This window comes from Flagellimonas profundi (assembly GCF_017313275.1).
GTDB lineage: Bacteria > Bacteroidota > Bacteroidia > Flavobacteriales > Flavobacteriaceae > Flagellimonas > Flagellimonas profundi.
Genome location: NZ_JAFLNM010000005.1, coordinates 115,344 through 230,686 on the forward strand (window position 1 = coordinate 115,344; position 115,343 = coordinate 230,686).

General features: G+C 41.3%; 116 protein-coding genes and 3 tRNA genes (1 of these 119 only partly in view). 36 read left to right on the top strand and 83 right to left on the bottom strand.

What is annotated here, in order from left to right; translation table 11 throughout:
• Both J0654_RS16970 and J0654_RS16975 read left to right on the top strand, forming a co-directional pair.
• Window positions 1-736: the 3' portion of an SDR family oxidoreductase gene (locus J0654_RS16970; protein WP_207030317.1), read on the top strand. 689 nt of this gene lie to the left of the window's left edge; only the last 736 of its 1,425 coding nucleotides appear in the window; its start codon lies beyond the left edge, outside the window; the stop codon is at window positions 734-736.
• Between the two features lie 467 nt (window positions 737-1,203).
• On the top strand, window positions 1,204-2,715 hold the full coding sequence (locus tag J0654_RS16975; RefSeq protein ID WP_207030318.1) for a peptidase associated/transthyretin-like domain-containing protein: 1,512 nt from the start codon (window positions 1,204-1,206) through the stop codon (window positions 2,713-2,715).
• Window positions 2,716-2,718: 3 nt separating this feature from the next.
• Here the strand turns inward: J0654_RS16975 and J0654_RS16980 are convergent, their stop codons facing one another.
• Complete coding sequence (locus J0654_RS16980) at window positions 2,719-2,958, bottom strand: helix-turn-helix domain-containing protein (RefSeq protein ID WP_207030319.1); 240 nt, start codon at window positions 2,956-2,958, stop codon at window positions 2,719-2,721.
• A gap of 78 nt (window positions 2,959-3,036) precedes the next feature.
• Here J0654_RS16980 and J0654_RS16985 point away from each other — a divergent pair, with 78 nt between their 5' ends.
• Window positions 3,037-3,234 (top strand): hypothetical protein, encoded by a 198-nt coding sequence (locus tag J0654_RS16985; RefSeq protein WP_207030320.1) that lies wholly within the window; start codon window positions 3,037-3,039, stop codon window positions 3,232-3,234.
• Window positions 3,235-3,476: 242 nt separating this feature from the next.
• On the opposite strand, the gene J0654_RS16990 is transcribed toward J0654_RS16985, so the two are convergent.
• The 3 genes from J0654_RS16990 to J0654_RS17000 form a co-directional block, all read right to left on the bottom strand.
• Window positions 3,477-4,094 (bottom strand): Pr6Pr family membrane protein, encoded by a 618-nt coding sequence (locus tag J0654_RS16990; RefSeq protein WP_207030321.1) that lies wholly within the window; start codon window positions 4,092-4,094, stop codon window positions 3,477-3,479.
• 291 nt (window positions 4,095-4,385) lie between these two features.
• On the bottom strand, window positions 4,386-5,291 hold the full coding sequence (gene ctlX, locus J0654_RS16995) for a citrulline utilization hydrolase CtlX (protein WP_207030418.1): 906 nt from the start codon (window positions 5,289-5,291) through the stop codon (window positions 4,386-4,388).
• A gap of 82 nt (window positions 5,292-5,373) precedes the next feature.
• Window positions 5,374-6,288, bottom strand: a complete 915-nt coding sequence (locus J0654_RS17000; RefSeq protein ID WP_207030322.1) for a dimethylarginine dimethylaminohydrolase family protein — start codon at window positions 6,286-6,288, stop codon at window positions 5,374-5,376.
• Window positions 6,289-6,575: 287 nt separating this feature from the next.
• On the opposite strand from J0654_RS17000, the gene J0654_RS17005 reads away from it, so the two are divergent.
• The gene (locus J0654_RS17005; protein ID WP_207030323.1) at window positions 6,576-7,040 is read left to right on the top strand and encodes a hypothetical protein; all 465 of its coding nucleotides are present in this window, start codon (window positions 6,576-6,578) and stop codon (window positions 7,038-7,040) included.
• Window positions 7,041-7,107: 67 nt separating this feature from the next.
• Here J0654_RS17005 and J0654_RS17010 read toward each other — a convergent pair whose 3' ends face one another.
• The 36 genes from J0654_RS17010 to rpsL all read right to left on the bottom strand — a co-directional run bounded on the left by J0654_RS17010 (window position 7,108) and on the right by rpsL (window position 29,831).
• Complete coding sequence (locus J0654_RS17010) at window positions 7,108-8,391, bottom strand: citrate synthase (protein ID WP_207030324.1); 1,284 nt, start codon at window positions 8,389-8,391, stop codon at window positions 7,108-7,110.
• A 120-nt stretch (window positions 8,392-8,511) separates the two neighbouring features.
• On the bottom strand, window positions 8,512-10,050 hold the full coding sequence (locus tag J0654_RS17015; RefSeq protein ID WP_207030325.1) for a glycogen synthase: 1,539 nt from the start codon (window positions 10,048-10,050) through the stop codon (window positions 8,512-8,514).
• A 120-nt stretch (window positions 10,051-10,170) separates the two neighbouring features.
• The gene (gene eno, locus J0654_RS17020) at window positions 10,171-11,460 is read right to left on the bottom strand and encodes a phosphopyruvate hydratase (RefSeq protein ID WP_207030326.1); all 1,290 of its coding nucleotides are present in this window, start codon (window positions 11,458-11,460) and stop codon (window positions 10,171-10,173) included.
• A gap of 117 nt (window positions 11,461-11,577) precedes the next feature.
• Entirely contained in the window at window positions 11,578-12,690 is a 1,113-nt protein-coding gene (gene carA, locus J0654_RS17025) for a glutamine-hydrolyzing carbamoyl-phosphate synthase small subunit (RefSeq protein ID WP_207030327.1), read from the bottom strand.
• Window positions 12,691-12,787: 97 nt separating this feature from the next.
• Window positions 12,788-13,291 (bottom strand): 50S ribosomal protein L17, encoded by a 504-nt coding sequence (gene rplQ / locus J0654_RS17030; RefSeq protein ID WP_207030328.1) that lies wholly within the window; start codon window positions 13,289-13,291, stop codon window positions 12,788-12,790.
• A 60-nt stretch (window positions 13,292-13,351) separates the two neighbouring features.
• On the bottom strand, window positions 13,352-14,344 hold the full coding sequence (locus J0654_RS17035; RefSeq protein WP_207030329.1) for a DNA-directed RNA polymerase subunit alpha: 993 nt from the start codon (window positions 14,342-14,344) through the stop codon (window positions 13,352-13,354).
• A 21-nt stretch (window positions 14,345-14,365) separates the two neighbouring features.
• A complete protein-coding gene (gene rpsD, locus J0654_RS17040) occupies window positions 14,366-14,971 on the bottom strand; it encodes a 30S ribosomal protein S4 (protein WP_207030330.1) in 606 nt (201 codons plus the stop codon).
• Window positions 14,972-15,078: 107 nt separating this feature from the next.
• Window positions 15,079-15,471: a 30S ribosomal protein S11 gene (gene rpsK / locus J0654_RS17045; protein ID WP_207030331.1), complete on the bottom strand. Its 393-nt coding sequence runs from the start codon at window positions 15,469-15,471 to the stop codon at window positions 15,079-15,081.
• Window positions 15,472-15,483: 12 nt separating this feature from the next.
• On the bottom strand, window positions 15,484-15,858 hold the full coding sequence (gene rpsM, locus J0654_RS17050) for a 30S ribosomal protein S13 (protein WP_014031990.1): 375 nt from the start codon (window positions 15,856-15,858) through the stop codon (window positions 15,484-15,486).
• A 2-nt stretch (window positions 15,859-15,860) separates the two neighbouring features.
• Complete coding sequence (gene ykgO, locus J0654_RS17055; RefSeq protein WP_010519235.1) at window positions 15,861-15,977, bottom strand: type B 50S ribosomal protein L36; 117 nt, start codon at window positions 15,975-15,977, stop codon at window positions 15,861-15,863.
• Between the two features lie 4 nt (window positions 15,978-15,981).
• On the bottom strand, window positions 15,982-16,197 hold the full coding sequence (gene infA / locus J0654_RS17060) for a translation initiation factor IF-1 (protein WP_014031991.1): 216 nt from the start codon (window positions 16,195-16,197) through the stop codon (window positions 15,982-15,984).
• Between the two features lie 3 nt (window positions 16,198-16,200).
• Window positions 16,201-17,544, bottom strand: coding sequence for a preprotein translocase subunit SecY (secY, locus tag J0654_RS17065; RefSeq protein WP_207030332.1), 1,344 nt, complete (start codon window positions 17,542-17,544; stop codon window positions 16,201-16,203).
• A gap of 10 nt (window positions 17,545-17,554) precedes the next feature.
• Window positions 17,555-18,007, bottom strand: coding sequence for a 50S ribosomal protein L15 (gene rplO / locus J0654_RS17070; RefSeq protein WP_207030333.1), 453 nt, complete (start codon window positions 18,005-18,007; stop codon window positions 17,555-17,557).
• A gap of 13 nt (window positions 18,008-18,020) precedes the next feature.
• Window positions 18,021-18,200: a 50S ribosomal protein L30 gene (gene rpmD / locus J0654_RS17075; RefSeq protein ID WP_207030334.1), complete on the bottom strand. Its 180-nt coding sequence runs from the start codon at window positions 18,198-18,200 to the stop codon at window positions 18,021-18,023.
• 12 nt (window positions 18,201-18,212) lie between these two features.
• A complete protein-coding gene (gene rpsE / locus J0654_RS17080) occupies window positions 18,213-18,737 on the bottom strand; it encodes a 30S ribosomal protein S5 (RefSeq protein WP_207030335.1) in 525 nt (174 codons plus the stop codon).
• 6 nt (window positions 18,738-18,743) lie between these two features.
• A complete protein-coding gene (rplR, locus tag J0654_RS17085) occupies window positions 18,744-19,097 on the bottom strand; it encodes a 50S ribosomal protein L18 (protein ID WP_207030336.1) in 354 nt (117 codons plus the stop codon).
• A gap of 11 nt (window positions 19,098-19,108) precedes the next feature.
• A complete protein-coding gene (gene rplF, locus J0654_RS17090) occupies window positions 19,109-19,651 on the bottom strand; it encodes a 50S ribosomal protein L6 (RefSeq protein WP_207030337.1) in 543 nt (180 codons plus the stop codon).
• 19 nt (window positions 19,652-19,670) lie between these two features.
• Window positions 19,671-20,069, bottom strand: coding sequence for a 30S ribosomal protein S8 (gene rpsH / locus J0654_RS17095; protein WP_207030338.1), 399 nt, complete (start codon window positions 20,067-20,069; stop codon window positions 19,671-19,673).
• A gap of 18 nt (window positions 20,070-20,087) precedes the next feature.
• A complete protein-coding gene (rpsN, locus tag J0654_RS17100; protein WP_036379829.1) occupies window positions 20,088-20,357 on the bottom strand; it encodes a 30S ribosomal protein S14 in 270 nt (89 codons plus the stop codon).
• A gap of 1 nt (window position 20,358) precedes the next feature.
• Window positions 20,359-20,910, bottom strand: coding sequence for a 50S ribosomal protein L5 (gene rplE, locus J0654_RS17105; protein ID WP_207030339.1), 552 nt, complete (start codon window positions 20,908-20,910; stop codon window positions 20,359-20,361).
• 2 nt (window positions 20,911-20,912) lie between these two features.
• Complete coding sequence (gene rplX / locus J0654_RS17110; RefSeq protein ID WP_237686040.1) at window positions 20,913-21,224, bottom strand: 50S ribosomal protein L24; 312 nt, start codon at window positions 21,222-21,224, stop codon at window positions 20,913-20,915.
• A 16-nt stretch (window positions 21,225-21,240) separates the two neighbouring features.
• A complete protein-coding gene (gene rplN / locus J0654_RS17115) occupies window positions 21,241-21,609 on the bottom strand; it encodes a 50S ribosomal protein L14 (protein WP_014032002.1) in 369 nt (122 codons plus the stop codon).
• 2 nt (window positions 21,610-21,611) lie between these two features.
• On the bottom strand, window positions 21,612-21,869 hold the full coding sequence (rpsQ, locus tag J0654_RS17120; RefSeq protein WP_014032003.1) for a 30S ribosomal protein S17: 258 nt from the start codon (window positions 21,867-21,869) through the stop codon (window positions 21,612-21,614).
• Between the two features lie 13 nt (window positions 21,870-21,882).
• Window positions 21,883-22,074, bottom strand: a complete 192-nt coding sequence (rpmC, locus tag J0654_RS17125; protein ID WP_014032004.1) for a 50S ribosomal protein L29 — start codon at window positions 22,072-22,074, stop codon at window positions 21,883-21,885.
• 19 nt (window positions 22,075-22,093) lie between these two features.
• Window positions 22,094-22,513: a 50S ribosomal protein L16 gene (rplP, locus tag J0654_RS17130; RefSeq protein ID WP_127138692.1), complete on the bottom strand. Its 420-nt coding sequence runs from the start codon at window positions 22,511-22,513 to the stop codon at window positions 22,094-22,096.
• Window positions 22,514-22,533: 20 nt separating this feature from the next.
• The gene (rpsC, locus tag J0654_RS17135; protein WP_100816202.1) at window positions 22,534-23,244 is read right to left on the bottom strand and encodes a 30S ribosomal protein S3; all 711 of its coding nucleotides are present in this window, start codon (window positions 23,242-23,244) and stop codon (window positions 22,534-22,536) included.
• Between the two features lie 9 nt (window positions 23,245-23,253).
• A complete protein-coding gene (gene rplV / locus J0654_RS17140) occupies window positions 23,254-23,661 on the bottom strand; it encodes a 50S ribosomal protein L22 (protein WP_014032007.1) in 408 nt (135 codons plus the stop codon).
• A gap of 7 nt (window positions 23,662-23,668) precedes the next feature.
• Window positions 23,669-23,947 (bottom strand): 30S ribosomal protein S19, encoded by a 279-nt coding sequence (gene rpsS / locus J0654_RS17145; RefSeq protein ID WP_014032008.1) that lies wholly within the window; start codon window positions 23,945-23,947, stop codon window positions 23,669-23,671.
• Between the two features lie 11 nt (window positions 23,948-23,958).
• On the bottom strand, window positions 23,959-24,783 hold the full coding sequence (gene rplB / locus J0654_RS17150) for a 50S ribosomal protein L2 (protein ID WP_207030340.1): 825 nt from the start codon (window positions 24,781-24,783) through the stop codon (window positions 23,959-23,961).
• Window positions 24,784-24,792: 9 nt separating this feature from the next.
• Entirely contained in the window at window positions 24,793-25,083 is a 291-nt protein-coding gene (rplW, locus tag J0654_RS17155; protein ID WP_207030341.1) for a 50S ribosomal protein L23, read from the bottom strand.
• 7 nt (window positions 25,084-25,090) lie between these two features.
• Complete coding sequence (gene rplD / locus J0654_RS17160; protein WP_207030342.1) at window positions 25,091-25,720, bottom strand: 50S ribosomal protein L4; 630 nt, start codon at window positions 25,718-25,720, stop codon at window positions 25,091-25,093.
• The gene (gene rplC, locus J0654_RS17165; RefSeq protein ID WP_207030343.1) at window positions 25,720-26,343 is read right to left on the bottom strand and encodes a 50S ribosomal protein L3; all 624 of its coding nucleotides are present in this window, start codon (window positions 26,341-26,343) and stop codon (window positions 25,720-25,722) included. Before rplC ends, rplD begins: the two co-directional genes overlap by 1 nt.
• 164 nt (window positions 26,344-26,507) lie before the next feature.
• On the bottom strand, window positions 26,508-26,813 hold the full coding sequence (gene rpsJ, locus J0654_RS17170) for a 30S ribosomal protein S10 (protein ID WP_014032013.1): 306 nt from the start codon (window positions 26,811-26,813) through the stop codon (window positions 26,508-26,510).
• A gap of 12 nt (window positions 26,814-26,825) precedes the next feature.
• Window positions 26,826-28,952, bottom strand: coding sequence for an elongation factor G (gene fusA / locus J0654_RS17175; RefSeq protein WP_207030344.1), 2,127 nt, complete (start codon window positions 28,950-28,952; stop codon window positions 26,826-26,828).
• An 8-nt stretch (window positions 28,953-28,960) separates the two neighbouring features.
• Complete coding sequence (gene rpsG, locus J0654_RS17180) at window positions 28,961-29,437, bottom strand: 30S ribosomal protein S7 (protein ID WP_127138686.1); 477 nt, start codon at window positions 29,435-29,437, stop codon at window positions 28,961-28,963.
• A gap of 19 nt (window positions 29,438-29,456) precedes the next feature.
• Window positions 29,457-29,831, bottom strand: a complete 375-nt coding sequence (gene rpsL / locus J0654_RS17185) for a 30S ribosomal protein S12 (RefSeq protein ID WP_014032016.1) — start codon at window positions 29,829-29,831, stop codon at window positions 29,457-29,459.
• Between the two features lie 537 nt (window positions 29,832-30,368).
• On the opposite strand from rpsL, the gene J0654_RS17190 reads away from it, so the two are divergent.
• From J0654_RS17190 to rlmB, 6 genes are all read left to right on the top strand, one after another.
• Complete coding sequence (locus tag J0654_RS17190; protein ID WP_207030345.1) at window positions 30,369-33,611, top strand: SusC/RagA family TonB-linked outer membrane protein; 3,243 nt, start codon at window positions 30,369-30,371, stop codon at window positions 33,609-33,611.
• 102 nt (window positions 33,612-33,713) lie between these two features.
• Window positions 33,714-35,357, top strand: a complete 1,644-nt coding sequence (locus J0654_RS17195) for a SusD/RagB family nutrient-binding outer membrane lipoprotein (protein WP_237686041.1) — start codon at window positions 33,714-33,716, stop codon at window positions 35,355-35,357.
• Between the two features lie 56 nt (window positions 35,358-35,413).
• Complete coding sequence (locus J0654_RS17200) at window positions 35,414-36,325, top strand: hypothetical protein (protein WP_207030347.1); 912 nt, start codon at window positions 35,414-35,416, stop codon at window positions 36,323-36,325.
• A gap of 175 nt (window positions 36,326-36,500) precedes the next feature.
• Window positions 36,501-39,791 carry a VCBS repeat-containing protein gene (locus J0654_RS17205; RefSeq protein ID WP_207030348.1) on the top strand — a complete coding sequence of 1,097 codons (3,291 nt, stop codon included), beginning with the start codon at window positions 36,501-36,503 and terminating at the stop codon, window positions 39,789-39,791.
• A gap of 97 nt (window positions 39,792-39,888) precedes the next feature.
• The gene (locus J0654_RS17210; protein WP_207030349.1) at window positions 39,889-40,629 is read left to right on the top strand and encodes a hypothetical protein; all 741 of its coding nucleotides are present in this window, start codon (window positions 39,889-39,891) and stop codon (window positions 40,627-40,629) included.
• Window positions 40,630-40,694: 65 nt separating this feature from the next.
• Window positions 40,695-41,432 carry a 23S rRNA (guanosine(2251)-2'-O)-methyltransferase RlmB gene (gene rlmB / locus J0654_RS17215; protein WP_207030350.1) on the top strand — a complete coding sequence of 246 codons (738 nt, stop codon included), beginning with the start codon at window positions 40,695-40,697 and terminating at the stop codon, window positions 41,430-41,432.
• A 3-nt stretch (window positions 41,433-41,435) separates the two neighbouring features.
• Here the strand turns inward: rlmB and J0654_RS17220 are convergent, their stop codons facing one another.
• Window positions 41,436-42,158 carry a rhomboid family intramembrane serine protease gene (locus tag J0654_RS17220; RefSeq protein WP_207030351.1) on the bottom strand — a complete coding sequence of 241 codons (723 nt, stop codon included), beginning with the start codon at window positions 42,156-42,158 and terminating at the stop codon, window positions 41,436-41,438.
• Between the two features lie 120 nt (window positions 42,159-42,278).
• On the opposite strand from J0654_RS17220, the gene J0654_RS17225 reads away from it, so the two are divergent.
• Window positions 42,279-43,556, top strand: a complete 1,278-nt coding sequence (locus J0654_RS17225; RefSeq protein WP_207030352.1) for a replication-associated recombination protein A — start codon at window positions 42,279-42,281, stop codon at window positions 43,554-43,556.
• Here the strand turns inward: J0654_RS17225 and J0654_RS17230 are convergent.
• From J0654_RS17230 to radC, 6 genes are read right to left on the bottom strand one after another with little or no spacing between them, the layout of a single operon-like run.
• Window positions 43,553-44,398, bottom strand: coding sequence for a hypothetical protein (locus J0654_RS17230; protein ID WP_207030353.1), 846 nt, complete (start codon window positions 44,396-44,398; stop codon window positions 43,553-43,555). The two genes, J0654_RS17225 and J0654_RS17230, sit on opposite strands and share 4 nt — an antisense overlap.
• A gap of 13 nt (window positions 44,399-44,411) precedes the next feature.
• Window positions 44,412-45,869 carry a DUF5723 family protein gene (locus tag J0654_RS17235; protein ID WP_207030354.1) on the bottom strand — a complete coding sequence of 486 codons (1,458 nt, stop codon included), beginning with the start codon at window positions 45,867-45,869 and terminating at the stop codon, window positions 44,412-44,414.
• Window positions 45,866-46,417: a hypothetical protein gene (locus J0654_RS17240; protein WP_207030355.1), complete on the bottom strand. Its 552-nt coding sequence runs from the start codon at window positions 46,415-46,417 to the stop codon at window positions 45,866-45,868. Before J0654_RS17240 ends, J0654_RS17235 begins: the two co-directional genes overlap by 4 nt.
• A gap of 55 nt (window positions 46,418-46,472) precedes the next feature.
• On the bottom strand, window positions 46,473-47,162 hold the full coding sequence (locus J0654_RS17245; RefSeq protein ID WP_207030356.1) for a YjjG family noncanonical pyrimidine nucleotidase: 690 nt from the start codon (window positions 47,160-47,162) through the stop codon (window positions 46,473-46,475).
• A complete protein-coding gene (locus tag J0654_RS17250) occupies window positions 47,155-48,450 on the bottom strand; it encodes a polysaccharide deacetylase family protein (RefSeq protein ID WP_207030357.1) in 1,296 nt (431 codons plus the stop codon). The genes J0654_RS17245 and J0654_RS17250 overlap by 8 nt, the downstream gene beginning before the upstream one ends.
• Before the next feature lie 3 nt (window positions 48,451-48,453).
• Window positions 48,454-49,152 carry a RadC family protein gene (gene radC / locus J0654_RS17255; RefSeq protein ID WP_207030358.1) on the bottom strand — a complete coding sequence of 233 codons (699 nt, stop codon included), beginning with the start codon at window positions 49,150-49,152 and terminating at the stop codon, window positions 48,454-48,456.
• 53 nt (window positions 49,153-49,205) lie between these two features.
• On the opposite strand from radC, the gene J0654_RS17260 reads away from it, so the two are divergent.
• Entirely contained in the window at window positions 49,206-49,658 is a 453-nt protein-coding gene (locus tag J0654_RS17260; RefSeq protein ID WP_207030359.1) for a DUF1569 domain-containing protein, read from the top strand.
• Window positions 49,659-49,797: 139 nt separating this feature from the next.
• A complete protein-coding gene (locus tag J0654_RS17265) occupies window positions 49,798-51,432 on the top strand; it encodes an SMI1/KNR4 family protein (protein WP_207030360.1) in 1,635 nt (544 codons plus the stop codon).
• Here the strand turns inward: J0654_RS17265 and J0654_RS17270 are convergent.
• The gene (locus J0654_RS17270) at window positions 51,423-52,316 is read right to left on the bottom strand and encodes a Mur ligase domain-containing protein (protein WP_207030361.1); all 894 of its coding nucleotides are present in this window, start codon (window positions 52,314-52,316) and stop codon (window positions 51,423-51,425) included. The genes J0654_RS17265 and J0654_RS17270 overlap by 10 nt on opposite strands.
• Before the next feature lie 96 nt (window positions 52,317-52,412).
• Between J0654_RS17270 and J0654_RS17275 the strand changes: the two genes are divergently transcribed.
• On the top strand, window positions 52,413-52,724 hold the full coding sequence (locus tag J0654_RS17275; protein ID WP_207030362.1) for a cupin domain-containing protein: 312 nt from the start codon (window positions 52,413-52,415) through the stop codon (window positions 52,722-52,724).
• Window positions 52,725-52,726: 2 nt separating this feature from the next.
• Window positions 52,727-53,512, top strand: a complete 786-nt coding sequence (locus tag J0654_RS17280) for an SDR family oxidoreductase (protein WP_207030363.1) — start codon at window positions 52,727-52,729, stop codon at window positions 53,510-53,512.
• 1 nt (window position 53,513) lies between these two features.
• Here the strand turns inward: J0654_RS17280 and J0654_RS17285 are convergent, their stop codons facing one another.
• The 6 genes from J0654_RS17285 to J0654_RS17310 form a co-directional block, all read right to left on the bottom strand.
• Complete coding sequence (locus J0654_RS17285; RefSeq protein ID WP_207030364.1) at window positions 53,514-54,239, bottom strand: LytR/AlgR family response regulator transcription factor; 726 nt, start codon at window positions 54,237-54,239, stop codon at window positions 53,514-53,516.
• A complete protein-coding gene (locus tag J0654_RS17290) occupies window positions 54,236-55,306 on the bottom strand; it encodes a sensor histidine kinase (protein WP_237686042.1) in 1,071 nt (356 codons plus the stop codon). The genes J0654_RS17285 and J0654_RS17290 overlap by 4 nt, the downstream gene beginning before the upstream one ends.
• A gap of 43 nt (window positions 55,307-55,349) precedes the next feature.
• A complete protein-coding gene (locus J0654_RS17295) occupies window positions 55,350-55,559 on the bottom strand; it encodes a hypothetical protein (RefSeq protein WP_207030365.1) in 210 nt (69 codons plus the stop codon).
• Window positions 55,560-55,796: 237 nt separating this feature from the next.
• The gene (locus tag J0654_RS17300) at window positions 55,797-56,321 is read right to left on the bottom strand and encodes a DUF4136 domain-containing protein (RefSeq protein WP_207030366.1); all 525 of its coding nucleotides are present in this window, start codon (window positions 56,319-56,321) and stop codon (window positions 55,797-55,799) included.
• A gap of 64 nt (window positions 56,322-56,385) precedes the next feature.
• Entirely contained in the window at window positions 56,386-57,387 is a 1,002-nt protein-coding gene (gene obgE / locus J0654_RS17305) for a GTPase ObgE (protein WP_207030367.1), read from the bottom strand.
• A 33-nt stretch (window positions 57,388-57,420) separates the two neighbouring features.
• Window positions 57,421-58,527, bottom strand: a complete 1,107-nt coding sequence (locus J0654_RS17310; protein ID WP_207030368.1) for an adenylate kinase — start codon at window positions 58,525-58,527, stop codon at window positions 57,421-57,423.
• 117 nt (window positions 58,528-58,644) lie between these two features.
• On the opposite strand from J0654_RS17310, the gene J0654_RS17315 reads away from it, so the two are divergent.
• The 6 genes from J0654_RS17315 to J0654_RS17340 all read left to right on the top strand — a co-directional run bounded on the left by J0654_RS17315 (window position 58,645) and on the right by J0654_RS17340 (window position 63,656).
• On the top strand, window positions 58,645-59,799 hold the full coding sequence (locus tag J0654_RS17315; RefSeq protein ID WP_207030369.1) for a 5-(carboxyamino)imidazole ribonucleotide synthase: 1,155 nt from the start codon (window positions 58,645-58,647) through the stop codon (window positions 59,797-59,799).
• 3 nt (window positions 59,800-59,802) lie between these two features.
• Window positions 59,803-60,297 (top strand): 5-(carboxyamino)imidazole ribonucleotide mutase, encoded by a 495-nt coding sequence (gene purE / locus J0654_RS17320; protein ID WP_207030370.1) that lies wholly within the window; start codon window positions 59,803-59,805, stop codon window positions 60,295-60,297.
• A gap of 16 nt (window positions 60,298-60,313) precedes the next feature.
• A complete protein-coding gene (locus J0654_RS17325) occupies window positions 60,314-60,706 on the top strand; it encodes a hypothetical protein (RefSeq protein ID WP_207030371.1) in 393 nt (130 codons plus the stop codon).
• 5 nt (window positions 60,707-60,711) lie between these two features.
• Complete coding sequence (locus J0654_RS17330) at window positions 60,712-62,739, top strand: M3 family metallopeptidase (RefSeq protein ID WP_207030372.1); 2,028 nt, start codon at window positions 60,712-60,714, stop codon at window positions 62,737-62,739.
• 129 nt (window positions 62,740-62,868) lie between these two features.
• The gene (locus tag J0654_RS17335; protein WP_207030373.1) at window positions 62,869-63,423 is read left to right on the top strand and encodes a sigma-70 family RNA polymerase sigma factor; all 555 of its coding nucleotides are present in this window, start codon (window positions 62,869-62,871) and stop codon (window positions 63,421-63,423) included.
• 2 nt (window positions 63,424-63,425) lie between these two features.
• Window positions 63,426-63,656 carry a hypothetical protein gene (locus tag J0654_RS17340; RefSeq protein WP_207030374.1) on the top strand — a complete coding sequence of 77 codons (231 nt, stop codon included), beginning with the start codon at window positions 63,426-63,428 and terminating at the stop codon, window positions 63,654-63,656.
• Here the strand turns inward: J0654_RS17340 and J0654_RS17345 are convergent.
• A complete protein-coding gene (locus J0654_RS17345) occupies window positions 63,653-64,477 on the bottom strand; it encodes a UbiA prenyltransferase family protein (RefSeq protein ID WP_207030375.1) in 825 nt (274 codons plus the stop codon). The two genes, J0654_RS17340 and J0654_RS17345, sit on opposite strands and share 4 nt — an antisense overlap.
• 125 nt (window positions 64,478-64,602) lie before the next feature.
• Here J0654_RS17345 and gcvP point away from each other — a divergent pair, with 125 nt between their 5' ends.
• From gcvP to J0654_RS17365, 4 genes are all read left to right on the top strand, one after another.
• Complete coding sequence (gene gcvP, locus J0654_RS17350; RefSeq protein ID WP_207030421.1) at window positions 64,603-67,455, top strand: aminomethyl-transferring glycine dehydrogenase; 2,853 nt, start codon at window positions 64,603-64,605, stop codon at window positions 67,453-67,455.
• Between the two features lie 169 nt (window positions 67,456-67,624).
• Window positions 67,625-68,683 (top strand): 3-oxoacyl-ACP synthase III family protein, encoded by a 1,059-nt coding sequence (locus J0654_RS17355; RefSeq protein WP_207030376.1) that lies wholly within the window; start codon window positions 67,625-67,627, stop codon window positions 68,681-68,683.
• Window positions 68,684-69,205: a class I SAM-dependent methyltransferase gene (locus J0654_RS17360; RefSeq protein WP_207030377.1), complete on the top strand. Its 522-nt coding sequence runs from the start codon at window positions 68,684-68,686 to the stop codon at window positions 69,203-69,205.
• Window positions 69,206-69,248: 43 nt separating this feature from the next.
• Window positions 69,249-70,091 carry a glycosyltransferase family 2 protein gene (locus tag J0654_RS17365; protein ID WP_207030378.1) on the top strand — a complete coding sequence of 281 codons (843 nt, stop codon included), beginning with the start codon at window positions 69,249-69,251 and terminating at the stop codon, window positions 70,089-70,091.
• Here the strand turns inward: J0654_RS17365 and pafA are convergent, their stop codons facing one another.
• Entirely contained in the window at window positions 70,092-71,768 is a 1,677-nt protein-coding gene (gene pafA, locus J0654_RS17370; protein WP_207030379.1) for an alkaline phosphatase PafA, read from the bottom strand. It lies immediately after the preceding gene.
• A 116-nt stretch (window positions 71,769-71,884) separates the two neighbouring features.
• Here pafA and J0654_RS17375 point away from each other — a divergent pair, with 116 nt between their 5' ends.
• Both J0654_RS17375 and J0654_RS17380 read left to right on the top strand, forming a co-directional pair.
• A complete protein-coding gene (locus J0654_RS17375; RefSeq protein ID WP_207030380.1) occupies window positions 71,885-72,622 on the top strand; it encodes an MlaE family ABC transporter permease in 738 nt (245 codons plus the stop codon).
• A complete protein-coding gene (locus J0654_RS17380) occupies window positions 72,622-73,389 on the top strand; it encodes an ABC transporter ATP-binding protein (RefSeq protein WP_207030422.1) in 768 nt (255 codons plus the stop codon). Before J0654_RS17375 ends, J0654_RS17380 begins: the two co-directional genes overlap by 1 nt.
• A 24-nt stretch (window positions 73,390-73,413) precedes the next feature.
• Here the strand turns inward: J0654_RS17380 and J0654_RS17385 are convergent, their stop codons facing one another.
• The 9 genes from J0654_RS17385 to porV all read right to left on the bottom strand — a co-directional run bounded on the left by J0654_RS17385 (window position 73,414) and on the right by porV (window position 82,871).
• On the bottom strand, window positions 73,414-74,874 hold the full coding sequence (locus tag J0654_RS17385; RefSeq protein WP_207030381.1) for a DUF389 domain-containing protein: 1,461 nt from the start codon (window positions 74,872-74,874) through the stop codon (window positions 73,414-73,416).
• A gap of 3 nt (window positions 74,875-74,877) precedes the next feature.
• On the bottom strand, window positions 74,878-75,957 hold the full coding sequence (locus tag J0654_RS17390) for a mannose-1-phosphate guanylyltransferase (protein ID WP_207030382.1): 1,080 nt from the start codon (window positions 75,955-75,957) through the stop codon (window positions 74,878-74,880).
• A 26-nt stretch (window positions 75,958-75,983) separates the two neighbouring features.
• On the bottom strand, window positions 75,984-76,595 hold the full coding sequence (locus J0654_RS17395; protein ID WP_207030383.1) for a SprT-like domain-containing protein: 612 nt from the start codon (window positions 76,593-76,595) through the stop codon (window positions 75,984-75,986).
• 46 nt (window positions 76,596-76,641) lie between these two features.
• Complete coding sequence (locus J0654_RS17400; RefSeq protein ID WP_207030384.1) at window positions 76,642-77,319, bottom strand: SDR family NAD(P)-dependent oxidoreductase; 678 nt, start codon at window positions 77,317-77,319, stop codon at window positions 76,642-76,644.
• A gap of 20 nt (window positions 77,320-77,339) precedes the next feature.
• On the bottom strand, window positions 77,340-78,320 hold the full coding sequence (locus tag J0654_RS17405) for a M28 family metallopeptidase (protein WP_207030385.1): 981 nt from the start codon (window positions 78,318-78,320) through the stop codon (window positions 77,340-77,342).
• A 112-nt stretch (window positions 78,321-78,432) separates the two neighbouring features.
• Window positions 78,433-80,073, bottom strand: coding sequence for a pyruvate dehydrogenase complex dihydrolipoamide acetyltransferase (locus J0654_RS17410; protein ID WP_207030386.1), 1,641 nt, complete (start codon window positions 80,071-80,073; stop codon window positions 78,433-78,435).
• A 4-nt stretch (window positions 80,074-80,077) separates the two neighbouring features.
• A complete protein-coding gene (gene pdhA / locus J0654_RS17415; protein ID WP_207030387.1) occupies window positions 80,078-81,076 on the bottom strand; it encodes a pyruvate dehydrogenase (acetyl-transferring) E1 component subunit alpha in 999 nt (332 codons plus the stop codon).
• A gap of 81 nt (window positions 81,077-81,157) precedes the next feature.
• Window positions 81,158-81,649, bottom strand: a complete 492-nt coding sequence (gene cdd, locus J0654_RS17420; protein ID WP_207030388.1) for a cytidine deaminase — start codon at window positions 81,647-81,649, stop codon at window positions 81,158-81,160.
• A gap of 76 nt (window positions 81,650-81,725) precedes the next feature.
• Window positions 81,726-82,871, bottom strand: coding sequence for a type IX secretion system outer membrane channel protein PorV (gene porV, locus J0654_RS17425; RefSeq protein WP_207030389.1), 1,146 nt, complete (start codon window positions 82,869-82,871; stop codon window positions 81,726-81,728).
• A gap of 386 nt (window positions 82,872-83,257) precedes the next feature.
• Between porV and gldJ the strand changes: the two genes are divergently transcribed.
• Together gldJ and J0654_RS17435 are read left to right on the top strand one after the other, a co-directional pair.
• Window positions 83,258-84,907, top strand: coding sequence for a gliding motility lipoprotein GldJ (gldJ, locus tag J0654_RS17430; RefSeq protein ID WP_207030390.1), 1,650 nt, complete (start codon window positions 83,258-83,260; stop codon window positions 84,905-84,907).
• Window positions 84,908-84,973: 66 nt separating this feature from the next.
• Window positions 84,974-86,248, top strand: coding sequence for a UDP-N-acetylmuramoyl-tripeptide--D-alanyl-D-alanine ligase (locus J0654_RS17435; protein ID WP_207030391.1), 1,275 nt, complete (start codon window positions 84,974-84,976; stop codon window positions 86,246-86,248).
• Window positions 86,249-86,261: 13 nt separating this feature from the next.
• Here J0654_RS17435 and J0654_RS17440 read toward each other — a convergent pair.
• Window positions 86,262-86,341, bottom strand: a tRNA-Val gene (locus tag J0654_RS17440).
• A 186-nt stretch (window positions 86,342-86,527) separates the two neighbouring features.
• Here J0654_RS17440 and J0654_RS17445 point away from each other — a divergent pair.
• Window positions 86,528-87,613: an SGNH/GDSL hydrolase family protein gene (locus tag J0654_RS17445; protein ID WP_313784008.1), complete on the top strand. Its 1,086-nt coding sequence runs from the start codon at window positions 86,528-86,530 to the stop codon at window positions 87,611-87,613.
• Between the two features lie 150 nt (window positions 87,614-87,763).
• Here J0654_RS17445 and J0654_RS17450 read toward each other — a convergent pair whose 3' ends face one another.
• Complete coding sequence (locus J0654_RS17450; RefSeq protein WP_237686043.1) at window positions 87,764-88,939, bottom strand: glycoside hydrolase family 130 protein; 1,176 nt, start codon at window positions 88,937-88,939, stop codon at window positions 87,764-87,766.
• Between the two features lie 16 nt (window positions 88,940-88,955).
• Window positions 88,956-90,794 carry a sodium:solute symporter family protein gene (locus tag J0654_RS17455; protein WP_237686044.1) on the bottom strand — a complete coding sequence of 613 codons (1,839 nt, stop codon included), beginning with the start codon at window positions 90,792-90,794 and terminating at the stop codon, window positions 88,956-88,958.
• 559 nt (window positions 90,795-91,353) lie between these two features.
• Here J0654_RS17455 and J0654_RS17460 point away from each other — a divergent pair.
• From J0654_RS17460 to J0654_RS17480, 5 genes are all read left to right on the top strand, one after another.
• The gene (locus J0654_RS17460; protein ID WP_207030392.1) at window positions 91,354-92,232 is read left to right on the top strand and encodes an AraC family transcriptional regulator; all 879 of its coding nucleotides are present in this window, start codon (window positions 91,354-91,356) and stop codon (window positions 92,230-92,232) included.
• 283 nt (window positions 92,233-92,515) lie between these two features.
• Window positions 92,516-95,692, top strand: coding sequence for a SusC/RagA family TonB-linked outer membrane protein (locus tag J0654_RS17465; protein ID WP_207030393.1), 3,177 nt, complete (start codon window positions 92,516-92,518; stop codon window positions 95,690-95,692).
• 10 nt (window positions 95,693-95,702) lie between these two features.
• Window positions 95,703-97,265 carry a RagB/SusD family nutrient uptake outer membrane protein gene (locus J0654_RS17470; RefSeq protein ID WP_207030394.1) on the top strand — a complete coding sequence of 521 codons (1,563 nt, stop codon included), beginning with the start codon at window positions 95,703-95,705 and terminating at the stop codon, window positions 97,263-97,265.
• A gap of 18 nt (window positions 97,266-97,283) precedes the next feature.
• Window positions 97,284-98,318 (top strand): IPT/TIG domain-containing protein, encoded by a 1,035-nt coding sequence (locus J0654_RS17475; protein ID WP_207030395.1) that lies wholly within the window; start codon window positions 97,284-97,286, stop codon window positions 98,316-98,318.
• Between the two features lie 170 nt (window positions 98,319-98,488).
• Window positions 98,489-99,439 carry a glycoside hydrolase family 5 protein gene (locus J0654_RS17480; RefSeq protein ID WP_207030396.1) on the top strand — a complete coding sequence of 317 codons (951 nt, stop codon included), beginning with the start codon at window positions 98,489-98,491 and terminating at the stop codon, window positions 99,437-99,439.
• A gap of 158 nt (window positions 99,440-99,597) precedes the next feature.
• Here J0654_RS17480 and J0654_RS17485 read toward each other — a convergent pair.
• Both J0654_RS17485 and J0654_RS17490 read right to left on the bottom strand, forming a co-directional pair.
• Window positions 99,598-99,672 (bottom strand) — tRNA-Val (locus tag J0654_RS17485).
• A gap of 26 nt (window positions 99,673-99,698) precedes the next feature.
• The gene (locus J0654_RS17490; protein WP_207030397.1) at window positions 99,699-100,112 is read right to left on the bottom strand and encodes a 6-carboxytetrahydropterin synthase; all 414 of its coding nucleotides are present in this window, start codon (window positions 100,110-100,112) and stop codon (window positions 99,699-99,701) included.
• Window positions 100,113-100,294: 182 nt separating this feature from the next.
• Here J0654_RS17490 and J0654_RS17495 point away from each other — a divergent pair, with 182 nt between their 5' ends.
• Window positions 100,295-100,978, top strand: a complete 684-nt coding sequence (locus J0654_RS17495; protein ID WP_207030398.1) for a metal-dependent hydrolase — start codon at window positions 100,295-100,297, stop codon at window positions 100,976-100,978.
• 259 nt (window positions 100,979-101,237) lie between these two features.
• On the opposite strand, the gene J0654_RS17500 is transcribed toward J0654_RS17495, so the two are convergent.
• From J0654_RS17500 to nhaD, 13 genes are all read right to left on the bottom strand, one after another.
• Entirely contained in the window at window positions 101,238-104,321 is a 3,084-nt protein-coding gene (locus J0654_RS17500; RefSeq protein WP_207030399.1) for an efflux RND transporter permease subunit, read from the bottom strand.
• A gap of 12 nt (window positions 104,322-104,333) precedes the next feature.
• Window positions 104,334-105,839 carry an efflux RND transporter periplasmic adaptor subunit gene (locus J0654_RS17505; protein WP_207030400.1) on the bottom strand — a complete coding sequence of 502 codons (1,506 nt, stop codon included), beginning with the start codon at window positions 105,837-105,839 and terminating at the stop codon, window positions 104,334-104,336.
• 12 nt (window positions 105,840-105,851) lie between these two features.
• The gene (locus J0654_RS17510) at window positions 105,852-106,100 is read right to left on the bottom strand and encodes a hypothetical protein (RefSeq protein WP_207030401.1); all 249 of its coding nucleotides are present in this window, start codon (window positions 106,098-106,100) and stop codon (window positions 105,852-105,854) included.
• Between the two features lie 19 nt (window positions 106,101-106,119).
• Window positions 106,120-107,304, bottom strand: a complete 1,185-nt coding sequence (locus tag J0654_RS17515; protein WP_207030402.1) for a TolC family protein — start codon at window positions 107,302-107,304, stop codon at window positions 106,120-106,122.
• Window positions 107,305-107,386: 82 nt separating this feature from the next.
• Window positions 107,387-107,815, bottom strand: a complete 429-nt coding sequence (locus J0654_RS17520) for a hypothetical protein (protein WP_207030403.1) — start codon at window positions 107,813-107,815, stop codon at window positions 107,387-107,389.
• 213 nt (window positions 107,816-108,028) lie between these two features.
• A complete protein-coding gene (locus J0654_RS17525; protein WP_207030404.1) occupies window positions 108,029-108,595 on the bottom strand; it encodes a BfmA/BtgA family mobilization protein in 567 nt (188 codons plus the stop codon).
• A 392-nt stretch (window positions 108,596-108,987) separates the two neighbouring features.
• Window positions 108,988-110,259 carry a site-specific integrase gene (locus tag J0654_RS17530; protein ID WP_207030405.1) on the bottom strand — a complete coding sequence of 424 codons (1,272 nt, stop codon included), beginning with the start codon at window positions 110,257-110,259 and terminating at the stop codon, window positions 108,988-108,990.
• 230 nt (window positions 110,260-110,489) lie between these two features.
• A tRNA-Val gene (locus J0654_RS17535) sits at window positions 110,490-110,564 on the bottom strand.
• Window positions 110,565-110,634: 70 nt separating this feature from the next.
• The gene (locus tag J0654_RS17540) at window positions 110,635-111,846 is read right to left on the bottom strand and encodes a bifunctional folylpolyglutamate synthase/dihydrofolate synthase (protein ID WP_207030406.1); all 1,212 of its coding nucleotides are present in this window, start codon (window positions 111,844-111,846) and stop codon (window positions 110,635-110,637) included.
• Window positions 111,846-112,724: an energy transducer TonB gene (locus J0654_RS17545; RefSeq protein WP_207030407.1), complete on the bottom strand. Its 879-nt coding sequence runs from the start codon at window positions 112,722-112,724 to the stop codon at window positions 111,846-111,848. Before J0654_RS17545 ends, J0654_RS17540 begins: the two co-directional genes overlap by 1 nt.
• A complete protein-coding gene (locus J0654_RS17550; RefSeq protein WP_207030408.1) occupies window positions 112,724-113,110 on the bottom strand; it encodes an ExbD/TolR family protein in 387 nt (128 codons plus the stop codon). The genes J0654_RS17545 and J0654_RS17550 overlap by 1 nt, the downstream gene beginning before the upstream one ends.
• A 7-nt stretch (window positions 113,111-113,117) precedes the next feature.
• On the bottom strand, window positions 113,118-113,810 hold the full coding sequence (locus J0654_RS17555) for a MotA/TolQ/ExbB proton channel family protein (protein WP_207030409.1): 693 nt from the start codon (window positions 113,808-113,810) through the stop codon (window positions 113,118-113,120).
• A gap of 57 nt (window positions 113,811-113,867) precedes the next feature.
• Window positions 113,868-115,253, bottom strand: a complete 1,386-nt coding sequence (gene nhaD, locus J0654_RS17560; protein WP_207030410.1) for a sodium:proton antiporter NhaD — start codon at window positions 115,251-115,253, stop codon at window positions 113,868-113,870.
• Window positions 115,254-115,343: the final 90 nt, after the last annotated feature.

A 115,343-nucleotide genomic window follows, 5' to 3' on the forward strand; every position in this document is an offset into this window, starting at 1 on the left:
TTGGATTTTTACCGTCCCCGTGATGACCCCAAAATTATCCTCTTACTGGCTCTATTTTGTCACTTCCACTTCCTACAAATTGGCCATGAACCTTGTGGACAGTATGAAAATGGAGGTCGTGGCCCAGGACAATCGCTTACAAAACATGTTGGGCATTGAAACCCACACGTATGAAGAAGCTATTGACTTGGCCTTCAAAAAGATCGAACAAAACCTCGTAATCAGCAGTTGGAAGGACAGTATCGCTAGCGGACAAATCAAAGAAGACCTGGAAAATTACATTCAAGTGCCCAAATATGGTGTGCTACGGGACAAAAAATCCATCCGGATCAAAGATGAGGAGGCCGTTTTAAAGAACGTTTGGCGCATTGGTGGCGAAAATGGCTGGTACTACGGTAATTGGCTATGGAAAGTCCGAGGATTCCTGGACAAGTTGGTTGGCGGACCAGGACTTCGACGCGGACGCACCCATCCGGATAAAATTTTTCCTGGTGATGCATTGGACTTTTGGCGGGTACTACTGGCCGATAAGAAATCCAAGCGTCTACTCCTTTTCGCCGAAATGAAGACACCTGGAGAAGCTTGGTTGGAGTTTAAAATCGAAGATGGCGTACTGTACCAAACCGCAACCTTCCGCCCGAAAGGTTTATTGGGACGATTGTATTGGTATTCAGTCCTGCCGTTTCATCTCTTTATTTTTGGGAACATGATCAAGAATATTGCCAAAACTGATTAATCCCAATGTTTATATTTAAAATGTCATTCCGTGCGATGACTTAGCGAAGTTGAATTATGGCAGGGAATCCAGCCAAAAGGGATGTAAAGCATTGATTGGAAAATCTTTTTTTGCGGGTACAAATTCAAGAAACAAGCGTAGTGCTGTCATTCTGAAGAAGCGTAGCGACTAAAGAATCTCTTTTTTTAAGTTCAAGTTCAAGAGCAAAAGAATCTTCACTCCGCTCAGAATGACAAAGAAAAGAGTATTCAGGGTTATTCGTGAAATTCGTGTGAAATACTTTTACCCTTTACCCTTTACCCTTGACCCTTGACCCAACATCCCATCCTGTTAAAATACTATTAAGCCCCATCGGCTATTCCGATTTTCTTCGCACTTTGTCACAAAATTGCCCCAAGTTCGTCTAATTAGCAGACAACCTTTCCTCCCCCAAAAGGCGTCTAATTAATGAAACCATACATTTGATCATGTCCATTAAACAGACTTTTTCACTTACCTATTTTTCGCTTTTGATAGCACTTCCCATGACCGCCCAGACCATTAGTTCACGCCTGGTGGACGCCAAGACCAACAAAGGGATTTCCTACGCCACCATCCAGTATGGGGAGCACCAAGGAGTAATTACCAACGATGAGGGACGTTTCAGTTTTGTTCTGGAACAAGGCACTATCCTGCCCGACTCCATCTATGTTACCTCAATGGGCTATGAGAAAAAAGGCTTCACTTTGGAACAGTTACAGGATAGTTTGGTTCCTTTAAATGCCAAGGCAATAGAATTGAGCGGAGTCTATGTGTTCGACAAGGAACTCGAGGTGGATGACATCATTGATAAAATGATAGAAAACATACCTCAGAATGTGAATAAAACTCCTATAAAACAACGTTTTTTCCTTCGGAAATCCGAACTGGCCAATATGCACAAAGTGGATTTTGGATTTGAAAAATCTTCCATCAAAGAACTGAACAAGGAATTGATGGACAGTATTGCCCGATCGATCCCTAAAAATGCATCGCACTATACGGAGAGTTTTGGCGACCTCTACAAGAACAGCACCGAGTATAAGCTCAACATTATAAAAGCGGCCGACCTGTACGATAAGAGAGATGTAAGCTCCTTTGAAGAATTGGCAGAACATATGGAGGACATCTTTGCGCAGAATGTAAAGCCCGGCTCCTACCTCAAAATCAAATCAGGGATTTTTAGCGAAAAAATACAAGTGGATTCCATTTTGGACACCATGGACGATGAACGGATGGAGCAAATGAAAAAAGTAAAGGCCCAGGTGAAGAAGGACAGCGTTTCCGGCTTAACGGATAGCCAACGTTGGCAGTTCAAGGAAATGTTGGGTCAATTGTATTATAAAGAAGACACCAAATTGGATTTGGTGGAAAAAAACCGCCGTTACGAATTTCAACTGGCAGGCTATGCCGATATTGGCGATGCAGGAGTATACGTCGTGGATTTTTGGCCCAAGCGAGGCAGCGCGGACTTTAAGGGGCGGCTCTACATTAATATTGAGGACTTTGCCGTAATGCGGCTGGATTTTACGAACACCCAACGCCTACGGAATTTTAGGTTGTTGGGCATTACCTATCGCGAAACGGTGTACAAGGGCACCATGAGATTCGCCAAACTGCCCAACGGCAAGTACGATCTTCAGTTTATGGAATTGGCCGATGGGAAATTCTTTGGGGTGGACAGACCATTAAAAGTGGTGGAAAAGAACAAGCACGTAAAGGGTCGCCGTAAACAAAACGAATTAAAGCTGAACATCGACTTCCAGATGAACATTACCGCCAAATGGGAGCTGGTGGTATTTAACCAAGACAACATTGCCGAAAATGAGTTTAAGTCCTATAAAGAAGATAAAACCGTGCGGGCCACCTATATGCCACGGTACGACCCAGAGTTTTGGAAAGGTTATACCATTATGGAGCCCAACCAGGCCATTCGCGGGTTTACTGCAGAGGAGGAATAGAGATTAGATTTCAGTCCTCAGATGAAGATTACAGAGGTCGGACAAGGGGACTTCTAAGGCTTGGCTTATACGGTACAGGGTATGAATAGTGGCATTGGTTCTGCCCTTCTCTATTCTTGAAATATTGGTCGTATCAATTCGCGCTTCAATTTTGCCGACCAAATCTACCTGAGTATAGCCTTTTTCAAGCCGCGCTTTTTTGACATTTTCCCCGATTCTCTTTAAAACTTCCGACCTTTCCATACTTGCCATATTTGACAAGTCAAGAAAAGGCTTATATTTGCGGTTATTAATGCCATATATGGCAAGTTTTGATTTGATATGAAGCATAGTGAGGTTTTAATTAATTGGATTGAAGACTGCTATGGTTCCCCTGAAGAACTGGCCAAAGTTTTGGATTTGGCTCTGGAAATGCTGTTTTATTTGGAAGAAGAAACGTTTGACCGTAAAGAGGTACAACAAGTGGTCGCTGCGCTTCGAGGAATTGTGGTTGGATTGAGAAATCCAGACTATTCCTAGGTTTCTCAACTGCCCCCTTCGCCCTCCTTCGACTGCGCTCAGGATGACAGCTCTGGAACCAACCCGATGTGAAACCCAATACTTCAGGAAAATTCGTGTAATTTGTGTCCAACAATGAGATGCTGAACTCCGTTCAGAATGACAGGTTCAAGATTTATGATAATTCCTGCAATTTGTGTCCAACAATTAGATGCTGAACGCTGTTCAGAATGACAAATTGTTTATTGCTCATTGTCCTTTGTTCATTGTTTCGGCTGAAGTAGTTTCCCCAGAAAAAGAAGGGCTGCCATGATCAAAAGCATCAACAAAAATACCAACCCGACATTCAATAAGGATGTTCCCCAACCAAGTTCGGTCACATTAAAAAAAGGATAGGGATAAAATCCGGAAAAATGCCCGCGTACCATCACAAAAATCAAATACCCTAAAGGGTATAGCAGCCATTTGGAGATTTGTTTCCAAGTAACAATGTTCCTAGCACAGAACATGAGCCAATACACATACATAAACGCTGGGATAATGGTATGCAACAATTCGTCCACCACCATTTGCAAACCTGTTGGGTTCCAAATATCACGTAACACCAATTGGTACACCAGGCCCACAACCACAATAAAAACCGTAAGCGCCATGGGCGTTGCTTTTTTATGGAAAAGTGCCAATCGTTTTTGGTCGGCACCGAATACACGGGCGGTAAAGAACAATGCCACTAGGGTATTGGTAAGTATGGTAAAGAAACTTACAAATCGCACCAAACTCTCTACAACACTGGCCTCTTGGTTCTGCAGCATTAAGTATAGTTGGGCAAGAACGGCAAACCATCCCATACACAAACCCAATATTTCAAAATTTCTACGCATAGCGGAAGTTATTCAATTTTCAATTAATACCTATTCATGATTATCCGCCAGACGTCATTCCATGCCTACCACGGAATCTGATCCTATTGGGATGCAAAGCATCAATTTAGCAATCCTGCTATTTATGCCAAAGACATCTCGAATGCTCCTTCGCCCTCCTTCGACTGCGCTCAGGATGACAGCTCAGGAACCAACTCAATGTGATACCTTGAAACTTTGTGAAAATTCGTGAAATTCGTGTCGAACAAGAATTAAAAATTTCTCCACTGTGTTCGAAATGCCATCAAGGCACTATGCTTTTGGCAAAAACACCTCGGCCATCATACATCGGGCACTACCCCCGCCACAGGTCTCAATGGTATCCAAAGGACTGTGAATTATGGCACAGTGCTTTTCTATGTCTTTGATCTGTTGTTCGGTAAGGCTATTGAAGGCCTGCGTGCTCATCACCATATAACGTTGGTCATTCGCACCGATCACTTGCAACATATTTCCAGCGAAATGGCACATTTGTTCCTCTGTAATTCTAATAACCTCCTTGCCGTCCATTTTAATGTGCTCTACCACATTTTTTCGTTCCTTTTTATCGTCAATGGAGTCCAAACAGATAACAGCAAAGGTTTCCGCCATGGCCATCATCACATTGGTATGGTAAATGGGCAGTCGCTCGCCATCCACAGTTTGGTTGGCGTGAAAAATTACCGGGAAGCAATCAAAATCTTCACAGAATTCTATAAAAAGATCTTCGTGAGCACGTTCGGAAAGTGCGCAATATGCTTTTTGATTCACCCTATCTTTTAGGATACTGCCAGTTCCTTCCAAAAACACACCTTCATCTTCCGCAGCGGTATAGTCCATGATATTGTTAATGACAAATCCATGCTCTTCCAACAACTCAAAAACATCTTCCCTGCGTTCCTTTCTTCTGTTTTCGGCAAACATGGGGTATACACAAACGGTTCCGCTCTCGTGAAAAGAAACCCAGTTGTTCGGGAAAATTGAATCTGGCGTATCCTGTTCCATATTGTCATCAATGGTAATCACATTAACGCCATGTTCCCGAAGCACATCCACAAATTGGTCAAACTCTTGCTGTGCCTTTTTGTTGATTTCGGCATTTTTGAGGTGCGGGTCTTCCTGAAAATAGTTGTTGACCGCAGTTTGCTCGTTCATCCTAAAGTTCACGGGACGCACCATAAGAATGGTGTTGGTAATCTGTTTTCTCAATACTTTGACTATTTTGATTATACCTGTGGCAGCAGGAAGTTAGGGTTAAAAATTATGCTCTGATCAAAGGCATAGTGCTACAACGCAATAAACCTTCTTGCTTGGCTATTTCGGCATAGGGAATCTCCTCCACGGTGAATCCTTGGTCCCGAAGCCAATTGTTCAGCCTGGTAAAACCCTTTTCCGACACCACCACTTCGGGCGATATGGAAAAGACATTACTGAACATTTGATACATTTCTTCCTTATTTATTTCAAAAATGTTCTCCGGACCAAAGAAATCGACCAAATACTGATACTCCTCCTCTACCAAAAATCCATTTTTGTGCAAAATTGCTTTGTCCTTTCCTACAGGTTGGAAACAACAATCCAAATGCAGTGCATTCTCCTTGGGATCGGTATTGGACTTTCGAAGTTCGAAGGATTTTACTGTTTTATACGGAAACATATCGCGAATAAATTCGACGGCTTCGATATTGGTTCGTGCCGTAATGTAACTTGCATAGTCGGCACCTGTATAGGTTCCAACAAAAATATGGTCGTTCCACGGCATCACGTCGCCTCCTTCAATATGTACTTCTTCGGGAGGGCGAACAATCTTTGTTGGATCAATTTGATCCAAAACTTCATGGATGGCCACAAATTCCCGCTCGCGGTCGGGCAAAATATTGGCATGGAACAGTTTGTCCTCTATCACAAAAGCAATATCCCTAGCAAATATTTGATTACAGTCTTCCAATACTTCCGGTCGGTACACTTTTACACCATACTTGTGGAATACTTGGGCAAAGGCTTCCATTTCCTTGACCATATCGGCTTCTTTGGGATACGTTCCTGCCTTTATATGTTCTATGGATTTAGGATCGTAGGCTTCCTCTATTGTAGGAACAGGGCCATTACTTTCAGCAGTTCCCAAAATCACGGCTTTTAGCATGCTGGTCTCATCAACAATGTTTAATTCAATCATAAAATTGGTATTAATGCCCATAAAATGTAGGCCAATGAAAGCAATAAAGGAAATCCTTAAATTTTCTGAGGCAAATCTAATGTTTTGCAAACTATTTACCATCCCCAAGAAAGGGAAAAATAGCAATCAGATTTAGGTTAATGTACACGATAATTGGGAATATCATATTTTACATAACCAATTGCCTATCACCTTGTTAAAATATGGCCCTTTATGTAAATTTTACTCCAGATACGTTGGACTGTTTTTTATTAATTATTACATTTGTATTAAGATTTTTCCTACAAATGAAAAAAATGCTATTGGCTTCCGTTTTACTGGTAACAGTCTTTGTTTTATTGGGGGGCATAAATGCTTTCCAAAGAAATGAAACGCTCAATTTTACCTTTAAGGCAAATTCCAACATACCATTGGATACCGTTTATGCCGTTAAATATGATGACTGTATAAAAGAGAGTGATTATCCCATAGACTATTTCACACATTCAAAAGAAGTAAAGGGCCATATTGACTGGAGTATTAAGAAAGTAAACGAGTCTGTGAGCAAATTTGGTGAATCCATAGATTCGACGCTGAAAAATTTAAACACAGTGGACGCTCATGAGTTCATCCACCAAACGTTTCAAAAAGCCAAAAACGCTCTTACGGATACTTCTATTTCAGACATTCAAAAATATTACCAATGTGAAATTATGCGAATTTGCCACGATAGTGACAGATCATTGAACGGAAACACCGTAGGAAGGCTTTAATCTGTTATCCTATCAAAAATAAAAGGGGCTATTTTAGCCCCTTTTTACTTCCTTTTTGTCCTAAATCCTATCTTTTCTCCAATGGAACAAATTCTCTATGTTTCTCTCCAATATAAACTTGTCTTGGTCTTCCGATAGGTTCTTTTCTCAGTCTCATTTCTCTCCATTGGGCTATCCAACCAGGCAACCTGCCCAAAGCAAACATTACCGTAAACATTTCCGTTGGTATTCCTAGCGCTCGGTAGATAATCCCTGAATAGAAATCCACATTAGGATATAGCTTTCTATCTACAAAGTACTTGTCTTCCAAGGCTTCTTTCTCCAATCCCTTGGCGATATCCAAAATAGGATCTTCGATTCCTAAATTGCCCAATACTTCGTCTGCAGATTTTTTAATGATTTTTGCCCTTGGGTCAAAGTTTTTATATACGCGGTGTCCGAAGCCCATCAATCTGAACGGATCGTCCTTATCCTTAGCCTTCGCCATGTATTTCTTCGTATCGCCACCATCGGCCTCAATAGCTTCCAACATTTCCAAAACAGCTTGATTGGCACCTCCATGCAATGGTCCCCAAAGAGCTGAGATACCTGCAGAAAGTGAAGCAAAAAGTCCTGCGTGCGATGACCCAACAATACGAACTGTGGAAGTTGAACAGTTCTGCTCATGATCTGCATGTAAAATCAATAGCTTGTCCAAGGCATTTATGGCTATTTGATCTTTCGTGTATTCTTTGTTCGGTCTTTTGAACATCATTTTATGAACGTTCTCCACATAGCCTAAGGCATCGTCCCCATAATCCAATGGAAGACCTTTCTTTTTGCGCAGGGTCCAAGCCACCAAAACAGGGAATTTGGCCAAAATTCGAACAATCGAATTGTACATAGCGGATTCCGACGCAACGTCTACACAGGATGGGTTAAATGCCACCAATGCGCTGGTCATTGAAGAAAGTACGCCCATGGGGTGTGCCGATTTTGGAAAAGCATCCAAAATTTTCTTCATTTCCTCATCTACTTGGGACTCTTCCTTGATATCGCTATGGAATTTTTCCAGCTGCTCTTTGTTCGGCAATTCACCAAAAATCAAAAGATACGCTACCTCCAAGAAGTCGGCTTTCTCCGCTAGGTCTTCGATGGAATATCCACGATACCTCAAAATACCCTGCTCTCCGTTCAAAAAGGTGATGGCACTTTCGCAGGATCCAGTGTTTTTGTATCCTGGATCAATGGTCACCATTCCTGTTGAGGCCCTCAAGGTTTTAATATCTATGGCCAATTCATCTTCAGTACCTTTGATAACGGGAAATTCAAACCGTTCTCCCCCGTATTCGAGTATAGCTTTATCCGACATTTTATATTTTAATAGATTAGTAAAAATTGAATGCGGAAATTACGAAAAAGCAGAGCCATTAACAATTTACAGCCACTATTTGTGTTGATATTAACGCTAAATTGATATGGAAAAATTGGCTCAATCCAATTTGTAGAGCAGTTTATAATATTCGTCCACCGATTTCTTCCAAGTGAAACGCTTTTTCCTTGCCGCAGCTTGTATTTTTTTCCAGGTCGGCTTATCGTTTTGGAATACATCCAAAGCTATATCCAAGGCTTCCAACATACTTTTTATTTTCTCGTCATAGGTATCGCCATCAAAGCTAAAACCTGTCTTCATATGTTCCACAGTATCTTTAAGCCCTCCCGTATGGTGAACCAAACAAGGATTCCCATTTCTCATGGCCAGCATTTGGCTTATACCACAGGGTTCAAAAAGACTGGGCATAAAATACAGGTCGGATTCCAGGTACATGGAGTCGATGAGCTTCTCCGATTGACCATTGGTAAAAATAAAGTTCTTGTGTTCGTAACTCAGCTTTCTGAACAACTCTTCATACTCGGGTGCCCCTGTACCCAATAGCATAAAAATTCCATCAACCTTCTCCAAATGTTTCAGAATTTCCACGAAAGCTTCTGGTGAACGCATGAAGAAATAAAACTTTTGTTCCGTTAACCGCGCAACACTGGATGCAATAAATTTGGGTCTATCATCTACAAAGGCCATAATTTTCTCCCCTGTATGGGCCAAAAAGTCTGCCTTGTATTTTTTATCTTCCTGTTGCAGCCAACCGAACAATGCCTTGACCGTGTTTCGGTAAATATTGCCTTTTTTCTCCTTGTTGATGTTCTTATAATTGCAACCGTTCAAAATACCGAACAATCGTCCTTCTTCATCTGCCTGTTGCAAATCCTTCTCCAATCCTTCCCCTCCAATAAATTCCGGGGGAGAGCTGGGCAGCAGTACATCTTCTTTATAAGATGGCGAAACCGTGTGTACCGCATCGGCAAATCTTATTCCAACAGCCATAAGGTTAATGCAATCTTGGTACCTGTAATCCATCAACTTTTGGTAGTCCAAAGGCACATTGGGGAACCAATTTTTCACGGATGAATAATTGTCATCAAACGGGCGTATACCCTGAATAGCAAGATTATGAATGCTGTATACGATCCTAATATCTTTTAGATTGGTATAATCCGGATGGTATTCCCTTAGAAACAACAACAAGCTGGAATGCCAATCATGTAAATGCACCAAATCCACATCTCCAAAGGCTCCTTGTTTTATAGCTTCTGCCACAGCAGTACAAAATATGAAATACTTAATAGCATCGGTATAGAAGGGCTCTTCCGGGTCGTTGTGATATATATGTGCAATATCTCCGGCCTCTATCTCTGGATGGTGCAATACGTAATGAAAGATATTAGGAAACTCTTTTTTGGGCTTTACCTCGTACAATTCTGCAGTATAGGTAATACCTCTTAGTGAAAAGTTCAAGGTAGTCCTGGGCAACCCCCCATGGTGAAGTCTGGAATAAGCCGGCACAACAACATGCACCTTGTCGCCCCGTTCTGAAATTTGTCGTGGCACATCTCGAACTACGTCGCCCATACCACCAGCTTTACAGTTTTCCAAAGCATCGTTTTCGGCGGCAACAAAAAGAAAGTTATTCATATGGGAGAATTTGAATGGGTGTTTAGTTGAACCCTTAATTTAACCAAAGTTTGTTATTGAAACAAAAAAAAGCCTTTCCCATTTGGAAAAGGCCTTTTGTATGCTAAATAATTATTATGCTTATTTTACCTTAAATGCTTTTTCTTGAGGGTAGTATGCTATATCTCCCAACTCTTCCTCAATTCTCAACAATTGATTGTACTTGGCCATACGGTCGCTTCGGGAAGCAGAACCTGTTTTAATCTGACCCGTGTTCAAAGCAACTGCCAAATCAGCAATGGTATTGTCTTCCGTTTCACCTGATCTGTGAGACATTACTGAGGTATAACCAGCATTCTTCGCCATATTTACGGCTGCAATGGTCTCCGTTAATGTCCCGATTTGGTTCACCTTGATCAAAATAGAATTGGCGATACCATTTTCGATACCACGGGACAAACGCTGCACGTTGGTTACGTACAAATCATCACCGACCAATTGTACTTTGTCACCAATTTTTTCGGTCAACACTTTCCACCCCTCCCAATCGTTTTCATCCATTCCATCTTCAATGGAAATGATCGGATACTTTTCAGAAAGTTCGGCCAAGTACTGTGCTTGCTCTTCAGAAGTTCTTACAGCTCCTTTATCTCCTTCAAATTTGGTGTAATCGTATTTGCCATCAACATAAAACTCTGCAGCGGCACAATCCAAAGCGATCATCACTTCTTCCCCAAATTTGTAGCCGGCCTTTTCAACAGCTTTGGCAATGGTATCCAAGGCATCTTCTGTTCCGTCCAATGTTGGAGCAAATCCACCTTCATCACCTACAGCAGTACTTAAACCACGATCGTGCAATACTTTTTTAAGATTATGGAAGATTTCGGTCCCCATTTGCATGGCATGGCTAAAGTCTTTTGCTTTAACGGGCATTACCATAAATTCTTGGAATGCAATCGGTGCATCGGAGTGCGAACCTCCATTGATAATGTTCATCATTGGTACTGGAAGTGTGTTGGCACTAACACCACCTACATAGCGGTACAACGGCATTCCCAACTCGTTGGCTGCCGCTTTTGCCGCTGCCAAGGAAACTCCCAATATGGCGTTGGCCCCTAATTTTGATTTGTTCGGGGTACCATCCAACTCAATCATGGTCTGATCGATGTAGTTCTGCTCAAACACAGAAGTTCCGATCAATTCCTCTGCAATGATGGTATTTACGTTATTGACCGCTTTACCGACACCTTTACCCATAAAGGAATCGCCACCATCGCGCAATTCAACGGCTTCATGCTCCCCAGTAGAGGCTCCAGAAGGCACTGCTGCCCTTCCCATAATTCCATTTTCGGTTACTACATCTACTTCTACTGTTGGATTTCCTCTGGAATCCAATATCTGTCTTGCATGAATGTTGATAATGATGCTCATTTTAATTCAATGTTTTTAGTTGTGATTATTGGGCTAAGATACAAAAGGTGGCGTTTTTAACTCCATGATATTACTCACAAAACGCACTTAATTGCTTAAAAACAAAACTATAACGTTTTAGTTTTTCCTTGCCTTGATCAAATCGAAGAACTGGTCGAACAGATAATCTGCATCGTGCGGGCCTGGACTTGCTTCGGGGTGATACTGTACCGAGAATACGTCCTTGTCCTTCATTTTTATTCCTGCAACGGTATGATCGTTCAAATGGGTATGGGTAATCTCCAACGCTGCATTTGATTCGGTCTCTTCCCTATTTACTGCAAATCCATGATTTTGGGAAGTGATTTCCCCTTTTCCTGTGATCAAATTTAAGATTGGGTGGTTAATACCCCTGTGACCGTTGTGCATTTTATAGGTGGAAACTCCGTTGGCCAAAGCCAACACTTGATGTCCCAAGCAGATTCCGAACAACGGTTTGTCGGAAGCAATCATCTCCTTGGTCGCAGCTACCGCATCAGTCAAAGGCTCAGGGTCACCTGGACCGTTGGATATAAAATATCCATCTGGGTTCCATTCCTTCATTTGATCGTATGAAGTATTGTACGGAAACACTTTGATGTACGCCCCTCTTTTTGCCAAGTTTCTGAGGATGTTCTTTTTGATTCCGATGTCCAAAGCAGAAATCTTGAATTCCGAGTTTTCATCTCCGTAGAAATAAGGTTCTTTTGTAGACACTTTGGAAGAAAGCTCCAATCCTTCCATACTCGGTACTTGTTTCAACTCCTCTTTCAGTGCGTCGATGTCATCTACCTTTGTGGAAATCAATGCATTCATGGCGCCGTTGTCCCTAATGTAGCTCACCAAAGCGCGGGTGTCCACATCGGAGATCGCCAAAAGGTTGTTTTGGTCCAAGAATTCAAGAAGGCTCATTTTGGCATCTGGCCTTGAATATTCATAACTGAAATTTTTACAGATAAGACCCGCAATCTTTATGGAATCGGATTCTACTTCGTCTTCATGGGCCCCATAATTACCAATATGGGCATTGGTGGTCACCATTAACTGTCCGTAGTAAGATGGATCGGTGAAAATTTCCTGGTAACCTGTCATCCCAGTATTGAAACATACTTCCCCTACTGCGGTACCTTCTCTTCCTCCAACAGCCTTACCATAAAATATGGTTCCGTCCGCCAACAAAATCAACGCTTTTTTCTTTGTGTGATACTTCATTTCGTGCTCTAGTTTCAGTTAAGACAAAAAAACATAAAAAAAGGATAAGTTTTCACTTATCCTTTTTCATTAAATACAATAGTTAATAACATTCTTCTTATTCTTCAGAATCGTCAGTTTTAGTTTCAGCTGCTGGAGCAGGTGCTTCAGCTTTCTTGGCACCTCCACCTCTTCTACTTCTTCTGGTCGATTTCTTCTTAGGCTTGCCTGCGTTGTAAAGCTCATTGAAATCCACCAACTCGATCATCGCCATGTCCGCGTTATCTCCCAAACGATTACCCAATTTAATAATTCTTGTGTAACCTCCTGGTCTGTCACCAACTTTTTCTGCAACGGTACTGAACAATTCTGTTACAGCTTCCTTGCTTCTTAAGTTACTAAAAACAACCCTTCTGTTGTGCGTACCTTTCTCGGTAGTCTGGTTATTTTCGATCTTTGCTTTGGTGATCAAAGGCTCGATAAACTGCTTCAACGCTTTGGCTTTTGCAACCGTAGTGTTGATTCTTTTATGCTCTATCAGGGAACTTCCCATATTGGCCAACATAGCCTTTCTGTGGGCAGCCGTTCTACCTAAGTGATTAAACTTCTTTCCGTGTCTCATTGTTCTAAGTTATCATCTTGCTACCAAATCCCGCTTTAACAGGAGAGCAAAATATGATTATTAATCTTTATCTAATTTGTATTTGGAAAGGTCCATGCCAAATTGTAGACCTTTATTAATGACCAATTCTTCCAATTCGGTCAATGATTTTTTACCGAAGTTTCTGAACTTCATCAAATCGTTTTTGTTGAAGGAAACCAAATCTCCCAAAGAATCCACTTCGGCAGCTTTAAGACAGTTCAAAGCCCTTACGGACAAGTCCATATCTACCAATTTCGTCTTCAACAACTGACGCATGTGCAATGATTCTTCATCATATGTCTCGGTCTGGGCAATTTCATCAGCCTCAAGGGTGATACGCTCATCGGAGAATAGCATAAAGTGGTGAATCAAAACTTTAGCAGCCTCGGTCAAGGCATCTTTTGGGTGGATGGAACCATCTGTGATGATTTCAAAAACCAATTTTTCGTAATCGGTTTTTTGCTCTACCCTGTAATTTTCGATGCTGTATTTTACATTCTTTACCGGAGTGTAAACAGAATCAACCGCAATACTTCCTAAAGGAGCATTTGATTTTTTGTTTTCCTCCGCGGGAACATAACCACGACCTTTTTCTATAACAATCTCTAAGTTGATGCTTACCTTAGGGTCCATGTTACAGATAACCAAGTCTGGGTTCAGCACTTGGTATCCTGAGATGAATTTTTGGAAGTCACCAGCTGTCATTTGTTCTTTTCCGCTTACGGAAATAGATACAGTCTCGCTCTCAACATCATCAATCTGTCTTTTGAACCTAACCTGTTTTAGGTTCAGGATAATTTCTGTAACGTCTTCAACAACGCCTGGTATAACAGAAAACTCATGTTCAACTCCATCTATGCGCACAGAAGTGATGGCAAAACCTTCCAAAGAGGAAAGCAAAACCCTTCTCAGCGCATTCCCAACTGTTAATCCATACCCAGGTTCCAAAGGACGAAATTCGAATTTCCCCTCGAAATCTGTTGAATCGATCATTATAACTTTATCGGGCTTCTGAAAATTAAGTAATGCCATAATTGGATTAATGTTGAATTCTTATTTAGAGTATAATTCGACTATCAGTTGTTCCTTGATATTCTCAGGGATCTGAAGTCTTTCTGGAACGGCAACGTAAGTACCTTCTTTCTTTTCAGAGTTCCATGTGATCCATTCGTAAACACTGCTGTTGTTAGCCAAAGAGTCAGCAATGGATTGTACTGATTTGGATTTTTCCCTAACACCAACTACATCGCCGGCTTTTAGTGAAAAGGATGGAATATTTACTACCTCCCCGTTTACGGTAATGTGACGGTGCGATACCAACTGACGCGCCCCTCTTCTTGATGGGCTGATTCCCATTCTGAAGACCACGTTGTCCAAACGTGACTCACACAACTGAAGCAAAATCTCACCGGTAACACCTTCTTTTCTTTTTGCCTCGGCAAAAAGATTACGAAATTGCTTCTCCAAAATACCGTAAGTATATTTTGCTTTTTGCTTCTCCATTAACTGGATTGCATATTCAGACTTTTTACCACGGCGTCTGTTGTTACCGTGTTGTCCTGGAGGGTAATTTTTCTTTTCGAATGACTTATCGTCTCCGAAAATCGCTTCTCCAAACTTTCTAGCGATTTTTGTTTTTGGTCCTGTATATCTTGCCATCTTCTATTAATTTGAAAGTGCGATTATGAATTAAGGCTTATCCTTCGATAATCTAACTGCACCTTCGGGTGAAGACCCTTTTGGGGCCATTAATCTATTAATGATTATTAAACTCTTCTTCTTTTTGGTGGTCTACAACCGTTGTGCGGAAGTGGAGTAACATCAATGATTTCAGTTACTTCGATTCCAGAGTTGTGAATGGAACGGATGGCTGATTCCCTACCGTTACCCGGTCCTTTTACATAAACCTTCACTTTTCTCAAACCTGCTTCGTGAGCAACTTTAGCACATTCCTCTGCTGCTATCTGAGCTGCATAGGGAGTGTTCTTTTTTGAGCCTCGGAATCCCATTTTTCCTGCGGAAGACCATGAAATAACATCACCTTTCTTATTGGTAAGGGAAATAATGATGTTGTTGAAAGATGCAACAACGTGCGCCTCTCCGGTAGATTCTACGACTACTTTGCGCTTCTTAGCTGTTTTAGTACTTGCCTTTGCCATACTACCTACTTGTTATTTAGTTGCTTTTTTCTTGTTGGCAACTGTTTTTCTTTTTCCTTTTCTGGTCCTAGAGTTGTTCTTGGTACGTTGACCTCTTAACGGCAATCCAGATCTGTGGCGAATTCCACGGTAACAACCAATGTCCATCAAACGCTTGATGTTCATTGAGGTTTCTGAGCGAAGCTCTCCTTCAATGGTGTAAGCTCCCACTGCTTCCCTGATTTTACCGATTTCATCATCGGTCCAATCGGAAACCTTGGTATCTTCACTTACTTGGGCTGCTGCCAAAATTTCTTGCGCCCTGCTTTTACCTATACCGAAGATGTAGGTAAGCGAAATAACGCCACGCTTTTGTTTAGGTATATCTACCCCTGCAATTCTTGCCATAATTACCCTTGTCTTTGTTTAAATCTAGGATTCTTTTTGTTGATTACGTACAATCTGCCCTTTCTGCGAACAATTTTGCAGTCGGCACTTCTCTTCTTTATTGATGCTCTTACTTTCATGTAACTAGTATCTATAAGTAATTCTTGCTTTTGTTAAATCATATGGGCTCATCTCCAACTTTACCTTATCTCCAGGAAGCAACTTTATGTAGTGCATACGCATTTTCCCGGAAATGTGCGCCGTTACCACGTGCCCATTCTCTAATTCTACTCTGAACATTGCATTAGACAATGCTTCAATAATAGTCCCGTCTTGTTCTATTGCTGGCTGCTTTGCCATAAATTATGCTACTTTTCTGTTTTTACCGGTTTTCATTAAGCCGTCGTAATGCCTGTTCAACAAATAAGAATTTACTTGTTGCACAGTATCTATCGCTACACCGACCATAATCAATAGTGATGTACCTCCGTAAAACAATGCCCATCCGGCCTGTACATCCATCAACTTTACAACCACGGCCGGCAATACCGCCAACAGGGCCAAAAAGATGGAGCCAGGTAATGTAATCAAGGACATTATCTTGTCCAAATAATTTCCTGTTTCCTTTCCTGGACGAATACCCGGAATGAAACCACCACTTCTTTTCAAATCATCGGCCATTTTGTTCGTTGGCACGGTGATCGCTGTATAGAAGTACGTAAATATGATGATCAATACTGCAAATAGGATGTTGTAGGCCAATCCGAAAATATCGGCGAACTGTACTTCCATCCACTGACCTGCAGCAGTATCGTTAAATGTTCTACCAATCAAACTTGGCGCGAACATAATTGCCTGTGCAAAGATAATGGGCATTACACCAGATGCATTCAATTTTAGTGGAATGTACTGACGTGCTCCCATTACGTTCTTTTCATATCCGCCAGAAGCTGTTCTTCTTGCGTACTGTACTGGAATCTGTCTTACGGCCATGGTTAAATAAACACTGGCCAAGATGACCAAGAACCAAACAATCACCTCGATCAACATAAACATGATTCCTCCTGTGTTGTTGGTTGTTCTTGAAACAAATTCCTGTGCAAATGCCTGTGGCATTGTTGCGATGATACCAACCATAATCAACAAGGAGATACCGTTTCCGATTCCCTTATCGGTAATTTTCTCACCCAACCACATAGCGAACACACATCCTGTTACCAATATAATAACAGCTGGAACGATAAAATCCAAACCTTTACCCAAAACAAATGCACTGTCCGGCACACCTAGGGCTCCAAGACCATACAAATAAGCAGGGGCTTGAACGATACAGATACCAATTGTTAACCAACGGGTAATCTGGTTGATGGTTTTTCTACCGCTTTCTCCTTCTTTTTGAAGTTTTTGAAGATAAGGAATCGCTATTCCCATCAACTGCACCACAATAGAAGCAGAGATATAGGGCATAATACCCAAAGCGAACACCGAAGCATTCGCGAAAGCACCACCCGTAAAAGCATTCAGAATACCCAGGATACCACTTTCGGTGTTCGAGGATAATTGGGCCAATTGGGCGGTATCAATACCGGGAAGCACAACTTGGGCACCAAATCGGTACACCAATAACAATCCCAATGTTAGGATGATACGTTGCCTTAATTCATCAATCTTCCAGATATTTGATATGGTCTCAATAAATTTCTTCATGCTATACTTCTTATAAACTTATTGCCTCACCTCCTGCTGACTCAATCGCAGCTTTAGCGGAAGCAGTAAATTTATGTACAGATACTTTAAGGGAGGCTTTCAATTCACCGTCACCCAATATCTTTACCAAATCGTTTTTGTGGGCCAGTCCATTCTCGATAAGAGTTTCCAAAGTAACTTCGTTTTTCACGGTTCCTTTGTCCACCAACTCTTGAAGTTTGCCCAAATTGATTCCTGTGTACTCTTTTCTGTTCATGTTAGTAAAACCGAACTTGGGTACACGTCTTTGCAATGGCATCTGACCACCTTCGAAACCAATTTTTTTGGAATATCCAGATCTAGACTTGGCTCCTTTGTGTCCACGGGTAGAAGTTCCTCCTTTACCGGAACCCTCTCCACGTCCTACACGTTTTCCTTCTTTGTGCACAGCGCCATCCGCTGGTTTAAGACTATTCAAATCCATGTGCCTTTATATTTTAAGCTTCCTCTGTGGAAACCAAGTGTTTTACCTTATTTACCATTCCAAGGATACTAGGAGTAGCTTCGTGCTCAACTTCCTGTCCGATTTTTTTCAGTCCAAGAGCCTCCAAAGTCCTTTTTTGGTCCTGTGGCTTTTTAATGCCGCTCTTTATTTGTTTAACCTTAATCTTTGACATAATATCCTCTATTTATCCTTTAAAGACTTTTTCCAAAGAAACTCCTCTTTGTTTTGCCACGGTATCAGCACTTCTCAATTGCAACAAAGCATCGAAAGTAGCTTTTACCACGTTGTGCGGGTTGGAGGATCCTTGGGATTTAGACAGTACATCCTGTACTCCAACAGCTTCCAATACGGCTCTTACAGCTCCACCGGCAATAACCCCGGTACCATGGGAAGCAGGTTTGATAAAAACTCTTGCTCCACCGTATTTTCCTTTTTGCTCATGAGGGAGTGTTGCTTTGTTCAATGGAATACGAACCAAGTTCTTTTTGGCATCCTCGATAGCTTTGGCGATTGCTGTTGCTACTTCTTTGGATTTTCCCAAACCATGTCCAACAACTCCGTTTTCGTCACCAACAACAACTATTGCAGAAAAACCAAAGGCTCTACCACCTTTTGTTACCTTGGTAACTCTTTGTACTCCAACCAAACGGTCTTTCAACTCCAGTCCACCTGGCTTTACTGTCTCTACGTTTTTGTAATTCTGGTACATAGTTTATTAAAATTTTAGTCCGGCTTCCCTAGCTCCTTCAGCCAATGATTTTACTCTTCCGTGATATAGGTTTCCTCCCCTATCAAAAGCAACGGCTTCAACACCAAGCTTAAGGGCCTTTTCGGCTATGGCCTTACCCACGTTGGTCGCGATTTCGGACTTTGTTCCTTTGGAGTCGACATCCTTATCTCTGGATGAAGCCGCCGCCAAAGTTACACCTTTATTGTCGTCAATCAACTGGGCATATATTTCTTTATTGCTTCTGAATACAGACAACCTTGGTCTTGCTTCAGTTCCTAAGGATACTTTGCGTATTCTTCTTCGGATGCGTAATTTTCTTTCAGTCTTAGATAATCCCATAGTCTTAATTATTAAGCTGATTTACCTGCTTTTCTTCTTAATTGCTCACCAACAAACTTCACACCTTTTCCTTTGTAAGGCTCTGGCTTACGGAAAGATCTGATTTTGGCGGCCACCTGACCTACCAATTGCTTGTCGTGAGATGTTAGTTTTACGATAGGGTTTTTCCCTTTTTCGGAGATGGTCTCAATCTTCACTTCGGGAGCGATGTCCAGAACAATGTTATGAGAGAATCCTAGGGCCAAATCCAATTTCTGTCCTTGGTTGCTGGCTCTGTAACCAACACCTACAAGTTCCAATTCCTTGGTCCAACCTTCGGTTACACCTGCTACCATATTATTGATAAGAGCGCGGTATAAACCATGTTTTGATTTGTGATTATTGTCATCGGAAGGTCTTTCCAAAACAACACTTCCGTCCTCGACTTTTATGTCAATCCCTGAAAACTCTTGTGTAAGCTCCCCCAATTTACCTTTTACAGTAACCATGGAATCCTTCACTTCTACAGTGACTCCTTCAGGAATTTTTACTGGACTGTTACCTATTCTAGACATTTTTCTTCTCTTTTCTCAATTAATATACGTAGCACAATACCTCACCACCTACGTTCTCTTGCTGGGCCTGCTTGCTGGTCATAACTCCGTGGGAAGTTGAAACGATAGCGATACCCAACCCGTTCAATACTCTAGGCAAATCGTTAGAGTTTGAATACTTTCGCAGACCGGGCTTACTTACCCTCTGCAATTTTTTAATGATAGGCTCCTTGGTGAATTTATCGTACTTAAGGGCGATTTTGATGTTCCCTTGTACTTTATCCTCCTCGAACTTATAGCTCAAAATATATCCTTGATCGAACAATATTTTGGTAATCTGTCTTTTTAGATTGGAACCTGGGATATCTACAACCCTATGACCTGCCTTATTGGCATTTCTCAATCTGGTCAAATAATCTGAAATTGGATCTGTAAGCATTTCTTTTCTTTATCTAAATTACCAACTTGCCTTTTTAACTCCAGGAATCAAACCTTTGTTGGCCATTTCCCTGAACATAACCCTTGATATACCAAAAGTTCTCATGTAACCACGAGGTCTACCTGTTAGTTTACAACGGTTCCTCATACGAACAGGAGAAGCATTCTTTGGCAACTTCTGCAAAGCCTCATAATCTCCCGCTTCTTTTAGAGCCTTTCTTTTCTCGGCGTATTTTTCTACCATTTTAGCCCTTTTTCTTTCGCGGGCTTTCATTGATTCCTTGGCCATACTAGTTCTTTTTAAAGGGTACTCCCAGTTCGGTTAACAATGATTTTGCTTCTTTATCAGTTTCAGCGGAAGTAACGAACGTAATGTCCATTCCGTTGATCCTGTTGATTCTGTCTATATTGATTTCTGGAAAGATGATTTGCTCAGTAACTCCCAAATTGTAGTTACCTCTACCGTCGAAACCTGTGGCTTTAACTCCTGAGAAATCACGAACCCTAGGAAGGGCACTGGTGATCAATCTATCCAAAAATTCGTACATGCGTTCTCCTCTAAGGGTCACTTTTGCGCCAATTGGCATACCTTTTCTCAATTTAAAAGATGCAACATCTTTCTTGGAAAGGGTAGCGACCGCTTTTTGACCTGTAATATTGGTCAACTCATCCACAGCGTGATCGATCAGTTTTTTATCGGAAACAGCGGCACCGACTCCACGGCTGACCACTATTTTTTGCAACTTGGGAACTTGCATTACATTTTCGTAACCAAATTCTTCGGTCAGCGCCTTGATCACGCGCTCTTTATATTCTTGCTTTAATCTTGGAATGTAACTCATGACTAAATTACTTCATTGGATTTTTTGGAGAACCTTACTTTCTTTCCGTCCCTTACTTCGTATCCAACACGAGTAGCCTCGCCAGATTTTGGATCGATCAAGGAAAGATTGGAAATATGTATTGGGGCCTCCTTTTTAGTTATGCCTCCTTGAGGGTTGTTCGCACTTGGCTTTTCGTGTTTGGACACTTCGTTGATGCCTTCCACGATAGCTTTGTTCTTTTCACGGTCTACTTGAAGTACTTTGCCTTCGCTGCCTTTGTGGTCTCCCGCAATGACTTTTACCGTATCCCCTGTTTTTATTTTCAACTTCATCTTTCTGATATTTCTTTTATAGCACTTCAGGCGCCAATGAAACAATCTTCATGAATTGTCTGTCCCTCAACTCTCTGGCAACAGGACCAAACACACGAGTTCCTCTCATCTCCCCAGTCGGGTTCAACAACACACATGCGTTATCGTCGAAACGGATGTAAGAACCATCTGGTCTTCTCACTTCTTTCTTTGTTCTAACAACAACTGCTGTAGACACAGAACCTTTCTTTACAGTACCGTTTGGAGTAGCTTCTTTTACAGTAACAACGATTTTGTCACCCAATGAAGCGTATCTTCTCTTTGTTCCTCCTAGTACGCGGATGGTCAAAACTTCTTTTGCACCGGTATTGTCCGCAACTCTTAATCTTGATTCTTGCTGTACCATAATTATTTAGCTCTTTCTAGGATTTCTACCAACCTCCAGCATTTTGTTTTGCTCAATGGTCGTGTTTCCATTATTTTGACGGTATCACCTTCGTTGCAATCGTTCTTCTCGTCGTGGGCAACATATTTCTTGGTCTTCAGAACGAACTTCCCATACATTGGGTGCTTCACTCGTTTTACCTCAGAAACCACTATCGATTTCTCCATTTTGTTGCTGGTAACAACGCCTATTCTTTCTTTTCTTAAATTTCTGTTTTCCATAAGGCAGAACCGATTATTGTAATTCCCTTTTAGTTAATTCAGTTGCAAGTCTTGCTACCGTCCTTCTAGTCTTTCTGATCTGTAAAGGATTTTCCAAAGGAGTAACAGCGTGCGCCATTTTTAGGTCGGCGTGTTGTTTTTTGAACTCGGCCAATCTCTCCTTTAGCTCTTCAATTGAAAGTTCTTTTATTTCTGATTGTCTCATCTTTCTTCTCAATTAAAAATTAGGCGGAATAATCCCTTGCTACAACAAACTTGGTCTTCACCGGAAGTTTTTGCGCCGCAAGCCTCAAGGCTTCCTCAGCAATATCCTTTGGTACACCGGCAATCTCGAACATGATTCTACCTGGCTTCACCACGGCTACCCAATATTCTGGAGCACCTTTACCTTTACCCATACGAACCTCAAGAGGTTTTTTGGTGATAGGCTTGTCCGGGAATATTTTGATCCACAACTGACCTTGTCTCTTCATGTATCTTGTCGCAGCGATACGTGCAGCCTCAATCTGACGAGCAGTAATGAAGTGCGAATCCATGGACTTGATACCGAACATTCCATTGGAAAGTTGGTGCCCTCTCTGTGAGTTCCCCTTCATACGCCCTTTCTGGGCTTTACGAAATTTTGTTCTTTTTGGCTGTAACATTTTACCTTACTTTATCTTAATTACTTTCTACGACGGGATTTCTTGTTATCCTTGCCGCCTTTTCCTTGACTCTTACTCAATCCTACTAATGGGGAAAGCTCTCTTTTACCGTAAACCTCTCCTTTCATGATCCACACCTTTACCCCTAATCTACCATAGGTAGTGTGAGCTTCGTGCAAGGCGTAGTCCACATCTGCACGGAAAGTAGATAATGGAATCCTTCCTTCTTTGTAAGATTCGGAACGTGCCATCTCGGCCCCGTTCAAACGTCCGGAAATCTGAATCTTGATACCTTCGGCATTCATACGCATTGCTGCTGCAATGGCCATTTTAATGGCTCTTCTGTACGAAATTCTGCTTTCGATCTGTCTTGCAACACTTGCAGCTACCAAGTTTGCATCAAGTTCAGGTCTCTTAATTTCATGAATGTTGATCTGAACCTCTTTGTTGGTGATTTTCTTAAGCTCTTCCTTAAGCTTGTCCACTTCTTGTCCACCTTTACCAATGATAATACCAGGTCTTGACGTGGTAATGGTAATAGTGATCAATTTTAAGGTTCTCTCTATAATTACCCTGGATACGCTAGCTTTAGCCAAACGCGCATAAAGGTATTTTCTGATTTTATCGTCCTCAGCCAGCTTATCGCCATAATCATTTCCTCCGTACCAGTTGGATTCCCATCCTCTGATAATTCCTAAGCGATTTCCTATTGGATTGGTCTTCTGTCCCATATTATTCTTCTAGCTTTGAACGTTGTTATTGGCCTCCAAGATCATAGTAACATGATTGGAACGCTTTCTGATTCTATGTGCTCTACCTTGTGGAGCTGGTCTCAATCTCTTCAACATAGTTCCTCCGTCCACACGGATTTCCTTGATGTAAAGATCGGCAGCCTCAATATCCGCACCCTCATTTTTAGCTTCCCAGTTTGCAATTGCAGAAAGTAAAAGCTTCTCCAATTTTCTGGATGCCTCTTTAGGGTTGAACCTTAGGGTAGCCAATGCCATCTCAATTTGCTTACCTCTCACCAAGTCAGCGACCAAACGCATTTTTCTTGGGGAAGTTGGGCAATTGTTAAGCTTTGCAATAGCAAGTTGCTTTTTCTCTTCTTTTAACCTTTCGGCCATTTGTCTTTTACGAACTCCCATAGCTTACTTACTTTTTACCTTTGTTTTTAGCTCCTGCATGACCCCTAAAAGATCTCGTAGGTGAAAATTCCCCTAGTTTGTGACCTACCATGTTTTCAGTAACGAAAACGGGAACAAATTGTCTTCCGTTGTGTACTGCGATGGTTTGCCCAACAAAGTCCGGCGTTATCATAGAGGCCCTAGACCACGTTTTGATAACCGATTTCTTACCTGATTCTATATTGGCCTGGACTTTTTTCTCCAGACTAAAATGAACATATGGTCCTTTTTTTAACGAACGTGCCATTTACTTTTCTTTTATTTCTTTCTACGTTCTATGATATATCTATTGGTGTCCTTAGTTCTAGAACGAGTTCTAAATCCTTTGGCAGGAATACCGTTCTTAGATCTTGGATGACCTCCTGAAGCTCTACCTTCACCACCTCCCATTGGGTGATCGACAGGGTTCATAGCTACAGGTCTAGTTCTTGGTCTTCTACCCAACCATCTGCTTCTACCGGCTTTACCGGAAACAAGCAATTGGTGGTCGGAGTTGGAAACTGCACCTACGGTAGCCAAACAAGTGGCCAAAACCATTCTAGTTTCACCAGAAGGCAATTTCAAGGTCACGAACTTACCATCCTTCGCCATTAACTGCGCAAAAGTTCCGGCACTACGCGCCATAATCGCACCCTGACCAGGTCTCAACTCTATACAAGACACAATTGTACCCAAAGGAATCTCGCTCAATGGAAGCGCGTTTCCAATTTCAGGAGCGGAACCAGAACCAGACTTGACGGTCTGTCCTACCTGCAATCCGTTTTGGGCAACCACATATCTTTTTTCACCGTCCTTGTACTCTACCAAGGCGATAAATGCAGTTCTATTGGGATCATACTGAATTGAAACCACAGTGGCCTCAACTCCTTGCTTATCCCTTTTGAAATCGATGATTCGATATCTTCTTTTATGACCACCACCTTTGTGGCGCATGGTCATTTTTCCTTGACTGTTCCTACCACCTGTCTTTTTTATCGGAGCAAGCAAGCTTTTCTCCGGCTTATCAGTAGTAATCGCGTCAAATCCGTTTACTACTCTAAAACGCTGACCAGGGGTTATCGGTTTTAATTTTCTAACTGACATTTCTCGTCTTTATAGATTACTGTAAAAATCAATAATATCACCTTCAGCTACATCTACAATCGCTTTTTTCATTGCGTTTGTTTTACCGTGCTGAATTCCGGTTTTTGTATAACGACTCTTACGCGTTGGACCATAGTTCATGGTTCTCACCTTTTCAACAGAAACACCATAAGTAGCCTCTACCGCCTCCTTGATTTCCAACTTGTTAGCAGCTGGATTTACAAAGAATCCATAGCGATTGAAAAGCTCGCTGTCAGCGGTCATTTTTTCCGTAATTATCGGTCTTATCAACACACTCATGATACTTCTATTTCTTTAGGTTCGATTCAATTCCTTCCAAAGCGCTTTCGGTCAATACTAAACTCGTTGCGTTAACAATTTTGTAAGTATTTAATTCTGAGCCTGTTACAACTTCGGAGCGTTCCAAATTACGCGACGACAAATATACGTTATTATTTGTATCGCCCAACACAATAAGGGACTTTTTATTTTCTATTCCCAAGGAAGACAAGAAATTAACGAAGTCCTTGGTTTTTGGAGCTTCAAAATTGAGGTCTTCAACAACCACTATAGATTTGTCTTTGGACTTCATGCTCAAGGCAGATTTTCTTGCCAATCGCTTCATGTTCTTGTTCAACTTTTGAGTATAATCTTTTGGTCTTGGACCAAAGATCCTACCACCACCTCTAAAAATGGGTGACTTGATACTACCGGCCCTTGCAGTACCGGTACCTTTTTGCTTTTTGATTTTTCTGGTACTACCAGCTATCTCCGCCCTTTCTTTGGCTTTGTGAGTACCTTGCCTTTGATGGGCCAAATACTGCTTAACATCCAAATAAATAGCATGCTCGTTAGGCTCTATCGCGAAAACATCATCGGAAAGCTCTACTTTCCTACCTGTTTCTTTTCCATTGATATCTAAAACTGCTACCTTCATTATTGCCACCTTTGAATAGTTACGTATGAATTTTTATGGCCAGGCACACATCCTTTTACTACCAAAAGATTTTTCTCTGGAACCACTTTCAATACTCTTAAGTTTTGTACAGTAACTCTGTCACCACCCATTCTTCCGGCCATACGAAGACCTTTTACAACTTTGGATGGATACGATGCAGCACCAATGGAACCAGGAGCTCTCAATCTGTTGTGCTGACCGTGAGTTGCTTGTCCAACTCCACCGAAACCATGGCGCTTAACAACACCCTGGAATCCTTTTCCTTTTGATGTACCAACTACATCAACAAATTCTCCTTCTACAAACAAATCAACACCTACGGTATCTCCTAATTTGTATTCACCTTCAAACCCTTGGAACTCAACGACTTTCTTTTTAGGAGAAGTACCTGCTTTTTTGTAGTGGCCTGTTTCGGCCTTGTTAGCACGTTTTTCTGCCTTGTCATCGAAACCTAGTTGAAGGGCTTTGTACCCGTCTACCTCTTCGGTTCTGACTTGGGTAACCACGCATGGCCCAGCTTCCAATACGGTACATGGAACGTTTTTTCCATTCTCGTCGAAAATGCTGGTCATACCGATTTTCTTACCTATTAACCCAGACATATTTAATTAATTAACAATTATTTACTTTTTATAACTCTCGCCAACTTCTTGGCAAAAAAATTGGGTCAAGAAAATATTCTGTTCTGACCCAGATTTTTTTCTTTCTCCGTTTTTCCCGAACCGTCGTTCGGGACATGTTGCTCCCACCTAGGGCAGAAACATTATCAGACTTTGATCTCAACCTCAACCCCGCTTGGAAGCTCAAGCTTCATAAGCGCATCGATGGTTTTGGATGAGGAGCTGTATATATCCAACAATCTCTTGTAAGAGCTCAATTGGAACTGCTCTCTCGATTTTTTGTTCACGTGGGGTGAACGCAAAACCGTAAATATCTTTTTACGCGTTGGCAATGGGATTGGTCCAGTTACCACCGCACCAGTTGTTTTTACTGTCTTCACGATCTTCTCAGCAGATTTGTCCACCAAATTGTGATCGTAAGATTTCAATTTTATTCTAATTTTTTGACTCATCTTGCTGAAAAATTAAGCGGTTACTCCTTTAGCTGCTTTAATAACTTCCTCCGCAATATTCGAAGGAGTATCGGCATAGTGTGAAAATTCCATTGTGGATGTTGCCCTACCAGAAGATAAAGTTCTCAAGGCAGTTACATAACCGAACATCTCGGATAGTGGCACTTCAGCTTTAACAACTTTAGCGCCCGCTCTATCTGACATACTGTTAACCTGACCTCTTCTTCGGTTCAAGTCACCTACAATATCACCCATGTTTTCTTCCGGGGTAAGAACTTCCAACTTCATGATTGGCTCCATAATTACCGCTTTAGCTTTCTTAGCAGCAACCTTGTAACCCAATTTTGCAGCTAGTTCGAAAGAAAGTTGGTCAGAATCCACAGGGTGGAAAGACCCATCTTTAAGGGTAATTTTCATAGAATCCATTTCGAAACCTGCCAAAGGACCATTTTTCATAGCCTCTTTGAATCCTTTCTCAACAGATGGAACAAATTCTTTAGGAATGTTACCTCCCTTGATCATGTTAACAAACTCAAGACCGGACTTACCTTCTTCAGCAGGCTCCATGGTAAATACGATATCCGCAAATTTACCACGACCACCAGTTTGTTTCTTATAAGTCTCTCTGTGATCAGCTGTTCCAGTGATAGCTTCTTTGTACTCCACCTGGGGCTGACCCTGGGTAACATCTACTTTAAACTCACGTCTAAGACGGTCACAAATAATATCCAAGTGAAGCTCGCCCATACCGGAAATAATGGTTTGACCGGATGCCTCATCTGTTTTTACTTGAAATGTTGGATCCTCTTCGGCCAATTTTGCCAAAGCCATACCCAATTTATCCACATCAGCCTTAGTTTTAGGCTCAACTGCAATACCGATTACAGGCTCAGGGAACTGCATACTTTCCAAAACAATTGGATGTTTTTCATCGGAAAGGGTATCTCCTGTTTTGATATCCTTAAATCCTACGGCAGCACCAATATCACCAGCCTCTATGTACTCAATGGCATTTTGTTTATTGGAGTGCATTTGATAGATACGTGAAATACGCTCTTTGTTTCCAGAACGATTGTTCAGTACATAAGAACCTGCATCCAAACGACCTGAGTACGCTCTAAAGAATGCCAAACGACCTACGAAAGGATCGGTTGCGATCTTAAAGGCCAATGCAGCAAAAGGTTCTTTTGGATCTGGTTTTCTTCTTTCTTCTTTCTCTGTATTCGGGTTGACACCTACGATATCATCCTTATCCAAAGGTGAAGGCAAGTAGCGACAAACAGCATCCAACAAGAACTGAACTCCTTTGTTTTTAAAGGAAGAACCGCAGATCATTGGAATGATCGCCCTATCCATAACTGCTGCACGCAATGCGGCATGCACTTCTTCTTCAGTGATGGAATCCTCATCCTCAAAGAATTTCTCCATCAACTCTTCATCATACTCAGCAACAGCTTCGATCAAGGCAGCTCTGTACTCCTTAACCTCATCTTTCATTTCTGAAGGTATATCAACTACATCAAATGTAGAACCGAAGTTTTCCTCGTGCCAAACAACAGCTCTGTTTTTGGCCAAGTCAACAATACCTCTAAAATCAGCTTCATCACCAATTGGCAATACAATCGGCACAGCGTTGGAACCCAACATTTCGCGAACCTGCTTGCACACAGCCAAGAAGTTTGAACCTTGACGATCCATCTTGTTCACAAAACCAATCCTTGGAACTTTATAATTATCGGCCAGCCTCCAGTTGGTTTCTGATTGAGGCTCAACACCATCAACAGCACTGAACAAGAATACTAATCCATCCAACACACGAAGGGAACGGTTTACCTCAACCGTAAAGTCAACGTGTCCGGGGGTGTCTATAATATTAAAGTGATAATCTTTTGTGTCAGGTAATGTTTGCGCATTCTCCATTGGAAACTTCCATGTACAAGTTGTTGCAGCAGAGGTAATGGTAATACCACGCTCTTGCTCTTGCTCCATCCAGTCCATGGTAGCGGCACCATCGTGCACCTCACCAATTTTGTGGCTCACACCTGTATAGAAAAGAATACGTTCTGTAGTAGTTGTCTTTCCAGCATCAATGTGAGCTGCAATACCTATATTCCTTGTATATTTTAAATCTCTTCCCATTATATTGTTTAGAATCTAAAGTGTGAGAACGCTTTATTGGCCTCAGCCATTTTGTGTGTATCTACTCTTTTCTTAACTGCCGCACCTTCTTCCTTGGCCGCCGCTAAAATTTCAGCTGCCAATTTTTGTGCCATGGATTTCTCGTTACGCTTTCTTGAAAAGCTGATCAACCACTTCATGGCAGTGGATATTTTTCTATCCGGACGAATCTGCATAGGAATCTGGAATGTCGCACCACCTACTCTTCTACTACGAACCTCTACGTGTGGCATAACATTGGAAAGAGCATCTTTCCATAATTCCAATCCTGTTTTTTCTTCGTCGGTGTTTTTCTCGTCTACGATTGCAATTGCATCATAAAAAATCTTGAATGCAACTGACTTTTTACCGTCCCACATCATCATGTTCACAAAACGTGTAACAAGTTGATCGTTAAATTTTGGATCCGGTAATAACGGTCTCTTTTTTGCCTGCTTTTTTCTCATCGCTTCTTCTTAAAAATGATTAATTTTTAGGACGCTTTGCACCATACTTAGATCGTCGTTGCGTTCTTCCTGCAACACCCGCGGTATCCAAAGCACCGCGAACGATATGGTATCGCACACCAGGCAAATCCTTTACTCTCCCGCCTCTAACCAATACTATCGAGTGCTCTTGGAGATTGTGACCTTCACCAGGGATGTATGCATTCACCTCTTTACCATTGGTCAACCTTACCCTTGCAACTTTACGCATTGCAGAGTTTGGTTTCTTTGGCGTAGTAGTGTAAACACGTGTACAAACACCCCTTCTTTGAGGACACGAATCCAAAGCAGCCGATTTACTCTTCTTGGTAATTGTGGCCCTTCCTTTTCGTACTAATTGTGAAATTGTTGGCATTAAATTTCTTTTAAAAACTAAATAACCCTCTTTTTGAGGGCTGCAAATGTAGTGATTATTCCCAATAATTCAAATCCAAGCCAATTAAATTTACAGTAGAACCAAAAAAAGTTTAAGCACCCTTTTCGAATAACCAAAATAAAACCAAAAAAGACTTGCCAAACACACACAACGGCCGAAATAAAAAATGAATGAAATTATGGTGTATATATTAAGGTATATATACAATATTGGATTTCGCCCCTTCTTAACAACCAAGGGCACCTCAAAAAAAAACCCTTTAGAATTCACAAAAATCCACAAGTCTTCAAAATTTTTACCGGAGCAACAAAATACCCGTGGCTTTTGAGGGGCGGCGCGGCTTAATTTGCATTTAGAAGAATTATCCCCCCTTTAAATTATGTAGTTGTTAATGATTTTTTAAGTTTTTGCAGTTATCACATTTACGATGGCATTCTTAAAGATTTTATAAAATTAGTTTGGATTATTAACACGAAATTATGATTTTAGCGATCAGCTAATTCAAATAATTTAACAATGAGAACAAAACTTAATGGATTGTTAACGCTATTATTGGCGTTTGTTGTGCATATATCCTATGCGCAAGACAAGACGATTACAGGTACAGTTACGGATGCCGATGGCCTCCCGCTGCCTGGGGTCAACATTGTCGTTGAAGGGACCACATCGGGTACCCAAACAGATTTTGATGGAAATTACGCCATCAGCGCAAGTGAGGGGCAGACATTGCTTTTTACCTACATCGGGCAGAAACCGGCCACGAGAGTAGTTGGCGCCGGCAGCGTAATCAATGTACAAATGTCAGAAGACGCTCAAGCTCTTGAAGAGGTGGTGGTGACCGCCCAAGGTATTAAGAGAGAGAAAAAAGCACTGGGTTACGCCACAACTTCTGTTGGCTCCGAAGCTTTGGAAGAGCGTGCGGAAGGTGATGTTGCCAGGGTGCTTTCAGGAAAAGCCGCCGGTGTAAACATTACTTCTGCAGGTGGTGCCTCCGGATCAGCTACCAACGTAGTGATCAGGGGCTTGAACTCATTTAGTGGTAATAACCAGGCTTTGTTTATTGTTGATGGTGTTCCTTTCAGTAACGATACCAACCAACAGGGAAGCTTTATATCTGGTAACACTGGTAGTTCAAGATTCTTGGACCTTGACCCTAACAATATTGAAAGCATTGAAGTATTGAAAGGTCTTTCTGCTGCGACCTTGTATGGTACGCAGGGAAGAAACGGTGTTATTTTGATTACCACAAAATCCGGTTCCTCAACTACTGGACCTAAAAAGACTGAAATCACAGTTTCACAATCTTTCTTTGCGAACGATATTGCTTCCATGCCAAATTATCAACAACAATATGGTAATGGTTTTGACCAATCTTTTGGATGGTTCTTCAGTAACTGGGGTCCAAGTTTCGATAAAGATGGTACAGCAGGTTGGGGTGCTCAATCAGCGATTGATGATAATGGTACGTTAGCACACCCTTACTCTACAGCTTCTTCAGCTACAGGTATTCCACAAGCATTCCCAGAATTTGATGGTGCTCGTTACGATTGGAAACCATACAACTCAGTGGAAAACTTCTTTAGAACTGGTAGAACATTGAGTACCAACATTAACATTTCCGGTTCAAGTGAAGACGGTAAAACCGCTTTTAATGCCAACGTTGGTTATTTTAATGATGTTGGTTTTACACCAGGAAATAAATTTGATAGGGTAAACATCTCTTTAGGTGGTGTTTCCGAATTAAGCAACAAATTCACCATTCGTGGTACAATGAACTACGCTAGGTCAAATGTATTTACTCCTCCAATTGCATCCAGTAGGGGTAACGGTACTGATGGTCTTTCTGTATATGGTAACGTATTTTTTACTCCTTTGAGTGTTGACTTAATGGGCTTGCCATTTGAAAACCCAATTGACGGTTCCAGTGTATACTATCGTCAGAACAACAGTATCATCAACCCTAGGTGGACTGCAAAAAATGTTGTTTACAACCAATTTACAAACCGTTTTTTCTGGAATTTATCTGCTAATTATGCTTTATCAGAAAACTTGGATTTGAACTGGAGAACCGGTTTGGATTTCTACAACGAACGTAACAACAACAGTTCCAATAAAGGTGGTGTTGCATTTAACTCTGCTATTTTTGGATTCTTAGATACCTATGACAATAACAATACCATTTGGGACCACTTTGTTTCCATAAATGGTAATTATGATATTTCTGATAAACTTGGACTTAGCTTTACTGCTGGGGCAACAGCTAGATCGGATTCTTATGACAGAAATGGTGTGTCAAGTACAGGTCAAATCGTATTTGGTGTTAAAAGACATTTCAACTACCAGAATCAGTTGCCAATACAATTTTCAAGAAAAAGAAACATTGTTGGTCTTTTAGGTCAAGCAACCTTGGATTATGATGATTTCTTATTCTTGAACGTAAGTGCACGTAAAGACTGGGTATCCAACTTCCAGAGTGCAAACAATAGTATTACGTATCCAGGAGCTAGTTTGTCGTTCCTACCAACAAACGCGTTCCCTGAACTTAGGTCGGAAAATGGGTTGAACTTTTTAAAGATTAGAGCAAGTTATGGTACTTCCGCTAACTTTGACACTAATTCTGCTTACCCAACTGTTGGTTTTACAGAGCAAAACACGCAGGTATTCAACGATCAACTTTCTGGAACATCCATAACAACCAACCAGGTTGCCAACTTTAGAGCAAATCCTGATTTGAAACCAGAGCTTTTAGAAGAAGTAGAGGTTGGATTTGAATCTAAGTTTTGGAAGAACAGAGTTTCTTTGGACTTTACTTATTTCTTTAAAACAACCAACGACTTGATCGTTCAAGAGCCATTGGCACCTTCAACAGGATTTACTTTAACTCAAAGTAATATTGGTGCTATAGAAAATAAAGGTATTGAGGCTGATTTAGGAATTGACATTTTTAACGGTCAGGATTTCTCTTGGAATTCAAGAATCAACTTCTTTACCAATGACGTTATTGTTACTGAGCAAGAGCAGGATCAGATTTTCTATTCTGGTTCCATCCCCGCAGGAGGTGGATTGTTTAGAGGTGGTAACGTAGCACAAGAAGGAAAATCATTGGGTTCTATCTACGGAACAGCTATTCAACGTGATGACAATGGTAATTTCATAGTCAACAGTGCTGGTAGTTACCAAGTAGCTGAGCAAGATGAAAATGGATTGGCTCCAATCGTTGGAGATGCTATCGCAGATTATTCCATGAACTTCATCAACACGCTTCGTTACAAAAACCTGAGTTTAAATGTTCAGGTAAACCATACCAAGGGTGGTGACATTCTTTCTAGTACCATTGCAACGTTATTGGGTAGAGGTCTTATTGTTGAAACCCAAGATAGATTAGGTACTTATATTTTGCCAGGTGTTAAGGCAGATGGCTCACCTAACAATACGCAGATCAACAACTCTACGTATTACTTTACCAACTTGTTGTTTGGACCAACTGAAACCAGAATTTACGATGCTTCGGTTATTCGCTTGCAAGAAGTTTCATTGGCATATAGCCTACCTTCTAAATTTTTGGATAAAACGCCATTCGGACAATTGACATTCACTGTACAAGGATTTAACTTGTGGTATGATGCTTACAATACTCCAGATGGTGCTAATTTTGACCCTAACGTACAAGGTGTTGGTGTAGGTAATGGACAAGGATTTGATTTCTTGAACGGTCCAAGTGCAAGGAGATATGGATTTAGCGTTAAAGCATCCTTCTAATAAAAATTGTTAAATACGATTAAGATTATGAAAAATATATTTAAACATATTACATTGGTCTTATTAGCGGGCATAACTTTTACAGCCTGCGAAACGACCGATTTGGACTTGACAATAAGCCCAAACGAACTGTCTCCGACACAGTCGGACCCCAATTTGCTGCTTAATGCAATGCAATTGGCGTACATTTCCAACCAAGATGATTTTGGGGACGTAGCTGCTCAATTGACCCGTATTGAGTACTTTGGCTCCAGAAATTATTTTAACGGACTTTCAGGTACTACGTTAAATTCTGTGTGGGCAAGAACCTACAGTTCTGACTTTAACATACCTGGTACAGGTGTTGACGTAGGTCTTTTAACAAACCTGCAAGCCCTTGAAGCCATTGATGCCGAAACGGATGTGGATTATTCTTTTCACATTGGCATAGGTAAAATAATGTATGCGCATTCATTATTTCAATTAGCGGATATGATAGGTGCTGCTGCATTTTCTGAAGCTGGTAATCCAGCTGAGTTTCCTGCTCCGACTTTAGATAGCGGCGAAGAGGTATATGCTGCAGCATTTAGACTTTTGAACGAGGCCGAAGCGCTACTTGCTTCCGGACCGGGTGTTCAAGGAGCTACGGATATGTTTTATGACGGGGATACATCCAAATGGATAAAAGCCCTTAATTCTATCAGATTACGTTCCTATAAGAACACTGGAAACAAAGCGGCTTTTGATGCCATCGTTGCTTCTGGGGATTATATTACTTCTTCTGATGATGACTTACAATTCAGATATGGGGTAAGTGAACTACAACCTAGTGACCGTCACCCAGATTACGAAGCAAGTTATACTCCAACTGGTGTGGGGCCATATAGATCAAACTGGCTCATGAATTTGATGCTACAGAATGATGATCCTAGAATCAGATATTACTTTTATCGTCAAGCTAATGGTACTCCAGGAGCTATCGACGTTAATGGTAACGAGGTACCACCAAACGAAGAAACAATCTCTTGTTCTTTATTCGTTCCTCCAGCACACTACGCAGGATATGTTTACTGCAGTGTAGACAATGGGTACTGGGGTAGATCCCATGGTAATGATGAAGGTGGACCACCGGATGGTTTCTTAAAAACCGCTCCTGGTGTTTACCCTGCAGCTGGACGTTTTGATGATAGCCAATTTAGCGATACAGATGCCGTAACTGGCGTGCTTTTGGCACCTGGTGTTGGTCTTGGTCAAGGTGGCGGCGGTGCCGGTATTGAACCAATTATCCTGTCTTCTTATGTAGACTTCTGGATTGGTGAAATGGCCACATCGGATGCCGAAAAAGCGGATGCACTTGAGGCTGGTTTAACCAAGTCGATTGCAAAAGTTCAGAGCTTTGGTGCCTTGGACGGTTCTGCAGACTTATCTTTTGAACCAACTGAAACTGAAGTTGAGGATTATATTGCTGACATTGTTGACGCTTTCAACAGCGCAACCGGTGATGACAAAGAGAATATTTTTGCTGAGCAATATTTCACAACTTTGTACGGTGGTGGTTTTGAATCTTATAACTATTACAGGAAAACCGGATTCCCTACGACTGTAGCTCCTAACTGGGAACCAGATCCAGGACCGTTCCCTAGAACGTTATTATTACCACAAAACGAAGTGTTGAACAATCCAAACCTTGAGCAGAGGTCAGATTTGACTACTCAGGTGTTTTGGGATAACAATCCAGCTAGTCCATCATTTCCACCAGCTAACTAAAATTTTTTAGAAAAATGAAGAAAACTAATTTTATAAATAAAGTCTTTTTAGCTGGTATGGTAGCAATACTATTCGCAGCTTGTGAAGATAGCGACAAAGTAATTGACCAAATTGTGGCAGAAGAAACAAGGGGGTCCATACTTAGAACTATCGAAGTTACAGAGAACACAATTGACTATGACGTTACAACCAGCACTCTGTTAGGTGGAGGGTTTGGCGCCACTGTTGAAGTTCAAGATCAGGAAAATGGGGATTTACTCCAATCTCTTGATGTGTATTTAGGATATAATGACAATACCTCGGACAAAGGTAATTCCACGATTGGAGATACCGAGGTACTAGTTCAGTCATTCTCTTTAAGTGATGGAACCATCGGACCAAATGGTTTGCCTAGGTTTACCTATGCGGCAACTGCTGAAGAAATGCAGTCTGCCTTAGGTTTAACAGGTGATGAGATTTTTGGTGGTGATGCATTCACAATCAGATTTGAAATTGTAAGAACCGATGGAAGGGTTTATTCTGCTGCAGATAACTCAGGAACATTGACTGGTTCTTACTTTAACTCACCTTTTGAGTACACTTCTGTTTTGGTATGTGGACCTAAACCAACTCAAGCCGGAACCTGGACCATTGATATGCAAGATGCATTCGGCGATGGTTGGCAGCCAACAACTGCAGACGGTGGAGGTCCTGGTATCATCATCACATTAAGTGATGGTACCGTATATGAAATAGGACTTTGTACCCCTTACGAAGACCCAGGATACGATTGTACCTCTGGTGATAGTGAAGGAACTGCATTTTTTGAAGTTCCTCCAGGCCAAACAGCAGCAGCTGAAATTGATTTCCAAGGTGATTTTTGGGGAGAGATTTCCTTCCAAATCTATACGCCTGCAGGCAACATGGTTGCTAGCGTAGGTACTGGTACTGCAGCTGGTCTTATTGAAATAGACTATTGCGCAGACTAATCACATAAGATTAGTTCATCTTATTCGATGATTAATTATATAATTGTCGAAAATAAAATTAAGGGGTTGCACACTGCAACCCCTTTCTTAATAATATTACTGCTAAAAAAATAATTGATCTCCTCCGTTAATTATGAATTTCTTCAAAGGAACAACTATACTATCATTGGTTTGTATGCTCACATCTGCATGTAAGGACAAAAAAACCAATGATTCCAATATCACATCAAATCAACCCATTTTTGAAAAAATTGATGCTGAGACAAGTGGTATCCAATTTCAGAATACCATACAAGAAAATATTGAGACCAAAGAAAATCTTTTTAACTACGACTATTTTTATAATGGTGCCGGTGTCGGAATTATTGACTTCGACAATGATGGCCTTCAAGATATCTTCTTCTGCGGCAATCAAGTTGCCAATAAGCTCTATAAAAACCTTGGGGATTTCAAGTTTGAAGACGTTTCGGACTCCGCACATATCAATACCAATAAAAACTGGAGTAATGGTGTAAGTATCGTTGACATCAATAATGACGGTTGGCAGGACATTTATATTTCACAAGGTGGTCCCTATCAACGGGAAAAACGCAGCAATCTACTTTACATCAATCAAAAAGATGGAACATTTCTCGAACAAGCGGAGGAATTTGGTTTGGCCGATCAGGGAATAAGTACCCAAACCGTATTTTTTGATTTTGATAACGACAATGACCTTGACTGCTTTGTCATGAACGAGAATGAGTTTTACGGCGTTGACCCTATCAACCTATTCAAGCTGATTTCAGAAAGCGAAGAGGCAAAATATTTCAATAGCTGTCATTTTTATGAAAACGACAATGGAAAATTTAAAGACATTACCAAAGCGGCCGGATTGGAACGTCCTTTATTTGGATTGGGTGTCACGGTAACCGACATTAACAATGACAATCTTTTGGATTTTTATGTGGCCAGTGATTATTATATACCGGATGCACTGTTCATCAATAATGGCAACGGTACATTTTCGGACCAAATAAAATCCTATACCCAGCAAATATCATACTATGGAATGGGTATGGATATTGCAGATATCAATAACGATGGACTTCAGGATATATTTGTTCTGGATATGGCCGCTGATGATCATGTAAGGTCAAAAACTTTAATGGCATCCATGAATACCGCCAGGTTCGATTATTTAACAAATAAAGCCGGGTTTCACTACCAATATATGTACAATTCCCTCCAATTGAATTTGGGGAACAACAAGTTTTCGAACATTGTCCAACAAACCCATTTAGCCAATACCGATTGGAGTTGGTCCGTACTCATGGCCGATTATGATCTGGATGCGGATAAAGATATTTTTGTTACCAATGGGTATAGAAGATACGCCCTCGACAACGACCTTCAACAAGAGGTCTACAAGGCCAAAGTAAAGTATAAGGGCAATGTACCGTTAGAAGTTAAGAAACGTTTGTACGAATCAATGCCATCAGAAAAACTTCCAAATATCCTGTTTGAAAATAATGGTGATTTAAACTTTGCCGACAAGGCCAAGGATTGGGGATTGGCAGATTTTTCGTTTAGTAATGGTGCAGCAATTGCGGACTTTGACAACGATGGCGATCTAGATGCTGTGGTAAACAACATGGACGAAGTTGCCTTTCTTTATAAAAACACTGCTGTAGATAATAAAAAAGGTAATTTTCTAATGGTTGACGCCAAAAGTAAATTGAGTGAGGCCTATCCGAAAATTGAAATTTTTTATGACGGAAATAATTCGCAGATCGTTGAATCAAGAACAGTTCGCGGTTACCGATCATCTCACCAAAACATAGCCCATTTTGGCCTGGGAAATACTTCAAAAGTTGATTCTGTTTATATTTCCTGGCCTAATGGCAAGCATCATGTCTCCTATAATGTCGATGTTAATAAAAAGCTTGTGGTCAATGAATCGGATGCAAATAATATAAGTGTTCCTGATTCCAGAACACCAAGCTTATTTGAGACCGTAGATCCAAATGAAATCGGGTTGGACTATTCCCACAAGGAAAACCCTTATGATGACTTTGAAAAAGAAATTTTACTTCCTTACAAACAATCCACACAAGGTCCTTTTATTGAAAAAGCAGATGTTAACGGTGACGGTTATATGGATATTGTTGTTGCGGGCGCTTCGGGTCAACCAACCGCTTTGTTTGTTCAATCTGAACAAGGAAAATTTACAGAAAAGAATATCCCTGCCTTTGATAATGATAAGGCTTACGAAGATACCGCGGCACTATTCATAGATATTGAAAATGATGGAGATGAAGATTTATTTATAGTTAGTGGTGGTAATGAATTTTTAGAGCATTCGTCGTTTTACACGGATAGATTATATCTAAATGATGGGAAAGGTAATTTTACGAGAAACCAACAACAAGCCTTAAACAGTTTTCCAAAATCTGGAAAAACAATCGCCAGTTTAGATTTTAATCAAGATGGTTATTTGGATATCATTGTCGGCAATCGAATTATACCCCAAAATTACCCTCGTTTTTCACCCTCTATTGTCTATCAAAATAATGCAGGAACACTAAGCGATGTTACCGAAGAAATTATTCCTGAGCTTGAAAGTTTTGGTATTGTCAATGATATTTTAATCACTGATTTTAATGGTGATGACAAAGAAGATTTGATTGCCGTTGGAGAGTGGACCAAAATTGGCTTTTTTAAAAACGTAGGTGGCACCTTTTCGCTATTAAAAGATTATTCCTTTGACAACGAAAAAGGATCATGGTTCACAGTAAAAGAAACTGACATTAACAATGATGGCAAGCCTGATTACTTGGTTGGGAATGTAGGACAAAACACTAAATTCAAAGCCAGTAAAGACAAACCTCTTAAAGTTTACGCTAACGATTTTGATGATAATGGTACACCCGATATCGTTTTAAGTAAGAAATATAAAGGAGAATTTGTGCCTGTTAGAGGAAGAGAATGTTCCTCTCAACAAATGCCCTTTATAAAGGAAAAATTCAAAACCTTCGACGAATTTGCCAATGCAAAACTAGTTGATGTTTATGGGGAAAAATTGGAAACTGCCTATGAGAATGAAGTAACCAACTTTAATTCTGTTTTACTTTTAAATAAAGGAAATGGTGATTTCGAATTAAAAGACTTACCGACAGCGGCACAGTCTTTTCCAATTTTGGCGACTGAATTCAAAGATTTAAACGGTGATGGCTTTGAAGACTGTATTCTAGCTGGTAATATTTACCAAACCGAAGTTGAAACTCCTCGGTTGGATTTTGTTTCGGGCGTTGTATTGATTTCAAATCAAAAAGATGGTTATAACATTATGAGCAGAAGCGACTCTGGGCTTTATCTTGAAGGTAATGTTAAGGATTTGGTTTGGTTAAATAGCACTACGAACAAAGAGCTGTTATTGACTGCCACGAATAACGGTAGTATTATTATCAACTCCCTAAATAATTAATCTGAAGGTGGGTCAAATAATAATTATTACAAAATTTAACATTTCTATAAAATAAATTATAAACATTATTTATAGATTTCTATAAATTATCGAACACATGAAAAAATACCTTTTTGCTTGTTTAGTTTTTGTTGGCGCATCAAGTGCAATTGCCCAAACTTTTGGAACAGTTAATGCAAGTCAAGTTTCTGGCACTTCTGGTAATAGCGCATCAATTTCATACTTGTTGGGAGATGTGAATTCCCAGAAGGAAAAAAGAAAAGAAAAAGAGTCGGACATACAAGGTTCCGCTTATACTACTGACGTTTTTTTGCCTGGTAAGCTTTACTATAAAGATGATTTTGAATCTGACGTTTTTTACCGATACAACGCCTACATGGAAGAAATTGAAATAAAAAGCTCTAATACACCAAACTCACCTGTAAGTGGATTAAGAAGGGACAAGAATATCAATTTAAGGAGTGTAGATGGTAAAATTTTTAGTTTTAAAACGTTCATTGACAACTCCGGTTTAACACAAAACGGTTATTTAACATTGCTATCTGACGGTAAATACAAGTTTTACAAACGTGTTGATGTAAAATATACTGAGGGTCAGAAAGCACAAAATTCCTTTGTTAAAGCCATTCCCCCAAGATTCTCTCAATTCACAGAATATTATCTGGAAGTTCCTGAAAATAATAGAATTGACGAATTAGTGATTTCTAACAGGAAGTTATTAAAATTATTACCTGCCGATCAGCGAGATACCATAAAGACTTATTTGAAAGAAAATAAAATAAAGCTTAAAGATGAAGCAGATGTTATTCAGGTTTTAAATTGGCTTGAACAACAATAAACCCTAAACTAAAAAAATTGAAAAGCACTCAAAACGAGTGCTTTTTTTATGCCTAAATTTGCGACATGAAAAACGAGAACATCATTTATGGCATAAGGGCCGTTATGGAGGCAATAAATGCTGACCAGCCCATCAACAAAATATTTATCCAAAAGGGCCTCAAAGGTGAGCTCTTTAAAGAACTGGAATCCACTGTACGCAAAAGTGGAATGAGCCTATCCTATGTTCCGATTGAAAAACTAAACCGTCTTACCCGTAACAACCACCAAGGTGTGGTTGCTCAAATATCCCCAGTACAATTCCACAACTTTGAAGAATTGGTGGAACAGGTCCTTTCCAAGAATGAGCTTCCTTTGTTCTTAATGCTGGATGGAGTTTCGGATGTAAGAAATTTTGGGGCCATTATACGTACTGCGGAATGTTCGGGTGTCCATGGCATCATCATTCCAAAGAACGGTGCTGCACCCATAACAGATGACACTGTGAAAACTTCTGCCGGTGCGGCTTTTAACGTCCCAATTGCCAAGGTAGACCATTTAAAAGACGCTATTTTCTATCTACAGTCCTCAGGTGTCGTGGTAACGGGCGCTACGGAAAAAGCTGAAAACGAGATTTATGGAGTGGATTTTAACCAACCTACGGCCATAATCATGGGGTCGGAGGAAAAAGGCATCTCCCCCTCTACCCTAAACATACTTGATCATCAAGCCAAGCTGCCTCTTCTGGGAAAAATCGGTTCGTTGAATGTTTCGGTAGCCTGTGGTGTTTTCCTTTATGAAGTGGTGAGACAGCGCAAAAAATAACCTTTACTCCTCAGTGGATTTTTTGTAGTGGTATTTAATTTCGATTTGTTCCTCTGGTTCTTCGGTAACAGTCTCGATAAAATTCCCTTCCTCATCAAAATGTTGTAGAAAAGGATCGTCCTCTTCCTTATAATCTTCACGTTCCCAATCAAACTTTCGTGCCTCTGGAACACGAACCTTGGTTATAAGGGCGAGAACCAGACCCGTAGCGAATCCTGCCAGATGCCCTTCCCAGGAAATACCATCTTTGACCGGAAAGATATACCAAATCATACTCCCGTAAATAAAAACCACGATCAATGAGAGCGCAACCAAACGATAATGTTTGGCCAATATTCCCTTAAAGAATATGAAACTTGCCAATAAATAGATCACTCCACTCGCTCCAATGTGGTAAGATGGTCTCGCGATGGCCCATGTAAGCAGTCCAGAGACAAGGGTCCCAAATACCAATACCCTAAGTGCTGCACTTTGATAGAAATAAAAAAGGAAGGCGGTCAAAACGGCCAAGGGAATGGTGTTATTGTACAAATGGGCAATGGAGCCATGAATAAACGGGCTAAAGAATACTCCCTTTAAGCCAGATAATCTCCTTGGATATACTCCATAGTCGTTTAGGTTGATGCCAAACTTCACTTCAACCCAAAAAACAATCCAAATGGAAAGTACTGCGACCAAAGGCGCCAATACCACGGCATTGGAAAATTTAAATGAATCTGAACTCATATCCATACAAAATCAAACATCCCGCCATAACCTTAAAATTATACAAATTGTCAGGTTATACATATAAATCCTTTCCCTTACAAGAACAACAGACCATCAAATTTATTTTATTTTTACCTCATGAACGAACCTTTGGCAGAACGCATACGACCAAAAACCTTAGAGGATTACATTAGTCAGCAACATTTGGTGGGAAATCAGGGCGCATTGACCAACCAAATAAAAACCGGTGTGATTCCCTCCTTGATTTTTTGGGGTCCCCCAGGAACTGGAAAAACCACCTTGGCCAACATTATTGCAACAGAAAGCCAAAGACCTTTTTACACTTTGAGTGCGATCAGCAGTGGGGTAAAAGACGTTCGAGAGGTAATCGAGAAAGCAAAACAAAGCGGGGGATTGTTCACTTCCAAAAACCCAATCCTCTTTATTGATGAAATTCACCGGTTCAGTAAATCACAACAGGATTCTTTATTAGGCGCTGTAGAAAAAGGTTGGGTCACCTTAATAGGGGCTACCACAGAAAACCCAAGTTTTGAGGTAATACCCGCACTTTTGTCAAGGTGTCAAGTGTATACCCTTAATCCTTTTGGGAAAGAAGACCTTGTTGCCCTATTGGAGCGGGCCATAAAAACAGACAGTAATCTTTCCAAAAAACAAATTGAGCTAAAGGAAACGGAAGCGCTACTGCGATTATCTGGAGGGGATGGACGAAAATTGCTCAACATTTTTGAACTTATCATCAATTCGGAGGCAAGTGATAAAATTGTTGTAACGAATGATCTAGTGCTAAGCAAGGTCCAGAAAAACACCGTACTTTACGATAAAACCGGGGAGCAGCATTACGACATTATTTCGGCCTTTATTAAAAGTGTTCGCGGAAGTGACCCCAACGCCGCGGTGTATTGGTTGGCACGTATGATCGAAGGCGGAGAGGATGTAAAGTTCATTGCGCGAAGAATGATTATTTTGGCATCCGAAGATATTGGAAATGCCAACCCTACAGCCCTAGTCTTGGCCAACACCACTTTTCAGTCCGTAACCACTATTGGATATCCAGAGGCTAGGATCATTTTGAGTCAATGCGCGACCTACTTGGCAAGTTCCCCTAAAAGCAATGCCAGTTATATGGCCATAAACGAAGCGCAACAAAAGGTACGGCAAACAGGGGACCTCTCAGTGCCGATACCCCTTAGAAACGCCCCCACCAAATTAATGAAGGATCTTGGGTATGGAAAAGGGTACGATTATGCCCATAACCATGAAAATAATTTTGTGGACTTTGAGTTTCTTCCCGATGAAATTTCCAGAACCACCTTTTACAGGCCAGGAAACAATCCTAGAGAAAATTCCATGAAAGATTTTTTAAAGAAAAGATGGAAGGATAAGTACGAATTTTAGAACTTGATATGGAGTTCCTTTTGCACTTTTTCGCCATTCTCCGAATATTCCAAAAACCATTTACCTTCTTTCTTAAAAACAACTGCATTGTTTCCTTGGAAATCGGTCATAAAAACATTTTCCATTGAGGTGGACTCCAACTCAAGTACAACTTTTGGTGTGCTATCCACCAACTGATACCCGCTTTTCGTTGGCTGGGCATACAAAAGTTCTGTTGGAACGGGCATAGCCGATACTTCTTTATCTACAGCCTTAACAATTTTGGATGGTTTGGGCCGTACAGCTTTGTAAACCTGTTCTTCCTTTGTCGCTTTTTGTTCAACAACATGCTCTTTCGGTTGTTTTTCAATAGATTTTACATCGTCTTTAAAACTTATGGTAACTGTATCGGGTTCTTTTGCCTTGTTCTTATTTGGTTCGTACTTATAATTCAATCCTGCAAAAGAAACAAATGCATTTGCAATAGCTTCCCTATAAGTTTCATAATAACCCTTGAGTTTACTGGTTCCTTGTGTAGACCTAAAAACTTCTTGGTTGTTGCAGTCTTTAAGAGCTATACTAACCTTGGTGGTGAACATGGAGGAGTCGTCGATAAGGTCGGCAGTGAGGCCAAGACATCCATTGTCGGTCAAATCAATCGGAAGGGCATCGTCGTATACTACGTTGAATCCATTTTCCGCAAAGTAATATTTTACCAATGTACTGGTCTGGTACTGGTTTTCTGATTTAAACACACTGAATTTTTTGGGAACAACAATGTATTTATAACTATTCAGTTGGGCATTCACAGCACCCGTTAACCCCATTGCAAAAAGCAATATGTACAATACTTTAGATTTCATATAGTAGAGATAATCAATTATCGTTCCAATATATAATATTAAATCCGAACTGTAAAGATGCATAGTGGCTATCAGCTATATTGGAATAACTTAAAAGATTATCTGCCAAAACATAAAAATTGACCGGGCCCAATTGAAAATTGGCCCCTAATCCAATATTGGTGAAAGAATACTTATCAACAGTATATGTGGCTTTCAAGGAAGCGACCCTACCAAATCTTCTTTGGTAAAAACCTGTCAGTGCGCCCTGTACACCTCTTGGCCTTTTCATCATAAATAATTGCCCACCAAGACTATTTCGGTAATAATCACGATTGGTTCCTCCGCCGGCATTTACGCCACATCCACAATTATCGAATACGGTGCTTCCGCCTTGCCCAAAATCATATCTGATGGAACCATATACCTTTACCGGTCTCCAGGATATGTAACCGGATTCATTTTCGCCATTTGGCAATGCTTCCTCTATTTCATCCAACAAATCTTGCCATAGATCATTGTCAACATTGTTTATATCTTCCGGTAGAAATACAGAAATTCCATCTGTTACGGTACTTCCGCTAAAGTTATAGTTCCATACATCTTTTGAGTTGTTTATAAAACCAAGGTCCAAAACACTTCCCGTTACGGTAGTCTGCGGATTTAACTCGTAACTAAATCCCAAATCAACACCGAACCCTAGATTTCCGCCCAAAAACATGCGTTTGGTGAATAGACTAGCCACTTCTTTTTGTTCAGTACCCGTATCAGCTTCAAAAATATCATAAAAACCCCTGATTCCGGCCGTTTGAAGCTGCATATCAGCATTAATGGCACTTTCATAAATATTGTTTTGGCCCGGCCTTGTAATAAAGGAGCCAGAATTATTTATGGACTGGAACTGAAAAATACTGGAATATATTTTTGCCCTCGCACCCAAAGTCAGTGCTTCACCCATCTTTCTATTGATACCAAAATGAAACACATTGATCATTTCACCGCGAAGGTTTAAATCCCCAAGATCAAAGCTTCGGCCTATATTGTCTCCCCCGTTTCCTTCAAAGGCCAAAATAGCCAAATCCTTGGGCCAGTAACTAATGATATCAGTTTCCCAATACATTCCAAAGGAATAATAATCCTCGGGTCTATTCTTTCCTCTAAAACCTACGGTAATCCCTTCTATTTGGTTTGTGGAGCTAAAATCATCCTTGTTGCCCATTACATCCAACAAACGATCTTGGACCTTTGCAGTAAAATCAACACCATCATTTGCAAAAAGATCATTTACGGTAACTCCACTAGTAGCTCCCTGAAAAGACACTCCAGACAATACGGGTATTCCTACATGCCATTTTTGTGAGGTTTTCACCCCTGGGTTTACCATTAAAGATTGGGGTATTTCATAAAAATCGTACAGTAGCTCCTTATTTTGGGCTAGAACAGTTGTCCCGCAAAACAGTGCCAAGAGTATTAATTTAGAGGCTATTCTCATTGTAATTCAAATAGGAATTCCGCTCCGGACCTAAAGATCACTTTTGGGTCTTCGGCCGAAGAAACACTGGTGTCATCACTTAAATTATTTGCTGAAACGCGCAAGCTGGAAGTGTTAGTGAGTATATCCAAGCGCTTACCGCCCTGACCATAAAATACTTCTCTGGTCAAAACGCTGGAAGGACCGGCTTCGATATCAAAAATTTCGGTATCAAGAATATTTCCGGCATCATCTATAAACCCAATGATTATTCTTAGTTGCTTGCTTGTGGTATTTTCTATTTCGTAGGTTATTGTCCCTTCCAAGAGATGTTCCGCCACATATTGTTCATTGAAGGCATCAAAGTTTACTTCACGAAAATAAAAAGTAGTTAAAGCACCCGCGGAATTTATGGTGGCTTCGTCGGATTCCAGATAAAATAGACCCGAGGCTAAAGTAGGTGTTACGCTTAAATCGTCAATCTGGCTAAAATCTTGCTCTTCTGTGCAAGCAGCGATAAAAAACAAAAAGCCCACTACCAAAAGGGTGGAATAGCATAATTTTTTCATAGCAAAGCACATTTTCCAGTGTCGAAAGATGGGGGTTGTTGGTCTTTATATAACTCTATAAAATGTTTTTTATTTCAATCAGATCATGAATCATCGTACAAACTTCGTGATTATCATCCCCATGAAAATTATAATGCAGTGCTTGCATGCCCAAAGCCTTGGCCCCCAAAATGTCCGCCTCCATATTGTCCCCTATCATCAATGAGTTCTTGGGATCTACACTAGCCATTTCCAAGGCCATTTGAAAAATGTGGGGATGCGGTTTTTTCACTCCGGCCATCTCAGAATCTATTATTTTTTGAAAATAATGGTGGATTCCACTTCCTCGAAGTTTTTTTGTCTGTACTTCCTGGAATCCGTTGGTTATTATATGTAGCCTATATTTAGGGAATAGATACTCCAAGGTCTCCACGGTATTTGGCAATAAGTGGGTGAAAGATGACAAGTTTAGAATATAATCGTGCGCCAACTTATGGATCACCTCGTCCGAAACCGGTGCATGAAGTGTATCGAAGGTTTTTTTTAAACGTTGATAGCGCAACTCCGATTTACTGATTGCATTCTCGCGGTACAAAGCCCACATTTGTAGGTTAATAGGTGCATATATCTCCAAAAATCCATCTAAGTCAACCTTTACCTTATTGTCCACTAAAATTTTGGCAAAGGTAAGGGCTGAGTTTTTTTCAAAGTCCCATAGAGTATGGTCTAAATCGAAAAAAACGTCGGTTACTTCGTGATCAAACATAGTATCGCTTTAAAAGAGATTGATAAAGCTCCATCCAATCCAATTGCTGTTTACCGCCCAAAAGTTCATTGGAAAACACCAAAATAAAATCGCCCTTGACCTGTTTTACCAATCGGTAAACCCTATCCATTTTCTCGAACACCTCTTCTTTGCTTTTATATTTGACCAAAGCATAATCGTGCATAGCAAAAGGATGTATTTTTATAGGTTGCCTTACCTCCGTATTGATATCGTAAAAATAAAAAGGGGTGCAGGTACCTGCCCTAAAGCCAATTTCGTGGGTATACCCCATGGAAAAATCGTCTGTGAACTCGGTTTCCACCAAATTTCTGTAGGTGGCGGGGACATTTACCTTATTGTATCTTAGCCTTGCATAGTTAATGGGCCTATTGATCAAATTGCCCAATTGTTTTTTCTCTTCACGAAGCACCACTTTGTCCGCAGAAGAGACAAACGAGGTGCTCAAGGATACAATACTGTAATCGGCAACCGATTTAATAAGAAAACGAAACCGATTGTTATTGGGGGATATGTTCTTGTCATGAGCGGAATGTTTTGCAAATTGAAAAAAGAACATGGTTTTAATGGGAAACTTTTTATGAATATTGATCAATTCAAAAAAGTTGTCGTACGGATCTTTTTTGAGCCGCAACAACACCGAAAAGCGATCAAGAACATCCTTAAACCTAAAATTCCCCAAGTCCAACAGTAAGCCTCCGATACTGCGGGCGAAACCGCGCATGGCATAAGCATGGGAAGCGGTAACATTTATAATCGAAGTAAAACGATAGCTTTTCTCTTTAGTATCCAAATCTGGAAAGCGTTGCTTTAAAGATTCCAACAGTTTGTTGGCCCATAGATCCACAACGGGAAGTTCCAAGAAATCATTCTGATAAGCTATGCTTTCCTTTACGGGAAACCTCCCCACACTGTCCTTTACATGGGGCAAATATTCTTCATAACGACTCATGAGGAAAAAACTAGCTGAAAAAATGTCAAAAGGAATCGTACTTTTTTCACCAGAAGAGAAGAAACAAGGAATTCCGTCCCAATCGGACACCTTGATCTCCAAATCATTGATACCCTGTTCGAACAACAAGTCATTACTCCTGACAAAAAACTCGTTTTGCAAAGGTTGTTTGGAATAGGTCATCTTAGGCCCATCGTGCTTTATAAAATCTTCTACCTTTGTAGTAAACCCCATCTCCACCCCCAAGATTTTTTCAAAAATCTGCTTGGCGGTATATGTTAATCGGTTAGTTACCTTATGGGTGAAAATCAATAACATGGGCTATAATATTCCTTGGTCCGCAAAACTCAAATATTCATTTTGGGATAAAATCAAGTGGTCCAAAATTTTTATGTCCAAAGCTTCTGATGCCACTTTTAATTTATGTGTTATTTGTTTATCCGCTCCGCTGGGTTCCATGGCCCCAGACGGATGGTTGTGGGCCAGTATAATTCCTACAGCGCCCAATTCCAAGGCCTGTTTTAACACCAGGCGCACATCGACCAAAGTCCCCGTAATCCCACCCTTGCTCAACTGTGCTTTATGTACGACCTTGTTGGAATTGTTCAGGTAGACAATCCAAAATTCCTCGTGCGGAAGTTCTCCGATCAAAGGGTACAGCAGTTCAAAAACATCGTGGCTGCTTTTAATCTTGGTGATTTTGGTGGTATCCTCCAAACGTCTTCTCCGTCCCATTTCCAGTGCCGCTGCAATGGTTACAGCCTTTGCTTCCCCTATACCTTTAAAACGCATCAATTGGTTTACGGAAAGCTTGCCCAACTCATTTAAATTATGGTCTACCGAGGCCAATATCCGTTTGGAAAGCTCCACGGCACTTTCGTCCCTACTTCCCGAACCGATCAAAATAGCAATCAACTCCGCATCGGACAACACGGAACTCCCCTTTTGCACCAATTTTTCCCTGGGCCTGTCATCATCTGCCCAATGTTTAATGGAAAAAGAAGCTAGTTTTTCTTGCATGGTCTAAAGATAGGAGAATAATTTTATGTAATTTTCAATATAAATCCTTCATTATGAAATCCCTTCTCAATAGCGAGGCACACGAGGAAATTTTAGCAAGAATAAATCAGCTTTCGGAATCTCCGGAAAGGCAATGGGGCAAAATGGAGGTAGGTCAAATGCTTCACCATTGTCAATTCCCTTTAAAAATTTCGTTAGGCCGATACAATCCCAATAACAAACCCAACTTTATGCTGAAACTGATGGGGAAATTTTTCAAAAAAAGCCTGTACAACGATAAGCCATGGCGAAAAGGGCTACCCACGGCCAAAGGGTTAAAGGTAGTTGCTGATAAAAATTTTGATGAGGAAAAGAAGGCACTAATTGATTTGATCAACGATTTCCATCAAGAGAAAGATAGAAAAGAATGGGACCCCCATCCCGTGTTTGGCACCTTTACTCCAGAACAATGGGGACAAATGCAGTACAAGCACCTGGATCATCATTTAAGGCAATTTGGGGTGTAACAGATTCAAATTTTAGCGGTCTTTCCTTTTTTGGCTACTTCCGTCAATTCAAAAGGGGGTATTCGTCAATCCGTGTTAAAAGCTAGTTGGATCACTACCTATATTTAGATTGAAATATTTCAAATCAGAATAAGACAAGGTGAACCGTATCAAGAAAAAACTAGAACAGCTTTGGGATCTGGACCACAAGTTTTTAAATGAAAGCGAACACTTTAAAAAGCATCAATACATCCCATTTTCCGAAGCAAACATTACGCTTTTTGAAGAAAAACATCAGATTAAACTACCGGCGACATACCGTGATTTTTTACTTCAGGTATGTAATGGTGGTGTGGGTCCGGGAAATGGGATTTTGCCACTTGACATCAAACAAGAATTTCCCAAACTGCACCTGCCTTGGATAGATCCTTCGGAGTACAACGACCTGTGCCTTTTTGATCCCACAAAGGACAACTATGACACGTATGATGACAAAATCAATAAAGCCCGCTTAAAGGATAATGAAAAAGTGGACGATCTGATTCAGGGTACGGACAATGGACAACTCCCCATCGCGGACGATGGCTGCGGCATATATTATTTTCTGGTTGTCAAAGGAGCAAACAAAGGGGAAATATGGCTCAACCGTTTGGTGACCGATGGTGGTTTTGAATGGGTGGCCAACTCCTTTGGAGCATGGTTCGAGCATTGGTTAGATCAGTCTATTTTAAGTGCACATAAAAACAATCAAGCGCTGCAGGAACTTTATGGCGATGAGAAAATCAGTTCCTTTCTCCCCGAGAATGTTGAAGCGTTACGTGACCGTGTCTTTACATCCAATCATTTAAAGGATAAAAATCCGGTCAAGAACCTTTTGAAAAGAATTTTGGAACAAAATCCTTCCCAAGAAATTGTTGAACAAAGCATTGACTATTTATTATATGATGAACATTACAAAAATGTTCAAATCGCTCTCCGTTTTTTAACACAATCGCTTGCCAATCTTGATGAGGCGGGAAGAAAAAAGAACTTATACCAACAGGGGAACCTCTTTTTTGAATCGGGAAATTTCCAAAGGGCATTACATTGTTTTCAATCAGCCTTAGCTTTGGAAGGTCCCGTATACCATAGAGATGAGTTGGAGGAGCCATACCTCAGGTTGATATGCCAATGCCACCTTAAATCAAAAAACCAAAAAGCGGCATTGGAAACCATGGGCATGGTGGATGAGGCAGTCTTACTTTTGGAAGAAATCCACCATAAATATAATGATCATGTAATGGCGGTTGAATGGGGAGAGATTATTATTGACGCAAACAAATTCAAAGAAGATGAAGAATTTGAAGACTATCTACAAGACATCTATTTAGTTCTGATTTATGCGAATGCTGCACTTAAAAATAACGTAAAGGCTCATGAACACCTGGACAAACTCATTGAACTAAAAGCAAATCCAAACACCATTCCATATGAAAATATTGTGGAGAACCTCATAAATGTCCACAACTACGGCCTTGCCATTTGGTGTTTGGAAAAATACAGTGGTTTGTTGCGATCAATACAAAATATGGAATGGCTTCACTACGCCAAAGGCCAATGTTTCTTAGGGCTTGAAAAGCTGCAAGAAGCCCGTGACTGCTTCGAAAAGAGTTATGAATTAAAGCATTGGGTGGCTCCCTATGCCCAACTTATTGGCATCAACAAAAAATTAGGAGAATTGAAAGCTGCAGAACAGATAAAAAATGAAGTCTTGGCACTGAACCCTAAATATCTGGAAAATATCAATTATCTATAAGTGGCCATTGCCTCATAAAACTCCACTTCGTCCACTCCCATTTGTTGGCAAATCCACTTGGCCCCTGCCATGTTCCTTAAATCATTGATCTCAACAATTTCCATGGGCATTTCACCATCGGGGGTATCCAAAAACACTTCACCATCCGCTTCTTGGTACTCTGGGGTTCCATATGGAAACTTTCTGATAGGGTTTTCGGATGATTCCACTCGTTTTTTTACTTCAGCATCCTCCTCATTATAGGTAATGCTCCCTCCCTTTACAATACTATCCACAAAAATGCCGTACTGTTCCGAATAGGTTTCATGATCGGTCTGAGAACTCTCTTCTTTTAATTCAATATCACTCAATAAAGCAATATTGGGTTGATATTTATGGAATTGTGGAGTAGCATCGATAACGGATGAAGGGGTATCGCAGCCCTCAATCAGAATAAAGTCATTTTCTTCGGACAAATGGATTCCCTTTTGCGATGACAATGCATAGTCTACCTCAACTTCATTATACTCCAGCACATGCAGAATCATGGAGGTTACCCTGGTTTTATTTTGGCTGCCCGCCACTACCACGCGCGTTTTGTATTTGTTCAGTTCGAACAGCAATTCGGGGTAGGAGACCAATCGTAAGCCCAACTCCTGTGCTTTCAACAATTCCGGATTGTCCTTTGTAACGGTCGCTCCCAAGACAACGGCATCCAATTGATCATTTATTCTATCGGAAAACCAACCTGCTTCATTAAATACCAATCCCTGTTCTTGCATAATGGACTTCAGGGATTCATCAAACTTCTCTTCACTGCCCGTAACCGTTTCTCCCCTTTTGTGCAAGGCAATGGCCAAATTGAACATATTGATTTCGCCCAAACCTATAAAATGTACCTGCATCGCTTCAAATTAAAGATCAAAAATAGCCAAAGCCATTACCAATACAAACATGGAAGCTCTATATTAATTTTTATCTTGCTGCTAAATTTGAGAACTATGAATCTATCAGAAATCGAACCAAAGGAAATAATGTCAGGGTACCATGGCAAATTGGTACACGGAGAGCGTATGAGCTGGGTATTTTGGGATGTGGAGCAAAATGCCGAAGTACCGGAACACCAGCATGACCATGAACAGATCATGCACGTGGTAGAAGGTACTTTTGAGTTCACCTTAAACGGAGAAAAAGACACCTACACCGCAGGAGACATTGTAGTGATCCCTTCCAATGTTCCCCATAGCGGAAAAGCATTGACCCCTTGTAAATTAATGGACATTTTTAGTCCCGTGAGAGAGGAATACCGATAGCCATGAACATATCTTTAAAAGGAAAAACAGCCCTTGTAGGAGGCAGCAGCAAAGGAATCGGGAAGGCCATAGCACAGCAATTGGCCGAAAGTGGTGCAAGCGTGACCCTTATGGCCAGAAGTGAGGAACGCATGAAAGAGTTGATCAAGGAAATGGACAATTCCCAAGGGCAAAAACATCAATACCTGTGCGTAGATTTTACGAATTTTGAAGCCTATAAGGCAAAAATATCGGAGTTCTTCGAGACCAATACCGTAGATATACTGGTAAACAATACCCAAGGTCCAGAAGGGGGCGGGGCACTTGAAAAAAATGTGGCAGATTACCAAAATGCCTTTGACCTCCTTTTTAAGTCGGTAGTATACACCACAGAACTCGCCCTAAAACATATGCAGAAAAATAAATGGGGACGAATCATCAATATCGCATCCATTTCGGTGAAGGAACCTTTAAATTATTTGGCACTTTCCAACACCATTAGGGCCGCAGTGGTCACTTGGGCCAAAAGTTTGGCTTACGATGTTGCTAAAGATGGCATTACCGTGAACAGTACGCTTACGGGTTATTTTGATACGGACCGAATTGCCCAATTGAACTCCAAAAAAGCTGAAAAACTTGGGATTTCCCCGGATGAAGTCCGATCCAACATGGAAGAGCAGGTGCCCGTAAAACGTATTGGCGATCCTAAAGAATATGGTTACTTGGTTACATTTTTGGCCTCGGATAAAGCGGCGTTTATTACAGGAACAAATATTCCGATAGATGGCGGACTCTTAAAGTCCATGTAGACTATAGACTCATCCGGTCCTTAAAAATGTAGGATTGCCTGCGGGAGACTTCTACTTCCTCTCCGTTTTTCATGGTAAGCTTTAGCTTTCCATTGAACCAGGACACCACATTTTCAATGTAGTTGGTATTTACGATTTGCTGGCGGTTGGCCCTAAAAAATGAGTTATCAGGCAACTTTTCCTCTACTTGATTGAGCGATTTATATAGCATGGGTTTCTTGTCCTCAAAAAACACCCGTGTGTAGTTCCCTACAATTTCAAAAAGCGAAATGTCGCCTATTCTCACCAACCAACAGGCTTCCCCATCTTTAATGAAAATCTGGCTGTTCTCGGTCAATTTTTTGGCCGTGGATGCGCTTTCCTCCTTGGAGGCCATCTTGGCACGTACTTTTTCCAAAGCCATATCAAAGCGCTTGTTGCTCACTGGTTTCAGCAAATAATCCAACGCATTGTACTCAAAGGATTTTATAGCATACTCATCGTAGGCGGTGGTAAAAACGGTAATAGGTACCTCATCCAACATTTCCAATAAATCGAAGCCATCCTTTTCGGGCATATTAATATCGAGGAACAACAAATCCGGAGATTCAGACTCAATCAATTCCACACCATCATCTACGTTGCCCGCTTCACCGATAAGTTCCAGATCATCATGAAGCTTGATAAGCTCTTTGAGCTCGTTTCGTGCCAGTCTGGAGTCTTCAACTATTACCGCCCTGATGTTCATGCCAATGGTATTTTGATTTCAGCCACTACCTCATCGGATATCTCTTCCAATTTAAAGGATGCTTTGTCCGCATACAACAGTTTTAACCGTTGTTCTATGTTTTTCAATCCCAATTTAGTTGAATCTTCGGAAATATTCAGTTTTCCGGTATTCCGCACCTCAATAAACAAGTCTTTGTCCCTCTTGAATATGGCCAACAGGATCCTTCCGCCATTTTTTAGGTTGGAAATACCGTGCTTGGCCGCATTTTCTATCAGTAATTGAATGATCATGGGAGGAATCCTCAAATCCAATGTCTCTTCCTCTACTTGTTTTACAAACTCCAAACGATCTTCGAACTGGATTTTGGACAGGTCGATATAATTATCCACCACTTCCAATTCTTCACGTACGGGAATGTCGTTGATATTGTTCTTGGTAAGGGAATATCGAATGATTTCGGAAAGCTTGGTGAGCATTTCCCTGGATTTTTCCACATCTTCAAGCATCAAACCTCTAATATTGTTTAGGCTATTGAACATAAAATGTGGATTTATCTGTCCTTTTAAGGTGTTCAATTGGGCCTGTTTCAAGGTAGTGTTCAGCTCCAACCTTTCTATTCTGTTCTGATTCAGCTTCAAAAGTAATTTGATGACCAAGTAGGTAATTGTCCAAGCCCCGACCAAAAAGACCGAATTAAGCACTTGCACCATGATTTTGTCATAGCCTTCGAACATATGCATTTCGGCTTCGGTAAGCTCAGGGCCGAACTTTATATAGATATACCCAAAAAAAACATTTAAAAGACCAAAAATCGCAGAGGCCACCAAGGTGGAGACAATAATTTTAAGTACCTCTTTGCCTCCAAAAGAATCAAAATGCACATTTCTTTTAAGGTACCAGCGCAATATCGAAGTAGAAAAAACCCCTATGAAAATTCCGACAATGACCGAGAATATGGTCATCTCAATGCTAATGTTCTGGGGGATCAAGGTGGCAATGGAGTTGATAAATCCCCATCCCAATAATTGAAGAACCCAAAACGCAATATTCCTTTTCCTTGTACTTAACTCCATTCGATTGAGCATCAACTGCCCAAATTTACATTAAACTTACTTGGTATATACCACACTAAGATTTTTGTGCAGCTTTTCTTTTAAAGGGGTTGCAGCACGATTTTCCCTGTGGCAAAAAGGCAATCCACATCATGGTTGAGCCTGTATAGAAAAATGGGAAGTATTCCATGTATTCCCAAGCATTGAACCTACCGTATATTCCAACCAATACTCCAAGGATACCTAGGGAGAATACAACTTTTTGTCTTGTGTTCAGTTTTTTCATTTTGATGAATTTTGTGACCGCTTCAGCGGATTATAGAATTATACTTACTAAAAGTGAAATGATCAATTTGGCTAGTGCTATCATGACTGTTCTGTTTTAGAATTTATTTCTGAAACTAAAGTACAATAGAACCCTTGCCCGTTGAAGTGAATTATGACAAGTGGTAATTTAGACCAACCGAACGGTAAAGTCATTGAATTTTAAATTGGAAAAGATACAACACCTTGATTATCAAGGCTATTTTACTTTTGGAGGGAATTTGGAAAACACTTTTTTCACTACAGCCCTGAGCTTATCCTCGCGCACACTGGGCGAGGCGTTCTCAGAAAGCCCACTCTCGGCCACAGCCTGCCAAACAAGAGCATCGCGTTGGGCATCCACCAAATCAAACTGTATGCTGCGCTGTAAATTAAGTCCTCCCAAGGGCAATCCTACGGAAATACCTCCGCCCACATTTCGACCGGTTCCACCAATACCAACCCCCACATTGCTGTTGGGAGCGCCTCGGTATTCGTCGCTCATAATATTGATAAAGAGTTCCGGTTCCTCGGCCAATCGGTACCCACGCGCCTTTAAAGTGGAATCCAGGGCGCGCAGCAAGCGCTTTTCATCCAACTGGCTTAGGCCAGATTGCATATCGGCATAATAGTTATAGGTAGAGTAACTTGAGAAGTCAACGGTCTTATCGTAATCGTAATTTACCCTGACAGAACTACAGGACAACAAGGAAAGCACCAATAGTATGGAAAGTAAATATCGCATAATCAACATTTGGGTCCTTCTAAATTTAATCAATAAATTGATTGGATATAAAGAAGTAGGGACACTATTCGTTCAATAGCTTCCAAAGTCTATCTTTTAACTGTTGGATTCCCAATCCACTTACCGATGATATGAACATGTAGGGGACATCCTTAAAATCTTCTTTCATATCCTCATCCATTTCATCAATGAGTTCCTGATCCAGCATATCGCATTTGGAAATGGCCACCAAACGCCCTTTGTCCAACAATTCGGGGTTGTACCTTCTCAATTCGTCCAAAAGAATATTGTATTCCTGACTGATGTCCTTGCTATCGGCCGGAATCAAAAACAAAAGGGTGGCATTACGTTCAATGTGGCGAAGGAAATAATGTCCCAGTCCCTTACCTTCGGCGGCACCTTCAATAATTCCTGGGATATCGGCCATTACAAAACTTTGAAAGTCCCGATATTCAACGATGCCCAAATTGGGCTTTAGGGTGGTAAACTCGTAATTGGCGATTTTGGGCTTGGCAGAGGTCATTACCGAAAGGAGCGTGGATTTACCTGCATTGGGAAAACCAACCAGTCCTACATCGGCCAACACCTTAAGTTCGAGTGTCACATGACCTTCTTGCCCCTTTATACCTGGCTGGGCATACCTTGGGGTTTGGTTTGTGGCACTTTTAAAATGCCAATTCCCCAATCCTCCCATACCACCTTCGAGGACAATTTTCTCCTCTCCGTCTTCGGTAATCTCAAAAAGTACTTTATTGGTTTCAGTATCGCGTACTACCGTTCCCAAGGGCACTTCCAAATACACATCTTCGCCATCGGCACCGGTACTGCGGCTTTTTGCGCCATGTTCCCCGTGACCTGCTTTAAAATGCTTTTTAAACTTGTAGTGGACCAACGTCCATAGGTTTTTGTTCCCTTTGACTATAACATGACCGCCACGACCACCATCACCTCCATCCGGGCCACCTTTGGCCACATATTTTTCGCGACGTAAATGCGCAGAACCTTTACCTCCGTTTCCAGAAGAAATATGCACTTTTACATAGTCTACAAAATTTCCTTCGGTCATATTCTAATATAAAAAAGTCTGTGTGGAAACCAATTACAGGGAGTCGATTACCTTGCCCAAACGCTTGGTAATCTCATTGATCTCACCTATTCCGTTTACAGAGTGGAATTTCCCCTGTTTTTCGTAGTAGGCTTTCAATGGAGCCGTTTTTTCATTGTATTCATCAAAACGGTTACGGATCTTGCTTTCGTCCTGATCATCGGAACGACCACTGCTTTTACCACGCTCCAATAGGCGCTCCACCAAAATATCGTCCTCAGCTTCCAAGGCTATGGTTGCGTTTACCTTCATATCCTTTGATTCCAAGAAATTGTCCAATGCTTCTGCCTGGGCAGCTGTACGTGGAAATCCATCAAAAATAAAACCTGCCGCATCCGGGTTTTTCTCCACCTCGGCTTTTAGCATATCAATGGTTACCTCATCGGGAACCAAATCTCCTTTATCAATATAAGACTTGGCCAAATTACCAAGCTCGGTTCCATTTTTAATGTTGTAACGGAAAACATCCCCAGTGGAAATGTGTTTCAAATTATACTTTTCCTTTAGGAACCCTGCTTGGGTACCCTTTCCAGCTCCTGGCTTTCCAAAAAGCACTAGGTTGATCATATCTGTTTGATTTAATTGGTAAACTTCTCTAAGGTTTCGGCCCAGCTCATTATAGTCCAGTCCATAACCCACAATAAAATGATCGGGGATCTCCAGCCCTACGTAATCGATGGTGTATTCGCCATTGTAAACATCAGACTTGTAAAAAAGCGTCCCGATTCTAAATTCTTTTACATTGGTGTTGCTGAACAAGTGTACCAGCTGTTTTAAGGTACGACCTGTGTCCACTACATCTTCTAAAATAATAACACTCTTTCCTTCCACCTCATCCGGTACGTCCAATAATGTCTCCACAATACCGGTTGACGTTAACCCTTGGTACGAGCTCAACCGCACAAAGGAAACCTCGCACGGGTGCTGATACGCTTTAAGAAAATCGGCCACGAACATAAAAGCACCATTGAGCACTCCGACAAAAAGGGGTGTTTCATCCTTGTAATCGGCAGCAATTTCCTTTGCCATTTTATCAATGGCTGCAAGGATTTGTTCTTCCTTTATATACGGCTTAAAAATCTTATCGTGAAGCTTGATCAATGTGTTCGAGTTATGGTCAGGTTGGCAAAGATAATATTTTTAAAGCTGCTAAGCCCTTACATCTTTTATACCCTCGTGGATTTCATGTATTTTTGTCCACATTCAATTTAAAAATCAATGCAATTTTTCTCTTCCAAATTTAAACTGGGAATTTTAGGTGGTGGACAATTGGGCAAAATGATGCTCTACGAAACCAGAAAATGGGATATACAAACCAAAGTCATGGATGCTTCGGCCGAAGCCCCTTGCAAAATAGCCTGCAATGAGTTTGTACAAGGCAGTCTGATGGATTTTGACACCGTTTATGCCTTCGGAAAAGATGTTGATGTACTCACCATCGAAATTGAAAACGTAAACATAGATGCGCTTGAGAAACTCGAGCACGAAGGGATTAAAGTATACCCCCCGACCAAGACCTTGAGGACCATACAGAACAAGGCCGTACAAAAATTGTTCTATACCGACCACGATATTCCCACAGCTCCTTTTACACGCTTTGCCTACACTTCGGAAATCAAGGACAGTATTAACAACGGAGGACTTTCGCTACCATTTGTTTGGAAGAGTGCTCAATTTGGTTATGATGGACAGGGCGTAAAGGTAGTCCGAAAGATGGAAGATCTTAAAGACCTGCCCAATGTGGAGTGCATTGCAGAAAGTATGATAGATTTTAAAAATGAATTGGCCGTTGTGGTAGCACGGAACACCCAAGGAGAGGTAAAGACATATCCTGTGGTCGAGATGGAGTTCCACCCGGAAGCTAATCAAGTAGAATACGTTATCTGCCCTGCACGAATTGACGATTCCGTAGCCAAAAAAGCCCAAGAAGTGGCCCTGAAGGTTTCCGAGCACATGAAACACGTAGGGCTGTTGGCGGTAGAAATGTTCCAGACCAAGGACGATCAAATTTTGGTCAACGAATCTGCCCCAAGACCACACAATAGCGGACACTACAGTATTGAAGCTGCGTACACCAACCAATTCGAGCAACATATTCGTGCCATTTTAGGCTTGCCGCTCGGAAAAACGGATAGCAAAGTAGCTGGAATTATGGTTAACTTGGTAGGCGCCGAAGGATATACGGGAGATGTGGTTTATGAGAACATCGAAAAAATACTGCAGATGGAGGGGGTTACCCCGCACATTTACGGCAAAAAACAAACACGTCCGTTTCGTAAGATGGGACACGTGACCATTGTGGACGAAAATATGGCAAGGGCCAGAGAGGTGGCTCAGCAGGTAAAAGAAACGATTAAAGTGATAAGCAAATAAGATATGAGCAAAGTAGCCGTGATCATGGGAAGCACAAGTGACCTTCCCGTTATGCAAGACGCCATCGATATATTGAAGGAATTGGGAGTAGATGTGGAAGTGGATATCGTATCCGCCCACAGAACACCCGAAAAATTGTTCAGTTTTAGCAAGAGCGCACACACCAATGGCTTTTCCGCCATTATTGCGGGAGCTGGTGGAGCAGCGCATTTGCCGGGCATGGTGGCCTCGTTATCCCCTTTGCCTGTTATCGGAGTCCCTGTAAAAAGTAGTAATTCCATTGATGGGTGGGATTCTGTCCTATCCATTTTGCAAATGCCCGGAGGTGTTCCCGTAGCCACAGTTGCCCTGAACGGCGCCAAAAATGCTGGAATCCTTGCGGCACAGATCATTGGAAGTTCCAACAAGAAAATCATGGACAACCTTATAGCTTACAAAGAAGGCCTCAAGGAAAAAGTGATCAAAGGGGCCGAAGAAGTGAAGAAAACGTACCAATAGTAAATCGTGATCGATCGTGAACTATAATCAAATAGGCATATTGGTGGGCATTTGTGCCATTGCCTTTTTTGGCTTCACGCTGAGAAAAGTGGGCAACCCCTATGTAAAAGGACTCTGGAAAAGCGGTCTTTTGGTATTTACAATTTATGCTGCCCTTCTAATTTTTATTGAAATTCGTTGGCAATTCATTTCGGATTATGCCAGTACATACGACTTAAACGGAAATGGTTTTGTAGATCTTAACGAATACTCTGATGAGGCCATTGCTGCCATGAACAAAATGACCAGTAGCGCCAAGGAAAGAAACTATGCCGCTTTAACCATAGCAGGGCTTTCTTCCATAATTGGTTTTGCTTACCTGTTGAGTGATTGGACCATAACGCGTTTAAAAAACAAAGAACAGAAGTAACAACTATGAACAATCCATTGTTGGAGCCATTCAACCAAGCTCCATTTTCAAAAATAAAAAACGAACATTTTAAGCCCGCATTTCTGCAGGCCATAGAGGATACCAAAAAGGAAATCGATGACATTGTAAACAACCCGGAACCGCCCACTTTTAAAAACACCTTGGAGGCATTGGACTTTTCCGGACAGCAATTGGATCGTATCTCGAGCATTTTTTTCAATCTGAATTCAGCGGAAACCAACGAGGAAATTCAAAAAATAGCCCAAGAAGTATCTCCGCTGTTATCAGAGTTCAGCAACGACATTACTCTGAACGAAGGGCTTTTTGCACGTATCAAAACGGTTTATGAAAAACGTGATTCGTTAGACCTTACCAAAGAGCAGCAGACCCTTCTTGAAAAGAAATACAAGAATTTCAGCAGGAATGGGGCCAACTTAAAAGAGGAAAACAAAAAGCGCCTAAGAGAAATCGATACAGAACTGGCCAAGTTGAAGCTCACATTTGGTGAAAATGTATTGGCCGAGACCAATAAATACGAAATGTTCCTCACGGATGAAAAAGATGTGGAAGGACTTCCAGAAGGTACCAAAGAAGCAGCGGCACAACTAGCAGAGTCCAAAGGCAAGCAAGGTTGGTTGATCACCTTGGACTATCCGAGTTATATCCCATTTATGAAATATGCCAAAAACAGGGAATTGCGCAAAGAACTTTCTTTGGCCTTTGGCAGCAAAGGTTTTCATAATGATGAGTTGGACAATCAAGAAAATGTAAAGCGCATTGTTAATCTACGTCACGAAAGGGCCAATCTTTTAGGGTATAAAACCCATGCTGATTTTGTGCTCGAAGAGCGTATGGCCGAGACCCCCGAAAAAGTGCTTGACTTCCTGAACGAACTTTTAGAGAAAGCCAAACCTGCCGCCGAAAGGGAATTCGGCGAACTGGAGGCCTATGCCAAGGAGTTGGACAACATTGACCGTTTGGAAAAATGGGACAGCGCTTACTATTCCGAAAAGTTGAAGCAAAAGCTGTTCAATTTGGATGACGAAAAGCTGAAACCCTATTTTAAACTGGAAAATGTAATAAACGGGGTCTTTGAGGTTGCGGAAAAACTCTTTGGGCTTACGTTTAAAGAAGTGGACAATATAGATAAATACCACAAGGAAGTGAAAACATTTGAGGTGTATGAGAATGACAACTTCATATCTCTGTTCTACGCCGACTTCCACCCCAGACCGGGAAAACGTGGTGGCGCCTGGATGACCTCCTACAAACCACAATATACCCTTGGAGGAAAAAACAGTAGGCCACATATTTCCAATGTGTGCAATTTTACCAAACCAACAAGCTCAAAACCGTCCTTGCTTACGTTCAACGAAGTAACCACACTTTTCCATGAATTCGGACACGCCCTGCACGGTATGTTGGCCAATACCACCTACCCTAGCCTATCGGGAACATCGGTGTACTGGGATTTTGTGGAACTACCCAGTCAAGTAATGGAAAACTGGTGTTACGAAAAGGATGCCTTGGAACTTTTTGCCCACCATTATGAAACAGGGGAGTTGATTCCCATGGAGTTGGTGGAAAAAATCAAGGAATCCGCCACCTTTCAAGAAGGTATGGCCACGGTTCGTCAGTTGAGCTTTGGATTTTTGGATATGGCATGGCACGGAAAAGACCCATCGAACATCAAAGATGTAAAAGCTTACGAAACAGAAGCCTTTAAAGGCACCAACTTATTTCCAGAAACACCCGAAACGTGTATGAGCACCTCTTTTGCCCATATTTTTCAGGGCGGGTACTCATCCGGTTACTACAGCTATAAATGGGCAGAAGTACTGGATGCTGACGCTTTTGCCCATTTCAAGGAAAATGGGATTTTCAGTAAAATGGTAGCGGACAAATTCAAAGAACATGTACTTTCCAAAGGAGGCACGGAAAACCCCATGGACCTTTACAAAAAGTTCAGAGGGGCTGAACCCAATATAGATGCCCTGCTGGAGCGAGCAGGACTCTTGGAAACCAAAAGTTAAAAGTTTTCAAGTGCTAAAAAAGACCAAAATCATGTTTTTGTCAGCATTGATCGATTTATTCGTCTAATCCATTTTCAACCATGGGTTTAGATGCTCAAAAACCATTACATTTGGTAATTCGATAGGAATATGGCCAAGCACAAACTTCAACCGGACAATTGGGTGGACCAATATGCCGATTACCTCTTCAACTATGCAGTTTCTCGCGTAAGCGATGCCGAAATTGCAAAAGATTTGGTACAGGAAACCTTTTTCGCAGGTCTCAACTCGGCCAAAAACTTTAAAGGGGATGCTGCCGAACGTACTTGGCTGGTATCCATTCTTAAAAGAAAGGTTATAGACCATTATCGCAAAATAAATTCTAAAAAAGGGAAAGCAGAAGTTCGCATGAATTACAATTCCGATTCAGAAGCCGAAGGCGATTGGTTGGAACAACAAGTGGCCGATCCCTACAGCAAGGACGGCGACAATGTTCTGGAAAATGAAGAATTGGGTTCAGCAATTCAAGACTGTATCACAAAACTACCTCAAAAACAGGCCATGGTCTTTAAATTGAAGACCATTCAAGGTATGAGCACTGAAGATGTTTGTAATGAACTGGATATTAATCCGTCCAATCTGTGGGTGATGATCCATAGAGCAAGAACTGCACTTATGGGTTGTTTAAATGAAAATTGGTTTTAGGTATGAAGATTTCGTGTAAAGAGGCATCTAGCATTTGTGACAAATCCCAATATAAAGAGGCGAGTTGGTGGGACATCCTTAAACTTCGCATACATTTATCGTACTGCAAAGTATGCCGTGGATATTCCAAAAAGAACAGCGAATTAACCTCATTGTGCGATAGGGCGGGCCTGACCATGTTATCAGAAGATGACAAGGAAAAAATGAAGCAAGACTTGGAAGAGAAACGTTAAATATATTTTTCCACACACCAGAACATACAAAACCAGAAAATAGGAATCGCCTCCACCCAGAACATCACAAAATATTTAGATTGCAGTCTTTTGCCAGAAAGTAATACCAAGATAAGAGCAACACACAATATAGCCCTTAGGGCGATTTCCTGCTGATGTAATTCATCCCTTAAAAAAGTCAATAGAAAAAAAATCAGCGTCAAACCAATGCCCAATCGCGTGGTATTTTTAGCACCAAGCACCTGTGGCAAAGTCCTCAACCTTTTGTCGTCCCATTGCATATCCCTGATTTCGAAAGGCAGAATAAGTACCAAAACCAGCAACATGCGCTGGATAAAGGTTACGGCAAAGTCCCAGTCCAAGGTCATTTTTGCATCCAAAACTGGTAATAAAACCGAAAAACCGGCCCAAACAAAAGCCACGATGTAAATTTTGAGTCCTGCCAAATTTCTCAAGTTTTTGGCCCTTGGCAACAAAGGAACTGCGTACAATGCGGACAATACACCCAAGACAACAGTGGCCACCCAAATCTGTTCGTCCAATTGAATCAAGAAATAAATGGCGAAAGCAAAGGAAACAAAGCTGAATATTTGAATGACCTTATGGTATACATTGGACACGATAAGGTATTTATAGGCCTCCACACCATACTTTATAAAATTGTAACAAACAATCACACTAAAAAAGATAAAACCCAACAAATTGATATCCGAAGAACTCCCCAACAAATGAAAGGTAACCCCTGTCATGGAAATAACCGCAACGGCCACATGTATACTGGCATCCAGATAGAAATCAAAAATGGTTTTTAGGATTCTCATGTGTTAAAATCTTTGTCCTTTTGCCAAAGGTTAATTGGTCGTTAACAACTTTGCCGCATACACTTTCAAAATTGACTATTTTCATCGAATTTATCCCTAATTTTGTGCACTTTATTGGATTGAACATGAATACAGAGGTTTTTGCCGCCAGACACATTGGCATCACAGAGAGAGACTTGCCCCACATGCTCAAAACCATTGGGGTGGAAAACATGGAACAGCTCATTTATGAGACCATTCCCAATGATATCAAATTAAAAAAACCATTGGACCTCCCCGAAGGTATCAGTGAACATGAGTTCCTGAGCCATTTGGGTGAACTGGCCAAGAAAAACAAGGTTTTTAAAACCTATATCGGTTTGGGATACCACGAATCGTTTACCCCATCCGTAATCAAAAGAAATATTCTGGAAAATCCAGGTTGGTATACGGCCTACACACCTTATCAAGCAGAGATTGCCCAAGGTCGATTGGAGGCACTTTTGAATTTCCAGACCATGGTAAGCGACCTTACGGGCATGGAAATTGCCAATGCCTCCCTTTTGGATGAAAGTACAGCAGCAGCAGAGGCCATGAGCATGTTGTTCGAAGTACGCAGTCGCCAACAAAAGAAAGATGGAGTTGTCAAATTCTTCGTTTCCGAAGAAGTGCTACCTCAAACGTTGAGCTTATTGGAAACACGAGCTATACCTTTAGGTATAGAATTGGTCATTGGAAACCACGAGTCTTTTGATTTTTCCGAAAAATTTTATGGTGCATTATTGCAATATCCCGGTAAACATGGTCAAGTAAACGATTATGCGTCCTTTGTGGAAAAAGCCAAGGAGAACGAAATAAAAGTAGCCGTTGCCGCCGATATTTTGAGCTTGGTAATGCTCACTCCTCCTGGCGAATGGGGCGTAGATGCTGTTGTGGGAACCACACAACGTTTTGGGATTCCGTTGGGCTATGGTGGACCACACGCCGCATTCTTTGCTACCAAAGAAGCTTACAAAAGAAATATTCCAGGTCGTATTATCGGAATCACCAAGGATACAGATGGCAACCCGGCCTTACGTATGGCACTCCAAACTAGGGAGCAACATATTAAAAGAGATAAAGCAACCTCAAACATTTGTACCGCCCAGGTGCTTTTGGCCGTAATGGCGGGTATGTATGCGGTTTATCACGGACCGGAAGGTTTAAAATATATTGCCAACAAAGTGCACAACAATACCAAAAAGTTGGCCAAAACATTGGAAGGTTACGGTTTTGAGCAATTGAACAGCGCCTATTTTGACACGATTCAGGTGAAGGTGAAAAACCCAGGTCGACTTAAAGATGTAGCAGAAAGCAAGAGCATCAACTTACATTATATGGATGACTCCACGGTTTCTGTTTCATTGAACGAAGCTGTTTCCAATACTGATTTGGACACATTGATTTCTTGCTTCTTGGAATCACATGATTTGGATGAAAAATCTTTAGGGGAGATGCAGTTGGGTGAAGCCATTCCAAATTCATTGCAAAGGAAAACTCCATTTATGGAGCATGAAGTCTTCAACTCTTATCACTCAGAAACTGAGTTGATGCGTTATATCAAAAAATTGGAGCGCAAGGATTTGGCATTGAACCAATCCATGATTTCTTTGGGAAGCTGCACCATGAAGTTGAATGCGGCATCGGAAATGTTACCATTGAGCTGGGGAGAATGGGGCAACATCCACCCTTTTGTGCCTTTAAACCAAGCTGAAGGTTACCAAGAAGTCTTAAAATCATTGGAAGAGCAACTCAATGTAATTACAGGGTTTTCCGCTACTTCACTTCAACCAAACTCTGGTGCGCAAGGAGAGTACGCGGGACTTATGGTAATCCGAGCTTATCACGAATCAAGAGGCCAAGATCACAGAAACATTTGCTTGATACCTGCTTCTGCCCACGGAACCAATCCAGCTTCAGCCGTAATGGCTGGTATGAAAGTAGTTGTTACCAAAACCGATGAAAAAGGAAACATTGATTTGACAGATCTGGAGGAAAAAGTGGAAAAACATGCAGAAAACTTAGCTGCATTGATGGTCACTTACCCTTCCACCCATGGTGTTTTTGAATCATCTATAAGACAAATTACCAAACTCATCCACGATAACGGAGGTCAGGTCTACATGGATGGTGCCAACATGAACGCCCAAGTAGGGTTGACCAATCCTGCAACTATTGGGGCCGATGTATGCCATTTGAACCTGCACAAGACCTTTGCCATACCACACGGAGGTGGTGGGCCAGGCGTGGGACCTATTTGTGTGGCGGAACAATTAAAACCGTTTTTACCGACAAACCCAGTAATTCCCACTGGCGGAGAAAGTGCAATAACCGCTATTTCTTCGGCGCCATGGGGAAGTTCATTGGTTTGCCTGATTTCTTACGGATATATCAAAATGCTAGGCTCCGAAGGACTCACAAAAGCTACCGAAGCAGCCATTCTAAACGCAAACTACATTAAAGACCGTTTAAAAGGTAAGTTCGATGTACTTTACACAGGTGAGCGTGGACGTGCCGCCCACGAAATGATCATTGACTGTAGGCCCTTTAAAGCAAATGGAATAGAGGTTACGGATATCGCCAAGCGACTTATCGATTACGGATTCCATGCACCAACGGTTTCCTTCCCAGTTGCGGGAACATTGATGATAGAGCCGACCGAGAGTGAAAGCCGTGCCGAACTGGACCGTTTTTGCGATGCGCTATTATCTATTCGAGAGGAAATTGATGAAGCTTCTGCAGATGAAATGGATAATGTATTGAAAAATGCTCCTCACACCTTGAGCATGTTGACCAGCGATTCATGGAACCACTCCTATAGCAGGGAAAAAGCCGCTTTTCCATTACCTTATATCGCCGAAAACAAGTTTTGGCCAAGCATTAGAAGAACGGATGAAGCGTTTGGGGATCGTAATTTAATGTGCACTTGTGCTCCTATCGAAGAGTATATAGAAGCCTAAAAACCATCATAAACATTGAAAAAAGCCTTGATTCTAAAATTAGACCAAGGCTTTTTTCATATCCAGCCATATAAACGGTACCTTTTGAACATTGTAACAATTGTTATGCATGCATAGCACCTAAAGTTTAGATATCTTAACTTGTTTTTATTTAAAACCCCTATATAAAATGAAAATCGGCATTACAGGCACTGGAAGCTACATCCCTTCCATAGTAACCAAAAACGAAGATTTTTTGAATCATGAGTTTATGGAGACCGATGGGTCGGCCTTTGAACAACAGAACAATGTGATCATTGAGAAGTTCGAAGCGATAACAGGTATTGAAAATCGACGATATGCAAAACCAGACCTCAAGACTTCGGACATTGGCTTTTTGGCCGCCGAAGAAGCTATCGCGAATGCTGGAGTGGATAAAGAGGAACTTGATTACATCATCTTCGCACACAATTTTGGAGACCTGACACCCGGAAAAATTCAAGGGGACACTTTGCCAAGTTTGGCGACTCGCGTAAAGCACTTATTGCGTATCCAAAATCCAAAATGTGTTGCTTACGATCTAATTTTTGGTTGTCCAGGATGGATAGAGGGCATGATTCAGGCAACTGCTTTTATTAAAAGTGGTATGGCCAAAAAATGTTTGGTGATAGGCGGCGAAACCCTTTCTCGAGTTGTGGACAGGCACGACCGTGACAGTATGATTTTTTCCGATGGTGCCGGAGCTACCATTTTGGAGGCCGATCCACCTAACGGGGAGATATTGTCCCATGCCTCGGTAACTTATGCCAATGAGGAGGCCTATTATTTATATTTTGACAAATCCAATAGCCCTTCCGAATCCAAGGATACCCGGTACATAAAAATGCAGGGAAGAAAAATTTATGAGTTCGCTTGCGTTAACGTTCCCAAGGCCATGGCTTCCTGTTTGGATGATAGTGGCGTTGCAATCGATGATGTCAAGAAAATCTTTATTCATCAGGCCAATGAAAAAATGGATGAAGCCATCATCAAGCGATTCTATAAGATCTATGGAAAAGCCGTTCCAGAAAATATCATGCCCATGAGCATTCAAGATTTGGGCAACAGTTCAGTCGCCACTGTTCCCACTTTATATGATATGGTCCTTAAAGGCAAGCTACCGGAACATGAAGTAAAAAAGGGAGATGTTGTTATATTTGCAAGTGTTGGTGCCGGTATGAACATCAACGCCATTGTATACAAATATTAGATGTACGAGAACAACTTTCCCAATAAACGCTACAAGCATACTTTAGCATTCTTAAGAAAGCACATCAATACTTCAGAATCCATTTTGGACCTAGGAGTTGAAAATCCCTTTTCTGAAATAATGAAATCCAACGGGTACCAAGTGGAAAATACCCAAGGTGAAGATTTGGATTTCAAATTTGATAAAGTTGCACGATCAGATGCAGATGTGGTCACTGCCTTCGAGATTTTTGAACATTTGGTGGCTCCCTTAAATGTTTTGAAAGAGATAAAAGCCAAAAAAATAGTGGCAAGCGTACCTATGCGATTATGGTTTTCACCTGCCTACCGGAGCAAAACCGACCCATGGGACCGTCATTATCACGAATTTGAAGATTGGCAATTTGATTGGCTTTTGGAAAAGGCTGGTTGGACCATTAAGGATACTGCCAAATGGACAAACCCAACCAAAAAAATTGGGATACGGCCTATTCTAAGATACTTTACAAACAGGTACTATATTGTTTATGCCGAAAGGACCTAAAAGTAATTTGGGATAAGTGCCCGGTTTTTTGGAATTTTAGCAAATGCGAATCAGTATTGTTATCCCCGCCCATAATGAAGCAGTTTATTTAAAAGATTGCTTGGACTCCTTTGTGGGGCAAACTTATTTGCCCAACGAGCTTATTTTGGTGGATGACAATTCCTCGGATGATACTTTTAAAATAGCCGAGAGCTTTGCAAAGGAACACCACTGGATAAAAGTGCTTCAGCGTACATCTGCTGATGAACACGTACCTGGAAAAAAAGTGGTGGATACCTTTAATTTTGGACTGGAACACACCTCAGAATTTGACCTCATAGGAAAATTTGATGCGGACATTGTTCTACCTCCCAATTATTTTGAGCTCATCGTCAATCAATTTCAGGCCAATTGGAAACTGGGTATGTGCTCTGGACTTTTATACATCAAAAAAGGTGATCAATGGGTATATGAGCACATCTCCGATAAAACTCATATCAGAGGTCCTATAAAATTGTATCACAAAGCCTGTTTCAACAAAATAGGTGGTTTACGGCCCGGTGTTGGCTGGGATACGGTGGATATCCTTTTGGCCAACTACCACGATTTTGACACTTTAACGCTTACGGAACTCAAAGTAAAGCACCTCCGCCCAACGGGACATGGGTACAGTGCCAAAAACCATCGATCCAAAGGAGTTGCCATGTATAAAATGCGCTACGGTATTGTTCTCACCAAAATTGCCGCATTAAAAATGGCTTGGCAGGCCAAAAGCCCCAACCTCTACCTCCAAGCGATTTTGGGTTATCTGGCAGCATTCTTCCAACAACAACCCAAATACGTTTCCAAAAAAGAGGGCAAATTTATCCGTGGCTTTCGCTGGAAGGGTATTTGGTCGAAGTTGTGATTATTCAAACTCCAAAACCTCCTTTATCGGCTGTCCTGTAGCCCCATTCGGGAATGCAATGCCCAACAGGGCTGCAATGGTAGGAGCAATATCGGGAATCTCGGTACGGCTCACCGTACTTCCCTGCTTAATTCCCTTTCCGTAAAGCAATAATGGAACATGGGTATCGTAGATCTGTGCCGAACCATGGGTGGAACCCGTTCTACTGTAAGAGATGTAACCTACATTGGGCACAAGCAACACATCCCCGGAACGCTTTTGGTTATAGCCGTTCTGCAAAATGTACGGAATACCTTCGGTATATTCGTTTTTCCATATTTGGTACGCTGTGTACACTTGTCCAATACCTTCGTAAGCCAATAGTTCTCGTGCGATATCCTCTTGTGCATCATCCAAATCAATATCCAAATTGGCCAAAATCTTATGGTCCAAGAACAGTTGATAATTGGAAAGATCCCGTACCACATCGGTAGTTCCGTATTTGTACTGTAGAAACTCATCAAACTTGCTTTGCATACCATCCATATCCAAATATCCCGCTGGAATCTTGGAGTCCATTAAGTAGGATGGCACATTAATGGCTGCATGATCAGCGGTCAGGAAAACTGTGTATTCCCCTTCTCCCACTTTTTCGTCCAAAGTGGAAAGTATTCGGGCCAAATCTTGGTCCAGTCTAATATATGTGTCCTCCACTTCCTTGGAATTGACCCCAAAAAAATGACCCACATAATCGGTACTTGAAAAACTGATGGCCAAGAAATCGGTAATGGTATCAGCTCCCAAATCTTCCGCTTCCAAAGCCGCCAAGGCAAAATCCGCAGTAATGCTGTTCCCATAAGGACTTCTTCTTATCAGATCAAACTGACCATTTTGATCCCAAATGGCAGGCAGGTCGTGCGGAAAAGTATTCGTTGTTTCCCCTTTTTGCAATCCTTCATAATTATTGGCATCCAAACCGCTTTCCACATAAGTTTCAATGGGTTTTAGGGTATTCCACGGTTTCTTGTATACTTCAACCTTATCCGAAGCATTGAAATCCACTACCCACTGTGGCAATTCGTCCATATAATAGGAGCTGGTAATCCAATTTCCCGTTTCGCCACCTTCAAACCAATAAGCCGCATTGGCAGCATGGCCTGCAGGTAAAATGGCACCTCTGTCCTTCAAGGCAACACCAATCACTTTACCTCGTTTTTGAGTGTGCAAACGTAATTGATCGGTAATCGTGGTTACAAGCATTCGGTGCGGCGACATTTGTCCAGCATCCGAGGTTGTTCCCACTGAAGTATAGCTGTCATCACCTGCACAGTATACCTCTTCGCCCGATTCCTTATCGAACCAATTATTTCCAATAATGCCGTGCATGGAAGGGGTTGTCCCGGTATAGACAGAAGTGTGTCCAGGCCCCGTACTGGTAGGTGCATAGTTAAAATGATTGTTTTTGCAATTAAACCCCTCGTTTACCAATCTTTTAAAACCTCCTTCTCCGTATTGATTCCAAAAACGGGTCAAGTAGTCATACCTCATTTGATCGACCACAATGCCCACAACCAATTTTGGTGTTTGGGCAATGGGTGCAGGTTGAGCTGCTGCATCGTTCTTTTTTCTGCGTTGACCATAGGTAAAACTGATCATGCACAATGCTAAAATGGAAACTATAAAATTGCTTGTTTTCATGCTAGGGATTTAATCGAATAAGAGCAAAACTATTGAATTCTGCCGTTTAAAAATTTAAATCAAGGTTAAATGCTCCACAATATTCTTATTTTTATGACCTCAAGTCCATAAAACGCATGAAATACCTAGAAGCGATTGGAAAATACTTCATCATGATCTGGGAAGTATTTAAAAAACCTACCAAGTGGCGCATTATGAAAACCTTGATCTTCAAGGAAATCGATGAGCTGATTTATGGCGCCATGGGCATCATTATTTTTATTTCCTTTTTTATTGGCGGTGTTGTTACCATTCAAACAGCACTTAACCTAAATAGCCCCTTATTACCCAAAAGTCTTATTGGTTTTGCCACAAGGCAATCGATGATTCTGGAGTTTGCCCCTACCTTTACCTCCATTATTATGGCTGGGAAAGTAGGCTCTTACATTACTTCCAGCATTGGCACCATGAGGGTAACAGAGCAAATTGATGCTCTTGAGGTAATGGGCATCAACTCGTTGAACTATCTTGTTTTTCCAAAAATTGTTGCCACTATGTTATATCCTTTTGCAGTGGCTATTTCCATGTTTGTTGGTATTTTAGGAGGATGGGTCGCAGCTGTTTTTGGGGGTTTTGCACCCAGCGGGGAATTTATCCAAGGGCTACAAATGGATTTTGATTCGTTCCATGTGACCTATGCATTTATAAAATCGGTGGTTTTTGCCTTTGTAATCGCTACCGTACCATCTTATCATGGTTATTATATGACAGGGGGAGCCTTGGAAGTAGGAAAGGCCAGTACCACCTCGTTTGTATGGACCAGTGTGGTGATTATTATATTGAACTACGTATTAACACAATTGTTGTTGGGCTAATGATAGAGGTAGAGAACATACATAAATCGTTTGGGGACAATCACGTTCTAAAGGGAATTTCAACAATATTTGATAAAGGAAAGACCAACCTTATCATTGGGCAAAGTGGTTCGGGAAAAACAGTTTTTTTAAAATGCTTATTAGGCCTTTTTGAGCCCGACGAAGGAAGTATTTGCTACAACGGTCAATACTACTCCGACCTTTCGTTAAAAGAAAGAAGAAACCTAAGGCAAGAAATGGGTATGGTATTCCAAGGAAGTGCTCTTTTTGATTCCATGACCGTGGAAGGCAATGTCATGTTCCCGTTGGATATGTTTACCAACCAATCACAATCCGAAAAGCAAGATCGTGTGGATTTTGTTTTGAAGCGTGTCAACCTAGTTGATGCACACAAAAGGTATCCTGCTGAAATTTCCGGAGGTATGCAAAAGAGAGTTGCCATTGCTCGCGCCATTGTAATGAACCCAAAATACTTGTTTTGTGATGAACCCAATTCTGGACTAGATCCCAAAACAGCCATTTTGATAGATAACCTGATTCACGAAATCACACAGGAATACGATATAACCACGGTGATCAACACACACGACATGAACTCGGTGATGGAGATTGGGGAAAAAATCATCTTCTTAAAAAACGGACTTAAAGAATGGGAAGGAACAAACAAGGAAATCTTTAAGACCGAAAACAAAGCTGTTACCGATTTTGTTTATTCATCCGAGCTCTTTAAAAAAGTGCGGCAAATGTATATTGAGGAACGGAATTAAGGTGGATATCGGACATTTAAATAATTAATCCACTTCTTTGATAACCAAAGTCGAATCCTGAAGGCGCAGCTTTAACCAAGCCAACATTTTTTTTGTATCCGATTCCTTTTGACTTGAACTCACACCACTTTTCCAATTCACCTCAAAAACAGGTATGGTATCCGTTTTTTTAAAATCGGTGCGAACTTGATATGAAAAACCCAATGCATCGATATTCTCATAATTGGCCTTGGCCTCTGCACTAATATTCTGGAAAGGAATCCGTTTGCCCGCGTTTTTGGTCAAAGTGGCCAATTCTTCTTCGAGCAATCGAATTTGTTCGTCTTTGTTCAGCAGTTCCGCTTTGTTTTTTTCATAAAGTTCACTCACGTAATTGAACTTTTCCTCGGAATCGTCCTTCCCTCCTTGTATAATATGGAGCTCTGCATTCTTTAGCCTTGAGAATTGGTTTTTTTGTGTGCGCCAAGTATTTATCACATTCTCCGGAACCAATTCATCCCCCATAAACACAACTTCTATCATGGAAGCTCCATCATCCACATATTCCAATTTTGTGAGGTTGTCCACATATCTACCGGAACCATCAAACTGATACACCTCCACCGTTTCCTGTAAAAACTCCTGGGCCTGTTTTTTAAAAAGTGATTCTTGAAATACTTTATAAAATGTAAAACCTGCGGGAATCATCACCAAAACGCCGGTAATGGAAGCCAAACGTGCAATAAGCCTCCTCCTATGGGAATTCGCGTATCGCACCATCGGAAACCTTAAAAACTTGATGACCAGAAAAGTAGCCAAACCAATAAAAATGGTATTGATGGTAAAAAGGTACATGGCACCTGCCGCATACCAAGGTTTTCCTATGGCCAAACCAAAGCCTACAGTACATAAAGGAGGCATCAGGGCCGTTGCGATTGCCACACCAAAAATAACACTGGCAATGGTTCCTTTTTTGGCTCGGGCGATCACAAGGGCCAGTCCACCAAAAAATGCAATCAGTACATCCCGGATATCGGGCTTGGTACGCGCCAGCAATTCCGATGATTCATCCCGTAGTGGAAAAAAGTAGAAAAATAGAAACGCGGTTATCACGCTCAACACCACCATTACAGCAAAGTTTTTGAGCGATCTTCTCAATGTATCGATATCATTTATGGCCAAGGACATGCCCATTCCCAAAATGGGACCCATCAAAGGGGAAATAAGCATGGCGCCGATAACCACTGCTGTAGAGTTTGCGTTCAACCCAATAGAGGCAATAAAAATAGAACATATCAAAATCCAAGTGGTATGGTTTTTAAAGGGTATATCGGCAATTATGGATTCCTTTGTGGCGGCGGCATCTGTATTGGAGCGTATTTCCAATAAGTCCGATAGGAACTTGCGCACACTGCCCAAAAGGCCCTTAAAGTCCTTTTTTACCTCATCTCCACTATCTTGATTGGGAGCTGTGGTTTCCATACCCTTTTTTTGTTCTTCGCTCATCTATTACGCAAACTGATCCCCAAATTTTTCTTTTACTTGGTTCAATACTTTTTTAATATCCTGTTGTTTGTCCTTTGGATAAATCAGGAGCACCTCTTCCTTATCCACAATAATATAGTCTTCCAGACCATCTACCACAACAACTTTCCCTTTTGGGGTACGAATCATGTTCCCTTTGGCATCTTCCAACAGTACTTGGGCATTCACAACGGCATTCCCATCTTCGTCTTTATCAAGTTTGTCGTAAAGAGCTCCCCAGGTTCCCAAGTCGTTCCAATCAAAAGTAGCAGGCAGGGTATAAATGGATTTGGATTGCTCCAAGATAGCATAATCGATGGATATGTTTTCCGCCTTTGCATAATTTTCTTGAATAAAGGCTCTTTCTTCCGATGTGTTATAACTGGAAATTCCTTTGCCAAATAATTCATATTGACTTGGCTGGTATTGTTTGAAGGCTTCCACTATGGTCTCCACGCTCCACATGAATATACCTGCGTTCCACAAAAAGTTGCCTTGTGCCAAAAATTCCTTTGCGGTTTCATAATCTGGCTTTTCCCTGAACTGGGACACCTTTTTCAGGTTTTCGTCACTTCCCTTCTCAAATTCGATATAACCAAAGCCCGTATTTGGGAAGGTAGGCTGAATACCCAAGGTGCATAGCGCATTTTCCTCCTCACATTTATCAAAGCAAGCGGTCACATCTTTTTCAAATGCTGCTTCGTCCTCTATCCAGTGATCGCTTGGGGCTACGATCATTACCGCATTGGGATTCATTTTTTGAATCTTTAAGGAAGCATACAAAATACAGGGGGCCGTATTTCTCATGGCCGGTTCCAACACGACTTGCTCCTGCTTTACCATCGGCAATTGTTCCAGGACCAAATCGTTGTAACGCTCATTGGTCAGGATCAAAATGTTTTCGGTGGGAATAAACCTATTTAAACGATCAAAGGTTTTTTGAATCAAGGTTTTTCCCGTTCCCAACATATCATGGAACTGTTTGGGGTTGGATGATGTACTTACAGGCCAAAAGCGGGAACCAACTCCGCCTGCCATTAAAACCGCGTAATAATTCTTGTTCATTTTTGAAGTTTTCTACTTTTTTTTGGCTAACCTGCCACATCTTTAACCAACTCTACCTCTGCATTTGGCTGGAACAAATATAATCGTCCAGTGGATAACTCCACACATTCGTATCGTTTTACTTTTTTGCTCCCTTTTTTGAACAACCTGCCATTGTACAGCCTAAAAACACTGCCGATGGGCAACTCGTACACATAACTGTGCTGCCGTTCATCCTCATCAAAGGCTTTCAGTGCAATGGACAATCTGGCATCGGTACTACTGCTGGCCTTTGGGTTTTTAAAATGGTTCGCAATAATGGGCAACAATTGGGAGGGAAACACTTCTGGCCTAATAAAGGGAACCATTAAGTGCTGAAAAGTATGCTTCCATTCCATTCCGTGCGGTTTTATTCGACGACCATAGGATTCAAAGGCCACCAAATGCGCGATTTCGTGGACGAGCGTGATCAAAAACCGGTATTTGTTCAATGAGGCATTTACGGTAATTTGATGTAACCCATTGGGTAACCTACGGTAATCACCATGCCTTGTTACTCTATGGTTTACAATTTTTAAATGCACCCCATGCGTTTTGATGAGCTCAAAACAGGGAGCTACGGCAAGCTCTGGAAGGTATTTTTGAAGGGTATCGTTCACTGGGATAAAGTTACGAGTTTATCCAGAGTATCTATAATGAGAAAATCTAGGGCGTACTATTACTTACCTGAAGCAGCTTTCCATTGTAGAGTTTTTGTCCGGTCAAGGCAAAATCTTTGATATATGTGGCCATCTCCAATGCTGTAACGGGAGCTTTATAGCCTGGGAATGCTTCTTCCAACATTTCGGTTTGCACGGCTCCCAATGCCAGCACATTAAAACTCGGTCCTGTTTCCTTGTACTCTTCTGCCAATAGTTCCGTCAATGTAATCACCGCTCCTTTACTTGAACTGTAAGCGGATAATCCAGGGAATTTCATGCTCCCTTGCACTCCTCCCATCGAACTCACAGTAAGCACATGCCCTTCTTGGCCCATCATAGGCAGCACGGTCTTTGTAATTTCGGCCACACCGAACACGTTTACTTTGTAAACACTTTCAAATTCTTCCGGTGTCGTTTCCGAAAATGGCTTGTTCAACAATCGGCCCGCATTGTTAATGAGCACATCTACTACATGCCATTGCTTCAAAAAATGGCTCAACTTTTCATAGTCTGTTGCGTCGCCCAAATCAAACGAAAAACAATGCACATTGGGAAGGTTTAGGTTTTTCACAGGCTTTTCATTTCGAGATAGTGCCAATACTTGATGCCCTTCTTGGGCAAAAAGTTTAACCAGCTCAAATCCAATACCCCTGCTTGTTCCCGTTATAATAATGTTTGCCATAATCAGATAGCGATTTCCTTCTATTTTGTCAGTTCAATTTCTTGTGTCGGTGCATTGGCAATCCCCTCAATTATTGGAATGGTATTGTTTACCAATTGTGCCATATGGGCAAAATCCATAATATCAGGTTCATCCCCAACTTTATGGTAGTGATTAAAATTGGTAAAATCAAAAGTGCAGAAGGTATGTGAAGGCACTCCGAACTCCTCATGAAACGGGTAGTTGTCCGATCGCTGGTACAAATTGAATTCTTTCGCCGTAGGCAGGAAACCCACCAATTTCTCACCAGCATATTTATTACTCACTTCGGCCAAATTGGACATGTCATATCCAGTGATATACATAAAATAATCTTTTCCCTTCAAGGGAACACCGGTCATTTCAAAATTGAGCATGGTATAGAGGTTCAGGTCTTCCTCTTTTAACGTTTTGGCCAAATGTTTTGATCCCAACAAACCTTTTTCCTCTGCACTGAACAAGGCAAAAATCAAACTGCGTTTGTTGGTTCTTTTTGTCCCAAAATAACGGGCCATTTCCAAAACCGTAGAAGTTCCCGAAGCATTATCGTTAGCTCCGTTGGCAATGGCATCCCCATTTTCGGGTTTTACAATGCCAATGTGATCGTAATGTGCTCCAATCAGGATGTACTCATCTTTTAATTCAGGATCATTGCCTTCAACCACCCCTACCATATTATATGAAGGCTTATTGAAGTTTGAGAGGGTATCCCTATAGGTTTCAAAGTAAGGCTCAAGTCTGTAGGATTTAAAATAAGTCTCTATATACTTTGCTGCCATTTCTATCCCTTCGCTACCCGAATCCCTTCCTTTAAGATCATTGGACGCCAAGTAGTTCATCATTTCACCTATTCTTTCCGAATTGGTAAACATATCCTCCGAATCCGGTAAAGCTGGCGATGCAATCACCGTAGTTTCAGCAACCTGTGTAGAACCGCAGTTCATTGCAAAAAGAGCTGCCAAGGCGTAGATCAGTATCTTCATTTTTTTGATTTTTGAATTCATTAAAGATAAAAAAAGCATCCCGATTAAGGATGCTTTTGATGATATGTTGTTGAATGTACCTTTTGGCGACGTTCAATGGGACATTGGAAAATTATGCCAACATGGTCACTGGATTCTCTAGGTATGCCCTCAATGTTTGAAGGAATTGAGCCCCGGTTGCACCATCAACTGTTCTGTGATCACAGGCCAATGTAACCTTCATGGTACTGCCCGGTACAATTTCTCCGTTTTTAACCACTGGCTTTTCAACAATGGCCCCAACGGACAAAATCGCAGAATTCGGTTGATTGATGATGGAAGTGAATTCCAATATACCGAACATCCCCAAGTTGGAAACGGTAAAAGTACTTCCTTCCATTTCATCTGGCTTGATTTTCTTGTTTCTTGCCCTACCGGCCAAATCTTTTACAGCAGTTCCCAATTGCGTTAGGCTTAACTGATCTGCAAATTTTATTACAGGAACCACAAGACCTTCATCTACAGCCACGGCAACGCCCATATGCACGTGATGTTTGTACACAGTAGTATCTCCGTTCCAAGATGTATTTACCTGAGGGTGCTTTTTGAGCGCCATGGCACAAGCTTTCAACACCATATCGTTGAAAGACACTTTGGTATCCGGTAAATTGTTGATCTGTGAACGCGATGCCTTTGCATTGTCCATATCTACCTCAATAGTAAGATAGTAATGAGGTGCAGAGAATTTGGACTCGCCCAAACGCTTGGCGATCACCTTACGCATGGTAGAGTTTTTAACTTCTTCAACGCTTTCCTCACCAACAGGTAGGGCAACTGGTGCTACCGCTGGAGAAGCCTCGGTTTTTTCTGCTGATGGTGCAGCTTTTGCAGCAGGTGTAAAGTTCTCTATGTCCTTTTTAACTATTCTACCGTTATCACCCGTTCCTTTTACATCTGCCAGGTTAATGCCTTTTTCCTCAGCAATCTTTTTGGCCAATGGTGAAGCAAAAATGCGCTGCCCATCTTGTGTGGCAGGTGCTGTTTCTTCTTTACTGGATGATTCTTCAGCTGCTTTTGGAGCGGCCTCTTTGGAAGCTTCTTTCTTTGGTGCACTCTTGGAAGAGCCACCTCCAGCTTGTGCCTTCAACACAGCATCGACATCGGTTCCTTCTGGCCCTATGATGGCCAACAAAGAATCCACAGGAGCTCCTTCTCCTTCTTGAATACCGATATGCAAGAGCGTTCCGGAATAGAACGATTCAAACTCCATGGTTGCCTTGTCGGTTTCAATCTCCGCCAGGATATCTCCTTCCTCTACCTCATCTCCAACGTTCTTTAACCAGCTTGCTACAGTTCCCTCCTCCATGGTATCGCTCAACCGTGGCATGGTAATAATTTCCACTCCTTCGGGAATATCGGCAGGTTCGCTTGCAGAAGTGGCACCCTCCGCTACTTCGGGTTCTGAAGTTTTTTCTTCTTTCGCTGAATCGGAAGAACTTTCCGACCCGCCATTCAACAGACCTGAAATATCTTCTCCTTCCTCACCGATTATGGCTAAAAGTGAATCAACCGGGGCGCCATCACCTTCCTCTATTCCGATGTGGAGCAAAGTCCCTTCGTGAAAAGATTCAAATTCCATGGTGGCTTTATCGGTTTCGATTTCCGCCAATATATCCCCTTCTTCGACTTTGTCCCCTACTTGTTTGAGCCATTTTGCCACGGTTCCTTCTTCCATGGTATCGCTCAATCTAGGCATGTTGATTACTTCTGCCATCTAATTATAATTTATGTTGTAAAAATGGATAGTCTTCTTGCTCGTAAACGGTGTCGTACAACTGTTCTTTTGGTGGGAAATCTGACTCTTCAGCAAATTTCTCGCACTCTTTCACTAAGTCCTTCACCTTTTTATCGATTTTCTTCAGGTCATCTTCCGATGCGTATCCCTTCTCAAGAATCACATCTTTAACCTGCGTAATCGGATCTATCTTTTTATACTCTTCTACTTCTTCTTTTGTTCTGTAGTGTTGGGCATCGGACATGGAGTGACCACGGTATCTGTACGTCTTCATCTCCAAGAAAGTCGGTCCTCCCCCTGTTCTTGCACGCTCTATGGCCTTGTCCATTTCCTTGGCAACAATGGCCGGATCCATTCCGTCTACCGGACCACATGGCATTTCGTAACCAAGACCCAACTTCCATATATCGGTCGAGTGTGATGTACGGGCCACGGAAGTTCCCATGGCATAGCCGTTGTTTTCACAAATGAACACTACTGGCAATTGCCACAACATGGCCAAGTTAAAGGCCTCGTGAAGCGAACCTTGCCTAACAGCACCATCGCCCATGTAACAAAGTGTTACGGAGTCCCTTTTAAAATATTTATCGCCGAATGCCAATCCAGCGCCCAAAGGAATTTGTCCACCTACAATTCCATGTCCACCATAAAAACGGTGTTCTTTGGAGAAAATGTGCATGGAACCACCATTACCTTTGGAGGTACCTGTTACTTTTCCATATAGTTCTGCCATCACTTTTCGAGGATCCACTCCCATACCTATCGGTTGAACGTGGTTTCGATAAGCAGTGATCATGCGGTCCTTTTCCAGGTCCATTGCGTGCAATGCCCCTGCCAGAACCGCTTCCTGACCATTGTATAGGTGCAGAAAACCTCTAACTTTTTGCTGAATATATACGGCGGCAAGTTTATCCTCGAACTTTCTCCAGAAAAACATGTCCTCGTACCATTTAAGGTAAACTTCTTTGGTGATTTTTTTCATCTACAGTTGTATTAAATGAATTTCGCCCTGTGGTAGGGAAAGCAAAAATACATATATATCTGTTTTGGAAAAAGAATTGAATTAAGAATCGCCCAAAAATGAGCTATTGAATGCCAATGGCAAAATATCCGCGGTGGAATTGCACTTGTATATAGGGCCAGTTTCTGAACTTAACAACAACGAAATCGGGCTTTTCTGCTTTTGTTCATACTCTATAATGGACTGCCTGCAATTGCCACATGGAGCAGCAGGTTCGCCATTCGCTTCCTTGGATGAAGAAGCACTGATGGCAATAGCCTTTACGGGCACCCCAGGATATTTTGCCCCGGCATGAAAAATGGCCACGCGCTCGGCACATAAGCCTGAAGGATAGGAAGCATTCTCCTGATTGTTCCCGATGACCACTTCGCCATTCTCCAAAAGTACGGCGGCACCGACCTTAAATTTGGAATATGGCGCGTAGGCATCTTGTCTTGCTGCCGCGGCCTGCTTTAACAATTTTTGCTCGTTTTGTGACAACTCCGATGCATCATCAAAAATGAGCAGTTCAAAACCAATTTTCTCTTTTTTCATTTAAACCCGAGTGTATTCCAAAAATAGAAAAACCTGCCCAAGGGACAGGTTTTCATTCATATATTTTATGCCCTTTTTAATCGTTGTAGAATTCTTCACCGAAATTAAAGGTAAGGGAAAATCGCAATGTGTTTTCCAAAGGATTTCTTACTTGTGAGGTAGAGAACAGATAGGAAAGGTCTATTTGTGCTGATTTAAACTTGAAACCGGCCCCGAGCGTAAAGAATTTTCTAGATCCTTTTTCTTCACTTTCGTTAAAGTAACCACTTCGCAACATAAATGCCTCTCTAAACCTATACTCGGCACCCAATGCCCAAGTTACTTCCTTGAGCTCTTCACCGAACCCATCGGGTGCATCGCCAAAGGATTCGAATATTCCATTAAAAAAACTGATGTTTTGGTATTCATCATTATCTTCTGCCGTAATTTGCCCATCACCATTAAAATCCCTGGGCGTGGGAACCAATAGCTTATTAAATTCGGTACTTATGGCCAAGACATTGTCTTGATCAAAAATAAAATCGAAACCTCCACCGAATTTGAGGTTTGTAGGCAAAAAGTTCTCTTGCCCCCCAGCATCATATTGTAAAGAACCGCCTAAGTTGGAAATATTGAAGCCCGCTCTCCATCGTCCATCATAATTACTGTAAGCAATTTCTCGAGACCGATAGAAACCTGCAATATCCACAGCAAAAGCATTGGCCGCCTGTGAATCTTGGGAACTATCCTGAAAACGAAGGTTAGAACTTATGAATCGACCTCCGATTGCCATGGAAAAGCTCGGACTCAGTTTTAAAGAGTAAGAACCGTCCAAAGCAAATTCATTGGGCTTGACCAGCGTGGGTTGTTGATCAAAAGTCTGCCTTAGTTCAATTTCCCCCAATCCAAAATAACGAAGTCCAAAAGCAAAGGCACTCCGATCATTTAATTTGTTATAATAATTGGCATTTAAAAGGGAAACATCGTTTACAATGGTTTCCAGATACGGGGTATAACTGATTCCGATTCCCGATTTTTGGGTGGCAAAGGCATATTTGGCCGGATTCCACTGTTGGGAATATGCATCAAAAGAAGTTGCCACACCCATATCCCCCATACCGGAAGCCCGTGCATCTGCAGCAATGGTCAAAAAAGGAACCGCTGTCGTAATCGCTCTTTCTTGCTGTGCGCTCATCCAAGGGGCAATGGCAAGCAGCACTACACATAAAAGTAACTTTCTCATTATAAGTATTTAGCGTTTAGTAAAGTTCAAGATCCAAGATATACCAAATGGATATATTATGAGTAAACGTTGATTTCCATGAATTCTTGTATTATAGGTATGTTTTTTAAAATTACCAGGTAGGGCTTTTCCCAAAAACTTACCTGAAAATTTTCATTGGAAGTAATTTAATCATTAAAAGCAAAGGTTGGCATACTAATTTGGCACCTTCTCCGTTACTGAAGTGTAGCGTTAGCCAATTGCAGCGCCACCAGAAATATTTGATGAGCACAAAATATAATGGTAAAAACACCGTTTTAATGCCATCGAAGGATTTTTAAAATCAAAACAAATTGAAGTTACTGAGGGTATAAAGCCCTGAGTTTTAAAGTACTCAAGCCCAAATTATGAAAAAACACTTAATCAAAGTTGTACTTTCTTGCGCCGTAGTAATGGGAAGTTTTTCAAGTTGTAAAAACTCTTCCTCGTCAAAGAATGTCTCCAGAGCCACTGGTTGGAAAATTAATGCCAAAGAAGGAGGATTTCAATACAATTCGGACTTTAAAGAGCAAGAAACTCCTCCAGGGACTGTATTTGTGGAAGGTGGAACATTTACCAAAGGTAAGGTCCAAGACGATATCATGCATGATTGGAACAACACTCCGACCCAACAGCATGTTCAGTCTTTCTACATGGATGAAACCGAGGTGACCAATGTAATGTACTTGGAATACTTGGACTATCTGAAGGAAGTATATCCTCCCGACAACCCCAATTATGCCAATATTTATAAAGGTGCACTACCAGACACTTTGGTTTGGAGAAACAGATTGGGCTTTAACGAAACCATGACCAACAATTATTTAAGGCACCCGGCTTATGCAGAGTATCCCGTTGTTGGTGTTAACTGGGTACAAGCCACTCAATATGCAGAATGGAGAACGGACAGGGTAAATGAAGTTATGCTGGAAAGAGAGGGCTACCTGGCTGAAGACACTAAATACAAAGTATTGAACGGCGAGTTGGATGGTACTTTTAGCACAGAAGCTTATTTGAACAATCCAGAATCTGTTTATGGAGGCGAAATTGACTCGCTACAAGGAAAACAAAAGCAAGACTCTATCAACGCCTTTGCCAAAAGAAGTAGCGGTATAATAATGCCTGCCTACAGACTACCTACCGAAACAGAGTGGGAATATGCAGCACAGGCCCTAGTTGGAACCAGAGAGTACAACAATTACAGAGGTAGAAAAAAATATCCATGGGAGGGTGATTACACTCGAAATGGACAACGTGTAGGACGTGGAGACCAATTAGCCAACTTTAAACAAGGTAAAGGTGATTACGGCGGTATTGCCGGTTGGTCCGATGATGGTGCCGATATTACCGGGGAGGTTAAATCATACAAGCCCAACGATTTTGGACTGTATGATATGGCCGGTAACGTGAATGAATGGGTGGCAGATGTATACCGTCCAATTGTTGATGACGAAATAAGTGACTTCAATTACTATCGTGGAAACGTCTTTATGAAAAAAGCCATTGGCGAAGACGGAAAAGTTGAAATTTTGGAAGATAATATTGTTTATGACACCTTACCGAACGGTAAAATTGTGGCTGTCAATCTTCCCGGGGAAATAAAAGAAGTTCCTGTTACAGAAGAAGAAACCTACTTGAGGACCAACTTTGACAAGAGTGACAACAGAGGGTTCCGAGATGGTGACCCAGGTTCTTCAAGATTCTTCAGTCGTTTTAGCGATGAAGAAGACAATCAAAGAATGTACGATTCTCCACAACATAAAGTAGAACGAAACGACGAAGGCGAATTGGTTCGTCAGTATGATGAGTCCAACTACAGAACCTCTTTGATCAACAACGAAGTTCGAGTTTACAAAGGAGGATCTTGGAGAGATCGCGCCTACTGGTTGGATCCCGCACAACGTAGATACTTGCCACAGTATATGGCAACGGACGATATCGGCTTTAGATGTGCCATGTCCAGAGTTGGATCTAAATCCAGGACCAAGAAAACGGTACGACACAAAAAAGCGAGATAAAATAACTTCTTGAGTATTTTAAAAGCCCCGGCCAAAAGGTCGGGGCTTTTTTTTTATCTTCGATTTATGACAATGGAAGAGTTGCACGCTCTATTTCTGGAGCACCCAAAAATATGTACGGACACTCGGAAAATCACCGAAAACTGTATGTTCTTTGCCTTAAAGGGCCCCAATTTCAATGGCAATGCATTTGCCCAGGAAGCCTTGGACAAAGGTGCTGCGTATGCCGTAATAGACGAGAAAGAATTTAAAACGTCCGACAGATTTGTTGTTTGCGAAGATGTTTTGGGCACTTTGCAACAATTGGCAACCTATCACAGGAATTATTCAAAGGCCAAAATAGTGTCGTTAACGGGCAGTAACGGAAAAACAACGACCAAAGAGCTCATCAACGCGGTCATCTCCAAAAAATACAAAACCATTGCCACCCAAGGCAACCTCAACAATCATATTGGTGTTCCCCTGACCTTGCTTTCCATAAAGGAGGACACCGAAATCACCATTGTGGAAATGGGTGCCAACCATCAAAAGGAAATCGAGTTTCTGTGCAGCATTGCCCAGCCCGATTTTGGCTACATCACCAATTTTGGGAAAGCCCACTTGGAGGGATTTGGAGGCGTGGAAGGCGTTATCAAAGGTAAAAGCGAAATGTATGATTATTTAATGGCCAACGACAACTACGTTTTCTTTAATGCCGATGATGACATTCAAAAAGGGAAGTTGGCGAACTACACCAAAAAGATGGGTTTTAGCACAAACGACCCCAACTATTACAACATCAAATTCCTTGGGGTGGACCCTTTTGTTTCCTTGGAGGCAGAGGGCACTCAAATACAAACGCAACTGGTGGGCAAGTACAACTTTCCCAATTGTTGTGCGGCCATTTTAATGGGAAAATATTTCAACGTCCCCATAGACGATATCAAATCGGCCATTGAAGCCTATCAGCCACAGAACAATAGGTCCCAGTTACTGTCCAAAAATGGGTTTGATATTGTACTGGATGCCTATAACGCCAACCCTACCAGCATGAAAGCTGCTCTGGAAAACTTTAGTTTGATGGACGCCCAAAGAAAAACCTTGATCATAGGCGATATGTTCGAACTTGGGGACACGGCAGCCGAAGAACATCAGGCCATTGCAGATGTTGTAATCGAATTGGGCTTTGATGATGCCTATTTGGTCGGGGAAAATTTCCATGGCACCCATACCAAGCTGAAAAAGTTCAAATCTTTTGATGATCTAAAGGCATATCTCTCCAAAAACCCTTTGAAAAAAGGGGCATTGCTGATCAAAGGTTCGCGAGGAATGGCGTTGGAACGGGTGTTGGATTTGTTGTAATTGGAAGGTAAAAGGGGATATGCTGGATTCGATTCGAACCAGTGACCTCTGCCCTGTCAAGACAGCGCTCTAAACCAACTGAGCTAATATCCCGTTAAAATGGGCTTTCCTACAATTGGTTACGATCATATCTAGAAAAACAAATAACCAATGTGATGTTAAACCCACCAAATTATGCGATTCGCATTAAACCAACCGCTATTGTTTTTTAAAACCCGGACAGAGAAAAGCTATGAATAGAGCGAAGGTTTTCTTAAGTTTACTGTTTAAAAAAATACCGTGAACACCCAAATACTACCTACGTTGATCCTTGCGATTTTGTTCAATTGCACAGGGACAAAACCAACAAAATTTAGAGCTGACAATGAAAATTTTCAATATAGCGGCCGTTACCAGCTTCTTGACAACGATGCTGCCCTGATTTCCCCAGGTGCATCTGTCTCCATAAATTTTTCAGGGACCGAATGCAAAGTTTACCTTAAGGGAGAAAACCCGCCCTACAATTATGTTTCGTTTGAGTTGGATGGCAATTACCTTGGAAGGACAAAAATAGAGAGCAGTGCCGTACAGGAATACCATGTGGAAGTCTCTGCCGAAAAGAAGGTGCATTCACTAAAAATCATCAAGGAATCCGAAGCCAGCAATGGCTATGTTTTGTTACATGGGATAGAGGTCGAGGAGATTCTGGAGAACGATTTTTCCTCCCAACCTTATATTGAGTTCATTGGCGACTCCATAACCTGTGGTGCGGCAGCCGATGGTAGTACCGTACCTTGTGATACAGGAGAATACTTTGACCATGAAAACGTCTACTTCTCTTATGGGGCCAATGTAGCCCGGGCATTGCAGGCAGATTTTACCTTGAGTTCTGTTTCGGGCATAGGTATGTACAGAAATTGGAACGATGAGAACATCGAGGAACCCATTATGCCCCAAGTCTATGAAAATTTATACCTCAACACTGATGATACCATTGGGAACAATTTTGATCGCACCCCAGATATTGTCAGTATTTGCCTGGGAACCAACGATCTGTCCAATGGTGATGGCGTAAAGCCACGCTTGCCTTTTAACAAGGAGAAATACACGGCCAATTATATCAATTTTATAAAAACGGTGTACGGCCACTACCCCAACACGCAGATCGTACTATTGAACAGTCCCATGGTAGGTGGGGAAAAAAACACACTTTTGGTCTCTTGCCTAAAAGAGGTACAATCTTATTTTGCACAAAACCACAACAAGTCCGTTCTGTTGTTTGAGTTTGACTCTACATATACTAATGGCTGTTTATGGCACCCAAGTGTTGAAGAGCACAAGAAAATGGCCCAAAAGTTAACTCCTTTTTTCAGAAAACTACTATAAAATCGATTTTGGGAACTATTTTGTTATTATGGTCTATTTTGCCCACAAACCCTCCATGTTCTTGACCCAAGATATTGTTGACCCGATAGTCCGAAATGTTATTTAGCTCGGAGCTGAACCCCAATTTCAGCTGTTCATAGGCGCTGACCATCAATACATCCCTTTGTTTTTTTTAATGAGTTCCAATACGGTATCAACAGAACCAGCTGAAGTAAATTTATCTTCTTGTGAATTTGTGCAGTAATCCACTAGCAAATCCATTGTTGATGTAGCCACGTGCATTCTTGTGTCCGATGATGCATAATAGATATAGACCGTTCCGTTATCGTCAGCTATCCATCCATTTGCAAACAATACGTTTGATACATCCCCTATCCTTTCATCATCTTCGGGTGCCATAAAGTAGCCTGCAGGTTGATGTATCACTTTGGAAATGTCATTCAAATCCGTCATGAACATATACAGGGTATAGCGTAGACCGGCCACGGTGTTCCGTACCCCATGCGCAAGATGCAACCATCCTTTTTCCGTTTTTATGGGGGCAGGGCCCAATCCATTCTTAAATTCATAAACAGTATGGTAGACTTTGTTATTGATTATCTTTTCGTCCTTTACTACCGGGGTTGTGATATCATCAATATAGCCCAAGCCGATACCGCCTCCATTGCCCACACTTATGAATCCGTCCTGGGGCCTGGTATAAATGGCATACTTTCCATTGACAAATTCAGGATGAAGCACAACATTCCGCTGCTGCCCAGAATTGGTGATCAAATCTGGCAAACGTTCCCAATGTCTCAAATCCTTCGTTCGTACAATACCTGCACTTGCTATAGCGGCACTGGTATCCTCCAAAGGAGCATCAGGGTCTTTGCGCTCCGCACAAAAAATACCATAGATCCAACCATCCTCATGGTCAATCAATCGCATATCATAGGCATTTATGTCCGGGTTCCCTTCTATTTGTGGAATAACGCAAGGTTTGTCCCAAAATTTAAAATGATCAATGCCATTTGGACTTTCCGCAATGGAAAAAAAGGATTTCCTGTCATTGCCCTCAACTCGAACACATAATACGTAGCGACCGTTCCATTTTATAGCACCTGCATTAAAAGCGGCATTAAACCCTATACGCTCTAGGGCATTGGGGTTTGTTTTTGGGTTTAGATCGTACCTCCAATGAACAGGGATGTGGCCTGCTGTCACAATGGGGTTTTTATATCTTCTGTAAATTCCGTTTGATAATGTAATGGGCTCATTTGGCCTATCGATTAATTTTTGATAGCGCTCTTTTACCGCTTCTATTGAATGGGTTGATTTATACAATGTATTCTTATTTATGTTAATTTAATTTTTCTTCCAATGTGTTCCACCAGTATTTTTTTAAAAAGAACAGACAAACTGCCAAGATAGTCAACGAAATGTACAGAGGTATCTCTTGCCTAAACACCACATACATGGGTATAATCACCAAAGTGGTCTGAGCAGTAATACCCATGACAACATTAAACATATCTCTTCCAAATGCCTTGTTTCCCTCAAAGTCCGGATTTTCCTCAGCCAGTTTATTATGGATGGGCTTCCAAAAGCCCCAGGGTCTAATATTCTTATAAAAAGATTTCAGTATTTCTTGATCTGTTGGCGGTGCCGTGTATGTGCCCACTATACTACCGATCAATGACACTACCAGCAGGATGGGAAAAAGGTATAGTTCCAAAATGTCTGGAAACAGTTCTGGAACAATGGCTGCTGCCAATAGTCCCGCCGCCATACCCCAAAAGAAACCTTCTCCATTAAAACGCCACCAGTGCCATTTTAAAATGTTGGCCCCCACATAACTTCCATATAGTACCGAAACAATCCACTGCAACACAGAGTTTACATCTTTGGCGAACAATCCCAAAACAATGCTCACAACAACCACAACAAGACCTGTAGTATAATTCATATTCTTTATTTGGCGTGTACTGGCATAAGGGTTTTTGTACTTTAAATAAATGTCGTTTACCAAATAGGCCTGTGCTGCATTCAAGGTACCCGCAAAGGTTGACATGAATGCTGCGATTAAACCTGCCAATAAAAGTCCCAATAGGCCTATGGGAGCAAATTCCATTATTGCTGCAGGAAGAATCAGTTCAAAGTCAACATTGCCCGATACCGTCAACAAATTCAGTTTTTCATAGTAGACCAAAGCCAAGGCCGCAAAGCCAGCAATCATCAAATATCGGATGGGCATTAATACCACCGATACAAATCCACTCATTTTTGAAGCTTCTGATGGCGACTTTGTTGAAAATATCTTTTGCATGTCATAAGTAGGAGCAGGTCCCGCAACACTGACCAACATTCCCTTAAAGACCATCATCATAAAGAAAATGGTGAACAGCCCAAACCCATCTTCACTTATCTTTTGGTTGACCTCGGGAATAATGGAACTCCAATCCATGTTCAACTCCCAGCCAAAGAAAGGACTCAGCCATCCCTTGGGTACAAGAAGTGTATTTTCGCCAATGGCAACAAAACCCAAATAGCCGATCACCAAGGCGGCTACCGTCATGATCGTAAATTGGATAACATCTGCCCAAACAATACCCGACATACCGCCCAAAAGAGAATAGAAAACTGCAAATAACGTAAAAACTATCCCGTAGAAATGAGGGACAAGTTCAGGGGAAACAGCAAAGGGAACATGATTCTTCACAAATTCCCAAGGAATAAAAATTTCTATAAACTTGCCCAACCCTATAAAACCATAAGCTAAGTAGCCCAAGCATAAGATTAAGGCGAAGATTACCACTATGATGTGCGAATACTTCGCTCCCTTTTTAAATCCAAACCGTGTACCTATCCATTCAGCTCCTGTAGTAACATTGGACCTTCTCAACCATTTGGACAGATATACCATAAGGAACACTTGGTTAAAAACAGGCCATAACCATGGTATCCAAGCACTTTTGATACCGTAAGCGAACATCAAGGTCACCAACCATATTGTACCCGATATATCGAACATACCGGATGCATTGGAAAGACCGAGCATATACCATGGGATGGATTTACCCCCCAACAGATAATCGTCTTTACTTCTTTGCGCCTTCTTCCTGAGCACAAAACCTATGACAACAACAGTGATGAGATAGGCCATAATTATCAAAATATCCGCAACATTGAGCAATTTCATGCTTCTATGGTTTCAATTTGTTAATGTCTTATAGTAACAAGGTCCGCGAAAGATTTTTGAAAGCTTCGAAATTTTCTTCGCCATCATGGCTTTTATAGGGGAGGTAATGATGTGTTTTATTGTGGTTCCTCAAAAATAGGACCCATGATATCCCTAATCTCATCATATTGAGATATAAAACCTTTGTAAACCAGTTATCCGTGGGAATGCCCTCCAGACCAATCCCAAAACCTTCTTATGAAATATAATACAGTTATTGTTGTATTTTTTTAACAGCATTTAAATATTTTGTATCAACTGGAGCTGATTTTTTGTAAGACATATTATATGTCGTTTTACAAGAACTCAACAAAAACAATGGATTGAAGAATTACAGAATCGTATTTGTATTTTTCTCAGTTTTTCTTTCTTTCCTTTAACTATCTTTAATGTATTAATTCAAAAAAAATAAAAAATGTAATTTTGTTGTATTGAATTTGAATGATTCAAAATTAATCACAATCAAGAATATAATTATTGTATTATTTTACCATTCTAATAAAATATAATGACACCATAAATGAGCCTATTGAAGAATGTACACCGAGAAATCACACCATTGACCCCCGAGGACAGTTTCCTCGTTTTTGACCGGACGAAAAGCGAATTTGACTTTCCTATCCATTTTCATCCAGAGTACGAACTCAACTTTATAGGCAATGGAAAAGGCGTTAAACGCTTTGTGGGCGACAGCATTGAGGAGATTGATGACCTTGAACTGGTCCTAGTAGGGCCGAACCTACATCATGGCTGGGTTACAAACACTTGCAAAAGCACAAAAATACACGAGATAACCATACAATTTCACCAAAGCCTGTTCAACGACGAACTATTGATGCGAAAAATTATGAAGCCCATCAAGAATATGCTGGACAGGTCGGTACACGGCATTTTGTTTTCCAAAAAAACAGCCTTCGAGACTTACGAAAGGATTTCCCGGGTATCCAAAATGGACGGTATGGACTATTTTCTGGAGCTCGTTTCAATATTGTACGACCTATCTAATTCAAGAAACCAAAGACTCCTTTCGACCTACACCGTGGACAGGGAAAGTTTTGAGAACAGTGATAAAATAAAAAAGGTCTATGATTATGTTCAGGAAAATTTTGACAAAAAAGTAACCTTGTCCGAGGTCGCCAAGCTTGTAAACATGAGCCAGGGATCCTTTAATAGGTTCATGAAGAAAAGAACAGGAAAGACCTTTGTTGATTATGTAAATGATGTAAGAATCGGCTATGCCACTATGAGATTATTGGAAAAGGATGTCAGTATTTCCGAAATAGCATTTAGCAGTGGATTTAATAATATCGCCAACTTCAATAGGGTTTTCAAGAAATTAAAAAATTGCACGCCAAGCCAATACAAGAACGAGTTTTCTGGCATTAAGAGAGTCCTTTAATACAAAAAATCGATTTACTTATATAAAATGCAGGTATTTCTCACTGCATGTTAAACTACTTACCTTTTCGTGAACCAATCACACAGTCGATTATTTCAATTTGATTAAGTCATTTAGTCAAAATATCCTATTGGTAATCGAAAAAATAATATTACTTCAAGGACGACATTTGCTCTAATTTTGAATTCAACAAAAAAACAGCGCTTTGTTTGATAAAATCAAAAAAATTCAGCAGCGTTGATTAGCAATTCATAATTAACTAAAACTACTAACAAACTAGGGTATGCAAAAATCAATTTTAAAGAGCATTTGTTGTAGGGCAATACACTTTTATCTTTTGATAATGTTCGGTTTTGTTGGCCAATGCGTCATTGCACAACAAATCAAAGGGGTTGTAACCGATGAAGATGGAGTGACACTTCCGGGAGTGAACATTATTGAAAAAGGTACCAATAATGGTGTCGTATCTGACTTTGACGGTAATTATACCATATCTGTTCAAGGCGATGATGCCATACTGGTATTTCGCTATCTGGGGTTTGCCAGCCAAGAGCAAACCGTAAAAGGAAAAACGACCATTAATGTGGTCATGAAGCAAAGCACGGAAAATCTGGACGAGGTGGTCTTAATCGGTTATGGCGCCCAAAGAAAGGGCGATGTAAACAGTGCCATTTCTTCTGTAAAAGGAGATGCCCTGAAAGATTTGAAACAGATCAATGCCGACCAAATGCTACAAGGTAAGGTTTCCGGGGTCACCATCACCAACAGTTCGGGACAACCTGGGGCAGCTTCATCGGTGAAGATCAGGGGAATAACCTCCATAAGCGGAACAAATGAACCTTTATACGTTATTGACGGTGTTCCAATTTCCGGTGATGCTGTTAATAGTTCCACCAGCGGAAGACCCATTGTAGGTGGTGATTTCACTTCCCAAGGAAATAACAGCGTGAGTCCATTGGCTTTATTGAACCCTAACGATATTGAGTCCGTCGATGTGTTGAAAGATGCATCGGCCACTGCCATTTACGGGTCGCGTGGTGCCAATGGGGTAATCATCATCACTACAAAATCCGGGAAGAGAGGTACCGGAAAAATCACCTATGACACTTATACTGGGTTCCAAGATATTCCCAAACTTTTGGATGTAATGGATTTACAGCAATATGCCAAGTTGCAAAATGCCCTGGCCGACGTCAATGGTCAACAGCTAAGACCAGAGTTTTCACATCCCGAACTATTGGGAAAAGGCACCAATTGGCAGGAAGAAGTTACCCGCTCCGCCATTGTAACAAGCCATCAGCTATCCATATCAGGGGGTAAGGAAGGTGTCAACTATTATTTGTCCGGCGGTTATTTAGACCAAAGAGGTACCGTAATTGGGTCCGGACTCAAACGATACAACGTAAAACTGAACTTAGAGGCCCAGGTAAAGGAGTGGCTTAAAGCTGGTGCCTTTTTGAGTGGTTCCATAACCAATCAGGATGTTACAACCAATTCCAATTACAATGGCATCTTAACCAATACCTTGTTACAGGCGCCGGACATACCGGTCAGGAACTTGGACGGAAGTTTTGCCGGGCCACCTTCAAATGATCAGGCTGTGACCTATTTCAATCCCGTGGCCTTAGCATTGAGCAAGACCAACAAGCTCGTCAGGAAAAACTTTTTGGGGAACCTCTTTGCCGAAGCTGATTTGTTCGAAGGGTTAAAATATCGTGTGGAATTTGGAGCAAGCACCGAATTTTCAGAAAACAATGAATTTACTCCTACCTATGAATGGGGAACCAATATCAATGAATTTGCAGATCTTAACGTTAGAAGACAAAATTGGTATTCCACCAACCTTAAAAATTTGTTCACCTACAACAAATCATTGGACAAACATAGAATCACCGTGCTTTTAGGAAATGAGGTCAACGACAACCATTGGGAAGGTATCATTGCCTATGGCACCGGCTTTCTGTCCAATGATGTACAGACCTTGAACGTATCGGACGGAACCTCATCCACAGTTACAGGGTATCAAGGGAGCCAAGGGCTATTATCCTTTTTTGGACGTGTCATCTACGACTTCAACGATAGATATAGCCTATCCGCTTCGTATAGGGCAGATGGGTCCACAAAATTCGACCCCAATGTTCCCGGTAAGCAATGGGGATATTTTCCCGCTGCGGCCATTTCATGGAAGCTTTCCAACGAATCCTTTATGGAAGGTTTCAAAAGCATTATGGACAACATAAAAATAAGTGCGGGATATGGGGAAACCGGAAACCAGCAAATACCGAACAACCGTTATACCTCAACATTGACCGCCTATGGCTCCGGTCTTGGAACAGGTTTCTTGGTGGACAATATTTCGAACCCAAATTTAACATGGGAATCACAGGTACAGACCAACTTGGGTCTTGGTTTTACCTTATTGGATTCACGGGTGTCAGCAAATGTGGACCTCTATGAAAAGAAATCCAAGGATTTTCTCTTTCCATTGCCATTGCCATTGATCTTAACAGGTGGGCAAACTTGGGAAGGCGGTATAGCATCGCCCTATAAAAACATTGGGGACATGCGTAATAAAGGATTTGATGCCACCCTTAGCTATAAGACCATTGAAGCAAGTGATTTTTCATGGGACACATCATTGAACGTATCCCACTACGAAAATGAAGTGACCAGCATTCCCAACAGTTTAAATCTTACAGGCGTGATCAACACCAATGGCTATATCCCCTTGACCGTTACCAAAACAGCACAAGGGCAACCCATCGGTATGTTCTATGGATACGAGGTTGAAGGTATTTTCAGGGATATGGACGATTTGAATTCCGCTCCAATACAATTTGGACAAGCTGTTGGGCAACAACCCGGTGAAACCTTTTTAGGGGATATAAAATACAGGGATATCAATGGCGATGGAAGTATTGATGAGGAAGACAGAACCTATATTGGCAATCCACACCCTGATTTCACTTTCGGTTTCACCAACAACTTCAAATACAAGAACATCGATCTTTCCATATTTCTACAAGGATCATATGGAAATGATGTCCTTAACCTGACACGAAGGAGCAATACCACAAACTCCACATTATATCAAAATCAGTTGGCGATAGCCTCGGATTTCTGGACCCCAGAAAATCCAGATGCCAGCCTTCCAAGGCCAATTGGCAGTGCCAGTAACAGTAACCTTGTAATGTCCGATCGTTATTTGGAAGATGGCTCTTATCTAAGGATTCAAAATTTAACCCTTGGCTATTCATTGCCTTTGGATGTCATCAGCAAATTTAATGTAAACAGGCTAAGGGTATATGGCAGTGTCCAAAACCTTTATACGTTCACCAATTATTCCGGTTATGATCCAGAAGTGGGTTCTGTAAACCAGAATCCGCTCTTAAACGGCATCGATAATGGTAGATACCCCGCATCGAGAACCATTTCTTTTGGATTGAATCTTGAATTTTAATAAAAATAACATGAAAAGAATTTTAAAAACATATAAGCTACTGAGCTTTACTGTACTGACCCTATTAATGGGTGCTTGCGAGAAAGACTTTTTGGAGCGACCAGCGGAAGACTCCATTACATTGGACAATTATTATAGTACAAACGACCAAGTGGAATCGGCAACCAATGCCATGTACAACAAAACTTGGTTCAATTTCCACAACAAGGCCTTCTTTGCCATTACAGAAGTTGGGTCTGGGAATATGCACTCCTATTCCAGTGATGTTACCAGTATGCGGAACTTTTCTCTTTCGAGCACGGACGGTGAACTGGAAAATGCATGGAAATCCTTATGGGCTACTGTTGCCCAGTCCAATGCACTTATCAATTTTTTAGCCGAAAGGGTTGGTTCCAAAGTTGATCAAAACGTTTTGGAAAACACTTTGGGTGAAGCCTATTTCTTAAGGGCCACTGCCTATTTCTATTTGGTAAGGCTTTGGGGACCCGTACCCATTATTGAGAACAACTTGGATCATGTGGATACTCCCTTGATCAACACAAACCGGATCGAGGACATCTATGAGCTCATTAAAATGGATTATCAGACCGCCATTGAAAAATTGAAGTCGAAAGTAAGGGGCTCCAATTATGCCAATAACGGTCATGTTTCCAAAGGCTCCGCAAAAGCAATGCTCTCCAAGGTATATCTATATCAGGAGGACTATACAAATGCCAGGGCATTGGCGGAAGAGGTCATCAATAGCGGAGAGTTCAAACTGTTGGGCGGAAGCGAATTACCCGAAAAATCGTTTGGAGATCTGTTCTTGACAAACAACAACAATAATGAAGAGTCCATTTTTGCCCTTCAATGGAAAACCAACGGCGCCTATGGTGTGGCCAGCAACTGCAATACACAATTTGGGTATTCCTCCTTTATAACCAACACTACCTATGGTGGGGTTTTTGGCCCTTCACAGGACATTTTAACGGCCTTTGGGCCCGGTGACCTCAGAAGAAAGGAAACCATAATGCTGCCCGGTGATGAATACCCGAACATCACAACAGCAGATGGTGCTGGATTAATTGTTCCAGATGATATTGATGCCCAAGTTTCCGGTGCAGGAATAAAAAAATATGTAGTGGGCAAGGCTGGTACAGATTCCGCAGGACCCACAGATGCTTATGGCATGATGGAAAACAACACCTATATCATGAGGTATGCCGAACTATTATTGATCCATGCCGAAGCCATTTTGGCGGGTGGCAGCAGCACTACGGATCCAGCTGCCCTGCAATCGTTCAATGCGGTAAGGAACAGGGCCGGTTTGCCAAGTGTGTCTTCAATTACTTTTGATGACATTTTTAAAGAAAGAAGACTGGAACTTGCTTTCGAAGGAGATTATTGGTTCGATTTGGGGAGAATCCCTAGAGCGGATGCCATAGCCATTATGAGCGAACAAAACCGAGGAGACAAAAATGGTGCTGTTTACTTTACACCTACCGAGAGTGATTTCCATTTACCCTATCCAGATACGGATGTTGCCAGAAATCCTTTTCTGTTGGAAGACCCCGTTCCCTATACGTTTAATTAAACTCAAAATATCATGATCATGAAAAACAGTAAGATAAAATACAAATTGGCCCTCTATTTGATGGCATCGATCTTTATTGGCATAGTGTCATCTTGCTCAACCAATGACACTGATGATGCTCTCACCGCTGCCCCGGTCATTACTTCGGTAAGCAAGGCAGAGGAAGGAGACTTGGCCCCAACCTCGATTGGATATGCCAATAACATGTACATTATCCGAGGATCAGGTTTTATGGGCCTTGAAAAAATATATATCAACGATACAGACACCTATTTTAATCCAACATTGGTTACCGATAGTAGCATTTTTGTAACTGTTGATGAGGATACACCATACGAAAACGTATCGGATGAAATTATGTTGGTCACCTCGTCAGGGTCGGTTGCCTACCATTTTGTGATTGCACCTCCAGCACCGCAGATACTACGGGGCTTTAATCCTGTAAATGCCAATGAAGGTGATGAGGTCACTATCTACGGAAATTTCTTTTTAGATCCCATAGTGACTTTTGGCACTACCGAAGCCGAGGTAATTTCGAGCACATTGACGGAAATCGTGGTAAAAACTCCGGCCGGGGCAGACAAACAATATGTTACCGTGACCACCATTTCGGGCTCCGTAACCTCCACCTATGCCGTAGGTACGGCCCTATATGATGATATATGGTACTTTGGCTGGGATGTTGAACCATGGAACAACCATACCTATCATACCGATACCACTGCAGCACAGGGAACAACCTACTATAAAAAGGAAATGGGGGCTTGGGACAATATTCAAGGCAATTGGCTTTGGGATGACCAACTTGCCGATTATGCCGGAATACGAATTTCCATAAAAGGACCTGATGGCGGTATGTTGAAATTGGTCTTCAATAGTAATTGGGAGGCAAATCCCCCGATTTTTGATGTTACCCCTGAATGGCAAGAATATACGTTCACCTGGGAAGAACTGCTCAATGCAGACCATGTCCAGAATATAACATTCCAAGAATTTACAGGCAATGGCGGTGAATATTACTTTGACAATATTGGATACATTTTAAAAGAATAATCCAATTTTAAGTTAGTTTTTTTAATTCCAAATCCCCTGTAAGAAACCTTACAGGGGATATTTACAGTAGGTCAATAAGGTTTGAATTCAAGATGCACTTTTGAAATTTATTCTTGGCAAAAAAGTCAATCCGATTAGTATAAAAACAATTCCTTTCCAAAAAATCAGTAATGCGAAAATTAACCATAATAGTATTTCTTACAGTAATTACTACATCATCCGGCCAATTCGTTAAAGAGAATGGCAGGCTGCATGTTGAGGGCACCCAATTGACAAACCAATATGGGCAACCGTTAATGTTGAGGGGCGTGAGTTTTGGCTGGCATTGCCTTTGGCCCCGATTTTATAACAAGAGTGCTGTAAAGTGGCTAAGAAAGGACTGGAACATCAATGTAATTCGTGCCTCCATGGGCATTGAGCTAAATGACATGGCATATATTGATGCCCCAAAATTTTCAACAAAAAAGATTGAAGCCGTGGTAAAGGGTGCCATAAAGGAAGGTATCTATGTGATCATTGATTGGCATAGCCATAATATAAACTTGAAAGAAGCAAAGGACTTTTTTAATTCAATCTCCAAAAAGTACGGTCATCACCCAAATATCATATATGAAATCTTCAATGAGCCAGATGAGGAAAGTTGGCAAGAGATAAAAACCTACTCAGAGGAGATTATTTCAGTGATTCGCTCCAACGACCCAGATAACATTATTTTAGTGGGGTCACCCCATTGGGACCAAGACATTCACCTACCTGCAAATGACCCCATTAAAGGATATGCCAATTTGATGTACACCCTGCATTTCTATGCGGGCACCCATAAAAAATGGTTGCGTGACCGCGCTGATGAGGCCTTGGCAAAAAGGTTACCAATCTTTGTTTCCGAATCGGCTGGAATGGAGGCAACTGGCGACGGCCCTATCGATTATGAAGAATGGCAAGCATATATTAACTGGATGGAAGCAAGGAAAATTAGTTGGATTACTTGGTCCATATCGGACAAGAATGAAACCTGTTCAATGCTGAGACCCTCTGCCAAATCCAAAGGAAAATGGCAATTGGGGCAATTGAAGGAATCTGGAATAAAATGCAAGGAATACCTGAAAGAATTAAATAGGTAAATTCAAGCTTGCATACAATTGATACCTTACACAGCGAGCATGTTTAAAATCCTGACCTATCAGAACAGGCCATAGGGAACTTGCGGCACCAAAACGAACAATTGGAGCGCAGTAACCAAAAACTAAGAAAAAGGATAGCTGAATATGGGTAGAAAAAGTGGGATATACTGGATTCGAACCAGTGACCTCTGCCCTGTCAAGACAGCGCTCTAAACCAACTGAGCTAATATCCCGTTAAAATGGGCTGCAATATCGGAAATTAATCCCAATCTCCATACTCTGCAGAGTTCTTTGATGTCTCGTGCAACGTTATGTGCAACAAATGCCCCTTTTTTAGCTTGGGTTTCAGGATATCGTAAATCACTTTTACAAAATACTCGGTTGTCGGAAGCAAGTCCTTGAACTCCGGGCAATCCTCGTTCAAATTTTTGTGATCAAAACGTTCCTCTACCTCATCCCTTATTAAAGCACCCAAATCGGCCAGGTCCATCACAAAACCAGTATCGGGGTCAACTTCGCCCTTTATCCTCACCTCTAGGTCAAAATTATGACCGTGAAAACTTGGACTGTTGCATTTACCGAACACCTCAATGTTCTTCTCCTTGCTCCAATTGGGATTATGGAGCCTGTGTGCGGCGTTGAAATGGGCTTTTCTGCAAATTGTAGCAATCATACTGCAAAGGTAAACCCTTTTTCTGCAATCCATATTTCAGGATTCAAAAAATTAGATGCATTTGCCAGCTTTCGTTTCCGTTTGGCATTGAAATTCACATGCGTTCTTACTAACTTTATGCAAAAGGCAGAAATGCCCTCAGCATTACAATTATTTCTAAAATCAAATAAAAAATACATACTATGAAAATCACCTATTTAGGTCATGCCACATTATTAGTGGAGATGAATGGAAAAAAAATACTTTTCGATCCTTTTATTACCGGAAACGAAATGGCTTCGGATATCAACATCGACGATCTTAAAGTCGATTACATTTTTGTGACCCACGGCCACCAGGACCACGTACTCGATGTAGAAGCCATTGCAAAGAACAACCCGGAGGCACTTTTGGTCTCCAACTTTGAGGTAGCGACCTGGTTCGGCAACAAAGGTGTTGAGGGGCACGGGATGAATCATGGAGGAAAATATACCTTTGATTTCGGAACGGCCAAATATGTGAATGCCATTCACTCGAGTATGTTGCCCGATGGCAGCAACGGGGGCAATCCCGGTGGCTTTGTGCTCTACGATGACTCCAAATGCATTTACATTGCCGGGGACACTGCACTGACCAAGGATATGGAGCTTATTCCCAAAACCTGTCCGAAATTGGATATTGCGGTACTGCCTATCGGGGATAATTTTACCATGGGCTACGAAGACGCTACCATAGCAAGTGACTTTATACAATGCAACACCGTGATCGGTTGCCATTACGACACTTTTCCGCCGATTAAAATAGATAAACCCAAAGCAGTCGAGTATTTCGAAAAGAAGGGCAAAAAATTACTATTGCCCGATATTGGGGAATCCATTACTGTTTAAAAACAAAAAGCCTCCGATTTCTCGGAGGCTTTTTTTGTTGTGGGCGCTGAGGGATTCGAACCATCCCTGCAACCCCTTGTTTTTATTGAGTTTATCCTTGCTTATGCTTTGGTTACTAACCGAATTACAGATAATTTATAATACTCTACCTTCGTAGACTATAAAATTAACCATAAAATATTAAACCGGCTTTTAGCGTGTCATTTTCCTTTTAAAAATTAAGTGGGCTGCTCCAATATGAAGTACCCCAATTTCCTTTTTATTTATTTTTGCTAATCACCAATTCATAAACACAAGGAATTACAATTAGGTTCAAAAGGGTCGCAGATAGCAACCCTCCCAAAATGACCACGGCCATCGGGCTTTGTATTTCACTGCCTGGCTGGCCTCCTTTCAAGGCCAAAGGAATCAATGCCAACCCTGTGGTAAAGGCCGTCATCAGAATAGGGTTTAACCTATCCAATGCCCCGGTTTTAATCAGATCCATCCCTGTTTTTCCTTCTTGTCGCAAATCTTCGTATCGGGATACCAAGAGAATACCGTTTCGGGTGGCAATACCAAACAAACTGATAAATCCAATAGTTGCTGCAATACTTACAATTCCTGATGTGAAGTACACGATTAAAATACCCCCGATCAATGCCAAGGGCAAATTGATGAGGACCACAAAGGCCAATTTTACATTTTTGAACTCGTAATACAGCAATAAGAATATAATGCCAATGGCCAAAAATGCAGTGACCAATAACAATTGAGAAGCTTTGGATTCACTTTCAAACTGTCCGCCATATTGTACACGATACCCTTCAGGAAAGTTAATGGTACTGTTGACCATGTCTTCAATCTCGTTTACAGCACTTCGAAGATCTCTGCCCTGTACATTGGCGGCAATCACAATCTTACGCTGGACATCTTCTCGACTGATAGTATTTGGGCTGCTTACAGATCCTATGGTCGCCAATTCACCCAACACGGTCTGTCCTCCATTAGGAAGGCTTACCAAGGTATTTTTGAAGTTCTCAATATTATCACGAAAGGGTTTTTCGTAGCGTACCACCAAATCGAAATATTGTTGGCCCTCATAGATTTCGCCTACTTCCTCACCAGCAAACGCAATGTCCACTTGTTCCATCAAATTGCCAACTGTCATTCCGTATGCTGCCAATATTTGGCGTTTGGGTTTGATCCGAATTTGGGGAACTTCTATTTGCTGGTCAACCGCCACGTCTGCCAATCCATCAATGGATTTGATGTTTTGCTCCACCTGTTTTCCCAATTCAAACAAACGTTGTAAGTCAGAGCCAAAAATTTTGATCGCAATATTGGCACGCGTTCCCGATAGCATATGGTCTATACGGTGTGCAATAGGCTGCCCAAGGGTAATGTTAACCCCGGGCACCACACTCAATTTGGTACGGACTTCCTCGAAAAACGCTTCTTTGGTTTTACCATCCAATATAAATGGCACATCAATTTCGGCAGCATTGACCCCTTGTGCGTGTTCGTCCAGTTCCGCTCGGCCAGTTCTGCGGGTCACCACTTCAACTTCGGGCATTTCCAACAACAAGTTTTCTATTTGTTTCCCAGCCTTGTTACTTTCTTCCAGAGACATACCAGGAGGACCAACCGCACTGATCACCAATGAACCTTCATTGAACTCAGGCAAAAAACTCCTTCCCAATTGGGTTGCCAATGCCAAACTCAAAACAAAAGCAATCACAGTTACACCTATCACCGTCTTTGGGAACTTGATCACCTTGTCGAGTGTGTTTGCATAACGTTTTTGAAGCCATTGTTCCACTTTTGTGCCCTCGGCTTGCTTGTTCAACAGCTTTTCGTTGTTCAGCAAATACGAACATAGCACAGGGGTTACTGTAACTGCAACAATCAAGGAAGTTAATACAGATGTTACAAAAGCAATCCCGAGCGGTTGTAATAATCTACCTTCCATTCCACTCAAAAAGAACAGAGGCACTAACGAAACAATTATGATCAAGGTCGCTATGATGATGGAACTTCGAATTTCCACGGAAGCATCACGTACTACGGTAATTACCGATTGTTGTGCTTCTTTTGGTAAACGACTGTTTTCTCGCAAACGTTTATAAACGTTTTCCACATCAATAATCGCATCATCCACCAAAGCACCAATGGCAATGGCCATACCGCCTAAACTCATGGTGTTTATGGTATATCCCATTAGTTTTAAGATGATGATTGATACTAATAATGAAATGGGAATTGCCAACAAAGAAATTACCGTGGTACGCCAGTTCATCAAAAAAATGAACAATACAATAACCACGAAAAATGCACCTTCCAACAATGTCGAATTTAGATTGCTTATGGAAGCTTCAATAAAATCAGCCTGTCTGAAAATCTGGCTTTTGATTTCTACCCCTTTTGGCAGGGTTTTCTGCAAATCTGCAATAGCCTCATCCAATTGTTCGGTCAATTTTAAAGTATTGACATCGGGTTGTTTAGAAATGGTCAAAATCACTGATTCCTTCCCATTCAATGAGCCATCTCCAATCTTGTCCGATGCCCCGATCTGTACGGTAGCTACATCTTTGATTTTAATGGTCTGACCGTTGATTTGCTTTAAAACAGCTTCCTGTAAATCTTCCAAAGCATAGGCCCTGCCACTTCCTTTAATGATGTATTGATTGCCGTACTGATTCACTATACCACCAGGAGCATTTACATTGGCTTCCTTAACGTGCTCTACCAGTTCTGACAAGCTCACGTTGTAGTGCTTCAGCTTTTCGGGATTGGCAAATACTTGGTATTGTTTGTACTCACCACCAATAACCACCACATTGGCGATTCCCCCTATTGCCTTGATGCGTGGGCGAATCGTCCAGTCGGATAGGGTACGTAATTCCATAGGTGACAAACTATCGGAGGTGACACCCAATAACATGATTTCTCCCATGATGGATGAAATAGGTGCCATAGTTGGTGCGCCGATACCTTCAGGCAGATTTTCACGAACCATCGGGATGCGTTCGCTTACAATTTGGCGCGCGCGATATATATCCGTACCCCATTCAAATTCCACCCAGACAATGGAAATACCCGCTGCCGATGAGGAGCGAATACGTCTTACATTGGGCGAACCGTTCAGGGCGGTTTCCAATTGATAGGTCACCAGTTTTTCCACTTCTTCCGATTCCATGCCATGGGCTTCGGTAAGAATGGTTACCGTAGGTGCTGTGAGATCTGGGAATACATCAACATTCATTGTTTTTGCATAGTACACTCCCAATACACTCAACACTACGGCTCCCAACAAAATCAGCAAACGATTATGTAGGGAACTATTTAATATTTTAGTCAACATAATTTTTGCTTTTTAATGTTCATGGCCATGTGCAGGGGTTGTTCCTGACATGGAAGCCATTTTTACCTGATACGCACCTGTGGTTACCACAACATCACCAGCTTCCAAACCTTTTAAGACCTCTACATTTTCACCATTGCGTTTACCTATGGTAATTGATCTCCGTTCAAAGCTTTCTCCCGAAAGTTGCACCATAACCGAATAGTTACCGTAATCTTCCAGTAAGGCCGATTCGGGAACAATTGTGGTTTGTTTACCATCACCCATTGCAATCTGTACTTGGGTTAAACTACCGTCTGGAACTGCAATAATGTCGTTCACTCTGGCAAATACTGAAATCAATGGACTCTCCATTTCCACATCTTTTGAAATGGATAGGATTTCACCATCTGAATCTGAAATGTTTTTCCAATCACCAGTTTCCGTTTGATACCATAAACCTTTGATATTTTCCATGGTCAAACCATAGGTGGGTGCAATCTGCGATTTCAACACTTTTGAATCCTCTGTTGCCACACTGATCAATACAGCTCCCTGCTCTACATAATCACCATTGGCCACATTTACAGATCTTATGAAACCATTAAAAGGTGCTCGAATCTGTTTACTGTCTCCCGACACTCCCGAAGCAATGGATTGATATTCTGCTTTTGCTATGGCATAATTACTTTCCACTTTTTCAAATGCAGCCTTTGGAATGATCTTGCTCTCGTAGAGTTCCTTTTTTCTGTTGTATTCCGATGCTGCCTGATCATAATTAGCCTTTGCTTTGGCCACCTCGGCACTTAAATTATTGGATGCCAATCCTTGGCTACTCACACTCAATAGCAACTGTCCTTGTTTTACCTCCATGCCTTCGGTAAGATTGGATGATGAAAAGCTGACGGTTCCGTTGGCCGTTGCCACCATTGTTTTTAATGCCCCTTGAGCTGGTTGCCAAACCCCAGAGGTTTTGATAACATCATATATTTCACCTTTTGTTACAGGTTCAGTTTGGAAAGCTGTTTTCCAAGCCTGTTCTTTCAAAAATGAAATGGATCCATCCTCTCCCGCTTCACCCAAAGCTTCTTTGGCTTCGTCCAAACTGGCATAGACCATAATATCCTCGATTACGATTTTATCAGTGTATTGCGGGGTGGTAAGATCAAAAATCAATTGATGTTCCCCAGATCCTGTGGGCTGAAGAAGTGGAGAAAATATACCCGGTGACGAGGGTGCGTCAGCAGTTGACCGTATTCCTTTTTCACCTTTGACCAAACTTACCGTAACCGAACCTTCTCGTATTGGCTGATGTTTATCCAATACAGTAAAATGTGCGGCGAACTTGCTCGGTTGTCCAACAATCAATGCCGGGAACTCCACAAACAATTCGGTGTCATCTGTCCAAATGGTATAATCCAAACGAGGCGTTTCATCCCCTACATGGCTGCCATCTGGATTATGTGCGTGGTCTTCTTCGTTATTTTGTTTACAAGCTGTTGCCATTAAGGCAAGCACAATTATTAAATACTTTTTCATTTTGATTAAAGTTTAGTGATCGTGGTGTGTTTCTCCGTCCTCGTGAGTGTGAGTACCCTCCTCTTCAGTTTGTACGGAGTCCTTATCCATTGTAAATTCCTCCTGTTTAACTTCTTCCTGTTCGTGCGTATGGTCTGCACCTTCCCCATGGGTATGTCCATGGTCGTCTTTGGGTTCTTCTTTTTTGGTGTCGCGACATCCTGTAATTCCTATTGCAATGATTACCATTGATGCCATTAAAATTTTTGATACTGTTTTCATCTTTTTGTTTTTTAAGGTGTTACAATTGATGTATTAATAATTGTGCTTGTAATTGCTGTAATTGTTTTTCCATTTCCAACATCCTATCGGTTGCATCCCGATAAAACTGAACTTCCATATAATATTCCAAAAAGGAATATTCCCCCAGACTATAGGCTTTAAATAAAAGTGCTTCGCTATCTAGGTTGGATAGGGTTTCTTGATATTCGGTGTATTTGTTGAACAACAAAAGGTACTGGTTGTATTCTTGTTGAAATTGTGAATACATCAATGCCCTTGTTACTTCTGAATTGGTTTGCTGATACTCAAAGTCGGCCTTCGCCGCCTTGACTTTGTTTTTACTGTTCCATAAGGGAATGGACAAACCGCCAAATACCCCAGAATAATCATTGCCATTCACACCTTGGTAGTTATATCCCAATGAGATATTAGGAAGGACTTTGTTCTTTTCCAGTTTGACGCTCTGGAAAGCAGAAGCTTCATTGGCTTGAAGTTCAGTCAATCTTGGGTCATTGGCCAGTTTTTCACTCCAAATTGTCTCAATGCTTTGTAATTGGACAGGACTGTCCAACTGCAAATCATTCATTTCAATGGATTGGCCACCATTTAGCGTTTGCAATTCGGTCAGTTGGTTTTGTATATCTGCTTGTATCTGTTCCACAACAAACTGTTCCTGTATCCAAGCTACTTTAGCCTTGTTGAGATCCAAAATTCCAACCTGTTCCTTATTGTACAATTCCTGGATTTGTTGGAAAACCTCCAAACTTTGGGTTTTCCGGACCTCTTCAATCTCCAGCCTTTTCCGAAGCATGTTCAGATTGATCAACCCCTCTTTGGCTTTCAATAGGATTTCTTGACGCTTTTTGGTATACATCGCTTCCAATTGATCCTCTTGAAGCTTGTTCCATTTATTGCGTGCCAAATACACTGTGGGAAACTCAAAGGATTGTGATACTTCAAATTCTGAATAATCGTCCGATTGGTGCTCACCAAACGGTAAATAATACCCAAGAACTTCTGGATTCGGTAAATTGTTACCGCTTTTATTTAACAATTGCTGCCCATTGATATACGATTGATAGGCCTTCAACTCTTTATTGTTCTGTTCTATTTGGCTTAGTACTTTCTCCATCTCAGTGGATTGTGAAAACACTTTACCGAAGAACAGGTATACGCAAAGAGCGTATACGAATTTAAATTTCATAATGATTTTGTTTAGGTTTATCAAAAATTGAGAAACAAACATGCTGAATCCTTAAGCAGTAAGAATCAGCCTGCCTTCTTGATTAACCTAATGAAGGGGGTCCCCGAAGTGAATAATTGAATAAATAAGCTTTTCGAAGCTTGTCTGGTGGACGATACCATTTCTTAACTATGGTATCTGATTTATAAAATGTATAAATGACCAGCTTAGGAAGTCGCGTTTTTGCTATTAATTTTTCTAAGGAAACTTTTTCGACTGTTCTCTGCTTCAATACCAATATATCGGTCGTGGTATTGGTATGGGCATGCATTTCAAAAAACCAATCCAGGAATCCTTTTGTTGGATTTTCCTTTTCCGGTTCATCGGAATGATGATTGTGATGGTTATGTGCCACATCATGATGATGCTCCTCTACATGTTGATGATGCCAGTGTGGTACTACTTTGTGCATCAAAAGCATACTGAGTATCCCCAGAAAGAAAAGTGCCTTTATGTTTCGGTATTTTCGCATCTGATTCAAAGATAGGAAACTATATAGAATCCGTGAAGACGTTTTTCAGTGGAATCTATGTTCGTTTTAAACAAAATGCTCTCAAAACCTTGGTATGAAATAGAAATCGATATAAGGCGAACGCAACGAAGTGGAGTGCTGCAAGCCCCAAATCTTGCCAAACTAACCTTACTGAGCGAGGCAATTTTATCTATTAACGATATAGTCTCCTCATCATTTGAGGTAATCCAATGGTCTGTTTGCTTCACGTCTATATCGTTCCAACCGCCCTTCCGTTATTTCAAGCTTCAGATAGCTTTTCCCAAAACTGCTCTTGACCACCTTGACATTATTAAGTATACTATTTAAATCCGATTGGAGCGAGGCCGCCTTTTCCTCCAACCGATCATACTTGATTTTCGGAACAGTTACTTCACCCTCGAACACTGGGTCTGGCTTTGGTGGATTCTTTTCGATCATGTCCTCAAGAAAATCATCCCCATCTTCATCATTGTCCAATTCCTGATTGAAAAGGGCCTGCATCATACCAATGGTGGGCAAGGTTTGGTTCTTTTCAATGTCCCTGATTATGGCAATGACCGCATCTGTCCGTTTCCTGTTTTTAATGATCTCTTGACCTATGCTCTTTTCAAATCTTTCAGATGGCATAAAACCGTGCCACTCAAAAAAGTCCATTACCATATCCAAGGTATGGGAATAACTCTTGCCCACTTTTCTTGAAAAGACCTTGAATCTTAATAGTGTCCTTTTCTTTATTCGTACTGCTCTAAAATCGTCCATAATACATGTTTTAAAGGGCTCAATTGTTACAATTTTGTTCAGTAATTACATGTACTTTCAACGTTTTTGCAACAATAAAAACCATAATCTCTGAATTCAAACATTTCCAAAAACCCTTACAAACAGGGCTTTTCCGAAGGAAAATGAATCAATAGCGCCGCTTTAGCGCGCTATCCTCTTGCTTTTCAACTTAGTGTCGCCAAGGCGACGCTAAATAGAAAACTTTTGCCAAAGCAGGTTGTAGATTACGTCCTATCAGTTTTTTGCTCAACGCTTATCTTCCCGAACACTACAAAAACCCGATAGGAACCAAGCGCAAAAGTCTGGGTAAGATTGGGACTAAAAATCTTCGATAGTTTCGGCACCCTAATCATTGCAATGAATTCTCAAGATTAAAAGACAGAGTTACCAAACTTCTCGTTATCATCAATTGAATCTGAGAATTTAGATTCCAGAATTGATTCCAAACCACTCATATCCTCACTGATTTTTTTATCCAAGACCCGCGCATAAATTTGGGTCGTGGCCAATTCTGAATGGCCCAATATTTTGGAAACAGTTTCAATAGGAACCCCATTGCTTAAAGTAATAGTCGTAGCGAACGTATGTCTTGCCATATGGAAAGTTATGTGTTTATTGATATGGCATGAATCCGCAATCTCTTTCAGATAGCTATTTAATTTTTGATTGGAAATCTTAGGAAATAATTTATCTGTACGTCTTTTCGGATGATAATGATATCTCTTCACAATCGACAATGCTGGTCCCATTAAAGGCAGCTTGAAGCTGTTCTTGGTCTTTTGTCTTTTTGTACTTATCCAATGCTTTCCATCGATACCCAATACTAGATTGTCCTCATTAAGGTTCATTATATCACAATAGGCAATACCTGTGTAGCAACTAAAAACAAATAAGTCTTTTACAATTCGTAACCGTTCAATCTTGGTTTGGAAATCCTGAATTTTTCGTAATTCTCCCATGGTCAAAAAATCCCTTTCCTTTTTTTCCATCCTAATCTTAAATTTTTGAAAGGGATATTTTTCTAACCATTCATTGTTCACAGCCATTCTGACCATCTTTCTCAAACGTTGGATATGTTTCATTGCCCCGTTGTTCGAAAGTCTACCATGATGGTGAATAGGATGTAGTTTTCGCAAGTAGGTCTCGAAACCTACAACAAACTGATGGTTTAGTTGTGACAATCTATAATCATCGGATTTATATTGCTTCTTCAAGTAGGCCAACAAGTACTTCTGAGTGGTCTTATAATGGCTCAGGGTCGCTTTACCCAGATTATGTGAGCCATGGAGGTTATGGTATTCAAAGAGGGCTGTTAACGTCATTTGGTTCTCATCCTCCCCGAAATACTTCGCCTTGACCATTTGCGGTGTAATGTGGGTTGTTTTGGATCGTAATTCACGGTAGCATTGGAAAAGTTCGGTTTCAACCTCCATTAAATAGGCGTTGATTTCCTGCGCTTCCGTTGTGCGCCCCAGAACCCTCGATCCCTTTCGGTCCCAACTTTCTGCAGGAATGGTGTATTTGAGGCTCATGTTAACTCGTTGTGAATCAACGGTGATACGGGCATAAATCTTAGCAGTTCCGTCATTCCGCCGGGCAGTGCTTATCCAAAAACTGATTGAAAATGTAGACCGAGTTCTCATAGGTTTTGTGTTAAATTGAACGAAAATCACCTACGAAAGTCAAATACTAAGTTGCTGTAATATAGTAATTTACAGGCTTATTCGGTTAACACTTTTCACAAAAAAATTTACTAACCGAATTGCAAACCAAAACATATCAAATCAAACCAATTCAAATAAAGGCCTAAAACGTCAAAACCTTGCAAATCAATAAGATATGCAAGGTTTTGTTTTTGTTTAAACTCTAAAAGTGGGCGCTGAGGGATTCGAACCCCCGACCCCCTCGGTGTAAACGAGGTGCTCTGAACCAACTGAGCTAAGCGCCCATTCAATTTCCTAAATGGGAGTGCAAATATAAGACTGTTTTTGATTTAAAAAACAAAAAATTGAAAAAAATTATACTACTTCTGCCACAACAAAAGTACTTCCTCCAATATAAATCATATCGTTGTCATTCGCTTTTGTTAAAGCTTTTTTAAATCCTTTTTTGACCGACTTGCAAACCCTTCCCGTAAGTCCCTGCTCTTCTGCAAGTTCCTGAAGCTTCAGTGCATCCATACCCCTGGGAATACTTGGTCTCACAAAGTAATATGATGCATCTTTTGGAAAAAGTGAAAGCACAGCATTTACATCCTTATCATTTACAAACCCGAGCACAATATGAAGTTTTTCGTATGATTGCTTTTTTACCTGTTCCAGCACAAGTTCAAGCCCCTCTTTATTGTGGGCTGTATCGCAAACCACCAATGGGTTTTGTTGCAGTATTTGCCACCTGCCAAGCAAGCCCGTATTTTGGACAACCTTTTTAAGTCCCTCGGAAATTGCCTCCTCTGGAACATCAAAACCTTTTAATTGGTGAATGGTCGCCACCACCCCATTGATGTTCTTTCGCTGATATTCCCCAAGCAAATCAGTTTTGTATCCTTTGGCAGGATTGACATCCGCAAAAACAATATGGGACTTCAGCTGATGGGCAATTAGGTTAAAAATCATCTGGGTCTCCGGCTGGGTCTCACTAACGACCACAGGAACTTTCCGTTTGATGATACCCGCCTTTTCCAAGGCAATCTTCTCCAAGGTATCACCCAAAAACTGCGTATGGTCCATACCTATATTGGTGATCAAGGACACTTCGGGAGTTATAATGTTGGTAGAATCCAACCGTCCGCCCAAACCAACCTCGATCACAGCGATATCCACTTCTTCCGCTGCAAAATAACTAAATGCCATTCCCACGGTCATTTCAAAAAAGGAAAGCTTGTGGTACTCAAAGTAAAGTCGGTGTTGTGCTATAAAATCGATTACGAATTTCTTACTGACAACCTTTCCGTTTATTTTGATACGCTCCCTGAAATCCTTTAAGTGGGGTGAAGTATATAGCCCGACCTTGTAACCCGCTTCTTGGAGAATGGAAGCCAACATATGGCTGCTGGACCCTTTTCCATTGGTACCAGCTACGTGAATACTTTTAAATTTTTTCTCGGGATTGTCCAGTACATTGCATAGGTGTATGATGTTGTCCAGCTTGGCATTGAACGCCGCAGCACCTTTTTGCTGGTACATCGGAAGTTGTCCGAACATCCAGTCCAACGTTTCCTGATAGGTCACTATTGTCCCAGTTTAAAGTTGACCACCACAAAACCTATTTGCTGTGCAGGTGCGTTGGAATCAGGGTTCCATCTATGGAGCATCGCCGTTTCACGAGCTGGCTCCAAAAGACAGGGTGCATTATTGGTAGTACCCTTGACCCCAGGTTGCGCTTTGATCACATTGCCACTTCTGTCCACAACAATTCGGACCACTACCCTGCCCTCCTCGTTACATTCTTGCTGCACTTGGCCCTTATCGGCCAAAGATCTACCGCTCAGGCCATATCCGCCTGTTCCGGTTCCTGGCGATCCATAGTAAGAGGTAGCATAGGGATCGCCATCAGGTTGGCCTTTGTCTCCAACGCGATCATCATCACCTTCGTTACCTGTAGTGGTACCATCCGATTTACCGATGCCACCAATTAAGGCATCCACACTTTTCTTCTTGGCTTCTTGCTCTTGTCTTTTACGTTCTTCGGCTTCTCGCTTTTCTCTCGCAATACGCTCCGCTTCCGCTTTGGCCTTTTCAGCTTCCTCCTCGGCTTTTCGCTTGGCTTCCTCCTGTTGTCTTAGTTTGATGGTCTCTTCATCGTTGCTTGTCAACACTTCCTCAACCGGGGCTTCTTCAACAACCGCTTCTTCAGGTTCAGCAGGCTCAGCCACTTCCTGGGGCTCAGGCTGACTTTCGACTTCTCTAGGTTCGGAACGAATGGGCTCCGTAGGTTGTACTTCCCCACTTCCATATTCCATGGTCCCAAAATTAACAGCAATACCATTTTCAATGGGAGGGTCGAGGTACGTTAATCCAATATAAAAAAGCAATAGCAGGAGTGCGCTTAACAAAAGTGTTGTAAGCGTAAAGGATTTTTTCTTGTGTCTCGTATCTAAAAAGGACATTATTTTGGCCGCACCGCCAAGATAACCTTGTAACTGTTCCTATTGGCAATGTCCATTACGTTGACTGCTTCTTTAATGGCAACGCTTTCTTCTGCCCTGAGGATGATTGTCGGCTTTTCTTGACCTTCAAGTGCCTTTTTTAATTCAATTTCAATGTATTCTTTGTTGATCTGCTCGTTGTTCACAAAGTATTTCAGGTCCTTATCAATAGTTACCGAAACATTTTGAGTGTTCGTCGATTTCCCTTTTGCTTTTGGCAACAACAAATCCAATGCATTTGGCGCATTGGACGTTAGCATAAAAAACACCAACAACAGAAACACAATATCTGTCATTGACGACATACTAAATTCCGGACTTACTTTATTTCTTCCCTTCAGTTTCATAGAAAAACTATATAGGTTCGTTCAATAAATCCAAAAACTGTACCGCATTTGCTTCCATTTGGTGCACCACCTTATCCGTTCGCACCACCAAGTGGTTATAACCGATATAAGCGATAATACCGACTACAAGACCAGCAACCGTTGTGGTCATTGCGGTATAAATGCCTGACGCCAAGGAACCCATTTCTGCCTGGCCTCCACTACTTGCCATTTCATGGAACGCCAAAATCATACCAATTACGGTCCCCAAGAAACCAATCATGGGCGCAGCACCGGCAACCGTAGCCAATACACTTACGTTTTTCTCGAGTTTGTACACTTCTAATGTACCTGCATTCTCAATTGCCGTATTGATGTCATCCAAAGGTTTTCCAATTCGGGCAACCCCCTTTTCTGTAAGTCGTGCTACGGGAGAATCCGTTTGTGCGCACAATAATTTTGCAGCCTCCAATTTCCCGTTCATGATATGATCACGAATCTGGTTCATGAAGTTCTTATCTATTTTGGACGCTGCTTTAATGGCAAAAATACGTTCAAAATAAATGTACATTGCTACAAACAGAAGAACAAAAAGCACCATAATTATAATGACACTTCCTGTTCCTCCGTTGACAATAAGATCAATGACGGACAAGGTCTTTTCTTCGGAAATTGAGGCAGTTGCCTCAGCACCTTCCGTTACTTCTTGAAAAATATTCATATAAAATCCCCAATTTAAGTTGCAATTATAACGGAGATTTTTGAACTAAAGTATTTTTTAGAACAAATATCGCATTACCATAAATACAATTGCTCCCGCAATGAAGCCCACAAAGGCCAACCACGATATTTTCTTAAGATACCAGAAGAAATCAATTTTCTCCATTCCCATTGCTACAACTCCAGCAGCAGAACCAATGATCAGCATACTACCGCCCGTTCCCGCAGAATAGGCTATAAAATGCCACAATTGGTCATCCAAAGGCTCGGAGAACATCCCCAAACTTGCAGCAACCAACGGAACGTTATCAATAATTGCAGAACCAACACCCAATAGTATCACCACCAAATCGGACACTCGTGTTCCTGCCATTTCAGTACCCATTAGTGGCATACCTTGTTTCAATCCTTCGGCAAAATTGAACAGAAGCCCCAAAGATTCCAGAGCGGCCACTGCCATCAAAATACCTAAGAAGAATAAAATACTGGGCAACTCGATTTTGGTCAAGGCACTATGCACCGGACTGTGATGAGCATGTGCATCGCTCTCCTGGTCCACGGATGAAATTGAAATCTTTTTATTACTGTAAATTTCAGCAAAAGTTGCCACAACGGCCAAGGACAACATCATACCTACATATGGTGGCAAATGTGTCACCGTTTTAAAAACAGGAACAAAAACTATGGCTCCCAATCCAAGATACAACATAATAGGACCATATTTGGACTGCGCTCCTTCCTCTTCCTCCATATCTATTTCACCTTTAAATGCAGGTAGGAAAGATGCTATGAGGGATGGAATAAACATACAAACCAAAGAAGGCACCAATAAATGTTCGATAAGCATTGCTGTAGAAACCTTATCTCCGATCCAAAGCATTGTCGTAGTAACATCACCGATTGGCGACCACGCACCGCCAGCGTTGGCCGCGATAATAATAAGACCAGCATACCAAAGTCTTACATCCCTGTCCTTCACAATTTTTTGAAGGATGGAAATAAGTACGATCGTAGCCGTTAGGTTATCGATTATCGCAGAAAGTATGAACGCCAAGAAAGAGAAAATCCAAAGAATTTTCTTTTTGCTCCTTGTCTTTACAAAAGACTTTATGGTAGCAAAACCATCAAAATAGTCTATGATTTCAACAATGGTCATTGCTCCAAGAAGGAAAACCAAAATTTCGGCGGTTTTACCCAAATGGTGCAGCAATGTTTCTTCCATTAGCTCCATCTTTTCTTCATGCCCAAAGGCTCCAAAGTTTTCGAGCAGTTCATGATTTCCAGAATCGAACCAAGTGGTAAAACTATCGATTCCAAAAGCCATCAACGCCCATAAGATGGCCATCATGGCCAAAGCCGGAATAAGTTTATCTATTTTTAAATTATGTTCTAGGGTAATTGCCAAATATCCAATTACAAAAATGACAACTAAAAGGGTTTCCATGTTAAGCTTGGTTTAATTAAGGAATAATATTTTTGAGTAGTTATCTGAATTGCTAAAGATATTCAAAATGAATATTTCCGCATAATCTTA

Excerpts from the sequence above, each read along its gene's own strand:
- J0654_RS16975 (WP_207030318.1), top strand. The coding sequence starts at position 1,204 with ATGTCCATTAAACAGACTTTTTCACTTACCTATTTTTCGCTTTTGATA.
- J0654_RS16980 (WP_207030319.1), bottom strand. The coding sequence starts at position 2,958 with ATGGAAAGGTCGGAAGTTTTAAAGAGAATCGGGGAAAATGTCAAAAAA.
- J0654_RS16985 (WP_207030320.1), top strand. The coding sequence starts at position 3,037 with ATGAAGCATAGTGAGGTTTTAATTAATTGGATTGAAGACTGCTATGGT.
- J0654_RS16990 (WP_207030321.1), bottom strand. The coding sequence starts at position 4,094 with ATGCGTAGAAATTTTGAAATATTGGGTTTGTGTATGGGATGGTTTGCC.
- ctlX (WP_207030418.1), bottom strand. The coding sequence starts at position 5,291 with ATGGTGCGTCCCGTGAACTTTAGGATGAACGAGCAAACTGCGGTCAAC.
- J0654_RS17000 (WP_207030322.1), bottom strand. The coding sequence starts at position 6,288 with ATGATTGAATTAAACATTGTTGATGAGACCAGCATGCTAAAAGCCGTG.
- J0654_RS17005 (WP_207030323.1), top strand. The coding sequence starts at position 6,576 with ATGAAAAAAATGCTATTGGCTTCCGTTTTACTGGTAACAGTCTTTGTT.
- J0654_RS17010 (WP_207030324.1), bottom strand. The coding sequence starts at position 8,391 with ATGTCGGATAAAGCTATACTCGAATACGGGGGAGAACGGTTTGAATTT.
- J0654_RS17015 (WP_207030325.1), bottom strand. The coding sequence starts at position 10,050 with ATGAATAACTTTCTTTTTGTTGCCGCCGAAAACGATGCTTTGGAAAAC.
- eno (WP_207030326.1), bottom strand. The coding sequence starts at position 11,460 with ATGAGCATCATTATCAACATTCATGCAAGACAGATATTGGATTCCAGA.
- carA (WP_207030327.1), bottom strand. The coding sequence starts at position 12,690 with ATGAAGTATCACACAAAGAAAAAAGCGTTGATTTTGTTGGCGGACGGA.
- rplQ (WP_207030328.1), bottom strand. The coding sequence starts at position 13,291 with ATGAGACACGGAAAGAAGTTTAATCACTTAGGTAGAACGGCTGCCCAC.
- J0654_RS17035 (WP_207030329.1), bottom strand. The coding sequence starts at position 14,344 with ATGGCATTACTTAATTTTCAGAAGCCCGATAAAGTTATAATGATCGAT.
- rpsD (WP_207030330.1), bottom strand. The coding sequence starts at position 14,971 with ATGGCAAGATATACAGGACCAAAAACAAAAATCGCTAGAAAGTTTGGA.
- rpsK (WP_207030331.1), bottom strand. The coding sequence starts at position 15,471 with ATGGCAAAGGCAAGTACTAAAACAGCTAAGAAGCGCAAAGTAGTCGTA.
- rpsM (WP_014031990.1), bottom strand. The coding sequence starts at position 15,858 with ATGGCAAGAATTGCAGGGGTAGATATACCTAAACAAAAGCGTGGCGTT.
- ykgO (WP_010519235.1), bottom strand. The coding sequence starts at position 15,977 with ATGAAAGTAAGAGCATCAATAAAGAAGAGAAGTGCCGACTGCAAAATT.
- infA (WP_014031991.1), bottom strand. The coding sequence starts at position 16,197 with ATGGCAAAGCAGCCAGCAATAGAACAAGACGGGACTATTATTGAAGCA.
- secY (WP_207030332.1), bottom strand. The coding sequence starts at position 17,544 with ATGAAGAAATTTATTGAGACCATATCAAATATCTGGAAGATTGATGAA.
- rplO (WP_207030333.1), bottom strand. The coding sequence starts at position 18,007 with ATGGATTTGAATAGTCTTAAACCAGCGGATGGCGCTGTGCACAAAGAA.
- rpmD (WP_207030334.1), bottom strand. The coding sequence starts at position 18,200 with ATGTCAAAGATTAAGGTTAAACAAATAAAGAGCGGCATTAAAAAGCCA.
- rpsE (WP_207030335.1), bottom strand. The coding sequence starts at position 18,737 with ATGTACCAGAATTACAAAAACGTAGAGACAGTAAAGCCAGGTGGACTG.
- rplR (WP_207030336.1), bottom strand. The coding sequence starts at position 19,097 with ATGGGATTATCTAAGACTGAAAGAAAATTACGCATCCGAAGAAGAATA.
- rplF (WP_207030337.1), bottom strand. The coding sequence starts at position 19,651 with ATGTCTAGAATAGGTAACAGTCCAGTAAAAATTCCTGAAGGAGTCACT.
- rpsH (WP_207030338.1), bottom strand. The coding sequence starts at position 20,069 with ATGCTTACAGATCCAATTTCAGATTATTTGACCAGATTGAGAAATGCC.
- rpsN (WP_036379829.1), bottom strand. The coding sequence starts at position 20,357 with ATGGCCAAGGAATCAATGAAAGCCCGCGAAAGAAAAAGGGCTAAAATG.
- rplE (WP_207030339.1), bottom strand. The coding sequence starts at position 20,910 with ATGAGTTACATTCCAAGATTAAAGCAAGAATATAAAGAGCGCGTGATC.
- rplX (WP_237686040.1), bottom strand. The coding sequence starts at position 21,224 with ATGAAGTTGAAAATAAAAACAGGGGATACGGTAAAAGTCATTGCGGGA.
- rplN (WP_014032002.1), bottom strand. The coding sequence starts at position 21,609 with ATGGTACAGCAAGAATCAAGATTAAGAGTTGCGGACAATACCGGTGCA.
- rpsQ (WP_014032003.1), bottom strand. The coding sequence starts at position 21,869 with ATGGAAAACAGAAATTTAAGAAAAGAAAGAATAGGCGTTGTTACCAGC.
- rpmC (WP_014032004.1), bottom strand. The coding sequence starts at position 22,074 with ATGAGACAATCAGAAATAAAAGAACTTTCAATTGAAGAGCTAAAGGAG.
- rplP (WP_127138692.1), bottom strand. The coding sequence starts at position 22,513 with ATGTTACAGCCAAAAAGAACAAAATTTCGTAAAGCCCAGAAAGGGCGT.
- rpsC (WP_100816202.1), bottom strand. The coding sequence starts at position 23,244 with ATGGGACAGAAGACCAATCCAATAGGAAATCGCTTAGGAATTATCAGA.
- rplV (WP_014032007.1), bottom strand. The coding sequence starts at position 23,661 with ATGGGAGTTCGTAAAAGACAAATGGCCGAAAGGTTAAAAGAAGAGAAA.
- rpsS (WP_014032008.1), bottom strand. The coding sequence starts at position 23,947 with ATGGCACGTTCGTTAAAAAAAGGACCATATGTTCATTTTAGTCTGGAG.
- rplB (WP_207030340.1), bottom strand. The coding sequence starts at position 24,783 with ATGTCAGTTAGAAAATTAAAACCGATAACCCCTGGTCAGCGTTTTAGA.
- rplW (WP_207030341.1), bottom strand. The coding sequence starts at position 25,083 with ATGAGTGTGTTGATAAGACCGATAATTACGGAAAAAATGACCGCTGAC.
- rplD (WP_207030342.1), bottom strand. The coding sequence starts at position 25,720 with ATGAAGGTAGCAGTTTTAGATATCAATGGAAAAGAAACAGGTAGGAAA.
- rplC (WP_207030343.1), bottom strand. The coding sequence starts at position 26,343 with ATGTCTGGGTTAATAGGTAAGAAAATCGGTATGACCAGCATTTTCGAC.
- rpsJ (WP_014032013.1), bottom strand. The coding sequence starts at position 26,813 with ATGAGTCAAAAAATTAGAATAAAATTGAAATCTTACGATCACAATTTG.
- fusA (WP_207030344.1), bottom strand. The coding sequence starts at position 28,952 with ATGGGAAGAGATTTAAAATATACAAGGAATATAGGTATTGCAGCTCAC.
- rpsG (WP_127138686.1), bottom strand. The coding sequence starts at position 29,437 with ATGAGAAAAAAGCAGGCAAAAAAGAGACCGTTATTACCGGATCCAAAA.
- rpsL (WP_014032016.1), bottom strand. The coding sequence starts at position 29,831 with ATGCCAACAATTTCACAATTAGTACGAAAAGGAAGGGCCACAATTACC.
- J0654_RS17190 (WP_207030345.1), top strand. The coding sequence starts at position 30,369 with ATGAGAACAAAACTTAATGGATTGTTAACGCTATTATTGGCGTTTGTT.
- J0654_RS17200 (WP_207030347.1), top strand. The coding sequence starts at position 35,414 with ATGGTAGCAATACTATTCGCAGCTTGTGAAGATAGCGACAAAGTAATT.
- J0654_RS17205 (WP_207030348.1), top strand. The coding sequence starts at position 36,501 with ATGCTCACATCTGCATGTAAGGACAAAAAAACCAATGATTCCAATATC.
- J0654_RS17210 (WP_207030349.1), top strand. The coding sequence starts at position 39,889 with ATGAAAAAATACCTTTTTGCTTGTTTAGTTTTTGTTGGCGCATCAAGT.
- rlmB (WP_207030350.1), top strand. The coding sequence starts at position 40,695 with ATGAAAAACGAGAACATCATTTATGGCATAAGGGCCGTTATGGAGGCA.
- J0654_RS17220 (WP_207030351.1), bottom strand. The coding sequence starts at position 42,158 with ATGAGTTCAGATTCATTTAAATTTTCCAATGCCGTGGTATTGGCGCCT.
- J0654_RS17225 (WP_207030352.1), top strand. The coding sequence starts at position 42,279 with ATGAACGAACCTTTGGCAGAACGCATACGACCAAAAACCTTAGAGGAT.
- J0654_RS17230 (WP_207030353.1), bottom strand. The coding sequence starts at position 44,398 with ATGAAATCTAAAGTATTGTACATATTGCTTTTTGCAATGGGGTTAACG.
- J0654_RS17235 (WP_207030354.1), bottom strand. The coding sequence starts at position 45,869 with ATGAGAATAGCCTCTAAATTAATACTCTTGGCACTGTTTTGCGGGACA.
- J0654_RS17240 (WP_207030355.1), bottom strand. The coding sequence starts at position 46,417 with ATGAAAAAATTATGCTATTCCACCCTTTTGGTAGTGGGCTTTTTGTTT.
- J0654_RS17245 (WP_207030356.1), bottom strand. The coding sequence starts at position 47,162 with ATGTTTGATCACGAAGTAACCGACGTTTTTTTCGATTTAGACCATACT.
- J0654_RS17250 (WP_207030357.1), bottom strand. The coding sequence starts at position 48,450 with ATGTTATTGATTTTCACCCATAAGGTAACTAACCGATTAACATATACC.
- radC (WP_207030358.1), bottom strand. The coding sequence starts at position 49,152 with ATGCAAGAAAAACTAGCTTCTTTTTCCATTAAACATTGGGCAGATGAT.
- J0654_RS17260 (WP_207030359.1), top strand. The coding sequence starts at position 49,206 with ATGAAATCCCTTCTCAATAGCGAGGCACACGAGGAAATTTTAGCAAGA.
- J0654_RS17270 (WP_207030361.1), bottom strand. The coding sequence starts at position 52,316 with ATGCAGGTACATTTTATAGGTTTGGGCGAAATCAATATGTTCAATTTG.
- J0654_RS17275 (WP_207030362.1), top strand. The coding sequence starts at position 52,413 with ATGAATCTATCAGAAATCGAACCAAAGGAAATAATGTCAGGGTACCAT.
- J0654_RS17280 (WP_207030363.1), top strand. The coding sequence starts at position 52,727 with ATGAACATATCTTTAAAAGGAAAAACAGCCCTTGTAGGAGGCAGCAGC.
- J0654_RS17285 (WP_207030364.1), bottom strand. The coding sequence starts at position 54,239 with ATGAACATCAGGGCGGTAATAGTTGAAGACTCCAGACTGGCACGAAAC.
- J0654_RS17290 (WP_237686042.1), bottom strand. The coding sequence starts at position 55,306 with ATGCTCAATCGAATGGAGTTAAGTACAAGGAAAAGGAATATTGCGTTT.
- J0654_RS17295 (WP_207030365.1), bottom strand. The coding sequence starts at position 55,559 with ATGAAAAAACTGAACACAAGACAAAAAGTTGTATTCTCCCTAGGTATC.
- J0654_RS17300 (WP_207030366.1), bottom strand. The coding sequence starts at position 56,321 with ATGCGATATTTACTTTCCATACTATTGGTGCTTTCCTTGTTGTCCTGT.
- obgE (WP_207030367.1), bottom strand. The coding sequence starts at position 57,387 with ATGACCGAAGGAAATTTTGTAGACTATGTAAAAGTGCATATTTCTTCT.
- J0654_RS17315 (WP_207030369.1), top strand. The coding sequence starts at position 58,645 with ATGCAATTTTTCTCTTCCAAATTTAAACTGGGAATTTTAGGTGGTGGA.
- purE (WP_207030370.1), top strand. The coding sequence starts at position 59,803 with ATGAGCAAAGTAGCCGTGATCATGGGAAGCACAAGTGACCTTCCCGTT.
- J0654_RS17330 (WP_207030372.1), top strand. The coding sequence starts at position 60,712 with ATGAACAATCCATTGTTGGAGCCATTCAACCAAGCTCCATTTTCAAAA.
- J0654_RS17335 (WP_207030373.1), top strand. The coding sequence starts at position 62,869 with ATGGCCAAGCACAAACTTCAACCGGACAATTGGGTGGACCAATATGCC.
- J0654_RS17340 (WP_207030374.1), top strand. The coding sequence starts at position 63,426 with ATGAAGATTTCGTGTAAAGAGGCATCTAGCATTTGTGACAAATCCCAA.
- J0654_RS17345 (WP_207030375.1), bottom strand. The coding sequence starts at position 64,477 with ATGAGAATCCTAAAAACCATTTTTGATTTCTATCTGGATGCCAGTATA.
- gcvP (WP_207030421.1), top strand. The coding sequence starts at position 64,603 with ATGAATACAGAGGTTTTTGCCGCCAGACACATTGGCATCACAGAGAGA.
- J0654_RS17355 (WP_207030376.1), top strand. The coding sequence starts at position 67,625 with ATGAAAATCGGCATTACAGGCACTGGAAGCTACATCCCTTCCATAGTA.
- J0654_RS17360 (WP_207030377.1), top strand. The coding sequence starts at position 68,684 with ATGTACGAGAACAACTTTCCCAATAAACGCTACAAGCATACTTTAGCA.
- J0654_RS17365 (WP_207030378.1), top strand. The coding sequence starts at position 69,249 with ATGCGAATCAGTATTGTTATCCCCGCCCATAATGAAGCAGTTTATTTA.
- pafA (WP_207030379.1), bottom strand. The coding sequence starts at position 71,768 with ATGAAAACAAGCAATTTTATAGTTTCCATTTTAGCATTGTGCATGATC.
- J0654_RS17375 (WP_207030380.1), top strand. The coding sequence starts at position 71,885 with ATGAAATACCTAGAAGCGATTGGAAAATACTTCATCATGATCTGGGAA.
- J0654_RS17380 (WP_207030422.1), top strand. The coding sequence starts at position 72,622 with ATGATAGAGGTAGAGAACATACATAAATCGTTTGGGGACAATCACGTT.
- J0654_RS17385 (WP_207030381.1), bottom strand. The coding sequence starts at position 74,874 with ATGAGCGAAGAACAAAAAAAGGGTATGGAAACCACAGCTCCCAATCAA.
- J0654_RS17390 (WP_207030382.1), bottom strand. The coding sequence starts at position 75,957 with ATGAACAAGAATTATTACGCGGTTTTAATGGCAGGCGGAGTTGGTTCC.
- J0654_RS17400 (WP_207030384.1), bottom strand. The coding sequence starts at position 77,319 with ATGGCAAACATTATTATAACGGGAACAAGCAGGGGTATTGGATTTGAG.
- J0654_RS17405 (WP_207030385.1), bottom strand. The coding sequence starts at position 78,320 with ATGAAGATACTGATCTACGCCTTGGCAGCTCTTTTTGCAATGAACTGC.
- J0654_RS17410 (WP_207030386.1), bottom strand. The coding sequence starts at position 80,073 with ATGGCAGAAGTAATCAACATGCCTAGATTGAGCGATACCATGGAAGAA.
- pdhA (WP_207030387.1), bottom strand. The coding sequence starts at position 81,076 with ATGAAAAAAATCACCAAAGAAGTTTACCTTAAATGGTACGAGGACATG.
- cdd (WP_207030388.1), bottom strand. The coding sequence starts at position 81,649 with ATGAAAAAAGAGAAAATTGGTTTTGAACTGCTCATTTTTGATGATGCA.
- porV (WP_207030389.1), bottom strand. The coding sequence starts at position 82,871 with ATGAGAAAGTTACTTTTATGTGTAGTGCTGCTTGCCATTGCCCCTTGG.
- gldJ (WP_207030390.1), top strand. The coding sequence starts at position 83,258 with ATGAAAAAACACTTAATCAAAGTTGTACTTTCTTGCGCCGTAGTAATG.
- J0654_RS17435 (WP_207030391.1), top strand. The coding sequence starts at position 84,974 with ATGACAATGGAAGAGTTGCACGCTCTATTTCTGGAGCACCCAAAAATA.
- J0654_RS17455 (WP_237686044.1), bottom strand. The coding sequence starts at position 90,794 with ATGAAATTGCTCAATGTTGCGGATATTTTGATAATTATGGCCTATCTC.
- J0654_RS17460 (WP_207030392.1), top strand. The coding sequence starts at position 91,354 with ATGAGCCTATTGAAGAATGTACACCGAGAAATCACACCATTGACCCCC.
- J0654_RS17465 (WP_207030393.1), top strand. The coding sequence starts at position 92,516 with ATGCAAAAATCAATTTTAAAGAGCATTTGTTGTAGGGCAATACACTTT.
- J0654_RS17470 (WP_207030394.1), top strand. The coding sequence starts at position 95,703 with ATGAAAAGAATTTTAAAAACATATAAGCTACTGAGCTTTACTGTACTG.
- J0654_RS17475 (WP_207030395.1), top strand. The coding sequence starts at position 97,284 with ATGAAAAACAGTAAGATAAAATACAAATTGGCCCTCTATTTGATGGCA.
- J0654_RS17480 (WP_207030396.1), top strand. The coding sequence starts at position 98,489 with ATGCGAAAATTAACCATAATAGTATTTCTTACAGTAATTACTACATCA.
- J0654_RS17490 (WP_207030397.1), bottom strand. The coding sequence starts at position 100,112 with ATGATTGCTACAATTTGCAGAAAAGCCCATTTCAACGCCGCACACAGG.
- J0654_RS17495 (WP_207030398.1), top strand. The coding sequence starts at position 100,295 with ATGAAAATCACCTATTTAGGTCATGCCACATTATTAGTGGAGATGAAT.
- J0654_RS17500 (WP_207030399.1), bottom strand. The coding sequence starts at position 104,321 with ATGTTGACTAAAATATTAAATAGTTCCCTACATAATCGTTTGCTGATT.
- J0654_RS17505 (WP_207030400.1), bottom strand. The coding sequence starts at position 105,839 with ATGAAAAAGTATTTAATAATTGTGCTTGCCTTAATGGCAACAGCTTGT.
- J0654_RS17510 (WP_207030401.1), bottom strand. The coding sequence starts at position 106,100 with ATGAAAACAGTATCAAAAATTTTAATGGCATCAATGGTAATCATTGCA.
- J0654_RS17515 (WP_207030402.1), bottom strand. The coding sequence starts at position 107,304 with ATGAAATTTAAATTCGTATACGCTCTTTGCGTATACCTGTTCTTCGGT.
- J0654_RS17520 (WP_207030403.1), bottom strand. The coding sequence starts at position 107,815 with ATGCGAAAATACCGAAACATAAAGGCACTTTTCTTTCTGGGGATACTC.
- J0654_RS17525 (WP_207030404.1), bottom strand. The coding sequence starts at position 108,595 with ATGGACGATTTTAGAGCAGTACGAATAAAGAAAAGGACACTATTAAGA.
- J0654_RS17530 (WP_207030405.1), bottom strand. The coding sequence starts at position 110,259 with ATGAGAACTCGGTCTACATTTTCAATCAGTTTTTGGATAAGCACTGCC.
- J0654_RS17545 (WP_207030407.1), bottom strand. The coding sequence starts at position 112,724 with ATGTCCTTTTTAGATACGAGACACAAGAAAAAATCCTTTACGCTTACA.
- J0654_RS17550 (WP_207030408.1), bottom strand. The coding sequence starts at position 113,110 with ATGAAACTGAAGGGAAGAAATAAAGTAAGTCCGGAATTTAGTATGTCG.
- J0654_RS17555 (WP_207030409.1), bottom strand. The coding sequence starts at position 113,810 with ATGAATATTTTTCAAGAAGTAACGGAAGGTGCTGAGGCAACTGCCTCA.
- nhaD (WP_207030410.1), bottom strand. The coding sequence starts at position 115,253 with ATGGAAACCCTTTTAGTTGTCATTTTTGTAATTGGATATTTGGCAATT.